The organism is Flavobacterium foetidum (assembly GCF_004634245.1).
Taxonomy (GTDB): Bacteria; Bacteroidota; Bacteroidia; order Flavobacteriales; family Flavobacteriaceae; genus Flavobacterium; species Flavobacterium foetidum.
In genome coordinates this window covers 403,699-489,652 of sequence record NZ_SJTF01000003.1, presented here as the reverse complement: position 1 = coordinate 489,652, position 85,954 = coordinate 403,699, and the positions used below count along the sequence as shown (strand labels likewise).

General features: G+C 36.6%; 49 protein-coding genes (1 of these 49 cut by a window edge). 40 read left to right on the top strand and 9 right to left on the bottom strand.

What is annotated here, in order from left to right; genetic code table 11:
* Nucleotides 1-180: 180 nt before the first annotated feature.
* From E0W73_RS06605 to E0W73_RS06595, 3 genes are all read right to left on the bottom strand, one after another.
* Entirely contained in the window at nt 181-1,200 is a 1,020-nt protein-coding gene (locus tag E0W73_RS06605; RefSeq protein ID WP_135221294.1) for a proline-specific peptidase family protein, read from the bottom strand.
* A gap of 283 nt (nt 1,201-1,483) precedes the next feature.
* Entirely contained in the window at nt 1,484-2,125 is a 642-nt protein-coding gene (locus E0W73_RS06600) for a response regulator transcription factor (protein WP_135221293.1), read from the bottom strand.
* 12 nt (nt 2,126-2,137) lie between these two features.
* A complete protein-coding gene (locus tag E0W73_RS06595; protein WP_135221292.1) occupies nt 2,138-4,327 on the bottom strand; it encodes a tetratricopeptide repeat-containing sensor histidine kinase in 2,190 nt (729 codons plus the stop codon).
* 300 nt (nt 4,328-4,627) lie between these two features.
* Between E0W73_RS06595 and E0W73_RS06590 the strand changes: the two genes are divergently transcribed.
* The 18 genes from E0W73_RS06590 to E0W73_RS06505 all read left to right on the top strand — a co-directional run bounded on the left by E0W73_RS06590 (nt 4,628) and on the right by E0W73_RS06505 (nt 32,135).
* Nucleotides 4,628-5,077 (top strand): PepSY-like domain-containing protein, encoded by a 450-nt coding sequence (locus tag E0W73_RS06590; protein ID WP_135221291.1) that lies wholly within the window; start codon nt 4,628-4,630, stop codon nt 5,075-5,077.
* A 121-nt stretch (nt 5,078-5,198) separates the two neighbouring features.
* Nucleotides 5,199-6,227 (top strand): LacI family DNA-binding transcriptional regulator, encoded by a 1,029-nt coding sequence (locus E0W73_RS06585; protein ID WP_135221290.1) that lies wholly within the window; start codon nt 5,199-5,201, stop codon nt 6,225-6,227.
* A 49-nt stretch (nt 6,228-6,276) separates the two neighbouring features.
* Nucleotides 6,277-7,113 carry a helix-turn-helix domain-containing protein gene (locus tag E0W73_RS06580; protein ID WP_135221289.1) on the top strand — a complete coding sequence of 279 codons (837 nt, stop codon included), beginning with the start codon at nt 6,277-6,279 and terminating at the stop codon, nt 7,111-7,113.
* An 86-nt stretch (nt 7,114-7,199) separates the two neighbouring features.
* Nucleotides 7,200-7,742 carry a YbhB/YbcL family Raf kinase inhibitor-like protein gene (locus E0W73_RS06575; RefSeq protein WP_135221288.1) on the top strand — a complete coding sequence of 181 codons (543 nt, stop codon included), beginning with the start codon at nt 7,200-7,202 and terminating at the stop codon, nt 7,740-7,742.
* A gap of 274 nt (nt 7,743-8,016) precedes the next feature.
* Nucleotides 8,017-10,170 carry an alpha-glucuronidase family glycosyl hydrolase gene (locus E0W73_RS06570; protein ID WP_135221287.1) on the top strand — a complete coding sequence of 718 codons (2,154 nt, stop codon included), beginning with the start codon at nt 8,017-8,019 and terminating at the stop codon, nt 10,168-10,170.
* 323 nt (nt 10,171-10,493) lie between these two features.
* The gene (locus E0W73_RS06565) at nt 10,494-11,231 is read left to right on the top strand and encodes an SDR family NAD(P)-dependent oxidoreductase (RefSeq protein ID WP_135221286.1); all 738 of its coding nucleotides are present in this window, start codon (nt 10,494-10,496) and stop codon (nt 11,229-11,231) included.
* A 267-nt stretch (nt 11,232-11,498) separates the two neighbouring features.
* Nucleotides 11,499-12,665, top strand: a complete 1,167-nt coding sequence (uxuA, locus tag E0W73_RS06560) for a mannonate dehydratase (protein ID WP_135221303.1) — start codon at nt 11,499-11,501, stop codon at nt 12,663-12,665.
* Nucleotides 12,666-13,022: 357 nt separating this feature from the next.
* A complete protein-coding gene (locus E0W73_RS06555; RefSeq protein ID WP_135221285.1) occupies nt 13,023-14,132 on the top strand; it encodes an endo-1,4-beta-xylanase in 1,110 nt (369 codons plus the stop codon).
* Between the two features lie 294 nt (nt 14,133-14,426).
* Nucleotides 14,427-15,860 (top strand): MFS transporter, encoded by a 1,434-nt coding sequence (locus E0W73_RS06550; protein WP_135221284.1) that lies wholly within the window; start codon nt 14,427-14,429, stop codon nt 15,858-15,860.
* A 20-nt stretch (nt 15,861-15,880) separates the two neighbouring features.
* Nucleotides 15,881-16,915 carry a glycoside hydrolase family 43 protein gene (locus E0W73_RS06545; RefSeq protein ID WP_135221283.1) on the top strand — a complete coding sequence of 345 codons (1,035 nt, stop codon included), beginning with the start codon at nt 15,881-15,883 and terminating at the stop codon, nt 16,913-16,915.
* Between the two features lie 512 nt (nt 16,916-17,427).
* Complete coding sequence (locus E0W73_RS06540) at nt 17,428-18,435, top strand: GntR family transcriptional regulator (RefSeq protein ID WP_135221282.1); 1,008 nt, start codon at nt 17,428-17,430, stop codon at nt 18,433-18,435.
* Nucleotides 18,436-18,437: 2 nt separating this feature from the next.
* Nucleotides 18,438-19,919 carry a xylulokinase gene (locus E0W73_RS06535; protein ID WP_135221281.1) on the top strand — a complete coding sequence of 494 codons (1,482 nt, stop codon included), beginning with the start codon at nt 18,438-18,440 and terminating at the stop codon, nt 19,917-19,919.
* Between the two features lie 8 nt (nt 19,920-19,927).
* Nucleotides 19,928-21,253 carry a xylose isomerase gene (xylA, locus tag E0W73_RS06530; RefSeq protein ID WP_135221280.1) on the top strand — a complete coding sequence of 442 codons (1,326 nt, stop codon included), beginning with the start codon at nt 19,928-19,930 and terminating at the stop codon, nt 21,251-21,253.
* 690 nt (nt 21,254-21,943) lie between these two features.
* Entirely contained in the window at nt 21,944-25,114 is a 3,171-nt protein-coding gene (locus E0W73_RS06525) for a SusC/RagA family TonB-linked outer membrane protein (RefSeq protein ID WP_135221279.1), read from the top strand.
* A 10-nt stretch (nt 25,115-25,124) separates the two neighbouring features.
* A complete protein-coding gene (locus tag E0W73_RS06520) occupies nt 25,125-26,756 on the top strand; it encodes a RagB/SusD family nutrient uptake outer membrane protein (RefSeq protein ID WP_135221278.1) in 1,632 nt (543 codons plus the stop codon).
* A gap of 30 nt (nt 26,757-26,786) precedes the next feature.
* Complete coding sequence (locus E0W73_RS06515) at nt 26,787-28,148, top strand: glycan-binding surface protein (protein ID WP_135221277.1); 1,362 nt, start codon at nt 26,787-26,789, stop codon at nt 28,146-28,148.
* A 19-nt stretch (nt 28,149-28,167) separates the two neighbouring features.
* Nucleotides 28,168-30,375: an endo-1,4-beta-xylanase gene (locus E0W73_RS06510; protein ID WP_135221276.1), complete on the top strand. Its 2,208-nt coding sequence runs from the start codon at nt 28,168-28,170 to the stop codon at nt 30,373-30,375.
* A 137-nt stretch (nt 30,376-30,512) separates the two neighbouring features.
* Nucleotides 30,513-32,135 (top strand): GH35 family beta-galactosidase, encoded by a 1,623-nt coding sequence (locus tag E0W73_RS06505; RefSeq protein ID WP_135221275.1) that lies wholly within the window; start codon nt 30,513-30,515, stop codon nt 32,133-32,135.
* A 252-nt stretch (nt 32,136-32,387) separates the two neighbouring features.
* Here the strand turns inward: E0W73_RS06505 and E0W73_RS06500 are convergent, their stop codons facing one another.
* The gene (locus E0W73_RS06500) at nt 32,388-32,993 is read right to left on the bottom strand and encodes an RNA polymerase sigma factor (RefSeq protein ID WP_135221274.1); all 606 of its coding nucleotides are present in this window, start codon (nt 32,991-32,993) and stop codon (nt 32,388-32,390) included.
* A 280-nt stretch (nt 32,994-33,273) separates the two neighbouring features.
* Between E0W73_RS06500 and E0W73_RS06495 the strand changes: the two genes are divergently transcribed.
* The 18 genes from E0W73_RS06495 (at nt 33,274) to E0W73_RS06410 (ending at nt 67,208) form a co-directional block, all read left to right on the top strand.
* Complete coding sequence (locus E0W73_RS06495) at nt 33,274-34,416, top strand: FecR family protein (RefSeq protein WP_135221273.1); 1,143 nt, start codon at nt 33,274-33,276, stop codon at nt 34,414-34,416.
* Nucleotides 34,417-34,658: 242 nt separating this feature from the next.
* Complete coding sequence (locus E0W73_RS06490; RefSeq protein ID WP_135221272.1) at nt 34,659-38,252, top strand: SusC/RagA family TonB-linked outer membrane protein; 3,594 nt, start codon at nt 34,659-34,661, stop codon at nt 38,250-38,252.
* A gap of 17 nt (nt 38,253-38,269) precedes the next feature.
* Nucleotides 38,270-39,673, top strand: coding sequence for a RagB/SusD family nutrient uptake outer membrane protein (locus E0W73_RS06485; protein ID WP_135221271.1), 1,404 nt, complete (start codon nt 38,270-38,272; stop codon nt 39,671-39,673).
* A 64-nt stretch (nt 39,674-39,737) separates the two neighbouring features.
* Nucleotides 39,738-40,943 carry a TlpA disulfide reductase family protein gene (locus E0W73_RS06480; RefSeq protein ID WP_135221270.1) on the top strand — a complete coding sequence of 402 codons (1,206 nt, stop codon included), beginning with the start codon at nt 39,738-39,740 and terminating at the stop codon, nt 40,941-40,943.
* A 93-nt stretch (nt 40,944-41,036) separates the two neighbouring features.
* Complete coding sequence (locus E0W73_RS06475) at nt 41,037-42,176, top strand: TlpA disulfide reductase family protein (RefSeq protein ID WP_135221269.1); 1,140 nt, start codon at nt 41,037-41,039, stop codon at nt 42,174-42,176.
* A 125-nt stretch (nt 42,177-42,301) separates the two neighbouring features.
* Nucleotides 42,302-45,091 (top strand): M16 family metallopeptidase, encoded by a 2,790-nt coding sequence (locus tag E0W73_RS06470; protein WP_135221268.1) that lies wholly within the window; start codon nt 42,302-42,304, stop codon nt 45,089-45,091.
* Between the two features lie 235 nt (nt 45,092-45,326).
* The gene (locus E0W73_RS06465; protein WP_135221267.1) at nt 45,327-47,345 is read left to right on the top strand and encodes a protein-disulfide reductase DsbD family protein; all 2,019 of its coding nucleotides are present in this window, start codon (nt 45,327-45,329) and stop codon (nt 47,343-47,345) included.
* A 257-nt stretch (nt 47,346-47,602) separates the two neighbouring features.
* On the top strand, nt 47,603-49,783 hold the full coding sequence (locus E0W73_RS06460; RefSeq protein WP_135221266.1) for an HAD-IIB family hydrolase: 2,181 nt from the start codon (nt 47,603-47,605) through the stop codon (nt 49,781-49,783).
* A gap of 7 nt (nt 49,784-49,790) precedes the next feature.
* Nucleotides 49,791-51,320 carry a glycoside hydrolase family protein gene (locus tag E0W73_RS06455; RefSeq protein ID WP_135221265.1) on the top strand — a complete coding sequence of 510 codons (1,530 nt, stop codon included), beginning with the start codon at nt 49,791-49,793 and terminating at the stop codon, nt 51,318-51,320.
* A 378-nt stretch (nt 51,321-51,698) separates the two neighbouring features.
* Complete coding sequence (locus E0W73_RS06450) at nt 51,699-52,103, top strand: hypothetical protein (protein WP_135221264.1); 405 nt, start codon at nt 51,699-51,701, stop codon at nt 52,101-52,103.
* Nucleotides 52,104-52,203: 100 nt separating this feature from the next.
* On the top strand, nt 52,204-53,859 hold the full coding sequence (locus E0W73_RS06445) for a peptidase domain-containing ABC transporter (protein ID WP_135221263.1): 1,656 nt from the start codon (nt 52,204-52,206) through the stop codon (nt 53,857-53,859).
* A gap of 2 nt (nt 53,860-53,861) precedes the next feature.
* The gene (locus E0W73_RS06440) at nt 53,862-55,214 is read left to right on the top strand and encodes an HlyD family secretion protein (protein ID WP_135221262.1); all 1,353 of its coding nucleotides are present in this window, start codon (nt 53,862-53,864) and stop codon (nt 55,212-55,214) included.
* Nucleotide 55,215: 1 nt separating this feature from the next.
* Nucleotides 55,216-56,613: a TolC family protein gene (locus tag E0W73_RS06435; protein WP_135221261.1), complete on the top strand. Its 1,398-nt coding sequence runs from the start codon at nt 55,216-55,218 to the stop codon at nt 56,611-56,613.
* A 459-nt stretch (nt 56,614-57,072) separates the two neighbouring features.
* Nucleotides 57,073-57,456 (top strand): response regulator, encoded by a 384-nt coding sequence (locus tag E0W73_RS06430; RefSeq protein ID WP_135221260.1) that lies wholly within the window; start codon nt 57,073-57,075, stop codon nt 57,454-57,456.
* 110 nt (nt 57,457-57,566) lie between these two features.
* On the top strand, nt 57,567-59,009 hold the full coding sequence (locus tag E0W73_RS06425) for an ATP-binding protein (RefSeq protein WP_135221259.1): 1,443 nt from the start codon (nt 57,567-57,569) through the stop codon (nt 59,007-59,009).
* A 2-nt stretch (nt 59,010-59,011) separates the two neighbouring features.
* Entirely contained in the window at nt 59,012-59,443 is a 432-nt protein-coding gene (locus tag E0W73_RS06420; protein ID WP_135221258.1) for a response regulator, read from the top strand.
* A gap of 48 nt (nt 59,444-59,491) precedes the next feature.
* A complete protein-coding gene (locus E0W73_RS06415) occupies nt 59,492-65,848 on the top strand; it encodes a HAMP domain-containing protein (RefSeq protein WP_135221257.1) in 6,357 nt (2,118 codons plus the stop codon).
* 136 nt (nt 65,849-65,984) lie between these two features.
* On the top strand, nt 65,985-67,208 hold the full coding sequence (locus E0W73_RS06410; protein ID WP_135221256.1) for a sensor histidine kinase: 1,224 nt from the start codon (nt 65,985-65,987) through the stop codon (nt 67,206-67,208).
* Here the strand turns inward: E0W73_RS06410 and E0W73_RS06405 are convergent.
* The 5 genes from E0W73_RS06405 to E0W73_RS06385 are packed head-to-tail and all read right to left on the bottom strand — an operon-like array spanning nt 67,205 to nt 76,999.
* Nucleotides 67,205-68,257, bottom strand: coding sequence for a GntR family transcriptional regulator (locus tag E0W73_RS06405; protein ID WP_135221255.1), 1,053 nt, complete (start codon nt 68,255-68,257; stop codon nt 67,205-67,207). The genes E0W73_RS06410 and E0W73_RS06405 overlap by 4 nt on opposite strands.
* A gap of 46 nt (nt 68,258-68,303) precedes the next feature.
* Nucleotides 68,304-70,124 (bottom strand): alpha/beta hydrolase fold domain-containing protein, encoded by a 1,821-nt coding sequence (locus E0W73_RS06400; RefSeq protein ID WP_135221254.1) that lies wholly within the window; start codon nt 70,122-70,124, stop codon nt 68,304-68,306.
* Nucleotides 70,108-73,077 carry a glycoside hydrolase family 2 protein gene (locus E0W73_RS06395; protein WP_135221253.1) on the bottom strand — a complete coding sequence of 990 codons (2,970 nt, stop codon included), beginning with the start codon at nt 73,075-73,077 and terminating at the stop codon, nt 70,108-70,110. The genes E0W73_RS06400 and E0W73_RS06395 overlap by 17 nt, the downstream gene beginning before the upstream one ends.
* On the bottom strand, nt 73,074-74,189 hold the full coding sequence (locus tag E0W73_RS06390; RefSeq protein WP_135221252.1) for a glycoside hydrolase family 88/105 protein: 1,116 nt from the start codon (nt 74,187-74,189) through the stop codon (nt 73,074-73,076). The genes E0W73_RS06395 and E0W73_RS06390 overlap by 4 nt, the downstream gene beginning before the upstream one ends.
* 11 nt (nt 74,190-74,200) lie before the next feature.
* The gene (locus E0W73_RS06385; protein WP_135221251.1) at nt 74,201-76,999 is read right to left on the bottom strand and encodes a glycosyl hydrolase; all 2,799 of its coding nucleotides are present in this window, start codon (nt 76,997-76,999) and stop codon (nt 74,201-74,203) included.
* 459 nt (nt 77,000-77,458) lie between these two features.
* On the opposite strand from E0W73_RS06385, the gene E0W73_RS06380 reads away from it, so the two are divergent.
* The 4 genes from E0W73_RS06380 to E0W73_RS06365 all read left to right on the top strand — a co-directional run.
* Nucleotides 77,459-80,602, top strand: coding sequence for a SusC/RagA family TonB-linked outer membrane protein (locus tag E0W73_RS06380; RefSeq protein WP_135221250.1), 3,144 nt, complete (start codon nt 77,459-77,461; stop codon nt 80,600-80,602).
* 6 nt (nt 80,603-80,608) lie between these two features.
* Complete coding sequence (locus E0W73_RS06375; protein ID WP_135221249.1) at nt 80,609-82,141, top strand: RagB/SusD family nutrient uptake outer membrane protein; 1,533 nt, start codon at nt 80,609-80,611, stop codon at nt 82,139-82,141.
* Between the two features lie 421 nt (nt 82,142-82,562).
* On the top strand, nt 82,563-85,715 hold the full coding sequence (locus E0W73_RS06370) for a SusC/RagA family TonB-linked outer membrane protein (protein WP_135221248.1): 3,153 nt from the start codon (nt 82,563-82,565) through the stop codon (nt 85,713-85,715).
* 42 nt (nt 85,716-85,757) lie between these two features.
* A protein-coding gene (locus tag E0W73_RS06365; protein WP_135221247.1) for a RagB/SusD family nutrient uptake outer membrane protein crosses the window boundary here: on the top strand, nt 85,758-85,954 show its beginning. The gene runs 1,903 nt beyond the window's last position; the window shows 197 of its 2,100 coding nt (coding positions 1-197); its start codon is at nt 85,758-85,760; its stop codon lies off the right edge, out of view.

Below are 85,954 nucleotides of genomic sequence, written 5' to 3'. Positions count from 1 at the left end.
TGAAATTGGTAGACACGCTGGACTTAAAATCCAGTGAACAGCAATGTTCGTGCGGGTTCAAGTCCCGCTCTGAGTACTAAAAACTTCAATTGGCTCTGCTAATTGAAGTTTTTTGCTTTATATAGGTTATATTTTGGGCTTAGTGAATATTTCCATACCTTGATTTTGTTAAACTGTCTTTTAAATTTTGTTTTGATCAACATTGTGTATGAATTGAATAACACCTTTCATAAATACTTTTTGATCATCCCACATGGCTAAATGACTTCCATTTGGGCAATATAAATAAACTCCTTTTTTTACCATTTTGCTTTGCTCTTCCATTGCCTTTGGGTCCATTGTATCATATTTTGCACCAACCATTAGTGTAGGCACTTCGATTTCATGAAGTCTCTTTTTAATATCCCATTTTGCGAGCCTGCCACTGATTCCAAACTCACTTGGTCCTTGCATCAATGTGTAGACTTCTGAATTTACATGTTTGCTGGCTCTATTAAGACCATCTGGCCATTCTTTTAAGCGGCATAAATGCTCTTGATAAAAATTTGGGATTAAAAGTTCCATATAACGCGGATTTTCAAAATCTTTTTTGGCTTCTAAAGCTCTTATTTCTTTTAGGACATCTGGTTTCATTTGTTTTGCAAGCACTTGGTCGGCATATTTTCCATATTCTGGAGCGCTGGCAACCATATTGGCGACAATTAGTCCTTTTAGATTTTGTTGATGTTTAAGAGCGTATTCCATTGCCAGAATTCCTCCCCATGAATTTCCCAAAACATAAAAATTATCCTTATCAGCATTAATGGCTTTTCGTACTTGTTCAACTTCGTCGACAAAACGGTCAATAGTCCATAAGGTGCTGTCTTTCGGCTGGTCGCTGTAGTAAGATCCTAGTTGGTCGTATTCGTAAAATTCAAATCCTTCGCGTTGAAAGAATGTTTCAAAACACTCCATGTATTCATGTGTCATGGCTGGGCCTCCATGAAGAAGCAGTATTTTTATTTTTGGATTAGTACCAAATCGCTTGGTCCAAACTTTGAAATTTCCTGCGTGGGTTTTAATCGGAATCATTTTTATTCCTGCTTCTTCCACTTTTTCGATAGAATTATATGTGAAATATTCTTTTAAAGATGTCGATTGATTTTCTTTTTTACAAGAAACAATTGCTGTTACTATTAACAGTAATAAAAATTTACGCATAAATTGTATTTTTAAGTTTTACTAAAAATACGAAATTTATTAACTGTCTAGAAGCAGCCAGTATGTGTACTGTAAAATCATTATTTATGATGATTTGAAAAAATGTGAAAATGATAATTTTGCCACTTTAATTACAATCAAGATTTGATAGTAGGAAATTTTTTTTTTTTATTATTACCTGCCTGAGTAGTCATACATAGCATTGGGGGGCTGTGCCGGATTATTCAGGTGTGGTTTTAATAGAGAGCTTAAATGTTTTTTAGTTAATGTCAAAAATTATTCATTAATCTACCAAGCCGTTTTCAACTGCATATTTCACAAGACCTGCAGTATTTTTTGCATTTAGTTTTGATAACAAGTTACGACGATGCGTATTTACGGTATTCAAGCTTATGAATGTTTTTTCGGCAATTTCTGCAGTATTGTATTCGTGTGCGATCAATATTAAGATTTCTTTTTCACGTGAACTGAGCTCAGTTAAGTTAGAAACTTGTTTTTCAATCTTTGAGCTATTCTGTAGATGTTTTTCTGTCAATTCTTCTGCAAAATAATTTTCGCCCTTGGCTATAGCATTGATGGCTTTTAGAAGTTCTTCTTTTTCGGCATTTTTTAATAAATAACCATTTACTCCGATTCTAATCAATCTCGAAATAATCATTACATTGCTATGGGTGCTGACAATCAGTATTTTAATGTTTGGGTGTTTTTTACGCAGAATCTTGCTCAATTCGATTCCGTCCATATCTGGCATGCTGATATCGAGAATAATAAAGTTTACAAGGCCTTTATTTATAATTTCCAAAGCCTCGTTTCCGTTAGCGGCTTTGTCAACAATATTAATATTTGATTCTTGTTCCAAAAGGGAAATCATTCCCTGCAAGAACATAGTGTGGTCGTCGGCAATAAGTAGGTTAATGGTATTCATTCAACAAATATATTAGTTGCTTTTCAATTCATTTAGCTGATTTTTAAAATCAATGCCTTTTATTTTAGTTTTTGCTTTTGATTGGGAAACAGGAATTTCTATATTTATAATTGTGCCACGTTTAACTTTAGAATCAATTACAAAAGATCCTTTTAGTTTATTGATTCTATTTTCAAGGTTAATAAAACCAATGCCCTTTGAATGGTTTTTAGTTTCAAAACCGATTCCGTTATCTTCAAATAAAAGATTCAGGATATTTTCTACATAATTCAGCTGAATTTCCACTTCAGATGCTTTGGCGTGTTTTATCGTATTGGTTAAAAGTTCCTGAATCATTTTAAACATTTCGATCTGAATGTCTTCTTTCAGATTATTGATTTCATTTTTCGGATAGGGCAGAAAGATAATTTTTATTCGACTGGCTTCGCTGATGTTATTAAGATAAGATTCTAAAACTTCTAAGAATTTGTGCTGACTGAATTTTTTCGGAAGCAAGGTATGCGATAGACTGCGAACCTGTTGATAAGTCTCGTCTAATTGCCTGCTGATTTTTTGAATCATAGAAAAGTCAGAAGGATTTAAATGGTTTACCTGCAGTTTGATAGCCGCTAAATTGCCGCCAATGCTGTCATGAAGTTCTTGAGAAATACGTTCTCTTTCTTTGTCCTGTCCGCTTATTGAGGCTTTTATAAGTTCTAGTTCCTGCTCTTTTACTATAGCATTAATTTGTTGCTGATTAATTTCAGCTTGTTTGCTGTTCAATAAGCGCTGTGCTTTTAATCGTTTATAGTATTGAAACAAAAGTCCGATAATGGGAATCAAGAGAATTAAAAAACCGGCTATAGTAAAAAGCCTTGTTTTTTTCTGCTGATTGATTTCGAGTGTTTTAAGCTGTTGGTCTTTCTTTAAAAGCGAAATTTCATTTTTCTTTTTATTGGAAGCATTCTGAAATGCCAAAATCGTATTTTCGTTATTTTTCTTCGAAATTTGTTCCTGAAGCAGCATATTTTCCATCGCTTCTTCTTGATTGGCAATTGCTAATTTTTTTGCCTCATTTTCAAAACGCAGTACTTCGATTTCTTTTTGTTTCTGAGCCGTTTTGTATTTTACTTCCAACTCGTTTATTTCCTTTATTTTCTGAAGCTGATTAATGGAATCTTTTAAATGAGTCGCTTTTTCAAAAAAGGAATAAGCACTTTTGTAATCATCCTCCTGAATGGCAATTTTTTTAAGCTCATCATAAATATACGTCTGGTTCTGGAGCAAACCAAAATGAACCGACTTTTGAAGCGCCTCAGAAAAAATCAGCTTTGCATCTTTGTATTTTTTTAATGAAATATAACTGTTGCCGATACTGCTCCTTGAGATGACAGACAATTGATTCAGCTCGTTTTTATCTGCAAGTGTAAGCGCTTCGTCAAATGCTTTTAATGCTTCTTGATGTTTGTGCTGCATTTGGAAATTTTCGCCGAGTCCCAACAAAATGATGGTTTTTCCGAGATTGTTTTTGGTTTTTTCGCAGAGAATTTTACCCTTTTTGTAAAAAATAGATGCATTATCGTAATCTTTCATGCGAGAATATATATCTCCAAGATTAATGTAGCTTCCTAAGATTATCTCGTCATCATCTTTGTATTCAAGACATTGTTTGAATAGTTTTATAGCGTTTGAATAATCGCCCAGCTCAGTGTAAGCTTGTGCCAGACCATGAGTATGGGTGTAAAATAGATTTGTCTCGTTGTATTTTTGGGAAACTTCAATCCCTTTAATGTGCCATTTTTTGCTTTCATTAAACAAGCCTCTTTTTTTGTAATTAATCGCAAGTAGATTGTAGCTCAGCGAAAAAAGTCGGTTTTTTAGAGAATCATTTACAACAGTATTGTATTTCAAAGCCTGTTGCGTATAATAAATAGAAGAATCGATTACGGCTCTTTTATTGAAATAATAAGCCAGAAGCAGATTGGTTCGCGCCAAAGCTCTGTGGTCTGTTTTAGATTTTAGAATTGAATGTGCTTTTTTATACGCTTTTTTTTCTTCGCCTTTATTGTATAAATCATAAAGTGCGAGTGTGTTTTTGTCTTCTTTGACAGGAATAGTTTTTTTGGAAACAAAAGCTTTCTTTTTATTTTCAATCTGTGCGTGCAGATTAAATGATAAAAAGACGAAGAGCAATAAAAAAAGTCTTCTTAGCCAGATTTCCATATAATAAGTTTTGTACTCAAGCAGAAAAATGAGTAGTTTCTAAGTCTTGCAAATTTGGGATTTATAAGATTAAATCGTTTTTTGAACAGATGATAAAAGTACTACAAAAGAATTAAAAAAAGATTTCAAAAAATAAGTTTTTTGAATGAAGTTGTGATATAATTTGCTGTTTTTGTACTGTTTAAAAGGTTGTTTGTTAGTGTTTTATGTCGAATTTAAAAGACTAAAACTTTCTTAAATTAATTTGAAAGCATTTTTTCTTGCAGTAAATTAGTGAGAGTATACTTAAAAAATCAAACTATGAAAACGAAAATATTATTAGCTGGAATGTTGTTGACGCTAACAATTTCAGCGAGTGCGCAGAAGAAAATTGAAGTTACAGAACTGCCTAAGCCAGCACAAGAATTTTTAAAGAAACATTTTAGCAATACTTCAATAGAGAAAGCTCAAAAAGATCCTGAACATGGCGAAAAAGGATACGAAGTTAAACTTAAGGACGGAACGGAAGTAGAATTTTGGAAAGACGGTTCGTATCGTGAAGTTGATGGCGGAGACAAACCAATTCCGACCGCATTTATTCCGAAGGAAATCAAGGATTATGTTGCTAAAAATTATCCTAATGAGAAAATTACTCATATTGATTATGGACACAAAGATTTGGATGTCGATTTAACGGGCAAAATTGATTTGGAGTTTACAAAAGATGGTAAAATTCTAAAGGATAAGAAAAACAATATTAGTAAAAATTGATTTTAAAAAGAAAATGTCCCAAAATATCGTTTTTGAGGACATTTTTGTTTAAATCAGCTTTTTTCGGAAGCAATATTGTGATCGAAAATAGTTTATATTTACATCTTCTATTAGTTGTTTTATGGAAGAGAATAAACACGTAACGATTTATGATATTGCAGAGAGGCTAAATCTTGCAACATCGACTATTTCAAGAGCCTTAAAAGATCATCACACGATAAGTGATAAAACGATAAAAAAAGTCAAGAAAACCGCAGAAGAAATGGGTTTTGTCCCAAATACTTTAGCAGCAGGTTTACGTGGCAACAAAACTAGGACAATTGGTGTTTTGATTCCTACCGTTACACAGCCCTTTTTGTCTTCTCTAATTAGCGGAATCGAAATTACGGCTCAAAAGTCTGATTATACCGTAATCATTATGCAGTCGCACGACTCTTATGATGAAGAAGTCAATATGGCCAAATCGTTGTACAGTAACCGTGTGAGTGGTGTAATATGTTCATTAGCGATGGAAACGCGCGATACAGCTCATTTTCATCAATTTTCCAACAATAATATTCCGCTGGTTTTTGTCGACAGAGTACCGAAAGGTTATAATACCTTTAGGGTTGTAATTGATAATTATACAGCAGGTTACAAAGCAACCAAACACCTTATTGAACAAGGATGTATTCGTATTGCGCATTTTACTGCGGGTTCAGAATTGGGGAATTTGTACAACGAAAGAAAAAGAGGGTATATAGAAGCCCTAAAAGATCACAATATAGAAATAGAAGAAGAGCTGATTATCAATCTAAATTCGGTTACCTACGAAGACGGCGTAAAAGCCAGCAATGCTTTATTCGATTTAAAACCACTTCCGGACGGGCTGTTCGCACCTGGAGATATTTTGGCAGTAAGTGCCATTCAGACTGCTAAAAAACGAGGTATAAAAGTCCCAGAAGAATTCAAAGTAATTGGTTTTAATAATGATCCAATTTCGCAGATTATAGATCCGAATTTATCGACTATTACGCATCCAGCTGAAAAAATGGGAAAGGCGGCTGCAGAAATTATCATTAAAAATTTAAAATCGTCTAAAAATGACGATGCCAAAGAAATCACTTTTTTAAATACAGAAGTACTCGCAAGAGAATCTACTCAGAAATAAAATTCTAAATAGTAAGGCTTATCATTGGTTTGATAGGCCAATAACTTTTATGAAAACAATTACACTTCCGGACGAAATGAATTTAGAAAAATCGCAACATGTACACGTTGTCGATTACAGCAGTTCTAAAGACGTTTCGAAACAGCAGATCATTTTAAATCAGAATATCATCAGTTTTTTGATTGAAGGAACCAAAGAAGTCATTTTTGATACTTCAAAATTGGCTATAACATCTTCTAAGTTTCTTATAATGCGTTCCGGAAATTGTTTAATGACAGAAAAAAGAATCTCTGAAATCTCTGGATATAAAAGCATTCTTTTGTTTTTTTCGAGCGAAATGGTTCATAATTTCATCAGAAAAATGGAATTGGAAAAATCAGAAGCTATTGAACCAAAATCGATTTATGCTTTTGATTATGATGATTTTCTGAAACGTTTTGTAGACAGTTTAACAGATATTTCAAAACTTTCAAAAACCATTCAGACAAAACTGCTCGAAGTTAAGTTTGACGAAATTATGCTTTATTTGACTGCGCAGTACGGAACCGATTTTCTGTATTCGCTAACTGCAAATAGTGACGATGCGGCTCAAAGATTCATTCGAACAATCGAAAACAGCCATTTAAGCAAATTGACATTAAAAGAATTGGCTTTTTTGTGTAACATGAGTGTTTCGACTTTCAAAAGAGAATTTGAAAAATATTATTCAGAGTCGCCTATTAAATGGTTTCAAAACAAAAGGCTCGAACATGCGCACTATTTGCTGAGCCAGGAAAAAAGCCCTTCTGAAGTGTATTTCGAAGCAGGTTACGAAAACCTTTCCAGTTTTAGTCAAGCTTATAAAACCAAATACGGCGTAACACCTAAACATCATAAGTTGATTTGAGCTTTTAGCAACAGTTTTTGGCTTTTTAGCTAAAGTTATCCAGCGATTCCAAATCTAACTTTGCTTAAAATTTTAAAACAGACAAAATGAAAAAGCTAAGTTTAATTTTGGCAATGTCAGCCATTTTTTCAACATCGATTTTTGCACAAAAAACATTTACTTTAACTAGTAAAGATTTAGGAGGGGAAACAACTAAAGTTCAGGAATTCAGCGGATTTGGTTGTTCAGGCGAAAATCAGTCTCCACAGCTATCTTGGAAAAACGCTCCAGAAGGAACTCAAAGTTTTGCGGTAACCATGTACGATCCAGACGCGCCAACAGGAAGCGGATTTTGGCATTGGGTGGTTGTAGATATTCCGGCAAATGTAAACGAACTGGTAACTAATGCGGGAACTAAAAATCTTATTCCAAAAGGAGCAATTCAAAGCATTACCGATTATGGAATTAAAGGTTTTGGAGGTCCTTGTCCACCAATTGGTCATGGATATCACCAATACATTATTACCGTTTATGCTTTAAAAGTAAATAAACTAGGAACAGACGAAAATACAAATCCAGCAGTAGTAGGATTTAATCTTTGGAACCAGACCTTGGCAAAAGCAAGTATTGTTGCCTATTATAAAAGATAGTTTAAGCGCTAAAACTTAAATTCGACCCGTCATAGCAGGATAGTTTTTATAATTATCCTGCTTTTATTTGTTTTGTAAAATTATTTTTTTTGAAAAAAAAGCAACTAAAATTTTTTTCTTACATAACAATCCTATATTTTTACGCAACCGATTGCAATTGTTGTTTTATTTCGGATAATATATTTTTTGAATTAAAATTTTATCAAATACTTTAAATAAGAAATAAAATAGTGCTGCTTAAAAATACGATTTTTAAAAAAATAAATTAAAACTAATGGCTTTATTAAGATTTGTTTTTCTGTTTATTCTGATTTCCTTTTCGGCTTCAGCACAAAAGGATTATAAATTGTGGCTTCAATATCATACAGTTTCCAATTCTGCCATAGCTTCAGAATACAAAAACAATAGTAAAGGAATCGCAATATTAGGGAATTCTGAAACCATCAAAATTGCTGAAAAAGAACTGAAAACTGGATTTTGGGATATGTTGGGAAATGTTCCTGAAATTAAATCGGAAGTAAAAGGAGAGAGCGATATTATTGTGGGTTCGCGGTCAAATTTAAATTCCGAAATAAAAAAGGAATTGCAATCTGATTTTGGTAAGATAAATAATGAAGGTTTTATTATTAAAACCATTTCGTCTAAAAGCAAAAAACAAATTATCATTACAGGCAAAAATGATGTTGCCGTTCTATATGGCGTTTTTAACTTTTTACGAATATTGCAGACGAATAAATCAGTTACAAATCTAAATATTGTTGATTCTCCTAGAACCAATATCAGAATCCTGAATCATTGGGATAATCTGGACAGAACTGTAGAACGTGGCTATGCAGGATTTTCTCTTTGGAACTGGCAAAAACTGCCTGATTTTATAGACCAGCGGTATGTTGATTACGCCAGAGCGAATGCTTCAGTCGGAATCAACGGCACAGTTTTGACCAATGTAAATGCAAACGCTCTAATTCTTACCCCGCAATATTTAGAAAAAGTAGAAGCTTTGGCTAATGTGTTCAGACCTTACGGAATAAAAGTCTATTTAACCGCAAGATTTTCGGCACCAATCGAAATCGGAAAACTAAAAACTGCCGATCCAAAAGATTCTGAAGTGATTGATTGGTGGAAAAACAAGGCGGCTGAAATTTATAAACGAATTCCCGATTTTGGCGGATTTTTAGTGAAAGCCAATTCAGAGGGTCAGCCAGGGCCCCAAAATTACGGAAGAGATCATGTCGATGGCGCCAATATGCTGGCTGATGCTGTTGCGCCTTTTGGAGGTGTAGTGATGTGGAGGGCTTTTGTGTATTCGGAACATGATGCAAATGATCGTGCCAAACAAGCTTATGCCGAGTTTCAGCCCTATGACGGAAAATTTAAAGAAAATGTAATTGTTCAGGTCAAAAACGGAGCCATTGATTTTCAGCCTAGAGAGCCCTTTCATCCATTATTCGGAGCTATGCCGAAAACGCCTTTAATGATGGAGTTTCAAATTACTCAGGAATATTTAGGTTTTAGCACGCATTTGGTTTTTCTTCCTAAATTGTTTCAAGAAGTTCTGGAATCTGACACGTATCAAAAAGGAAAAGGTTCAACAGTTGCCAAAGTTGTTGATGGGACTTTGTATCAAAATAAACTAACTGGAATTGCCGGAGTGGCCAATATAGGAAACGATTTAAACTGGACTGGACATCCATTTGCGCAAGCCAATTGGTACGGTTTCGGAAGGTTGGCATGGAATCCGTATTTGGATTCTGAAATTATTGCCGATGAATGGCTTAGAAGTACTTTTTCCAATGATGGAAACTTTATTAAACCTATAAAAAACATCATGATGAAATCTCGTGAAGCCGTTGTCAATTATATGACTCCGCTTGGTTTGCATCATATTATGGACACAGGGCATCATTACGGACCTGGCCCTTGGGTTTCTAATTTGTCAAGACCAGAATGGAATCCAACATATTATCATAAAGCTGATGAAAAAGGAATTGGTTTTGACCGATCTAAATCGGGAACAAACGCCACAGCACAATACGCACCTGAGATTGAAAAACTTTTTGATAATTTAGAAACCTGTCCAGAAAAAGACCTTTTGTGGTTTCATCATGTTTCTTGGGATTACAAACTGAAAAACGGTCAGACACTTTGGAATAGTTTAGCGCTTAAATATCAGGAAGGTGTAAATCAAGTTAGAGAAATGCAGGATGTTTGGAGTAAAGCTGAAAAATATGTGGACAGCGAACGTTTTAAAGAAGTAAAAATGTTGTTGGAAATTCAGCACAAAGAAGCAAAGTGGTGGCGTGATGCCTGTTTGCTGTATTTTCAGCAGTTTTCTGGGAAAGAGCTTCCTGCTGAAGTTGAAAGACCAACGCAGACATTAGAGTATTTTAAATCATTAAAATTCCCTTTTGCACCAGGGAATGGGTAAATAAATTGAGTAATTGTAACACAGATAACGCGGATTCGCTATCGCGAAGACACGGAAAAAAATGGATTTTTTAATTGAAATGAGAAAAAAGTCCTTGTAAATCAGCGTTTTCGCGATAGTGAATCCGTTTCATCCGCGTACTAAAAATAAAATAAACACATACAAACATAAATTTATATTTAACTCAAAAAAGATTAAGAGAAAGAAACTAGTTTCTCATACATAGCTATGTGTATTGATGCAAGTGAAACGCCTTTGTACACAAAGTATAACTATGTTTCTCCTATGTTTAAAAATTAAGCATGAAATTATTGTAATAAATTATGAGCAAGAAAACAGCAATTGTAACCGGAGGAAATTCGGGATTAGGTTTTGCAACCGCAAAAAAGCTTTGCGACAACGGAATCAAAACTTATATTATCGGAAGGTCAAAAGAAAAAACAGAAGACGCTTGCAAAGAAATCGGAGAAAATGCTATTCCGATAATCTTTGACTTAAACGATTTGAAAGGCATTCCAGCAATGATTGAAAGCATTGCAAAAGAAAATTCGATTGATATTTTGGTAAATAACGCTGGAATCAACATGAAAAAAGAAATCCCAGAGGTAACCGATGAAGATTTTCTTTCGATTATTCATACCAATTTACTGAGTGTTTTTGCTGTGAGCAGAGAAGTAGTGAAAAATATGAAAGCAAACGGGGGAGGAAGTATTATTAATATCAGTTCGATGGCATCTCAGTACGGAATTCCAAAAGTAATAGCGTATTCGTCAAGCAAAGGTGCAATCGAAGCGATGACTCGCGCAATGGCAACAGAATTAGCTCCTGCAGGAATTCGTGTAAACTGTATTGCTCCGGGATTCATCAAGACTAAAATGTCTTCGGCGGCACTTGATAACGATCCGGAAAGAAAAAATAAAGTTCTTGGAAGAACGCCTATGGGTTATTTAGGAGAACCTTCAGACATTGCAGATGCGGTTTATTATTTCGCTTTAAGCGAATCAAAATATACTACAGGTACAGTTTTGCCGGTTGATGGCGGAAACAGTATCGGATTTTAATTGTGAAAATGCCACGAAGGCGCTAAGGCGCTAAGGCCCAAAGGTTTTCTTTAGAGTTTTTCTACCATTAGGGTATTAAGAAAATTAAGCAAAACTTTGAACTCAATCGTTATGATAAAAAGGAAATTAAGGCGTGACTTTATGGACTTAAACCTAAGAAAAAAGGATAATTAAAGGCTGAGCTTTATGAACTTAATACCTTAATGGTAGAAAAAAAACTTTGTGCCTTAGCGCCTTAGTGGCATAAAAAATAGAAGTATGATAAAAATGCAGCAATCCATGCGTTGGTTTGGACCTCAAGACAACGTAAAACTTATCGATATCAAGCAAGCGGGTGCAACGGGAATTGTGACTGCATTGCATCAAATTCCGGTAGGTGATGTTTGGTCGATTAAAGATATTCAGGAAAGACAGCAATTAATCCGAAAGGAAGGTTTGGAATGGACTGTGGTCGAAAGTCTTCCTGTTCATGAAGAAATAAAGCGAGCTTCGGGAAATTATTTGCAATACATTGAAAATTATAAAATCAGTTTGCAAAATCTGGCGGCGTGCGGCATAAAAATCATTACGTACAACTTCATGCCGATTTTGGATTGGGTGCGAACGAATCATGACTTTATCAATCAAGATGGAAGCAGGGCTTTACTGTACAATCAGGATGCATTTACGTATTTTGATGTGTTTCTATTAAAAAGGCCAAATTCAGAAGACGATTATTCAGATGCTCAAAAAGAAAAAGCATTACAGTTTGGAAATCAATTGTCTGAAGATGAAAAGGCAGTACTGTTTAAAAATGTATTATTAGGATTGCCAGGAAGCAAAATCAATTTTACGGCAGAACAGATTTTGTCTCTTTTAGAAAATTATACAGAGATTGACAATCAGAAACTAAGAGAGAATCTTGTTTATTTTTTATCGGAAGTAACGCCTATTGCGGAGAAAAATGGACAAAAGTTAGCCATTCATCCAGACGATCCGCCGTTTTCGGTTTTAGGACTTCCAAGAATCGTTTCAACAGAAGCAGATTTGAAAGCTATTTTCACTGCCGTTCCATCCACAGCAAATGGGTTGTGTTATTGCACCGGTTCTTTAAGTGCTGATCCGAAAAACAATCTGGAAAAAATAATAGATGATTTTGGAGGCCGAATTCACTTTTTGCACCTGCGAAATACCATCCGCGAAAGCGAAACCATTTTCAGGGAATCGGAACATTTAAACGGCGATGTTAAAATGGAAGTGATTGTTGAGAAATTATTGTTGCTAATGAATAAAACCAAAATAAGTCTCCCAATGCGTCCGGATCACGGTTTTCTGCATAGAGTTGATGAATCGACCGAAACCTATCCTGGTTATTCGTTGACAGGAAGATTAAAAGGTTTGGCCGAATTAAGAGGTTTGGAAATGGGAATTGGTTTTAAATTGAATTTGCAATAGAAGTTAATTTAAGTATCTAACAGGTTTTCAAAACCTGTTAGATATTTCCCGTTGGGTGAAATAGGATATCAATAGCTTCATTCAAGAATTAAGATCTAATTTGATTTGCAAAAACCCTTTTAGTTATAAATATTTCACGCAGATTCAGGCAGATTTAAACAGATTTATATTTAAGTTGATTTAATAGAATTGAAAAAAATAATTTCAGACACCGGGTTTTAATCAGTTTTAAACCCAGATTTTAAAAACCTGTCGGGCTACCATGAGGACAGGAAAAACTTTGAATACTATCCAGAAGGCTTTGAAAATCTGTTGGGATAGTCAAAATGAACACGATTAACTATTTAAACCAAAGATATGAAATGTATTAAAACCTCTTTATTTGCCTTTACGGCTTTACTGACCATAAGCTGTACATCGCAAAAAGAAAATGCCTCGTTAAAAGACGCTTACAAAGACGATTTCTATATTGGAACCGCTTTAAGTGCTGATCAAATTGAACAAAAAGACCAGAAAGAAGATTCTTTGATTCGAAAAGAGTTTAATGCGATTACAGCAGAAAACATCATGAAATCGATGTACACACATCCGCAGAAAGACAAGTACGATTTTGCTCTGTCGGATAAATTTGTGGAGTATGGAGAGAAGAATAAAATGTTTATTCACGGCCATACTTTGATTTGGCACAGCCAATTAGCCCCATGGATGGAGAAAATAGCTGATAGTACAGAAATGAAGGCGTTTATGAAAGATCATATCACGACAATCGTTTCGAAATACAAAGGAAGAATCGATTCTTGGGATGTGGTAAATGAAGCTTTAAATGAAGATGGTACATTGCGACAATCAGTTTTTCTAAAAACACTTGGAGAAAAATATTTGGTCGATGCTTTCAAATTAGCAGCAAAAGCCGATCCAAAAGCCGAATTGTATTACAACGATTACAATATCGAAGAACCTGCAAAAAGAGCTGGAGCAATCGCTTTAATTAAAAAAATAAAAGCCGAAGGCGGAAAAGTAGATGGCGTCGGAATTCAAGGACACTGGCGATTACAAAGTCCGTCATTAGAAGAAATCGAAAAAAGTATTTTAGAGTATTCAGCTTTAGGAGTCAAGGTTGCTTTTACAGAACTGGATATTACAGTTTTACCAAATCCGTGGGACTTAAAAGGCGCAGATGTGAATCAGAACTTTGAAGGAAGCGCAAAGATGAATCCGTATCCAAAGGCCTTGCCAGATTCTATTCAAAACAAGCTTGCAGAACGTTATGCTTCGATTTTTAAACTATTTTTAAAACATAAAGACAAAATCAGCAGAGTGACATTTTGGGGTGTTCATGACGGACAATCTTGGCTGAACGGCTGGCCCATCAAAGGAAGAACCAATTATCCGCTTCCGTTTGACAAGCAATTACAACATAAACCAGCTTACGAAAGCATCTTACAGTTGAAAGAAAGTAAACAGTAAGCTTTCCGAATGGCTTTTCAATGGTAAATTATTTAACAATCTGTTGCGGAATAAGAAATAACTCAAATTAAGCAAACTAAATTTGTATAATATGTTTTTTTGTCTAATTTTACACAACCGATTGTTTTAAATTTAATTCAACACAATCTTGTCATTTCGACGAAGGAGAAATCACGCTAGAAGCTCCACGTAGTATGTCGCCAATCTTTGTCGAATCCCTCGTGTGATTTCTCCTTCGTCGAAATGACAAAAGAAGAACCTAACTAACTATCCAAAATAACCACAAAACCACCAATGAGCAACAATTCACAAAAACTATCCATCAAAGAAAAAATTGGATACAGCTTAGGAGACCTAGCCGCCAATTTAGTTTTCCAGACTTTGATGACCTATCTGGCCTATTTCTACACCGACATTTACGGATTATCGCCAACAGATTCTTCCATCATCATGCTGATTGTTGGTTTAATTGCGGCTTTTATTTTTAATCCGATTATTGGGGTTTTGGCAGATCGAACCAGTACCAAATGGGGAAAATTCAGGCCATGGATCTTATTGACTGCTGTTCCGCTTGGAGTAGTGGCATTATTAGCCTTTTCAACTCCCGATTTCTCGTATAAGGGAAAAGTGATTTATGCTGTTGTGACCTATACTTTACTGCTTCTGTTTTATGCCGGAAACAATCTGCCGTATTCGGCTTTAAGCGGAGTGATTACAGGTGATATGAAAGAACGAAACAGTATGTCATCGTATCGTTTTGTTGCGGTGATGTTTGCGCAGTTTTTCGTTCAGGTTTTCATGCTCGGAATTATTAAAAGCGCTGGTAATGGAGATAAAGCAGTGGGAATTGAGAAAGTAATGACTGCATTGGCAATAATTGGAACCATTATGCTTTTGATTACTTTTTTAACGACGAAAGAAAGAGTTATTCCGAAACCAGAACAAAAGTCGAGCATAAAAGAAGATTTAAGCGATTTAATCAAAAACAGACCGTGGGTAATCATGCTTTCGCTGACGACTTTGGTTTTTGTGACTTTGGCTATGAAAGGCGGTTCGTATGTGTATTATTTTGAGAACTATGTAGATAAAGAACAATTAGCCATTTTTATTCAGCCTATTTTGGATTTCCTGACTAATATCGGATTGAATCATTTTGGAAATGATCCTGTTTCAGCAGGTTTTGGTTTGTTTAATGCTGGCGGAATTATCTTTATGATTGTCGGCATTACATTGTCTAAAAATCTAGCTGACAAATACGGAAAACGAAATGTTTTTGGAGTGTTTTTATTCATTTCTACCATATTTATTATTGCATTTTATTTCTATCCGCCAACATCGATCAGATTGATATTTTTCTCTCAGATACTACATGGATTTTTCTACGGAATCACGATTCCGATTCTTTGGGCCATGATTGCAGATGTTGCCGATTATTCGGAATGGCTCAATAACCGCCGCGCCACCGCAATTATCTTTTCTGCTATGATGGTAGGATTAAAAACAGGGTTAAGCATCGGAGGCGCTTTAACAACCTTGTTTTTAGGTTATTTCCATTACGTTCCTAATGCACCTGAGCAGTCGCAAACCGCCATAAGCGGCATCAAATTGCTAGTAAGTATTTTCCCTGCAATCCCTTTTCTAATTGGGGCCGGATTGCTGTTTTTCTATAAAATCAACAAAGAAATGGAAGTGCAGATCGAAACAGAACTAAAAGAAAGAAGAACTTAATTATTAAACAAAATAGCACTATGCCTGAAGATAGCATTGAACACATTAATTTTGAGGAGATTAATGATCTGGCGATTTCAAAGCCATTAGTATCTCATATGTACACAGCCGATCCTTCGGCACATGTATTCAATGGTAAAATTTACATTTATCCATCTCATGACATCGATGCGGGAATTCCGTTTAACGATAATGGAGATCATTTCGGAATGGAAGATTATCACGTTTTTTCGATGGAAGACATTTCATCAGAAGCGATTGACAATGGCGTTGCACTACATGTTGACGATGTGGCTTGGGCCGAAAAGCAAATGTGGGCACCAGATGCAGCTTGTAAGAACGGAAAGTATTATTTGTATTTTCCTGCTAAACGCGCCAACGGAATTTTTCAGATTGGTGTTGCCATTTCAGATTCGCCAGTTGGGCCTTTTGTTCCGGAAAAAGATGCTATAAAAGGAAGTTATAGTATCGATCCGGCTGTTTTTGAAGACGAAGATGGCAAGCATTATATTTACTTTGGTGGCATTTGGGGCGGTCAGCTTCAAAAATACCGTAACAATAAATACGATGAAAACAATAAAGAACCTTTGCCAGAAGAAAAAGCCTTGGGACCAATTGTAGCTTTGTTAAGAGACGATATGCTCGAATTTGCTGAAGACCCCAAAGAGATTAAAATTCTGGATGAAAACGGAAATGAGATTCTTGCGGGTGATAATGACCGTCGTTTTTTTGAAGCTTCTTGGGTTCATAAATACAATGGGAAATATTATTTCTCTTATTCAACAGGAGACACGCATTTTATCTGTTATGCGATTGGCGACAATCCGTATGGGCCGTTTACGTATCAGGGAAGAATTTTGAATCCTGTGGTCGGTTGGACTTCGCATCATTCTATTTGTGAAGTAGAAGGCGAATGGTATTTGTTCTACCACGATTCAAGTTTGTCAAAAGGAGTAACGCATTTGCGAAGCATGAAAGTAACCAAAATCGATTATATGGAAGACGGTTCGATTATTACGATTGACCCTTACGGAATAAGAAGGTTGTTTGATTAGATTTTTTGTTTAAAAAAATTTAAAGAAAACTACAATCGGTTGTGTTGGGCATTTGTGTAATTTGTCATTTCGAGCAACGAGAAATCACAATAGGGAATCGATAAAGAATGGTTATTTGCTGTGTGGAGTTTCTAGTGTGATTTCTCATTTCAGTCGAAATGACAAATATTTTGGATAAATTCTTTGCGAACCTTGCGTAAAGCTTTGCGAACTTTGCGGTTAAGCTACTTTGTCGAGCTACTCGTGGAGATTTCTCGTTCCTCGAAATGACAAAGATTACGCAAAAGTTTCTTCTGGAACCGTTTCGCGTGAGGGATCGTAATGGAAAGCCCACAGCCGTGAGGAACGAACAGGCGAGGACTTGCAACGGATAGCCCGACCCGCCTTTTTCGGCGGGACACGCCAAATTATTGAAATATAGAATTTTAAAAACTTAACATAATTAATGCAAAAAACAATTTTTTATAAAAGATTTTTGTCTACTTTAGCATAACAGAACGGAACAGAACGGTATGCTAAAAGAAGACGAAAAATTTGAGTTTATAATCAACCACGAAAGCGATATTCCGAAGTACCAACAATTGGTTGACGGGATTACCAATGCGATTGCAGAGAATATTTTGCAGAAGGGAGATTTGCTTCCGTCAGTAAATGTAATCTGCAAAACCTATCAGCTTTCGAGAGACACGGTTTTTAAAGCGTATTCTATTCTGAAAGATCAAAAAGTGATTGATTCCGTGCCGAATAAAGGCTATTATGTTGCAGGCGAAACAAGAAAAGTGCTTTTGGTTTTAGATACTTTTAAGGCTTATAAAGAGGTTTTGTATCATTCGGTTGTGAATAATCTGCCAGATAATGTGATTATCGATGTGCAATTTCATCATTATAATGTTGATGTTTTTAAAACAATCATCAATAACGGAATCGGGAAGTATTACAAATATGTGGTGATGAATTTTGATCACAAGGAAATTCCGCCAGCATTATCGGCGATTTCAAAGGATAAATTGCTTTTGATTGACTGGAATATCCGAGCTGATAAAGCGAATAATTATGTTTTTCAGGATTTTGGAAAAGCATTTTATAATGCCCTAAAAGAGGCGATTGACTTATTCAAAAAGTATAAGAAAATAGATTTTATATATCCGGATTTCACCAATCATCCATGGGAAACGGTAGAATATTTCAAGAAATTCTGCAGTGACTTTAAGTTTGATTTTGGAATTATTACAGATCCCAAAATGTTCAATATCGAAAAAGGAATTGCTTATATCAGCGTAAGCGACAGAATCTTAGGACGCTTTTTGGAACAGTGCAAGGAAAAAGATCTTGAACCCGGAAAAGATGTTGGTTTTCTTTCGTACAACGAAACACCAATGAAGAAGTTTATATACAAAGGAATCTCAGTTGTTTCAACTGATTTTAACGATATGGGAACCAAAGCGGCGGCATTTATTACACACGACGAAGAAACGCAGTGTTATGTGCCGACAAAATTAATAATAAGAGAATCATTGTAAGTATGTATTATATCGGATATGATATTGGAAGTTCTTCTGTGAAAGCAGCAATTGTTGAAGCAGAAACGGGTAAAAAAGTGATTGTTTTGAACGAGCCTCAGAACGAAATGGAAATCCTTTCGATTCACCCAGATTGGGCGGAACAAGATCCCGAAATGTGGTGGCAGTACATTTGTACAGCAACGAAAAGAGCAATTAAAGAGGCAAATATCGATGCGTCTAAAATTCAAGGAATTGGTATTTCGTACCAAATGCACGGATTGGTAATTGTGGATGAAGCTGGAAATGCACTTCGAAATTCAATCATTTGGTGTGACAGCCGTGCGGTTGAGATTGGGAATACCGCTTTTGCCGAAATTGGAGAAGACAAATGCATGTCGCATTTATTGAATTCGCCAGGGAATTTTACCGCTTCGAAACTGAAATGGGTAAAAGAAAATGAACCGGCAGTTTACAATAAAATCTCAAAATACATGCTTCCGGGAGATTACATCGCTTTGAAATTAACAGGCGAAGTAACGACTACCAAAAACGGTTTGTCTGAAGGAATGCTTTGGGATTATAAAGAAAATAAAGTAGCCGATTGGCTTTTAGAATATTACGGAATTGATGCCGCATTAACGCCAAAAATCGTAGAAAATTTTACCAACCAAGGAGTTGTTACAGAAAAAGCTGCTGTAGAATCAGGATTGCCAGCTGGAATTCCGATTGTGTACAGAGCGGGAGATCAGCCAAATAATGCTTTATCATTAAATGTACTTCGTCCGGGAGAAGTGGCAGCAACAGGTGGTACTTCGGGCGTTTTCTATGCGGTTACCGAAACAAATTCAGGAAAAAGTACTCGTGTAAACAACTTTGTTCATGTAAATTATACGGAATCAAATCCGAGAGTTGGAAAATTGCTGAATATAAACGGAGCAGGAATCCAATACCGATGGATGCGAAACAATATCGGAAATGAGTCGTACGAAGAAATGAACGAAAAAGCATCTCAGATAAATGTAGGCTCACAAGGATTGGTTGTAATTCCGTTTGGAAATGGAGCTGAGAGAATGTTTAATAACAAAAACATTGGATCGCATATCTTAAACCTGAATTTTAATATTCATACCAATGCGCATTTATTCAGAGCATCTTTGGAAGCAATTGCATTTTCTTTTGTGTACGGAATGGAATGTTTGAAAGATGATAATGCGACGATTAATGTAATCAGAGCTGGAAATGATAATTTATTCCGTTCTGAAATTTTCTCTAATACGGTTGCAACATTAATTGGGCATGAAATCGAAATTTACAATACAACTGGAGCTGTAGGAGCAGCAAGAGCTGTTGGCTTGACAGATGGCGACTTTGAAAAATTTGGTTCAGGAATTACCACAAACGATCACGTAATGACCTTTTTGCCTCTAAAAAACAAAGAGGAATATGAAACGGCTTATAAAAAATGGAAACAAGAATTAGAATTAATATTAACAAATAAATAAAAGACAAAATGATAACTTTAGGAGACAAAGAATACTACAAAGGTATCGGCCAAATTAAGTTTGAAGGCAAAGAATCAGATAATCCTTTGGCATTTAAATATTACAATCCAGACCAAGTTGTAGCTGGAAAAACAATGCGTGAGCACTTTAAATTTGCTATCGCTTACTGGCATACTTTCTGCGGACAAGGTAGCGATCCATTTGGACCAGGAACACAGCAGTTTGCTTGGGATGCTTCATCAGATCCGTATCAGGCTGCTAAGGATAAAGCAGATGCGGCTTTTGAATTCATCAGCAAAATGGGATTCGATTATTTCTGTTTCCACGATTACGATTTGATCAATGAAGGACCGACTTTCGCAGAATCAGAAAAACGTTTGGCTTTTATTACTGATTATTTAAAACAGAAAAAAGCAGAATCTGGAATTAAATTGCTTTGGGGAACTTCAAACTGTTTCTCAAACCCAAGATTCATGAACGGGGCGGCTACAAATCCAGATTTTAATGTAGTAGCAAGAGCCGGAGGGCAAGTAAAATTAGCATTGGATGCAACAATCGCTTTAGGCGGAGAAAACTATGTATTCTGGGGTGGTAGAGAAGGTTATATGTCTTTACTGAACACAGATATGGGAAGAGAATTAGACCACATGGCGCAATTTTTGGCAATGTCTAGAGACTACGCAAGAGCGCAAGGTTTTAAAGGAACTTTTTTCATTGAGCCAAAACCAATGGAGCCATCTAAGCACCAATACGATTTTGACTCGGCTACAGCAATCGGATTCTTGAAAGAATATGGCTTAGATAAAGATTTCAAAATCAACATCGAGGTAAACCACGCTACATTGGCGCAGCACACTTTCCAACACGAATTAGAAGTGGCTGCAAAAGCTGGAATGTTAGGAAGCATTGATGCTAACAGAGGAGATTACCAGAACGGTTGGGATACAGACCAGTTCCCAAATAATATTCAGGAAACTACTGAAGCGATGTTAGTTTTCTTAAAAGCTGGCGGATTGCAAGGCGGAGGAGTTAACTTTGATGCTAAAATCAGAAGAAACTCAACAGACTTAGAAGATGTTTTCTTAGCTCACATTGGTGGAGCTGATACTTTTGCAAGAGCTTTATTGACTGCAGATAAAATCATTTCTTCTTCTCCATACGAGAAATTAAGAAAAGAAAGATACAGTTCATTTGATTCTGGAAAGGGTAAAGATTTTGAAAACGGAAAATTAGGATTAAAAGATCTTTATGATATCGCAAACCAAAACGGAGAATTAACGCTTCAAAGTGGTAAACAAGAATTGTTTGAGAATATCATCAATCAATACATATAATAATTTTTGTCCTGACAGTTACTAGCTGTCAGGGCTTTAAAAAGTAAATGGTAAAGATAGTGTCAAGGAACGTTGTTTATGATGTAGTTGCTGCATTGAACACAAATACTACTTTACATTTAAAATGTACGTAAGTAATACGGCCACAAAAGACAATTTTGTTAGATTAAAATAAAAACTCTATTCAACTTAGGTTGAATGGAGTTTTTTGGTTTTTAGCAACCGATTGTTGTTTTTGTTTTCGAAAAGAATATTTTATCTAAACTTACCATACGGCAGCTACACTAAACAATCATTCGTATGATTCCGTTTACTGCAATTACTACGATTTACCTTTTTTAATATTTGAGCTTACGTTATAATTCTTTAAAAAAAAGTCTTCACTTCCTCTTTTATATTTTATATAACTTTTTTGGCAAAAATGTTTAGTTCTATCTAGGATTGTCGTCGTGCGACACGGTATTTTGATAAAAACTCAAAATATTTGCGTTTAAAGTGTTTATAGTGTTTTTTTATTCGTAATTATTTTTGAAATTGTCAAAAAAAATTAACGCAACCGATTGTTTTGTGTCCTTTTTTATATATATTTGTTTTGAAATCAATCTGTTTTTTTGTCTGATTCTGAAAGACAAGTCAGCTGATTGATGGAACGAAAACTTACAAACTAACCATTAACTAAACCAATTATTTATGACTAACTTTTTAATTACTAAAAGCAGATCTAAATACTTTAAGAATTTGGGATTCGTATTCCTTATGCTGGTATTGTCTGCTGCGGTAAATGCTCAAACCAGTGTTTCAGGGACAGTTTCTGATGTCGGCGGTCCTATACCAGGTGTAAACATTTTTGTTAAAGGGACTAAAACCAGTACTGTTTCAAATTTTGATGGAACTTTTACGCTTAGCTCTGTACCTGCAAATGCAGTTTTATCTTTCAGTTTTATCGGTTACAAAACCAAAGAAGTTGCGGTAGCTGGTAAAAATAAAATCGATGTTGTGCTCGAAGAAGATTTAAACAGCCTTAAAGAGGTTGTTGTAATCGGTTATGGTACTGCCAAAAGAGGTGATTTAACCGGAGCGGTTTCTTCCGTTAACAGTACTGTAATCAGCCAGTCGGTAGCGACAACTCTCGATCAAGTTTTGCAAGGACGCGCGGCGGGTGTAAATATACAGGCGAACAATGGTGCTCCGGGTTCGAGCGCTTCTGTTCGTATTCGTGGTCTTAGCTCAATATCAGGACTTAATGAACCTATTTATGTTATTGATGGAGTTGTAATCGATGGAAATACAGGCTCAAACAACAATAACCCGCTGGCTGGTATTAACCCAGCAGATATTGCGAGCGTTGACATATTAAAAGATGCTTCAGCAACAGCCATTTATGGTTCGAGAGCGGGTAGTGGGGTAATTATTATTACGACTAAAACGGGAAAAAAAGGCGAGCTATCTTTGAATTTTGATAGTTATGTAGGCTGGCAAAAAATACCAAAACAGTTGCAAGTTCTTAATTTAAGAGAATATGGAACTCTTAAAAATACTCGCGCAGATTTAGGAATCGTGCAAAGAGATAATACTTTTATAAGACCTGAATTATTAGGAGACGGAACCAATTGGCAGGATGAATTATTTACAACTGCTATGATGCAGAGCTACAATTTATCTGGTGCTGGCGGTTCAGATACGACTACTTACTCATTTGGTATTGGCTATTTGGATCAGGAAGGAATTGCGATCGGCTCTGGATTTAATCGTTTTAATCTGAGAGGGGTTATCGATTCGCAGGTAAAAAGTTTTTTAAAGGTTGGAGTGAATTTAGCACTGAACAAAACAAATCAGGTGAATACTTTTTCTGATAATGCTTTAATATTGACAGCCTTAAAGCAAACTCCAAACGTTGCGGCTCGTAATGCAGATGGAACTTTTGATGGGCCGGATACCACAGAATTTGTACAGAACAACCCTTTGGGGCTGGCAATGATGAGAGATAATTTTAATAAGAATTATGGCATTAGAGCAAATGCTTATGCAGAAATTACATTTTTTAAGGATTTAAAGCTTAAATCACAGTATTCTGTAGATTATAATTTTGGAAACAATTACACTTTTAATCCTTCTTATACTTTTGGAGCTCTTGTTAATGATGTAAGAGAAGGTACAAGAACTAAATCTTTAAGCGACAACTGGATTTGGAATAATACTTTAACTTATAATAAAACATTTGGAAAACATACAGTAACTGCAATGGCTGGTCAGGAATTTGTAGAAAACTACCGTGATAATCTGTATGGCTATCGTTCTGGTTACATTACAAATGGGGCGACAGATTTAAATGCAGGAGATTCTACAACGGCAAGAAACTCAAATTCAAGCTTTAAAAGCGCACTTAGTTCTTATTTCGGAAGGTTGTTTTACTCTTTTGATGATAGATATTTGCTGACAGCGACTTTGAGAAGAGACGGTTCGTCTCAATTTGCTAAAGAAAATCAATGGGATTGGTTTCCATCTGCAGCTTTGGCGTGGAAGATTTCTAATGAAAGTTTCTTAAAGGATAACAAGACCGTTAATAATCTAAAATTAAGACTTGGATGGGGGCTTGTAGGGAACCAAAATGTCCAATTTGCCTATCCTTACACCTCAATCTATGGAACTTCGGCTACTAATTGGGGTACCGGACAGATTGCTACTAATACAGCAAATCCTGATTTGGGATGGGAAAAAACAAAATCTAGCAACCTTGGCCTTGATTTGGGCTTGTTTAATAACAGAATAGAATTTACGGCAGACCTTTACTACAAAAAAACAGAAGGATTGCTATTGCCACTATCGCTTCCTGCATACGCAGGAACCACAGGGCAAGGGTCGACTACGCCACCAATCTACAACATTGGTTCTATTGAAAACAAAGGAATTGAATTGACCTTGAATACTATAAACATGGAGCGTACTGATTTTGTCTGGAAATCTAATATTACTTTTTCTATGAACAGAAACAAGGTTCTTGCTCTTAATTCAGATTCTGGTGTGTACGACCAAAGAGTTCAACAGGGATCAGACGTGACAGTGGTGACTCGTACAGCTGTTGGACAGCCGATCGGACAATTTTATGGATATAAAGTGATTGGTCGTTTTGAGAAAGCAACAGATTTCTATTACAAAGATAAAGACGGAGTAGTAAAACCTACTGCATTGCCGGAAGGAATGGCAATTGGAGAAAACGGCGTCTGGATAGGAGATTATATTTTTGAAGACAAAAATAAAGATGGAATAATCAATGAAAAAGATACTGATTATATTGGAAATCCAGAACCTAAATTTGTATTTGGAGTTGGAAACACTTTTTCATTCAAAGGTTTTGATGTCAATATATTCCTGACAGGATCGTATGGAAATGAAGTGCTAAACTATCAAAGACGTTGGTTAGAAAATCCACGTGAAAATACAAATCTTTTAAAAACTTCTCTAGGATACGCGCAATTAGAACTTATTGATCCTAATGGGCCAAACGATTACCGCAATGTTCAAATTGTTGGCGGTGATCCTTATATGCCACGAATCGCAGCTTCATCTGCAGCCTCTGCTTCCAATTATCGTTTGAGTAACCGATTTGTAGAAGATGGCTCTTATGTACGAGTTAAAAACATTTCTATTGGTTATAACCTTCCAAAAAACTTGTATTCTAAATATGGTATTTCGAATGTCAAAATATATTCGAATACTCAAAACGTATTGACATTTACTAAATATAAAGGATACGATCCTGAGATTGGGGCGGCGAATCAAAATAACCTTTTATATGGCGTTGATAATGGCCGTTATCCATCCCCAATAATTACCACACTTGGACTAACTGTTAATTTCTAAAAACTGCAAAATGAAAACAAAGAAAATATTTTATACGGCTTTAATTATTGCATTGCCATTTGTTTGGACGAGTTGCAGCGATATTTTAGACGTTGAACCAAATGATGTAATTACAAAAGAAAATTTTTATAAAACCGAATCCGATTTTCAGGCCGCAACGGGACCTTTATACAATAGAGTTTGGTTCGATTTTAACGATAAATTCTACTATGGATTAGGAGACGGACGCTCAAATAATCTATATGCGCCTTATTCAGATTATGTTTATCCTTTTACAGATTTGACCGAAACAGGATTAACTGGACCTTTGGTTTCTGCTTGGGGATCGTTATACAATGTGGTACAACAGTCAAATAATGTTATAATCGGAATTTCAGGAAGCACAGTAGGTGAGTCTATTAAAAATAAATATATAGCCGAAGCGCGTTTTATGAGAGGAACAGCTTATTGGTATTTAGCTTCTTTATGGGGTGATGTGATTATTTCGACAGATCCAAAAGAGTTGGTTAAAAATCCAGTAGTCAATAAAAATCCGCTAAAAGATGTTTACGAATTTGCAATGCGTGATTTAGAATTTGCAGCTAAATATCTTCCAGAAACTGCTGGTCAGTCCGGCCGATTAACAAGATACAGTGCCTTCGGAATGTTATCTCGTGTGTACCTTTCTTATTCTGGAATCAGTGATAACCCAAACAGTGGCACTCGAAACCAAGAATACCTTGATTTGGCAAAAAAAGCGGCAGAAAAGGTAATCAGCTCTGGGCCGTACAGTTTAATGAGCAATTATGCGGATTTGTTTATGATTGAAAACAACAATAATTCAGAATCGATGTTTGCGCTTCAATGGGTTCCAAACGGGGAGTTTGGCGTTACAAACACCCAGCAAGCGTACTTCGCTTTAGGTTCTGATATTACAGGAGATGATGCCGCTTGGGGTTATTGGACAAGAGCTTCTTACGATGTTTTGAAAGAATACGAATCAAAAGACCTTAGACGTAAATCGACTTGGATGGCAGACGACGATCATTATCCAGAAATCAATAAGGCAAATGGTGGTTATACAGTTGACCACAGCAAAGAATTTTTGACAGTAAAAAAAGGAGTGGTAGGATCAACCAAAGACAATTCTAAAATTTCTCGTATGAATTCGGCATTAAACACATATATGCTGCGTTTGGGTGAAATTTACCTAAACTATGCCGAAGCAGCTTTAGGAAACAATGCTTCTACATCAGATGCGATGGCTCTTGAAGGAGTAAATAAACTTCGTACCCGTGCGGGACTTGATCCAAAAACAACTTTAACTTATGCTGATATTATTCATGAAAGAAGAGTAGAATTTGCAATGGAAGGACAATACTGGTACGACTTAGTTAGAAGAGCTTATTACAAACAACAGGAAGTAATAAATTATGTAACAGGTCAAAACAGAGGAACGATACAGCCAATTCTTTATGACACCCCAACCAATACCGTATCTATTGATCCGGCTAGAAGCAGCAGTCCGCGTTCTATTGGTGTAATTGATGCTACCATTTTTACTCTTCCTTATCCGGAATCTGAATTGGTTCAAAACCCTCTCTTAAGAGAAAATCCGGTGCCATATCAGTTTACAGAAGAAAGAATCAAGGATTTATTCTAAGAATAAAAAACAAATCTAAAAAAGATTAACATGAAATATATTTTAAATAAAAAGTATTGGGCCCCTATCGCGTTCTTGGGAATGTTGGTATTTGGGATGCTGTTTACGTCTTGTGATAATAATGATGCTGAAGGAAAACCAATTACAATTACCAGAGTATTTTTGGAAGATGTCAATTCATCAGTACCAGACAGAGAAGTTAATTTTGCCCGATTAGGACAGTCTTTACGTATTGAGGGCTCAGGTTTTACGGGTCTTAAAAAAGTCTATATCAATGGATATTCTACTTATTTTAACGTCGTTTTTGTATCTGATAATTCGATGCTCATAAATGTTTCTGCAGATACCCCGATTTCAGATGCAGATCCTTCAGTAAGAAATACAATTCGTTTTGTAAATGATTCTCATGAAGTAACATTTCCTTTTCAAATTCGTGCAGGAAAACCAGCAATTTCTAGTATTTCCAACACGATGCCAAATCCAGGTGAAACTATTACCATTTCTGGAACAGGTTTAACAGAAGTAAGTAAAGTAGTCTTTCCCGGCAATATTGAAGTAACAACTGGAATTACTTCAGATGAAGATGGTGAATTCTTTAAGGTTGCTATGCCAAACGGCGTTTCAGAAAATGGCGGTTCATTATTCGTTCAAACTTCAAATGGGGGTGTTTATTCTCCGGCCTATTTTAATTGTAAAAGGGGAATTTTATTGAATTTTGACGGAAAAGGAACTCAAGGCTCTTGGGATAGAGCGACTATGATTTTACCAACTGATTTAGAAACAGCAATCTTAGGAACAGGAAACACTTCTCAAGGAAAATATGTACCACATCATCCTTCTCGTATGCCTGCATTCGAAGCAAATAAACCTCGTCAGTCAGAAGTTTGGACAGCAGGAACAGGTGTTGATAACTGGAGAGCACAATTCACCCCTTTTATTCCTGCAAACACACCATTAGATAAAGTAGCCTTGCAATTTGATATTTTGGTTCCAGATGCATGGAAAGATTCTGGCTTCTTAAAAATATGCATGGTAAATAATTTTAATGGAGGAGAATGGACAGGTGCAGTTTATAATTATGTTCCATGGATTGTAGATGGTAAATCAGTTGCTTTTCAAACCGCTGGCTGGACAACAGTAACTATTCCGCTAAACAAATTTTATGCATGGTCTAAAGAAGCATTTACTTTTGAAACTGTATTGGCTTATCGTGAAGCGGCGACTTATCAAAACTTTGGAATTTATTTCGAAAATTCTGATGTAAAACTATCAAATGTAACAGGATCTGCGAGCGAAGTAGAATTCCCAGCAAAGGCAACTTCTGTAAAAGTGTACACAGACAATTGGAGAATTGTACCATTGGATACGCCAGTTTACAATGATTTTAACTAACTAAAAACCTAGACCAAAAATGAAATACATCAAAATATTACCTGTAATTGCTTCATCGCTATTGCTGTTTTCTGCCTGCGATGACAATCTGATGGAGTGGGGAAAAGACCCTGAGCACGGAGCAGTAACCGGTGCGGAGCTTCCGTTAGAATTAAGAGAAAAAATCAGCCGTTACGAACCTTTAAAAAATTACACCGACCTTGTTTTAGGAAACGGTATTGGTGTCGATTTGTATATGAGCGACGAAACGTACCGTAAAATCGTTAATGAAAATTTTGATGAGGTAGTGCCAGGTTACGCCATGAAGCATGGTGCTATGGTCAATTCAAAAGGAGAAATTAACTTTTCGACTATAGATGCATTTATCGCCGAAACCAAAAAAGCAGGACTAAAAGTTTACGGACATACTTTAATTTGGCATTCTAACCAAAATGCGGGTTACTTAAATGGTATTATTGCCCCAACTGTAATTCCGGGTTCTAGCGGAACAAATGTTTTAGATTTAGCTCCAATTAAAGCAGGAACTTTTACAGGCTGGGCAAGAAATAATCCGGGTAAAGGAATCTCAACGGTTGCAAATGCAGGATTGACTAGTACTTCTGCAGCAATTCAGTTGGCCTCTAGTGCAACTTCTTCTCAAGCATATAATTTGCAATTGACTTCTCCAAATGTGCCAATTGTCGCAGGACATAACTATGAAGTTTCATTTTATATCAAATCTGATGTTGCAGGGAAAGGACGTATTTCTTTTGGAAACACTTTAAACAATCAATATCCATATAAAGATTGGTATAATACAGGAAGTGCGACAGAAGCTTTTGCCACAACTTCTGCTTGGCAACAAGTTAAAATTAAATTAGCGCCAAGCGATTTCAAAGCAGGAAGCACAAGTTTTCAGTTTAATTTAGATTTAGGTTATCTTCCAAATGTGACTTATTTAATTGATGCCAATACTCTGGCGGTTGTAGATCTTGATGCCGCAACAGGACCTGTTAATTTAATTTCTAATGGAACTTTTAATTCAGGAATAGCAGGATGGAGCAGAGCCAATGGTGCTGCGGATGCTTTAAGCGCAGGAACAGGAGCTGCAAATGTTTATGAGGGAAGCGGATCAATGAAGGTGGTAAACGCTACAAGCACTCCAGCAGATCAATGGAGAACTCAGATTCAAACAACTTTTACTTCTCCATTGGTAGCTGGAAAAAATTATACAATTTCTTATATGATTCGTTCTGAAGCAGCAGGTTCTGTAAGATGTTCAACGACACCATCATCATTAGCAAACTATCAGCCAGATGAGTTAACTAGCACTACTTGGAAACAATTAGAATGGAAATTCACTGCAAAAGGAGGCGAGACTGGTTTTGGTTTTGATTTAGGAAGAGCTGCGGGAACTTATTACATAGATAATGTTTTAGTAACTGACGGAACAACATCTGGCGGAGGTCCAACAGCACCAATCACAATAGAAAAAACCGATGCTGAGAAAACAAAAATAATCGGCGACGCCATGACTGATTGGATTTCTAAAATGATGACGCACTACAAAACAAGCGTTTTTGCATGGGATGTGGTTAATGAACCAATGAAAGAAGACGGAACTTTAAGAAGCGGAAACGAAGGCGATACGGCTACAGATTATTTCTCATGGGTAAAATATCTTGGAAAAGATTATGCGGTAAAAGCTTTTAAATTGGCACGTCAGTACGGAAATGAGAGCGACAAGCTTTTTATTAACGATTATAACCTAGAATCAAGACTTGACAAATGTGAAGGCTTGATAAAATATGTAGAATATATTGAAAGTCAAGGAGCTAAAGTTGACGGAATCGGAACGCAGATGCATATCGGTCTAAATACTGATAAAGATAAAATTGTTCAGATGTTCCAAAAACTGGCTGCCTCAGGAAAATTGATTAAAATTTCTGAATTAGATATAAGATTGGGGACTGCATCTCCAACAGTAGCACAGCAGGCTTCGCAGGCAGAAATGTATCAATTTGTAATCGATATGTACAAAAAACATATTCCGCCGGCACAACAATACGGCATTACTATTTGGGGAGTTTCTGATAATGCTAAAGAACACGAATTCTGGCTTCCAGACGAATCTCCAAATCTTTGGGATGCTAATTACGCCCGTAAACATGCTTACAAAGGAACAGCAGACGGTCTTGCAGGAAAAGATGTTAGTTTAGGATTTTCAGGCGAGTTGGTGAAACCTTAAATAACAGAGTTGGTGATGATCCATAGTATGAGCCCGTAAAAGGGCTTGTATTATGGATTGCTTATTTTCTTCACATACAATCAATTTTTTGTTGAAGAAAATAGAAACAAATGAATTTCGAACTTAAAACATAAAGAATGAGTTTCTTAAAAAATAGCGTTCTTCTAACAACCGCTCTTCTGATCCATTTCGGCTATAGCCAAAACAAAATACCGCATCTTCAGAAAAAAGGAGACAAAACACAGCTGATTGTAAACGAAAAACCATTTTTGATTCGAGGCGGTGAACTAGGAAATTCTTCGGCGACCAGCATGGAAAGTATGGAAACCATTTGGCCGAAATTGGCCGACATGAATCTTAATACTGTTTTGACGCCTATTTACTGGGAACTCATAGAAAAAGAGGAAGGAAAATTTGATTTTATTTTAGTCGATGATTTGATTCTACGAGCGCGTAAAGAAAACTTAAAACTTGTTTTGCTATGGTTCGGTTCATGGAAAAACAGTATGTCAAGTCATGCACCAGCTTGGGTAAAACTCAATCAGAAAAAATATCCAAGAGCTAAAGATGACAAAGATAAAAGTCATGAAATTTTAACGCCTTTCAGCGAAAATAATCTGCAGGCCGATTTGAATGCCTTTAAAAAATTAATGGAACATATTAAAGATTTCGACCAAAAAGAGCAAACCGTAATTATGATTCAGGTTGAGAACGAAATCGGAATGCTGCCAACAGCACGAGATTATCATCCTTTAGCAAATGATGCTTTCAAAAAAGAAGTTCCAAAAGAATTGATTCAGTATTTACAGAAAAACAAAGAAAAACTGGTTCCAGAATTTTTAGAAATCTGGAAGAAAAACGGATTTAAAACTGCTGGGAATTGGGAAGCTATTTTTGGAAAAGGCCTCCATACCGACGAAATTTTCATGGCTTGGTATTTCTCAAAATTTACCAATACGATTGCACAAGCAGGAAAAGAGATACATCCAATTCCGATGTTTGTGAATGCAGCTTTAAACGCACCCGAAAAGAAACCGGGGCAATATCCAAGCGCAGGACCTTTGCCGCACCTAATGGACGTTTGGAAAGCAGCAGGAAACGCAATCGACTTTTTGGCGCCAGATTTTTATAACCCGTCTTTCAAACAATGGAACGATTTATTTACGAGACAAGAAAATCCGTTATTTATTCCAGAACATCGTTTTGACGAAACTGCTCCGTTCAAAGGATTATATGCGATTGGACATTATGAAGCCATTGGATTTTCGCCTTTTTCTATAGAATCGGTTAACGATGCGAAAAAAGAACCGCTTGGTAAAATTTATGATTTAGTTCAGCAGTTAACGCCAACAATTGAAGCCAATAAAGGACAAGGTAAAATTGATGGTGTGTTATTAGATAAAGAAAATAATACTCAGATAATTAAAAAAGGCGATTACGAATTTACCTTTAAACATGATTATACTCTAAATTGGTCTGATGGAGCAAAAGCAGACGTCTGGCCAATGTCGAGTGCCATTATTATTGAAATTGCCAAAGATGAATTTTATATTGCAGGTTCCGGAATTGTGGTCACTTTTAAATCTTTAAAAGAAAATCTAAATGCCGGAATTTTGAAAACGGATCAAGGAAGATTCGAAAATGAAAAATGGAGAACCTTCAGGCATTTTAACGGAGACCAAACCCATCAAGGCAGACATTTGAGAATTTCAGTTGGCGATTACGAAATCCAAAAAATAAAATTATATAGTTATGAATAGTTTTTTAGCCACGAATTTCACGAATTGACACTAATTCATACTTTGTCTATACTATTGCAATTTCACGAATTTTTTAATTTGTGTAATTGAAGATAGCTGGAAAATAATTAGTGTCAATTCGTGAAATTCGTGGCAGAAAAAAAACTGTAGCCACAGATTAAAAGCATAGAAGGATTTTTTTAATAATCTGTGTTAATCTTTTTAATCTGTGGCAAAAAAAAAGATATCAAATCAAAAGTCAATAAATTCAGATTAATTATTTAATCTGAATTTTTTTTTAAATGAAAACAAGAGAAACAGTACATTTTTAATTTTTTCTTCGAGAGAGACACGAAGAAGCGAAAATGCCTTTGTAATCTGTGCTTCAACGGTTTTGATTGAAACCTCTAAATGCTCGGCGATTTCAATATTGGTCAGTCCTTCTTTTTTGCTCAGAATAAAGACTTCTTTGCATTTTGGAGGCAGATTCTGAATTTCTTTATTCACAGCATTTAGAATTCTCTGAAAAGACTCGGAATCGTCTTCTTGAACAATGCCGTTTAAGGCATCGTGATACGATTTTTCTAGTGAAAACAAAGACTGATTTTTTCGATACAAATCTATAAACTCGTTGTAAACCAGTTTGTAAAGAAAACTTTTTAGGGCATGTTCTGTTTTTAATCTAGCACGCTGTTCCCACACCTTAATAAAAACATTCTGAACAATGTCTTCTGCGCTGTAAACATTTTTGACCAGACTGTTGGCGTAAACACAAAGTTTATGATGATACGTGTCAATAAGATACGTATAAGCGCCTTCGTCTCCATTTCTAAGAGCCTCAATCAAAAGGTTGTTATCGCTGTAATCATCTAACTTCATAAAAACAAATATATTAATTTATAGTTTTTGGACTTAAATTGAACGGTTATTTTAAGCAAAAACATTTCTTTTTTTTCTTTTCTATTTGAAATTTATTACAAATAAAAAGGTACAAAAAGGCAAAGATAAATTCTTTTGTTCTTTAATTTCTATAAAATTAGTAGTATTTATTGAGAGAAAAGACTTGTGAAAAATAAAAAATTCAGCAAAATGAAAAAAACTTTATCAAATTGTTAGGGTTTTGTTTTTTGGCTTCGTAATAATATTAAAAATAACGAAAATGACAGTGAAAAAGTCAGAGCGATTAATCGTGAAATTCATCACAAATCAGGCTTCAAAAGATGAAATAGAAGAACTGACCGAGTGGTTAAAAGAAGATGAAAATCAAATTGTGTTTAAGGATTTCGTAAAAACCAATTACGCAATAGACACCGTAATGAACAATTTTGATTCTGCTGAGGTAAGAAAACAAATTTCAGAAAAAATAAAGCAGGAGAATGTTTTTTACAAACGCAGATTTACATCGTATTATAAATATGCCGCTATTTTGATTGTGGCGCTGGGCGGATTTTATTTTTATAAAAATGCAAACAACCAGACATCGCCAAAACAAAATGTGGTCATTCCGAGAGAAGATGCGATTGTACTGCAGACAGGAAACAAATCATCGCAGAATATTGATCCGTCAGAGGTAAAAAGCATTACTGATAATGAAGGAAATGTAATTGGAAAACTAGAAAAGAACAGATTGGTTTATGCTCATGCTTTTGCTAATGGCAAAGCGACCTATAATACGTTGCGAATTCCTTACGGTAAAAAGTTTGAGGTGCAGCTTTCAGACGGTACAGTGGTGTATTTGAATGCCGGAACTTCTCTGACTTATCCTGTGCAGTTTTTAGAAAACCAAAACAGACAGGTTTCGCTTACCGGAGAAGCTTATTTTGAGGTTAGTAAAGACAAACAACATCCTTTCAGGGTAAACACTAATGGGGTAAATGTTGAGGTGTTAGGAACTAAGTTTAACGTGAATTCGTATAATGAAAATATAAGTACAGATGTTGTTTTGGTAGAAGGAAAAGTATCGCTTTATAAAAATGATGCTGACAAAGTATTTTTAAAACCAGGATCGAAAGGTTCAAATTTAAAGGGCCAAACTGCGATAACAACAGAGCAGGTCAATACAGATTATTATACCGATTGGGTAAAAGGAAATCTGGTCTTTAAAAACGAATCGTTTGGACAGATTATAAGAAAACTGGAACGTCATTATAATGTGACTTTTATTAACCAGAACAAAATGCTCGAAAAAGAAGTGTTTAATGCCCGTTTTGATAACGAACCGATAGAAGTAGTGCTCAAATATTTCAGCGACAGCTACAAAATTGATTATGATATTGATAGGGATAAAATTAAAATTAAGTAAAAAGAGGATATAGAATAGAAAATAGAAAATAGAAAATAGAAAATAGAAAATAGAGATAGATAAAAATCTAAATCTAAAATCAGAAATCTAAAATCAGAAATCTAAAATAAAAGCCTATGTAACAAAACCCAAAAAAGAAAGGGATCGTTGTTTATAAAAAACCGGAAAATGCGCCAACATTTTCCGGTGGGTAAATGCGGTCAGTTAATTAACCAACCAACATTAAAAAACATTTTAAAAGTATGAAAAAACTCTTGAACACAATCAGGTTCGACAAACCTTTTGTGAAATTTGATTTGAAAATGAAATTGACCACATTATTACTCATAACTACCTTATCGGTTATGCATGCGGGAGTGTCGTACTCGCAAAAAGCAAAAATGTCTTTCAGCGCCAATAACATGACGGTTGCAAAAGCACTCGAAAAACTGGAATATACTACCAATTACAGGTTTGTGTACAATGTAAAATCTGTTGATTTAAACAGATTAATCAATGTGAATGTCACTAATGCTTCAATAGAGACTGTTTTGAATTCGATTTTTAAAGATACTGGTACAGATTACCAAGTGTCTGGAAATCATGTTGTTTTGACAGCCAAACAAGCTCCAGTACAAAATGCTATTGAAGCAAAAAAAGAAGTGGCAGATTTTATCGTTAAAGGCCGTGTTACCGACGAAAAAGGAATGCCTCTAGTTGGAGCAGCTGTTGCTGATAATGGTTCAGGAAGAGGCGTGAACACCGATTTTAATGGAGAATACCAGATTATTGCTGTCAGCAGCGAGACTACCTTGGCCTATTCTTATTTAGGATACATTAGACAAGAAATAAAAGTGGAAGGCAGAAGCGTTATTAATGTGGTCTTAAAAGAAGATGTACAGGAATTGGAAGGAATTGTTTTAAAGACAGGTTATCAGGATATTACTGCAGAAAAAGCAACTGGATCTTTCTCTAGTTTAAAAGCTAAAGATTTTCAAGAGCAACGTTTAAGCAGTTTGGATAAAATATTAGAAGGACGTATCGTTGGATATCAGGATGGAAGAATCCGCGGAACGACTTCTATGACAGGGCTAACAACTCCTTTATATGTTATTGACGGCTTTCCGGTAGAAAATACAAGATTAACCCCTTATAATACAATAGAAGATAATCTTCCGAGTCTTAACTTAGAAGACATTGAAACAATTACAGTTTTAAAAGATGCGGCGGCTTCTTCTATTTATGGTGCTCGTGCTGCTAATGGCGTTATAGTAATTACTACCAAAAAAGCAAAAGAAGGAAAAACCAATATTTCGTTTTCAAGTAACTTAACGGTTACGCCTTATAGAAATTATACAGGAAACCTTACTGATTCCGGAGATATTATTGGTCTGGAAAGAGGATGGGCAAATGGAAATCCTAATTTTAAGACTGCCAATGTAGCAACTTACGCACAGTCATTACTAAATAATGCTGCGTTTACGAGTTTAGGAATGCAGACCATTTTAAATGGTTATGCAGGAAATATTTCTCAAACAGAAATGAATAATCGATTGAACCAACTTGGTTCTCAAGGTTATAAATACTATGATGATGTTGCTAAATATGCAAAACGCGATCAGTATTTTATGCAGCACAATCTTAGTTTAGGTAAAGCTAGCGAAAACAATGCTTTTAATGCTTCTATAACATACAAAGACAATCAACTAGAAGATATGTATTCTGAAAACCAATCGGTTGGAATTAATTTGAAAAACTCAACTCAAATTAATAGCTGGCTGTCTTTAGATTTGGGAACTTATTTGAATTACGGAATAGGAGATACTCAGTATTATAAGCCTATTAATCCTGCTGTTGTTTCAGATAATCCAGGTTATAAATGGCAACCATACAATCAGTTAGTGAATAATGATGGAACTAATTTTGTTTCTACTGCCGCTTCTCGCTACAATAATTTTACTCTTCAGTCTATGCAGACTTATGGTCTTTACAACATGGATATTACGCCAATGGACGAGTTGGGAAGAAATCTTAGTGAAAATAAAAGCTTCTTGAATAGAACCTTTGCTAAGTTTAATGTGAAATTCAGTAAAGCATTTACATACAATGCCATGTTCCAATACGAATTTGCTTCAGATCGCGCAAGACAGTTATTTGATAAAGACTCTTATTATGTAAGAAACAAAGTAAACGGAATGGTAACCATTGTAAATAATAAAGCAGTTTATAATTTACCTTATGGAGATATTGTTAAAGAAACGAATCAGTTTTCTAATGCTTATAATTTCCGTCAGCAGTTAAACTTCAATCAAGTTTTTGCTGAGAAGCATGATTTTTCTGCTATCGCTGGTATGGAAATCCGCCATTCGAAACAAGAATATAATGATAACACACGTTATGGTTACGATTCGCAAGCTTTAACATTTACTGCAATAAATCAAGCCGATTTACTAAAAGTATATGGTTCTGTTTTTAACGGGTATATGTCGATAAATGATTTTTCATTAGAAAAAGAATTGCAAAACCGTTATGTTTCTCTTTACTCAACAGGAGGTTATACGTATGACAAAAGATATTCTATTTCTGGTAGTATTCGTTGGGATCGTTCTAATCTTTGGGGAACCGATAGTAAATACCAAAACAAACCTATTTGGTCTGTAGGTGCGGGTTGGAACATTAACAATGAATCATTTTTTGACGTTGCTTGGGTTGATGCTCTTAAATTGCGTGGTTCGTATGGTATTGCAGGAAATATTGCCAAAGATTCTGCACCTTATTTAACGGCCTTTTATTATGCCAATTCAAATGTTGGAGGAACTTACGGAAGTGTAGGAAAACGACCAAATCCTGAATTATCTTGGGAAAAAACAACAACTACCAATATTGGTTTAGATTTTTCATTCTTTAAAAGCAGATTAAGCGGAACCTTAGATTTATATAACAAAAAAGGTGAAGATTTGTTAGCTACTAGTCAAGGAATTCCAACAGAAGGATTCGGATATTCTTCTTACACACTTAATAATGGAGAAATGACTAATAAAGGTATCGAAGTTACTTTAAGAGGAACAATGGTAAAAACGCCTTCTTTCTCTTGGGATGCAGCTATTTTGTATGCCTATAATAAAAACACAGTAGATTACGTAAATGTAAAAGCTCCTGTTTATTATCTGCAGTTAGATTACCCACAGGCTTATCCTAGAATCGGAACAAGTTTTAACAGCATTTATGGTTACCAATGGGCTGGTTTAAGCAATACTGGGTTGCCTCAGGTTTATGATGCTTCAGGTACCGCGGTGAAATACAACCCGGGTCAGTTAGACGCGATAAAAGATTATGGATCTACTGTTCCTATACACAGTGGTTCTTTCCATACCTCAGCAAATTATAAAAATTTCTCACTTTCGGCTCTTTTCATTTATGAGTTAGGGCATAAAGTAAAAAATACATTCTTGCCAATGCTAAATAATAATTACAATGGTGCAATGGGCGGTTATGTAACAGATATTACGGTAGTAAACAACCGTATTGCAGATCGTTGGATGAAACCAGGAGACGAAGCATTTACCAATGTTCCGAGAGCAGTTTACGAATATGAATCAGATTTTAATTCAGAGTCCCGTACTATTTATTCTTATGCAGATATTAATATTTTGGATGCATCAAATGTAAGATTAAGCAATATTTCATTAGCTTATCAAATGCCAAAAGATGTTATTAAAAGAGTGAAACTAGACGGAGTGCGTTTCAATTTAAACGCAGAAAACGTATACACTTTTGCTAAAAGCAGAGATGCCAAGTATATGTTAGGCGGTTTCATATCTCCAAGTTTTGTTATGGGGGTAAATGTTAATTTCTAATTTATAAAGACTAGACGATGAAAAATATATATAAAAAAGTAGCGTGTTTATTGGCTTTAGGATTGACTTTAGCATCTTGCGACGATTATTTGAGCGATGTCCCAAAAGGAGCAAAATCACCAGAAACATTAGCAGATTATGAAGCTTTTTTGCGTGATGAATACAACACAAGATTAGATATCTTGGGCGCTACACATTTACTTAATGATCAATTTGTAACAGCTGCTACACTTACAAGTAATAGATTGTATAATGCCAATTATATGTGGGACGAAAATGCAGATCGTATTGCATTGAAAGTATCAGATGAATCAGCATACTATACAGCTTATAGCGGAATTTCGGCTTTTAATTTAATTATTGAAAATGCACTTTCGACAACTGAAGCTACGGAGCAAGAACAGAGAGTAGTTTGGGCACAAGCTAAAATAATGCGTGCCATGAACTTTTTTTATATGGCTAATTTTTATGCAGATACTTATGTAGCTTCTACCGCTGCGACAAAATTATCTGTGCCGTTAATTACAAGTGCCAATATTAATGCGCCAAGTAAACAAGTTACTATTCAGGAAATGTATGATTTTATTCTAAATGATATTAAAGAAGCATTGCCATATTTGCCAAAGGTTTCTCAAACCGCTTTGCATCCAAATTTAGGAGCAGGTTACGCTTTTTATGCAAGAGTTTATCTGCAAATGAATAACTATACAGAAGCTGTAAAATATGCAGATTTAGCATTGGCAGAAAATAATAAATTGTTTGATTGGGTAGCATTTTACGAAGCCAATAAAACCATTATAGATGTGCCAAATTCATACACAACGGCTGTATCGCCAATGGGTTATAACAATATTGAAAACTATGTTTTTAGACATGGTTCTAGCCGTTCATTAGGAAGAGAACCAAGCATTCCGGTAGAAAGAGTTGCACGTTTTGAAACAGGTGATGCACGTTTAAAATCGCGTTGGAAAGTAAGAACCGTAGGAGCAGATACATATTACTATTCTATATTGTCTGGAATGTACAATTTTGGCGGACTTACAACTGTTGAGGTTTATTTAATAAAAGCGGAGTGTTTGGCTCGTGATAATAAAATTAGTGAAGCATTATCGGTTTTAAACACAGTTCGCAAAACTCGTATTCTTCCTGCCTCTTATCAGGATATTTCTACTACTGATAAAACAACAGCTTTGAATGCTATTTTCAGAACAAAAAACAACGAGTTTGTGCAGACTCTTGTACCTTTTGCAGATGCACGCCGTCGTAATGCAGAAGGAGCTTATCCGTTTAGTTTGTCTAAAGTTGTAGGAGGTGTAACTTATAATTTGTCTTCAACATCACATATGTGGACAATGCCTTTCCCGCAAGGAGCAACACAAAATCCAGGAAACGGAACCATTACACAAAATGTAGAAAAATAATAACTCAAAAGCTTCCTGATTAGGAACTTCGAAAGGGAAGCTTTTTTTAAAATATCAATCAAAAATGAACACAATTAAATATAAAATATTGGGATTGTGCATCTGCTTATTTACGTTTTCAAACAGCAGTATTGCACAAAAGAAAAAAGCAGCAGTTCCTGCAGCAACATCTTATACAATCGATGGAAATATTACAGGTCTTGAAGATGGAATAGCCGTAAAATTAATTCCGGGAGCAACACATTCTTCTGAATTACCAGTTGCGGAAACTACTTTGAAGGACGGTAAATTTTCTTTTACTGGAAAATTAAACGAGCCTCGTTATTTCTACATTATTTTTGGAAAAAACAAAGGATACATTCATTTAATAGCAGAAAATGCTAAAATAAAAGTTACGGCAGATGCAGAAGTTTCAAAGCAGGAAGATGAAAGAATCAAATTTAAAAATGAAGTAATTACAGGATCAAAATCATACGATTACTTTAAAAAAGAAACTGCTTTTAGAGATGAACTTGAAAAAGATTATACTGCTTATCATACTCCGGAATCAAATGAACTGAGTAAGTTAATTGGTGCTGCAAGACGTGATAAAAATACAAAAGCGGCAGATTCACTTCAAAGTCTTCCAGTTTGGAAAAAATTTGAGGCTGATGAAAAAGCATTTTTTGATAAAGTGAAATTAAGCTATGAAACTTTGATTACAAAACATAAAGATACCTGGTGGGGACCTCTTTTTATGATGACACAATACAGTTATTTTTCTCCGGAACAGAAACCACTTTACGAGCAATTTTCTGATGCTGCAAAAAAAAGCTACTACGGACAATTAGTGGATAAGGATTTGAATCCGAAATCATTAATCGGAACCAGTATCGCTAATTTCAATTTGAAAGATAAAGACGGAAAAGCATATAATGCAAAGGATATTGTCGCTGGAAAAAAATACATTTTAGTAGATTTTTGGGCTTCCTGGTGTGGACCATGTCGTAAAGAAATTCCAAATTTAAAAACAGCTTATGCAGAATACGGAGCAAAAGGATTTGAAATTTTAAGTATTTCAATCGATAAAGACGAAAAAGCTTGGCAAAAAGCTTTGGGACAGGAAAATATGCAATGGCATAATCTTTTAGACGATGATAAAGTAAGTAAATCATTCAACGTAAAAACAATTCCGGCTACTTATTTAATAGATAGTAAAGGTGTAATTATTGGAGATAATTTAAGAGGTTCGGACTTGGAAGCGAAACTAAAAGAACTTTTAAAATCGTAATTAAGTTTTCAGTGATGGTTTTCAGCCATAGTCGAAAATTAAAACTGAAAACCTAAACTGAAATTAAAAAAATAACAAACAAAAAATAGCAACATGAAAAGTACAATCTTAAAATCAGGTTTAGCCGGATTAGCGTTACTGACCGTACTGAATTCTTGTTCGAAAAAAGAAGAAGGATTTACAATCAACGGAACAATCGCCGGTTTAGAAAAAGGAACAGTTTATCTGGAAAACACAGATGAAAAAGGAAACAAAAAAATCGCAGATTCTGCAGAAATTCAGAAAGACGGAACATTTACGCTTACAGGAAAAGTTTCAGAACCTTTATTGCATACCATTAAATTAAAAGGAGAAGAATATGGTGCATTTTTTCTTTTGTCAAATGAAGATATAAAAGTTGAAGCCAAAAAAGATTCAATTTATAAAGCTAAAGTTACGGGAGCAACGCAGAATGATATTTACAAATCATATTACGATAATGAGTTCAAAAAAATACAAAATATTGCGGGTCCAATTTACAAATTATCTGATTCGTTGACACAGAACGGAAAAGTAAAATTAACTGCAGAACAGCAGACTGCAATGGACAAAAAATGGAAAAATCTTCAAACTTTAGCCGATGATTTGACTGATAAATTTATCAGAAAAAATAAAGATAAAATTGCAGGAGCTTTGGTAATCAATGACAGAATTGTGTCTTACGGAACTCCCGAACAGGTAAAAATGTATTATGGTGTTTTAACGCCTGAAGTACAAAAATCAGTTTACGGGAAACAGTTAAAAGAAGTAATTGATTTGAATGATAAAACCGCTGTAGGCGTTGCAGCGCCTGAGTTTTCTCAGACAGATGTAAACGGAAAAGTAGTAAAACTTTCAGATTATAAAGGAAAATATGTTTTGGTTGATTTTTGGGCTTCATGGTGCGGTCCATGCCGAAAAGAAAATCCAAATGTGGTTTTGGCTTACAAAACGTATCACGATAAAGGGTTTGATGTTTTAGGCGTTTCATTAGACGATAAAAAGAAACTTTGGGAAAAAGCAATCGAAAAAGACGGCTTAACGTGGACACATGTTTCTGATTTAAAAGGATGGCAGAATGAAGCTGCTGTTTTGTATGGCGTAAAAATGGTTCCAACCAATTACCTAGTCGGACCTGACGGAAAAATCGTGGCTAAAAACCTTAGAGAAGCTGAATTGCAATCTAAACTAAAGGAAATTTTCAGTAAATCATAAATAAGTTCACAGTTTTCAGTATTTAGTGTTCAGTCTCGTTTCGGTCAAAGTTTTCAATTCTGAAGTTAGATGGAACACTACATACTGAAAACTGAACACCCTATAATAAATTCTCAATCAAAAAAATGAAAAAATACATCTTTCTGGGCTATTGCTCATTAGCTTTCTGCGCTCTTTTGTCAGCGCAAGGGAATTCGGTTAACTTTAAGAAAATAAAGGAATTAGGCGGAATCGAAGAATATTTGTACCAGCCAAACGGAATGAATGTTTTGCTTCTGCAGGACAATGCCTCTCCAGTGGCAACCGTACAGATTGTATATCGTGTGGGCTCTAAACACGAGGTTTTAGGGAATACGGGGTCTACGCACCTTTTAGAACATTTGATGTTTAAAGGAACTCCCACATTCAACAAGAAAAACGGCAACACCATTACCGACGTTCTGCAAAATACAGGAGCGCAGCTGAATGCTACAACTTGGTACGATCGAACGAATTATTTTGAAACGCTGCCAAGCGATAAGATCGAACTGGCAATCCAGATCGAAGCAGACAGAATGCGTAATTCGTTGCTGCTGAAAGAAGATAAAGAGGCCGAGATGACTGTGGTTCGCAACGAGTTTGAGCGTGGAGAGAACAATCCGAATGCCTTGCTGGATAAAGAAATCTGGGCTTCGGCTTATATCGCTCATCCGTATCACCATTCGACGATCGGGTGGAAATCGGATATCGAGAATGCTCCTATTGAAGTCCTAAGAAATTTTTACAACACCTATTACTGGCCGGATAATGCGACTTTGACCATTATCGGAGATTTCAGAAAAGAGAATGTTTTTGCGTTAATCGAAAAGTATTTCGGAAAAATCACAAAAGCACCGCATGCAATGCCACAGCCTTACACAGAAGAACCCCCGCAGTACGGGCCTCGTAAAATTGTGGTGAGAAAACCGGGGGAATTGGGTGTTGTTAATAAGGCCTACAAAATTCCGGGTGCTTTGCACGAAGATCTTCCGGCCTTGGGAATATTGGCACAGATTATCGGCAATGGTCCTTCTGCTATTTTAAACAAAACTTTTGTAGATACCCGTTTAGGAATTTATTCGTATGCCAGCGCAACAGAATTTAAAGAAGTGGGATTGTTTACCATTGGAGTAGGATTCCCAACTACTTCAAAACACGAAGATATTGATGCCAAAATCAGTGAGGTTGTGGCAAAAATTCAGAAAGAAGGCGTGACTCAGGATGAGGTAAGCCGCGTTGTATCAAAAATCAGCGCTCAGACAATCCTGGCACGAGACGGCTCTGGCGTGATTGCATCAGCGTTAAACGAAGCAATTGCAGCCGGCGACTGGACAGACTACATTACAGGAGTCGAACGCCTGAAAAAAGTCACTCCAGCAGATGTCCTTCGTGTGGCAAATAAATATCTGGTTGAAGACCAAAGCACAACAGGGTACTTTGTCCCAAAACAAGCCGGAGCTCAAAATAATGCTTCCGCTAAAGCGAATAATTACATGCCAGAAAACGGCCCGTTTTATTACAGACATTCTCAGGAAGGCCATATTCATGAAGAAGTTTCACCTGCGCCAACTTCAGTGCAAAAATCATCAAAAGAAATTGTTGCAGCAGAAACTTTAATCGAGAAATCTGCTTCAGCATTCAAGAGAGAAAAAGTATCCGGAATCGATGTGGTTTCGGTAAAAACGTCAGCCAAAGATTTTGTGACTGTTGCAGCGAGCATTTCATTGGGAAATTATGCCAGCGAGACCAAAAATGACATCATACCGGCATTGACAGCCTCAATGCTGTCGAAAGGAACAACGCTCAACGACAAATTCAAGTTTTCAGAAAAACTGCAAAAATTGGGTGTGACGCTAAACGTAAATGCGACGACTTTTAAAATCAGTATCGGATTTAAATGCTTGAAAAAGGATTTAGATCAGGTAATTGCCTTATTGGCGGAAGAACTAAGAAATCCGTTGTTCGATGCCAAAGAATTCGAAAACTTGAAACAGCAGTTTATCGGGAATACACAGCAGGATTTAAACGATCCAGGTGAAAGAGGCGGCATCGCTTTATCTCAGGCCATTTATCAGAAAGGGAATCCAAATTATAGTTTAAGCGTAGAAGACAATATTGCCAATATCAAAAATGCGACTTTGGATGAAGTGAAGGCTTTCCATAAAAAATATTTCGGAACGGCTTCAATGCGCCTTGTAATCGTGGGCGATACTGACGGAGCGAACCTAAACGCTTCACTGAAAAAATCATTCAAAAACTGGAATGGAGGAGTTACGGAAAAACTAAAATTTGAAGAAGCCTCAAAAGCAGCTTCAAAAACAGAAGTAGTAACCATTCCAGAAAAACCGAGTGCGGAATTATTCATTGGTCAGTTTACAGGTCTAAAAAGAGCCGACGCTGACTATATTCCGTTTTACATCGGAAATTACACATTGGGAGCCGGATTTGCAGGACGCTTAATGCAGACTGTTCGTGATGTTGACGGATTGACGTACAACATTTCATCCGGAACAGGAGGGAATATCGAAACGGGAGGCTATTGGTTTGTAAACGCTTCCTTCAATCCGAATTTATTCCAGAAAGGGCTTGAGGCGACGATGGTGCAGGTAGATAAATGGGTAAAAGAGGGAATCACAGCAGAAGAGCTTGAGAACAAGAAAACCAACTTAATCGGAAGTTTTAAAGTGGGAATGTCAACGACAAGCGGAATGGCAAGAACCATCTTGAGTTTCATTGAAAGAGGATTAGAGCCGAATTATATTGACCAGTATCCAAAAGACATCGAAAAAGCCACTCTGCAGCAGGTAAACGATGCGATTAAAAAGTATGTGAAACTGGATAAAATGATCATTATTAAATCGGGTTCTTTGGACAAAGACGGGAATCCATTGAAATAAGTATTCAGTGATTTTTAGTGTTCAGTGTTCAGGTTTTTAGTGGTCAGTCCTTTCAAACTTTGACAAAGTTGAATTTTCAAACTGAACACTAAAAACCTGTATACTGACCACTCAAAAAAAAAGTCTTCCAAATACTTCATTTTAAAATCTGAATTAGTAAGCCAAATTTTATAGGAAAGACTTTCAAGAGCTGTCGGCAAGCAGCTCTTTTTTTTAAATCAAACTCAAAAAAACAATGAAAAATAGTATCATTATAGTACTGTTGCTTCTTTCGGGAAGTATGTTTGCCCAAATGTACAATCCTGTAAAATGGTCAACATCTGTAGAGAAAGTATCAGATAAGGAATATATCTTAAAAGCCAAAGCCGTAATCCAATCCGGATGGCATTTGTATGGACAATATATCGAAGAAGGCGGACCTTCGAGAACTGCTTTTACTTTCAAAAATACCAGTAAAAAATTCGAACTTGTTGGAAAAACAACTGAAGAAAAAGGGCATGAAGTGGTGGACAAAATCTTCGATATGAAAATCAAATATTTTGAAGATAAAGCACTTTTTACACAGAAAATAAAACTGGCTTCAGAAGGCATTTCTAGCATTGACGGAGAAGTAGAATTTATGGTCTGCGATGACAGCAATTGTTTACCGCCAACAACTGAAGAATTAGTTTTTAAAATTCCAGCAGAAAAGAAAACCACGGCTGCCGCAGAAACGACGGCAGTGAAACAAGATTCTATAAGTACTGATGAAGTAACTGTATCAAAAGCTGTTGATAAAGCAGAAAAAACAAAGAAAGCAGTAACAGCTGCAACGACAAAGAAAAATGAAAAAAGAGGTTTGTTGAGCATTTTTATCATTGCGTTTTTATCAGGTTTTGCAGCTTTACTGACACCTTGTGTTTTCCCAATGATTCCGATGACGGTAAGTTATTTTACAAAGCAGAGCAAAACCAAAGCAGCCGGAATTCGTAACGCCATGATTTATGGCTTTTCAATCGTAATTATATATGTTTTGCTAGGTTCAATCGTAACCGCAGTTTTTGGTGCAGATTCGTTAAATGCACTTTCAACGAATGTCTGGTTCAACCTGATTTTCTTTATTTTATTAGTTGTTTTTGCCATTTCATTTTTGGGAGCTTTCGAAATTATGTTGCCAAATGCCTTGGCAAACAAAGTCGATTCGCAGGCAGATAGAGGAGGAATTATTGGAATTTTCTTTATGGCATTGGCATTGGCGATTGTCTCTTTTTCGTGCACAGGTCCAATCGTTGGAACACTTTTGGTCGAAGCCGCTTCAAAAGGCGGAATAGCTCCAATTGTCGGCATGTTAGGATTTTCAATAGCCATTGCGCTTCCGTTTTCATTATTTGCGGCTTTCCCAGGATGGTTAAACGCATTGCCAAAATCAGGAGGATGGCTCAATACCGTTAAAGTGGTTTTAGGATTTCTGGAACTGGCTTTGGCTTTCAAATTTTTGTCAAATGCCGATTTAGTATTGCAATTGCATTGGCTGGAAAGAGAAACTTTCTTAGCCATTTGGATCGCCGTATTCGGAATGCTGGCTTTTTATTTATTCGGAAAAATTACTTTACCGCATGATTCGCCTCTAAATCATATTTCAGTCGGAAGATTAGGTTTTGGTCTTATAGTTTTGAGTTTCACCATTTATCTGATTCCGGGACTTTGGGGTGCGCCGTTAAAAATTATCAGCGGTTTCCCTCCTCCGATGCAGTACAGCGAATCTCCAAACGGATTGGGCGTTTCCGGAAATTCAGAGTTAAAAATAACGGGTTCGCTGCCTGAGGGAGCAGAACACGGTCCGCAGAATATCATCACTTTTCATGACTATGACAAAGGAATGGAATATGCCAAAAAACAAGGAAAACCAGTCTTGTTAGATTTCACGGGATATGCCTGTGTAAACTGCCGAAAAATGGAAGAATTGGTTTGGTCCGACCCTAAAGTTTTAGGCGTCTTAAATAACGATGTGGTGCTGATTTCGCTTTATGTGGACGATAAAAAAGAGCTTCCAGAAAGAGAACAGTATGTTTCTGAAACTACTGGAAAAAAGATTAAAACAATTGGCAACAAATGGAGCGATTTACAGATTAAAACCTACAAAGCAAATGCGCAACCGTTTTATGTAATTGTAGACCACAACAGTAATTCGTTGACAGAGACCTCTGCATACAATCCGGATATCACAGAATATTATAATTGGCTTCAGTCGGGTATCAAAAATTTCAAAAAATAGCAGATTTATCATTTTATTATCCTGTAAACACACAAGAGCCTTATGACAGCGTATGTTTTAAGGCTTTTGTATTTTTAGAAGTCTTTGTGTTTTGTATCATCATTTTTTTAGCATTTTATTGATTTTCAAGTCTGTTTTTTAACAGTAATATACCGTTTTTCCATATGTCAATGTTGTAATGAAACTGTTATTTTTTTGTAAAAGCTGCCGTTAAAATGTGTCGAAATTTGTAACTTAAAATTTCTTAGAAGTAAAAAATGATGAAAAAATTACGAATTTCACTTATAAATATACACGGACTTTTAAAGGGTTCTGGCCTTGAAATTGGTCGGGATGCTGATAACGGAGGACAAACAAAATACATATTCGAACTTGCAGAATTTTTATCACAGCATGAAGATGTAGAGCATGTTCATCTATTTACAAGATTAATAGACGACCGTTCATTATCGCCAGAATACGCGGTTCCGATTGAGGTTGTCAATGAAAAATTAGACATTCGAAGAATTCCTTTTTTAGGAAAAAAATACCGCCCGAAAGAACAGCTTTGGGAAGGTCTCGATACTTTTGTAAGCGGTGTAATGCAACACATCAAAGCGCATAATATATATCCAGACTGGATTCACTCGCATTATGGCGATGCGGGATATGCGGCAGCCGAATTGTCGTCGGTATTAAATATTCCGTTTGCACATACTGGACATTCTCTCGGTTTTTATAAAAAGAAAAAACTGCTCGAAAGCGGCCAGAGTGAAGAAGAATTAGAAAAGAAATTTAAATTCAAAGCCAGAATTGCAGCTGAAGAAAAAACATTAGAACTTTCTGAATTTATAGTGACTTCTACAGAGCAGGAAATCGAAACATATAAAGCGTATAAAAATTTTGAACTCGCAAAATACCACGCTATTTCGCCCGGAATAGATACCAGAAAATTTGTTCCCTATTATTATCACGAATCCGATAGCGATAAAAATATGGAGGAGGCGCAGCGTAAGTATTGGGTTTCAGAAAGCATTGCCAAATTTTTGACCAATCCGCACAAACCTTTTATTCTGGCACTTTCGAGGCCAGATCGCCATAAAAATCTGAGCACTTTGATAGAAGTGTACGGCAAGGATAAAGAATTGCAGAGTATTGCCAATTTGGTCATTTTTGCCGGAATTCGAAAAGACATTCAGAAAATGCCCGAATCTGAAAAAAATGTCCTGACCGATTTGTTATTATTGATGGACAAATACGATTTGTATGGCAAAATGGCGATTCCGAAAAAACATGATGTCGAAAATGAAGTATCGATTATCTACCGTCATGCAGCAGAAAAAAGAGGAGTATTTGTAAATCTGGCGCTTCACGAAAATTTTGGTTTAACTGTTATTGAGTCGGCAAGTTCAGGACTTCCGGTGGTGGTTACCAAAAACGGAGGGCCGGCAGAAATTATTCCGGTCTGCCAAAACGGAGAATTGGTTGATCCGCAAGACGAAAACCAAATCAAAAAAGCCCTTAGAAACATCCTTACCGACGAAAATCAGTGGAAATATTATTCCAACAATGGCGCCATCAACATTCAGAAACATTACAGCTGGGTCAACCACGTAGATCAGTATGTCGAATTGGTAAAAGAAAATTTATCAGTTTCTTCTGGTGCAGGAATCAAAAAACAGCATTATGCCAATATCAATGTTGACCGCTTAAAGCGAAAGGTCGAAAACTTACTTGTATCAGATATCGACGGTACTTTGATTGAGCCAAAATTAAATAATCCCGGTTTGATAGAGCTAAAGAACCATTTGACCAATCGTACCGATAAAATGGCTTTTGCGATGGCTTCGGGACGAAATCTTGAATTGGTCAGGAAAATCATCGAAGAAGAAAAATTTTCATTGCCCGATTTTATAATCTGCTCGGTAGGAACCGAAATTTACTATACCAACGGAAAAGAATACATTCTCGACAAGGGCTGGGCCAAATTTCTCGCCGGACGCTGGAAAAGAGATGAGATTGTTCAAAAGCTTTCGGCAGTTAAATGGATAAAAATGCAGGAAGACGAAGCACAAAATCCGTATAAAATATCGTATTACTACGAAAAAGAACAATACGACCATGACGAACTTGTAAGGGTTTTGGGCAACGGATGGTACAAAATCAATATTATTCCGAGCCACGGACAATACCTGGATTTTATACCCAAACGCGCATCAAAAGGAAATGCCATCAAGTTTTTATGCAGAAAATGGGCAATTCCGCTGACCAATGTAATTGCTGCTGGCGATTCTGGTAATGATGTTGACATGTTTAGAGGGCCGATCAAAGGAATCATTGTCGGAAATCGAAGTGCAGAATTAGCCGATTACGAAACCACTAAAAGCATTTATGTGGCAAAAACCGCTGCTTCGCTGGGTATTTTAGAAGGATTAAAGCATTATAAAATCATTAAATAAATTAAATATGTATTCAGGTTCAGGATTTAGTAATTGGGAAATAGGAGATGTAGATGTTTTTATAGACGAAAATGGAGTTCATCATTTGTTTCATCTTATTATTCCCAATCACGATTATATTGCTCATGCAGTATCAAAAGATGGTCTTTCCTGGAAAAGAGTAAAAAATGCTCTTTTTGTTGGCGATCCCGGCGAATGGGATGATGATATGTTGTGGACGATGCATGTCAGTAAAAAATCGACAGGAAAAGGATATGAAATGTATTATACAGGTCTGAAACGTCAGGACAAAGGCATAGAACAAAAAGTAGGGCGTGCCGTTTCCAAAGATTTGATTCATTGGACCAAAGAAAATTCGTATGGCATGCCCATTAAAAGCGAACCGCCTCATTACGAAGGGCCTACCAATAATCCGCGAGAATGGATCAGCTTTAGAGATCCTTTTAAATATCGGTATGAGGGAGAAGATTATCTGTTGGTCTGCGCCCGCAGTGCTTCTGGGCCAATTTACCGCAGAGGTTGTGTAGGTGTCGCCAAAAGAGAAAAAGAAGGTTTTGTTTTGCAGAAACCGCTTCATATTCCGTATGTGTATGACGATGTAGAATGTCCATGCGTTATTGAGATAAAGGGCTCACACTATCTTCTGGGCTCTATTCGTGAAGATATAAAAGTACGATATTGGTCGTCGCCAGAATTTAGAGGAGAATATTGTGCGTTTCATAATAATGTGCTTTTGCCTCAAGGCAATTACGCTGCTCGTGTGGTCAAAAACGAAGATCATTTTTTGGTGTACAATTTTTATTTTGCCGACGGAAATGTCAACACCCACCGTGTCATTCCTCCTCCTAAAGAGCTGGCTACCGATAGCAGCGGTAGATTACTGCTGAAAAGTTATTATTATTGGGAAAAACTGTATCAGAAAACCATTCACCAAAAAGACTTGCCACATCCGCTTCCTGTTTTAGGAAATCCGACTGCCGAATTTGTGATTGAAAACGAAAACAAGTGGCGATTTGGATGCCGAAGCGGTTATGAAATCTATTCTTTTGAAAAGCCTTCATCAGATTTTGTTTGGGAAGGCACTTTTTCTGTTGAAGGACTCGGAAAAACCGGTTTTGTGATTGAGTGCGACAAAGAAGGTACAGGCTATTATATCTCGATTGATTTTGTGAATGGATTTGTGCAGTTTAGAGCCTGGGGATTTAATGAAAAAGATGTAAAAAACAACTTTATATTTGAGAATATCCAAACCAATCAATTTGAAATACAGGAAGACAGACAGATTTATTTTAAAATCATCCGTTACGGAAATTACTATGAGCTGTCTATCGATGATATCGTAAAACTTACTTTGCTTGATTTTAAATATAGCGAGGGCAAAATCGGAATTTATGTTTGTTCGGCTACTATTTCGGTAAGTGATTCTAAAATTCATGTCATTCCAGAACCTGAGAACGAGTATGCTTCTTCGGATCCCGAAAAATATCAGAAAGATTATTCACGAATGATGCAGATGGGAAATGAAAAATCGCATTAATTGTAGCAAAGCCTGAAAATCTTATTTTGCAAAAGTCAGCAGGAAATTCCTTCTGACTTTTTTTTATAATTATTCTTAATAATAAAATCCCAATATTAGATTAAAAACAGAACTCGTTTATTAATAACAAGTTAAGATTTTGTATTTACGCAAATTCTAATGTTATTCTAATGTACCGAAAAAAATTTAACTCTAAATTGCGCGCTCAGAAAATTGAGCAGAACTGCCTTAAATCACTGGGATTTCGATTGAAATTCGTTTGATTTTTTTATACTAAAAAATAAATTTTGAGGCAAAACAAAAACCTGAATCTAAAAAAAATGATTTCAACGGTTTAGTAAAATTTTAATTGAGAGAGAAAACTTTTATTTTTTAGAAATGTTGAATAAGATTAAAAATAGCTTTTTATGCAAGTTCCTTCAGGTGCTTCTGGTGGGCTATTTTTTAATCAGCAGCCTTAACATCGCAAACAGTGTCGGCCGTATTGTGGCAGATAATTCAGAAACGCAAACTGCTAAAGGCATGGCATGCAATTTTCTAAAAAAAATATTCAAATGCGACGGAATTCCAGAAGAATTGGATGATTACAAAACAAAAGATTCTAAAACGGCAAAGCTGGCAAAAGGTATTCCGCCCATGGAGTATTTGCTTTCGTCAGATACCTCAATGCCCAATTTATATTTTCTAGCCGAAGCTAAAGGGAAAAATTACATCGATAATCCTATTTTCTCTTTTGGTTTTCATGGTAAGATTCATTTACCGCCTCCCCAAAGTTTGATATAAATAATAGTTTTTTGATGGATAGGAAGAAATTCTTACATCCTGAATGCGGTTTTTGCCGTATATTTATCTATCTATAATCTTGTATTTTATATCTAAATTCATGACACCATTAAAACGTTTTTATAATTTACTCACACTAGACAAGCGCGACGTATACCAAATCGTATTTTATGCCGCTTTTGCAGGGTTGGTAAATCTTTCATTGCCTTTAGGAATTCAGGCGATTATTAACTTTATCCAAAGCGGACAGCTGAGTGTTTCCTGGATTGTTTTGGTTTTCTTAGTAACTATCGGAGTTGGTTTTGGGGGTATCCTGACTATTTTGCAACTCCGAATTGTAGAAAATCTGCAGCAGCGAATCTTCGTTCGTTCTTCATTTGAATTTGCATACCGAATGCCTTTGATTAAGTTCAAGGAAATGTACACTGAGTATGCGCCCGAAAAAGCAAACCGCTTTTTTGACACCCTGATGGTGCAGAAGGGAACTGCAAAGCTTTTATTAGATTTCTGCACTGCCTTTCTTCAGGTTGGTTTAGGTATTATTCTTCTGGTGCTGTATCATTCTTTCTTTATGGTAATCGGACTGTTGTTTATCGCGATTTTATACATCATTTTTAAATTTTCTTACAAAGACGGACTCGAAACCAGTCTCAACGAATCAAAATTTAAATATAAAGTAGCGGCCTGGATTCAAGAAATTGCCAGAAATCGCGAAAGTTTCCGTAAAAAAGGAGGTTTTGATTATGCTTTGGAACGTAACGACGGGTATGTAAGCCATTATGTAAATTACCGCGAAAAACACTTTCAGGTAATGAAAAAACAATACATTCAGCTCACTATCTTTAAAGTAATTGTAACCGCTGCCTTATTGTCTATTGGTGGTTTTCTGGTAATTCATCATCAAATGAACATCGGGCAGTTCGTTGCAGCTGAGATTGTTATTGTGCTTTTAATCAATTCTGTAGAAAAAATTATTTTCGGATTAGAATCATTCTATGATGTTCTGACTTCATTAGAAAAAATTGGACAGGTTACCGATATGGAAATTTCATGCATTCCGCAGACTTCTAAAGTGAGCGAAACCGGAATTACTATTGAGACAGAAAGCATATCGTATAATTATCCTGACCACAATAAAAAATCGCTTAAGAATATCAATCTGAAAATCGCTCAAGGCGAAAAAATATTGTTGAGAGGAACAAACGGTGCAGGAAAAAGTACGTTATTGCGTTTACTTTCTGGTCTGCTTGAACCTGAAAGCGGTGCAATGTACGTGACAGATAATTTTATGAACCGTCTCGACGAAGATACCTATAGAGCTCAGGCGGGGACTTTTCTGCAAGGTGATACACTTTTTGCAGGTACCATTAAAGAGAATATTCTTTTTGGAAATGAAGCGCTAAACAGCGATGATTTAAAATGGGCTTTGGATAATGTCTGTCTTACGCCTTATATAAAAACATTCCCGAACGGACTTGAAAATCAGGTTCATCCGGGAGGCCGTGAACTTTCAGCTTCTGATGTGCAGAAAATCTTGCTGGCGCGAAGCATTGTTCATAAACCTAATATTTTATTCCTCGAAGATCCAGTTGATAAGATGGATGAATTGACTTCTGGTAAAATAATTGATTTTTTACTTTCTGAAGAAAATGACTGGACGGTAATTGTAACTTCTAAAAGCGATATCTGGAAGAACAAATGCAACCGTATGATCACGATTGACGACGGAAAAATTATTAACGACATAAAGCTTTAATCATGCTCAATATATCAAAAGATAATCATGTATTGATAACGCCGGGAAAATACGCTTCTATAACCAGCGTTGCCCGAAGACCTCATTATAAAATTTTAAACAGAGTTATTGTCGTATTTTTGATTTTTTGTGCTGCCTGCCTTTTTCTGCCTTGGACACAAAATATTTCGGGCAGCGGTTCTGTTACGACTTTAAAGCCAGATCAAAGACCTCAGACTGTTCATAACGCGATTGCAGGACGTATCGAGAAATGGTATGTTCAGGAGGGAGATTATGTAAAAAAAGGAGATACGATTCTTTTTATTTCTGAGGTAAAAGAAGATTACCTTGATCCTAATTTGGTTGGAAATACCAAAGATCAGGTAGAAGCAAAAAAGATGGCGCTAGAATCTTATGGAGACAAAGTAAGCTCTCTTGATGTTCAGGCACAGTCTTTAAATGCTGAAAGAGAGTTAAAACTGCAACAGGCCCAAAACAAAATCAGACAGGCGCAGCTTAAGATAAAAAGCGACAGTATGGATCTTGAGGCTGTTAAAACGCAGTTGAGAATTGCCAAAACGCAGTTTGATCGTTCTACGGCATTAAATAAAGAAGGTTTGAAACCGCTTACAGATGTGGAGCAGAAAAGATTAAAACTGCAAGAATCTGAAGCATATATTATTACGCAGCAAAACAAACTCTTAAGCAGCAAAAACGAATTAATTAATGCTAAAGTCGAGGTAAACCGAATTACGGCTGAATATTCTGAGAAAATTTCGAAATCAAGAAGCGACAAGTTTACTGCACTAAGCACGCAGTATGATACCGAAGCACAGGTAAACAAGCTGCAGAACCAATATACCAATTATAGGTTAAGAAGCGGTTTGTATTATATTACAGCACCTCAGAGCGGTTATGTAAACCGTGCCTTGTTGGCGGGTCTTGGAGAAACAATCAAAGAAGGGACACCAATTATTAGCATTATGCCAGCAAGTTATGATATTGCTGTAGAGACTTTTGTAGATCCGATAGATTTGCCGCTAGTACACCGTGGCGCAAAAGTGCGCGTTTGGTTTGACGGATGGCCGAGAATTGTATTTTCGGGCTGGCCGGGATTGTCTTACGGAACTTTTGGAGGCCGCGTAGTGGCTATAGAAAACTTTATAAGCGCCAATGGCAAATACAGAATTTTGGTTTCACCAGATGGAAAAGATCATAAATGGCCGAAAGAATTGAGTATTGGTGCAGGAGCACAGAGTATTGCATTGCTGGAAACGGTTCCGGTATGGTACGAAATATGGCGAAATCTGAACGGTTTTCCGCCAAACTACTATAATTCAGGCGAAAAGGAAACAAAAGGAAAGGAGAAAAAGTAAAATGAGAAACAGTATAAAAATATTTTCTTTTTTATTCTTGTTTGGTTTTTTTCAATTGCATAGTCAGGATTTCAATAAAGAAGAATTAAGCTTTAGCGAGTTCCTCGGTTATGTCAAAAAATATCATCCGCTAGTAAAACAGGCTGATCTTGAAGTTAGTAGTGCTCAAGCTAAACTCATGACAGCCCGTGGCGGATTTGATCCTAAAATTGAAGTCGATTACAATAAAAAAGAATTTAAAGGAACAGAATATTATTCAATCCTGAACAGCAGTTTTAAAATTCCGACTTGGTACGGAGTCGAAATAAAGGCAGGATTTGATGATACAGACGGGCAATACTATAATCCGCAGAATCGTACTCCAGAAGCAGGATTGACTTCTCTAGGAATCAGCGTTGCTTTAGGACAAGGCATGTTTATAAACCAGCGAATGGCAGACGTAAGAGAAGGAAAACTGCAATTGAGACTAAGCGATGCTGAACGTAAGCTTAGAGCTATTGAAGTTCTGTACAAAGCCAGTGAAGCCTATTTTGAATGGCGTAAAAGTTATAATGAAGCCGAATTATACAAAAGATATCTTGGCTTTGCGAGCACTCGTTTCCAGGGCGTTAAAAAGCTTATTGAATTGGGAGATTCGCCATCTATAGATAGTGTTGAAGCCAAAATCACAGTACGAAACAGAGAACTTAATGTAGAAAATGCTAATCTGAAACTAGCAAAAGCAAAACTGAATTTGTCTAATTATTTATGGATTGAGAATGTGCCGGTCGAGCTTGATGATATGGTTAGGCCAGAACAAGATTTAATTCAGACTGTAGAAGAAACACTCAAAACAGATACCATGATGGTAAATGTGGAGTCTTTAGATACGCATCCAAAAATGCAGGCTTTAGAAAGCAAACTTTCTATTCTCGAAGTCAACCGACAGCTCAAGGCAAATGCGCTGCTTCCAAAAATCAACGTGGGCTACAATTATATTTCAGAACCGTCTTATTTTGATACCTTCAATGCAGATGATTATAAGTTCAATATAGATTTCAGTTTTCCGATTTTTTTAAGAAAAGAACGTGGAAGCTTAAAAATGGCTAAAATTAAAATTCAGGATTTAAAATTCGATATAGGACAACAACGTTTAGAATTAAAAAATAAGATCAAGGCGCAACAAACGGAAATTACGTCTCTGAGAAAACAAAAATCAGTAATTGACGAACTTGTAAATGATTATACAATGATGCTTAATTCTGAAGAAAAATTATTCTCATTTGGAGAAAGTTCAATATTTCTTATCAATTCGCGGGAGAACAATCTGGTAAGTGCAAAATTGTCGCAAATTAGTATAGAAAATCAATTCTATATCTCAAATGCGGCATTGTATAGAATTCTAGCAAATCCAGATTAAAGAGTTTTATTTTTAGATACGTTGGTTAAATTAGTTAAATGGATAAGGATGAGCAAAATATAATGCCCATCCTTTTCTTTTGGATTAAATCCAAGTTTCAGAATTTCGATTCGAAATGTGTGAATTTTATAAGTTTTGGCGATTATTATATAAGAGCTTAGAAATACAAAAACATAATATTTGTTCCTGCACTGTAGCAGGACATGTTCTAAAACTGCTGCATAGTTAAGTGGCTTTAGTATTGTCTTTTAACACAATCTGTTCGGTTTATTATAAAAAATGCAAATTCTTTTGGTAGATTATTCATTTAAAATTCAAAATTTTATTGGATAATAAGAATTAAAGAATGTACGCTGGTCTGTTTACTTATAAAGTCAAAAGATTATTTTAAAAGAGGATTGGTTGCAACAACTAGTTGAATCATAAAAACATATACCTAAAAACATAAAAAATAATACCATGACTTACACTAATATATTGCAGATCGACGACGATTTTGATGATTGTGAATTGTTTATGGAAGCCTTAGAAGAGGTTTCGACAGCATCTTATACTTCTATCTGTAATCCTGTTGAAGCACTTCGCCAATTGATTGAAAAAGAGATACACCCCGATGTAATTTTTCTGGATTTAAATATGCCGATCATGTCCGGACTGGAGTTTTTGACAGAAATAAAAAAAGAAGAAAATCTTAAAGAAATTCCAGTTATTATTTTTTCGACTTCGCAGCTGGATGATATTATTCGTGAAGCCAAGTCATACGGTGCTCATGAGTTTATTTCAAAACCAAATAATTTTAATGACTTAAAGAAAATCTTAAGCCGATATGCTTTTGCAGGTTAAATAGTATTGTTACAGATTCTTAGTTTAGAATTCATAAATCTTTAAAAAAGCTTTTTAAAGGATTGTTAAATAAGGTCAAGCACTATGAAACAGATATTTAGTTTAAGTAAATGAAATTATCTACTCAAATACTTGCAGCATTTACTTTGATAATTTTGCTGTCTGTTGCCGACTCATATACCAATTATATGCTGTCTAACAAGGTGCATCGTAACTCGAAGTTTTTGGCAAGATCAGAAGAAATTATACGTAATTCTAATAAAACCCATAAAGCGATTATTGATATGCAGAGCGCTTTTCGCGGTTATCTGCTAACAGACGACCGCACTTTTCTGACCTCGTATTTTAAAGGTCTTAGTTATGTGCCGCTTCTTATCAAAGAACAACGTCGTCGAATTGGAAACAATAATAGGCAGCGCTCCATTTTAGATTCGATTAGCACCCTTCACAATAATTGGCTGCTTTATTCGACAGAAATGATAAAGGCCAGAAAAGAAGCACCAAAATCTTATGAGAATCTCTTTGAGAATTCGTTAAAAAAACATGTCGGAAAGAAAATCAACGATGAGATTTCAGATAAGTTTTCAAGATTTGATCGCATAGAATATAGACGCAGGAAACATCATACCGATACGTTGCTTACTTCGTTAAAGTACGCTCGGACATTTTCGCTTATCTTTCTGACGCTTACTGTTATAGTCGGAATTTTAAGTACTGTTTTTATTATGTTCATCATCAATAGAAGAATTACTTCGATGGTAAAGCTGGCAGAAAATATCGCAAAAGGAAATTTTACTAAGGTAAAAGATACAAGAAATGATGAATTGACCGCATTAACGGTTTCGCTCAACAGCATGTCGAGTAAATTGGACAAAAATATTCATGAGCTCAGAAATCGAAATGACGAACTCAACAAGTTTGCTTATGTGGTTTCGCATGACCTCAAGGCGCCTATACGCGGAATTCATAATGTTGTAAGCTGGATTCATGAAGATCATGAAAAAGAATTGTCTCCAGATCTTAAAAGATATCTGAGAATTATTCCCCAAAAAACTCGACGAATGGAAGCCCTGATTAACGGTCTGCTCGACTATGCCAGATTAAATAGAAAGGTGCCTTCTGAACATATTGATACCAATGCGCTGGTTCATGAAATCGCCGATTCTATTGTTCCGAGAAATTTTAAATTAGAAATAGGAAATCTGCCCAATTTATACACCGAACAAATCAAACTAGAACAAGTGTTTGCCAATTTGATCAGTAATGCAGTAAAGTACACGCCTCAGGAAGATGCAACAATCGAGATTACCTGCAGGAAAAGAAGTTCCTATTATGAGTTTTCGGTAAAGGACAACGGAATCGGAATTGCGGTAGAATACCATCAGAAAATATTTGAAATATTTCAGACACTCAGAGAACAAGACGAACAGGAAAGTACTGGTGTGGGACTCGCAATTGTTAAAAAAATTATTGACGATCAGGACGAAAAAATCATTGTCAAATCGGAGGTAGGCAAGGGCAGTGAATTTATTTTTACATGGAGAAATAACTAATTATGAAAAAACCAACAATCTTACTGATAGAAGACGATGAATTGGACATTATTAGTGTCGAAAGGTCTTTAAAGAAAATAGAAAGCGAGTATATGCTTTATACAGCTTATAACGGTATTGAAGCACTGCGAATTTTAAGGGATGAAAGTATCGGCCTGGTTCCAGATGTTATCTTATTAGATATTAACATGCCAAGAATGAACGGAATAGAATTTCTGCAAGTCATTCGGGAAGACGAAAAACTAAAAGATTTGAAAGTCTTCATCATGACTACTTCTTCTGAAGGAAGAGATAGAGCCGAAGCCGAAGAACTGGGTATCTCAGGCTATATTATCAAGCCTTTGAACTATACAGAAAACACAAAAAGGCTGGATTCGATGGACGCTTTTGTGCAGTTTCATTTGAGAAAAATACTTCTTGACGAAAGTATCTAACAAATTAATGATCAGATTTTTTTAACTATTCGATAAAGAATTGGGAATATGAAAAAAAGTAAAGAAAATAGCAAGAGAGACGAGGCTGTTGTCGCGTTTCCGATAGTTACGGCAGAAAAATCTTCAAAATCAAAATCTAAAAAAGCTGATGCTGAAGAATCTATTTTGACTGACGCAGAGTTTTTGAAAATACTGCTAAAAGTTAAAAATGGAAACTTTACACAACGGTTCCCAACGGATCAGAATGGTATAAAAAGATCAATTTGCGATACCTTGAATGAAATCATTGACCTTAATGAACGTATGGTTTTTGAATTCCAAAAAGTTGGGAAAAGTATCGGAAAACAAGGAAAGTTGACCAACAGAGTAGCTCTAGATGGCGCAAGAGGATCATGGAGTTCTTGTGTTGATTCTGTCAATACATTGATTTCAGACCTTGTACACCCAACTATAGAAATTGCACACGTAATCACTTCTGTGGCAAAAGGAAATTTATCTCAGGAAATGCCTCTATCTATTGAGGGAAATCCGCTTCAGGGAGAGTTTCTCAGAATCGCCAAAGAGGTAAACGGAATGGTAAAACAGCTGAATTTATTTTCGATGGAGGTGACCCGTGTGGCGCGAGAGGTAGGAACGGAAGGAAAACTCGGTGGTCAGGCCAAAGTAAGAGGTGTTGGTGGCGTGTGGAAAGATTTGACAGACTCCGTAAATAAAATGGCATCTAACTTAACGGGTCAGGTGCGAAATATTGCAGATGTAACAACTGCCGTAGCAAAAGGAGATTTATCCAAAAAAATCACCGTTGACGTTAAGGGAGAAATTTTAGAATTAAAAAATACCATCAACACCATGGTGGATCAGCTGAACTCTTTTTCTTCTGAGGTTACCCGTGTGGCGCGTGAGGTAGGAACTGAAGGGAAACTTGGCGGACAAGCACAAGTAAAAGGAGTAGGAGGAACATGGAAAGATTTGACCGATTCTGTAAATCAGATGGCGTCTAACTTAACGGGTCAGGTGCGTAACATTGCCGATGTAACAACGGCCGTAGCAAAAGGAGATTTGTCCAAAAAAATCACCGTTGACGTTAAGGGAGAAATTTTAGAATTAAAAAATACCATCAACACGATGGTGGATCAGCTGAACTCTTTTTCTTCTGAGGTTACCCGTGTGGCAGTAGAAGTAGGGTCAGAAGGAAAACTGGGAGGACAAGCCAGAGTGCGAGGTGTTGGCGGTGTATGGAAAGACTTGACCGATTCTGTAAACCAGATGGCATCTAATCTTACGGGTCAGGTACGTAATATTGCCGAAGTAACAACGGCTGTGGCAAAAGGCGACCTTTCTAAAAAAATTACGGTAAACGTTGCGGGAGAAATTCTGGAACTTAAAAATACCATCAACACCATGGTGGATCAGCTGAACTCTTTTGGTGCCGAGGTGACGCGTGTAGCGCGCGAGGTAGGTTCTGAAGGAAAGCTGGGCGGACAAGCCAAAGTAAAAGGTGTTGGAGGGACTTGGAAAGATTTGACCGATTCGGTTAATCAAATGGCATCAAATCTTACGGGTCAGGTGCGTAACATTGCAGAGGTAACCACTGCCGTTGCAAATGGAGATTTATCTAAAAAAATTACGGCCGTTGCCGAAGGAGAAATTTTGGAACTAAAGAAAACCATCAATACGATGGTGGATCAGCTGAATTCATTTTCTTCTGAGGTGACCCGTGTGGCGTTAGAGGTAGGAACTGAAGGAAAGCTTGGAGGTCAAGCCAAAGTAAAAGGTGTCGGCGGAACGTGGAAAGATTTGACCGATTCTGTAAATCAGATGGCATCAAATTTAACAGGTCAGGTGCGTAACATTGCCGAAGTAACTACTGCGGTGGCAAAAGGCGATTTGTCTAGACAAATTACTGTTGATACCAAAGGAGAAATCCTCGAATTAAAAAATACCATCAACACCATGGTGGGCCAGCTGAACTCATTTGCTTCTGAGGTAACTCGTGTGGCACGTGAGGTAGGAACGGAAGGAAAACTCGGAGGTCAGGCTCAGGTAGAAGGAGTAGGAGGAACGTGGAAAGATTTGACCGATTCGGTAAACCAAATGGCATCAAACTTAACGGGTCAGGTTCGTAATATTGCTGAAGTAACTACCGCGGTGGCAAAAGGCGATCTTTCGCTCCAGATTACAGTAGACGTAAAAGGAGAAATCTTAGAACTTAAAAATACCATCAATACCATGGTAGACCAGCTTCGAGGCTTTGCTTCTGAGGTAACGCGTGTATCTCGTGAGGTGGGTACCGAAGGAAAACTGGGAGGTCAGGCAAACGTACCGGGAGTAGCGGGAACGTGGAAAGATTTGACCGACTCTGTAAATCAGATGGCAGGAAATCTTACTGCACAAGTTCGTAATATCGCCGATGTGGCAATTGCGGTTGCCAACGGAGATATGTCACGAAAAATTACGGTAGATGTTCGTGGCGAGATTCTTCAATTAAAAGAAACCTTAAATACGATGGTAGATCAGCTTCGGGAGTTTGCTTCTGAGGTGACTCGTGTGGCACGTGAGGTAGGAACCGAAGGAAAGCTGGGAGGACAGGCCAACGTACCGGGAGTTGCGGGAACATGGAAAGATTTGACCGATTCGGTAAATCAAATGGCCGGAAACTTAACGACTCAGGTACGTAATATCGCCGAAGTAACGATTGCCGTAGCCAACGGAGATATGTCCAAAAAAATTACAGCCGACGTTCGTGGAGAGATTCTGCAATTAAAAGAAACCGTTAATACAATGGTGGATCAGCTTAGAGCCTTCGCTTCAGAGGTGACTCGTGTGGCGCGTGAGGTAGGAACGGATGGTAAATTGGGAGGACAAGCTTTTGTTCCCGGAGTTGCTGGAACGTGGAAAGATTTGACTGATTCTGTAAACCAGATGGCATCGAATCTTACAGGTCAGGTGCGAAATATTGCCGAAGTAACCAAAGCCGTAGCAAACGGTGACCTTTCTAAACAAATTACCGTAGATGTTAAAGGAGAAATCCTGGATTTGAAAAACACCTTTAATACCATGGTGGAACAGTTGAACTCATTTTCGTCAGAGGTAACACGTGTGGCACGTGAGGTAGGTACAGAAGGAAAACTGGGAGGACAGTCTGAAGTAAAAGGTGTGGCGGGAACTTGGAAAGACTTGACCGATTCGGTAAACGTAATGGCTTCTAACTTAACAGGTCAGGTACGTGGAATCGCTAAGGTCGTAACTTCTGTAGCGAAAGGAAACCTAAAACAAAAATTATCGATTGATGCTAAAGGAGAGGTAGCACAGCTTACAGATACGATAAACGAAATGATTGATACGCTGGCCACATTCTCGGATCAAGTAACGACGGTGGCGCGTGAGGTGGGAGCAGAAGGGAAACTGGGCGGTCAGGCAAATGTACCAGGAGCATCGGGAACGTGGAAAAATTTAACTGAAAACGTAAACCAGCTTGCGGCGAATCTGACAACTCAGGTACGTGCGATTTCTGAGGTGGCTTCTGCAGTAACTCAAGGGGATTTAACACGAACCATTGGAGTTGAGGCGAAAGGTGAGGTAGAAGCGTTGAAAGATACCATCAACCAAATGATTTCGAACTTGAAAGCAACAACGTTGCGTAATCAGGAGCAGGATTGGCTGAAATCGAATCTGGCAAAATTCACCCAAATGCTTCAAGGACAGAAAGAATTAAATTCGGTTACCAAAAAAATCCTTTCAGAGCTGGCAACGGTGGTTACAGCCCAACACGGATTGTTTTACATCCTTCAGGAAGATGAGGATTTTATGGATTCAAAACTGAATCTGATTGCTTCTTATGCGTATATCAAAAGAAAAAACTCTCCTACGCAATATGCAATGGGAGAAGGACTTATTGGTCAGGTAGCGGTTGAAAAAGAAAGGATTATTTTAAGCAATGTCCCTAAAGATTACATCAGGATTAATTCTGGTCTGGGAGATGCCAAACCTAAAGACGTTATTATTCTACCGGTTCTTTTTGAAGGACGATTAAAGGCAGTCATTGAGCTGGCTTCACTTGACACTTTCAGTCAAACGCATTTGGATTTCCTTGAAGGATTGACAGAAAGTATCGGAATTGTACTGAATACGATTGAATCGAATTCGAGAACTGAAGAATTGTTGGTTCAGTCACAGTCTTTGGCAAATGAGCTCAAAAGCCAGCAGGAAGTACTCAAAAATACCAACGAAGAACTAGAAGAAAAAGCAATCTTATTGGCAAACCAAAAAGAAGAAGTAGAGCTTAAAAACCAAGAAGTTGAGGTTGCGAGAAAAGCATTGGAAGAAAAAGCCGATCAGCTGACGCTGACTTCTAAATATAAATCGGAGTTTTTGGCAAATATGTCGCACGAACTTCGAACACCGCTGAACAGTTTACAGATTTTAGCAAACGAACTGATTGCCAATCGCGACGGAAATTTATCCGAAAAACAAATTCAGTTTGCAAAAACAATCAATTCTTGCGGCGATGACCTTATTCAGCTCATTAATGATATTTTGGATCTATCAAAAATCGAGTCGGGTTACATTTCAGTAGATTACAATCCGATTAGTTTTGTAGAAATCAGCCGTTTCGTAGAATCTACTTTCAATCCGATTGCGGCCGCAAAACACCTGCGCTTTAAAATTGAAATGGATGAAGAGCTTCCTGAAATGATGGAAACCGATTCGCAGCGATTGAATCAGATTTTAAAAAACCTGCTTTCAAATTCATTCAAATTTACCGAGAAAGGAGAAGTACAGCTCAAAATATATAAAGCCAATAACAACTGGAAAATTAACAATCTCAGCCTAGAAAATGCTGAAGCAGTAGTAGCATTCGAAATTTCAGATACCGGAATTGGTATTTCAAAAGAAAAACAAAATATTATTTTCGAGGCGTTCCAGCAAGCAGAAGGTTCTACGAGCCGTAAATATGGAGGAACAGGATTAGGGCTTTCCATCAGCCGCGGACTTTCAGATTTGCTTGGAGGAAGCATCGAATTAGAAAGCGATACCAATGTAGGAAGTAAGTTTACGCTTTTCTTGCCATTGCAATATGTCGATATCTCTGAAATCGCAAATATCGATGTGACAGAAGAACAGGATGTTAAAGGACGAATTAAATCTCTTCCGTCAGAGAAATTCAATAGATCGGATATCGATTTGTTTTTTGTTGACGAGGTGGGAGACGATAGAACCGACATCAAACCAGAAGACAAAGTGCTGCTCATTGCCGAGGACAATCTGACTTTTGCTAAAATAATGCTCGAACAGGCACATGTAAACGGTATCAAAGCGATTGTGACCACTAAAGGAAATGATGTGATTGATTTTATCAACCAATTTAATCCGCACGCCATTACAATGGATTTGAATATGCCGGACACTAGCGGCTGGAAAATTCTGGACAGACTTAAAACCGATTTCAATCTGCGCCATATTCCGGTTTATATTATTTCTGGTGAAGACGAAAGAAACAAAGGGCTTAAACGCGGCGCTAGAAATTTTTTCCTAAAACCTGTAAAAAACGATTCACTTTCGTACCTTTTTAATGATATTCATGATTTCAAGAATAAAAAAGTAAAGAATCTTTTAGTTGTAGATGATAATCCGCAGGAATTAGAAAGAATAGTAAGCGCAGTCAGCGGAGACGATATTACCGTATTCAGCGCCAAGACAGCAGCAGAAGCGGTAACTCTTTTACGAGAAAAATCGTTTGATTGCATTATTTTAGATTTAGTGCTTCCAGATGCCGATGGTCTTGATTTGATTACAGATTTAGAAAATAATATTGCAGGTCAGGAAACCGCAATCATTGTGCATTCGGCAGGAGATTTGACAAAAAAGCAAAAATTGCGTTTAAACCGTTTTGCTCACAGCATTATTACTAAAAGTGCAGTTTCTATGGACGAGTTGATTGATCAGACAGCCTTGTTCATGCATCGTGTCCACAAAGAACTGCCTTTGGAAATGCGCAAAAAAATCGAGTCTTTTTATTTGAAGGAAGATGTTTTGTCTGGAAAAAAAGTATTGCTTGTTGATGATGATGTTCGTAATCTATTTGCGTTAACCACAGCTTTGGAACGCTATAATCTGGAAGTGATAAGCGCAGAAAGCGGTCAAGAGGCAATCGATATCTTAAACCAAGACGAATCGATTGATATTGTTTTGATGGATATCATGATGCCAGAAATGGATGGTTACGAAACGATGAAACGCATCAGAAAAGAAGAAAGACATAAAGATCTGACAATTATTGCCGTAACGGCAAAAGCAATGAAAGGCGACAGACAGCGTTGCATCGAATCGGGAGCATCTGATTATATGACAAAACCGGTAAATGTAGAACAATTGTCTTCTCTAATGCGTGTTTGGCTTAAATAATGTAAATTTATATGAAGTTTTAAAATCAAAAAAATAAGGATCGGAAATCTCTTTTTACGCCCCAAAAGAAAGATGTTTCCGATACAAAAATTACAATAACAGACTTAGTAATTAATTTTATTCAATTGAAAGTATAATGGTTGATAATGCTATAAAAATCTTAATAGTTGATGATAAGAAAGAAAACCTACTTTCTTTGCAAGTCATTTTGGCTGACCGTGGTTATCAGTTTGTTGAAGCAACATCTGGTAAGGCTGCTTTGCGGATTCTTTTGAAAGATCAGGATTTTGCTATTATACTCATGGATGTTCAAATGCCTTTGATGGATGGTTTCGAGACCGCCGAACTGATTCGCCAGAGCGATAAACTCAAACATGTACCAATTATTTTCCTGACTGCAAATATGAATGCGTCTGAATATATTTTCAAAGGTTATCAGTCTGGCGCGGTCGATTATATGATCAAACCGTTGTCTCCAGAAATTCTGCAGGCAAAAGTGATGGTTTTTACAGAATTGTTTAGAAAAAACAGAGAATTGCGAATTAAGGAAGAAGAAACAAAAGCACTTAACGAAATAATCTTAAAAGCCAACAGCAAGCTTTCTGCTCAATACGAAGCAATAGAAAAACATGCGGAGGAACTGAAAAAGAAAAATCAGGAACTCGATGCATTTACCTATATTTCAAGTCATGATTTACAGGAACCGTTACGAAAAATTCAGACTTTTGTAAATCTTATTCTGCATAATGATTATCCAAATTTATCGGATGATGGAAAACAGAAATTTGATAGAATTCTGTACTCAACCAACAGAATGCGTGAACTTATCAACAGTCTTCTGACTTTTTCACGAACTACGATTGTTGATCGTAAGTTCAAAAAAACCGATTTAAACACTGTAATCGCAGATGTTAAATTAGCGTTGCAGGAGAATTTATCAGAAAAAAATGCAGTCATTATAACCGATTTTCATGATAAAGCCAATATAATTCCGTTTCAGTTTGTGCAGCTTATGGAGAATCTGATTCACAATTCCATTAAATTTTCAAAAAAAGAAGAACCGCTGCAAATCGAAATTAGAAGCAAATTTATAGCACGAAATACTGTTCAAATCGAAAAATTGTCACCGCAACACGATTACTGCCATATTAGTTTTGGTGATAACGGGATTGGTTTTGAGCCGGAGCATAGTGAAAAAATATTCGGCGTATTTCAGAAATTACACGGAAAAGACATTTATGAAGGCACCGGAATCGGCCTTGCCATTGTGAAAAAGATTGTAGAAAACCACAACGGGCATATCAGCGCCACAGGCGAACCTATGAGGGGAGCTGTCTTTAATATTTACATTCCGTATTAAAGGGAATTGCGTTCGATGTAACGAAACGGGTTTTTTGAAATTTCTTTTTTTCTGTTCAGGATCAAATCGCCTGCCTTTTGTCCCATCGCTTTAAAATCGGTGCTCATAACCGTTATGTCCAGAAGCGCTTTGAGCGGTGTTTCATTGTAGGAAATGACGCCTACATCTTTTCCTGTTTTAAGTTTCTTTTGCTTGATCTGCTGAATCAGATTTACCAGATCGTTATCTTCAATCGTAATATAAACTTCTTTATTTTTAAACTCCAAATTGTCATAGACCTTAGGCGCAATTTCATATTCAAAATTATAAAGGCGACAGAACTCTAAAAAGCCATCAACCAACGACCCTGGAGCGGGAAAAGCGGCTTTTTCGGGATGAACAAAAATTATTTTTTCGTATTTTTTTAGTTTTTCCAAACCTTCTCGCAAAGCATTGAATATATCCGATTTAAAATCTTGATAAACTGCTGTAAAATCACCAGTAATCTCTTCACAGGAATTGTCTAATATCACCAGTTTTTCTTTCGGAATATTTTCGATAAAATTAATGACGTTAGGAGTATAATTCACGTGACCTTCTGTAGCATTTCGAAAATGAGGCATAATGACAAAATAGTTGTAATTGTGAATGTTTTTTTTGAGGACTTCAATAAAAAGCTGTTCGTCATTATAATAAAGATGCATATCGACATGAACATTGCTTCCCATTGCAGTTACAAAAGAATCGTAGACTTCCATTTTATAAGAACACGGTTTGTTGATGAGAAAGAGGACATTTTTGGATTTTTCATCACTAATAGAAGCAAAATTGCCAACGCCCAGCACAGAAAAAGCCAAATTTCTATCTCTTAATTCCTTATAGGCTTTCTCTGCCGTATCGCGTGAGATTGAATTTGCTTTGCTCAGCTCATTAATAGAGGGAAGTCTCTGTCCGTTTTCCATTTTTCCAGACAAAATTTCTTCGGCAAGACTGTTTGCTACCTGAATGTATTTAGGAATGCTGGAATTGGGTTCTATTTTTATTTCTGAATGTTCTATTGGTGCTATCATGACTTTTGGGATTTAAATTATAAGCCTCTTACCTTTAATCTTGTTGTTAATTATTACCTGCTTCTTTTTTTAAAGCATTTAATTCTGCTGCTGAAACTTTTATTACGGTTCCGTGACGCGTTCCTAAAGGAAAACTGATTTGCTCCGAAATATCTTCCCAGCCTTTTGCAGTTTCTTTAACCGCACCGTATTTTTTGTCCCTATATTTATCAAAATAAACAATCCAGCTGTTGTCGATTTTTACTGCAGTCGGTCCTTCTGCCCAGTAGTTTCCTGTAATCGGCTGGCTTGCTTTACTGTAAGGGCCGGTCAGATTTTTACTGTAAGCCACTTTCAGATTCTTTTGAACCGGATTACGGGTTTCATCTTTTAGATACATTACATATTGTTTATCTTGTTTTACAATCGAAGCATCAATTACATTAAAACCAGGGTCATAAAGCAGTTTGGTTTTGCTGAATTTTTTAAAATCTTTGGTTGTGGTGTAATAAATTCGATGATTGTAACCTTTTTCTTCTTCTGATTTTGTTTCAAGGAATTTTCCATCAATAGTAGAAGCCCAGTAAATCATATAGTTTTTGCTTTTTTCATCATAAGTAATTTCTGGTGCCCAGGTATTGCGGGCTTTTTCTTCATGCATCATAACGGGGATGAATTCCTGTTTGGACCAATGAATCAAATCTTTGGATGAAGCATATCCAATGCCTCTATCAGTCCAACTGACCGTCCAGACCATGTGGTATAATCCGTCTCCCCCTTTGATTACGCAAGGATCACGCATAAGTTTATCTTTTCCAACTTCAGGAGTTAAGAAAGAAGTATCATTTTTAAGCGTATTCCATTTATAGCCGTCTTCGCTGTAAGCTAGATGCAGTCCGTCTTCGCCGTTTCCTTTAAAGTAAGTAAATACATAAGCATCGGGCTGAAGGATGTAATTATTTGCTGCTAGCCATTTTTCGCATGTTTTTGGCCAGAAAGTGTTCGTTCCTTTTACACCTAAACCAAAACCGTGACCGCCGTTTTCATACAAATGCATTTCGGTTGCAACTTTTTCCTTTTTTAAAGCCAGATAATAATTAATGCTGTTTTCTACAGGAACGGCTTTGTCATCTGTTGCATGTACTAAAAATGCTTTTGGGGTTGCAGCATTTACCTGTTTTTCATTAGAATAAAAATCGACTAAGGTCGGTTCAGGATTTTTTCCGAGCAGATTGTCTTTTGAACCTTGATGCGTAACACCTTCCTGCGTTGAAATAACAGGATAAATTAAAATAGAAAAATTAGGTTTAGCGCTGATAGTATCTGACGGAGTATATACTTGGTCATTGTAATGCGTGCTTAAAGTCGAAGCAAGATGTCCTCCAGCAGAAAATCCCATGATGCCGATTTTGTTCGGATTAATTTTCCACTTCACAGCATTGCGTCTTATCATGCGCATCGCTTCCTGCGCATCTTGCAACGGAGCGACGGTTTTGTTTTTCATAATCAAATCACTAGGCAAACGGTATTTGAGCACAAAAGCATGAATACCGATACTGTTTAGCCATTGCGCAGCCTTAAAACCTTCTTTGTTGATGGCAAGCATTCCGTAGGCACCGCCAGGGCAGATGATAACCGCCGTTCCGTTTGATTTTTCAGGGTCGGCAAAATAAGGGGTTAAAGTGGGTACAGTTACTTTTCTGACTCCTTCTGCAATTCCGTCCTTATTGTAATCTACTTTTTCTGCATATTCTTTTGACTGAATTTCATCGGGAATAGTATTCCATAACGGTATTTCTTTTTGTTGTGCCAAAGCAGCAAAACTTAGCCATAAAGAAGTTAAAAATAAGACTGCTTTTAGTTTTTTGGTTTTAGTCGATTTTTTCATAAAATTCTATTTCTACAATGCGTAATTGTCCCGACGCATCAACGGAAGTTTTATCTTTAAATAAGTCAAGTTCTTTCGTAGGGTCTACTTCTGTAATCTTCGAGAAATTGTCTTTTTCGGTGTTAATGCCTATTAATTCAATTGTAATTTTTTTGGCCAAGAAAGGTTTTAGCGGAATTGTAATATACCCTAAACTCTGAGTCGTATTTCCTTTAAAAACTTCCTGTCCGTCGGCCAAAATCCTGATTGGGTAAATTTTGGATCTCCAGCCTGTGAGTTTTATCACTATTTCGTTTACAATAGAAGCTTTTGCCAAAGTATAGGTAATAGTTCCAGTATTGATGTTTCCATCGTTTCTCCATTCTGTCAGCTCATTGTCATCATAACTTTTGTAAGTATCGTTGTTGTTTGATGGAGAGACCGCATTTAAGATATAAACAGGTTTTCTTTTTAGGGTATAAGAGGATGTTTTAGGAGTTGGACCGCGCTCTAAATACGAAGGAAGGTCATTTCCTAGGAGCTGTTTGGAAAGACCATTCGTAGTTTCAGCTGTTTTGCTTTCAAAAATCAATTCGCCAGATTGTAATCCTTCTGAGACCGCTTTAATCTTGATTTTTCCTGTTTTGGTCATAGACTGAATCATAACTCTGTTGATACCGTTTTCAACTGGAATTTCTTTAGAAAGAATATAATTTTTTGGTCCAAGAGCAATACCACCAAGCCATTCTGCAGGTCCTTCCAAAGTAAAAGAAATCATATTGTTGCTGATTGGACAGCGATTCCCTTCTTTATCCACCGTTTCTACATCAATCAATGCCGTATCGGCTCCGTCTGCGGTTAATCCTTTGGGATTGCTGTTTAGTTTTAATTTAATGGCATAAGGCTCGCCAGAAGTGCTTTTAGAATCTTCGCTTAGGATAGTTCCGTTTTCATCATAACCAATCGCTTTTAAGGTTCCTGATTTCCATTTTATATTTTCAAAAGTAAAAAGGAATTCACTACTTCTTTTCCCGAAACCTTGTGAAGAACCATTTACAAAAAGCTCTACTTTTGAAGCAGTTGAAACCACATAAATATTTTTGGTAACGGAATCAGAATAATTCCAATGTCCCATAATATGAGTACGGTGTTTCTCGATATCTACCCAGCCGTCCCACATAACTTGATGTGCCCAGAAACCATCTTTTGGAATGCGCATGGCATCGACTTCGCCACTCGTTCTATAATTTACTTCACCACGATGATGGGTATTGGAATCCGAGAAAATGATATTGACACCGCCAGAACTTACTCTTTTGCCAGTTCCTGGTCTTTCTCTGTAATAATCATACCAGCGAACAATATTTTCAACGGCGTGTTTGTCCTGATTATGATTGTAAGCTTCTGCAGGATTACCTCGGTATAAAGGACCGTCGCCTTCTTTATGAAAAGGTGGAGAAAACTCATCCCAATATTTGCGAAGTCCTTCATCTCTTGAGTATTCGGTTGCCCAAAGCGGTTTTCCAGCGCTTTTGTTAATGTAAAGCATTTCGCCTCCATATTCTGCTTCACGGCTGTCAAGCATTTCGCGGGAACCAATGGCGCGACCTCCAAAAGCGTCATAAGTGTTGCGAAGGCTTTTCATTTCGTGCATATGCGCTTCGCTGATGGATTCATTGCCACTTTCATAAAAAATGATACTCGGATTATTTCGATTGTAAATAATAGCATCCCGCATCAGGTTTACTCGTTGTTTCCAAGTATCGCCTTGCGCATCTTTTTCGGCATCTCCTGCTGGCATTGCTTGCAAAAGTCCAACTCTGTCACAGGATTCTATATCTTGTTTCCATGGCGTTACATGCATCCAGCGAACCAGATTTCCGTTTCCTTCCACAATCATTCTATTGCTGAAATCACTGAGCCACGCCGGAACTGACATGCCAATCGCAGGCCATTCATTGCTGGTTCTTTGGGCATAACCTTTTAGTTGCAATACTCTATCATTAAGCCAAAATTGACCGTCTTTAAAATCAGTTTTTCTGAAACCTGTCTTGGTAGAAACTTCATCAGCCGTTTTTCCGTCAATTTTTAAAATGGTTTTGACATTATATAAATAGCCGTATCCCCAGCTCCAGAAATGCAGTTTTTCAACAAATTGGTGCGCTTTGACAATTTTAGTTTCATTAGGTTGGATAAGGATTTTGTCTCCTGAAAATTGAGCTTTTTGATGTCCTTCCAAATCTTCTATTATAACTTCTAATGTCGCTGTTTTAGGAGTGTTGAATTCATTTTTAATTTGAGATTCAACGTTGATGACGGCATTTTCGGCATCTATATTTATTTGAGAAGGATAAATATAGACTCCAGTCGTTTTTAGATTAGAATAAAGCGGTAATGTCTGATATAGTTTTCCGGTAACATGAAGAAAAACATTTTTGGGAATACCGCCGTAGTTTGCATTAAAATTGATATTATTCCATTGATAAGAAGCTCCAGTGGCTTGTTCTTTGTATTTCCAGTCATTATCAATTCGAAGAGCAATACAGTTTTCCTGCGGATAAGGTTTGAGCAGGTTTGAAATATCAAATCCAAAAGCCATTACTCCATTTTCATGAAGGCCGATTTTGTGTCCGTTTATATAAATAACGCCTGCCTGACGAATTCCTTCAAATTCTATAAAAACTTTATTGTTTTTAATTCCTTTCGGAAGTTTGAATTTTTTGCGGTACCAGACAATTCCTGTGGTAAGATGTTCGATATCTTTTTCAAAAGCCTCTTCCTGATTGTAGGCATGAGGCAATGTGACTTTCTTCCACGAATTATCATTAAAAGCAGGCGATTCTGCATTTTTAGAATCACCTGCTTTCAGTTTCCAATCCGAATTGAAATTGTATTTTTCTCTCTTAAATTCCTGAGAAAATAAAGCGGTAGTAAATAGAATTAACGCAGTATACAAGAGAGCCTTTTTCATCATTTCATTTTATAAATTTCTGAACCAGCCAGTAAAAAACAGCCTAGTCCATAATCTTCGAAATCAGGAATTTTGTCATAAGATAAGGGTTGTCCGTCTTTAGGTTCTTTTCCAGTTGACTGTAAAAATCCTAAAAATCCGTTTTCGTGAAGACTTTCTTTTGTAAGCGCATTCCAAGCTTTTTCAATTACAGGAAGATAAGTTTCTTTTTTCAAAATGCCGTTGTTTACGCCGTAAGCCATTCCGTAAACAAATAAGGCAGTTCCAGAAGCTTCTTTTCCTCCAAAATTAGTTGGGTCGTGCAGACTTACATTCCAAAAACCGTCAGGTCTTTGAATTGGGACAAGTGCAGTTGCCATTGCTTTTAAGTCTTTTACATACTGCTCTCTGTGCGGCGCATTTTCAGGAATAATGGTCAATACTTTTGCTAAAGCCGCAATTACCCAGCCATTACCACGGCTCCAATAACAATCTTCTCCGTTTGGTTCTTTGTACGGAGGGTCAAAATCGGCATCACGCCACCATAAACCGTCTTTTGGATTGAAAAGTCCGTGATCGCCGTGTTTGTTTCTTGAATACATATACATTTGATACATTTTTTCGAAATAACGATTGTCTTTTTCTAAAACACCCATTTTGGCAAAAACAGGCATTCCCATTTGTATAGCGTCAATCCAAGACCAGTCATCAAGCTGAGGCGTGTTTAACAGCATGTTCAGATTGGCTTTTGTATTTTTTAGTTTTTTAGGATCTGGTTCTAAATTGTACAAATCAATATACGTTTGTGCAGCACAGTAATTATCAGCATTTCTTGTAGTGTTGCCACCGTTGAATCCCCATTTGTGAAACTCAGACCACGACATGGCATAATCATAATACGCATCTTTCGGAAAAATTTCATGCAGCGCCATCAATCCTTCATAATAAACACCTCTTGTCCAGATATTGCTTGGGCGTTCTTTATTGGTAATAATTGTTTTTCCGGTTTCAGGCCATTTCTGCATAAAATAATCGTTGGCCAAAATCATTTGTTTGAGCACTAATTTTTTATCAAACTGCTGTGCGCTCACAGTATAGAAAGCTCCAATAGCGAAGATTAAAAGTAATTTTCTCATTTTAGATATCGTTATTTAATAGTTAGTTTAGAGGTTAAAGGTGTAAGGGTCACCGGCCCTAATAATCCAGAAGGCATCGGACTCCATTTTGTGGCGTCGAATTTTTTATAATCTTTATCAACCATATTGATTTCGTAAAAAATCTTCCATTCTTCTCCTTTTAATTCTTTGTCGCGAATTCGGTTAGCAGAAAGATTGGTGACCTGAATCTTAAGAATGTTTTTGCCTGATTTTAGTTTTCCAATATTCAATTGATATGGAACAGACCATGCTGTGCCAATATATTGGTCATTCAGCCAGATTTTTGCGCTTTCGCGGACATCCCCCAGATTGAGATTCCAAGATTCTGTTTTGGCATTCGGATTGTCAAATTCCAAAGTGTAGGTTGCAGAGCCCGAAAAAGCTTCGGCTTCAGGACTTAAGCTTGTCCATGATTCCAAATTTGAAATTGTAGCCGGACTTGGCAGTTTTGGACCTCCTTTGTCAAAAGTAATTTTCCATTTTCCTTTTAGCGGAACAGCTTCGGCAGTTGGTTCAAAGTAAGTCCATTTTTTTTGCGAGGCCGTATTTTCTGTTTTTAGGAAATAAGACTTGCCAGGTTCTATTCTGATTTTGACGAACGTTTTATCGCCTGTTTTTTTAACGATGGCATTGCCAAATTCCCTGTTTAGGGGGTCAAGAATAATGACCTCTTTGTTGCCGATTTGCAACGGAATAAAATCGTCGATTGTTTTGGTGGTGTGGTTGACCAAATAATATATTTTTTCTCCGTCGATTGTTCTTCGAATATATTTTAAACCTGTATTGACAAGTGTTTCTGGGTAAATCTGTACATTTTCTAATGCTGTAAAAATATCCGAAACAGGTTTTACTTCTTTGTTTTCGGCTAAAAGCGATTGCAGTTTTTCTTCCTGATTTTTATAATCGTAGAAACCGGGAACAGATTCTGGCAGATTTTCAAAAATAATTGAGGCTCCAGCTTTTTTCAGTTCGATTAATTTTTGAAGCGTTGCCAAAGGCATTTTTTTGCAGGAAGGAATAATTAAAGATTTAAAAGTCCCGCCCGGCAATACTATTTTTCCATCAACAACTTTAGCATCAGCTATGAAATTATCCGAAATGAAATCAACGCCATAGCCTTTTTTCATCAATTTATTGGTCATATCATAAAATGAGGTTCCGTGCAGCCATTCTGAAAGAGAATGAATTTTGAATTCAAAAAACAAAGTGCCTTTTTTGTATTCATTCCAAGTATCAAAAATGGGAAAATACAATAGGATTTCATTGTCTGATTTTCCCTGTTGCAATAATGACTGGCAGTTGGCGATATAAGAAAATAGGGCAGGAGCGTCTTCCCAAATGCTGTTAGTGGCATTAAAATTTACAGAAGCATAAAACTGCCAGCCCGGCCAAGTGGCTCTGTCTGGCGAATAAGTAGAACCATGCAGGAAAATATGATTGATTCCGTTCAGCATCAAATCTTCAGCTTCTGGTTTGCATTGTGACAATGCTGCTTTAAAATGTTCGCGAAGCCAAGTAAATGTTTCAGAAGAGACGAGATTTTTACCTGAAATATGTCCCGCCGATGAAGAAAACTTCAACATAACAGCATCAGCATCTCCGGGACGAATATCTTCTTTTTCACGTCTAAAACCAGGAATATCAAACGGCATCGAACCAAAAGTTTCGCATTCTGGAATATCCGCAGAAGCGTATAAATCAATTAAATTTCCAGGAGAACCATGTGCTTGAAGTTTGGTTTTAAAGTTTTTAGAATTGGCCCATTTGGTCCAAGGTTTGTCAAATTTATTCAGTAATAAATCACCAATAGTCTGGCGGTAATCGCTTCGAATTCTGTTGCTTATTTCATCGTCAGTTTCATTGAGAAGCAAAGGCAGTTGTTTTTTAAGGTCGTAGCCTCTAAGTTTTAAGAATTCATCAAAAAAAGTAGGAGTAAAATCGGTGCCATATACCTCATAACTGTCGTTAAATATAGCTCTGATTTTTCCTTCACGTCCTTTGAAAGCATTATTGAATGGAACAACATAAGCATTCAGCGCTTCTTCAGAATAGTGGTCTAATGTAAAACCAGCTCCTCCCGGCGCAGCTCTTTTTACCTGCTGACCAGTTTTTCCCGTAAAAACCGCATATAAAGTGTAATCTGTTTTTTTTGCAGTCCATTTTAGTTTGTTAGGCTCCGGATTTGGTAATGAAACTGAGCTTCCATCAAAACCTTTGTCTTTTGATTGTAGTTTACCTCCCGTAAGCTTATCCGTGAGATTAACGTAAGAACCATCACTTCCATAAGCTACAACATACAAAAGCGAAGCAGGATTTTTTTCTTTGCTGTTTTCTAGTTTGATAACCCTGTCTATTGTTTCATTCTTTTTTAATGGATATTTTTCTACTATAAGTTTGGTAGCGGCATATTCAGGTGTAACATGTGACCCACCGTATGGCCATCCAGTACCCAATACCATATCGACCTGCATATGAAGACTGTCTGCTACGTGAATGGTGTAATCGAGCATTTCCAGCCATTTTGGAGAAAGATAATCGATGAAGTTTTTTTCTTCTCCTTTAACCCCATAAATCGGAGTAATTTCAACGCCTCCAATTCCTGCTTTATGAAAATCGATTAAGCTTCTCTTTAAATTAGGTTTGTCAACTGCGCTTCCCATCCACCACCATCTCGTCCAAGGCTGGTTTATGTTGGAAGAAGAAGACCAAGGTGACTTTTCATTTTTCTGACTGAAAGAAATTAGAGTTATAAAGAGGAAAAATACGATATATGATTTTTGTATTCTCATTTTTTAAGTGGTTGGTCAGTTATAGTTGGTAAGGTGCTTATATTTAGCTTTTTAAAGAGCTACGCTCGGTCTCAACGAGATATAATGATAAAGTAAAAATATTTTTTGTGAGTCAGAATGCTATCCTGTAGCGTCCTGTTTTTTGTGAATTTAATAAATGTATTATTTACAATTATTATTATATGTTTTTGAATAATACTCTTTTTTTAAAGTGTTAAATGAGTAATACTTTAATTTTTTTTAAAATAAATTCCGAATGTTGAAATTTTATTTTTTGAAAGATTTGTCTGCTTGTAAATCAATATGTTAGCACTATTTCTCTTGTTAAAAAAAGTACAACAAAGTGATGTTAAAGTATAAGATATTGATTTCTAACAGGATACTACAGGATACCACGGAGGTTGCTTCTAAATACATTTGGAGTGCTAGCTAGCTATTCATTAACCAAATTAAACCTTTATGAAAAACAATCTTAATCTTTTGCTGATTGTGATTTTATTTTTGCTTGCGTACCCATCGGGCTACGCGCAAGAAAAAACGGTTACAGGAACCGTAACAGACCCAGCCAAATTATCAATACCAGGTGTTAACGTAGTTGTAAAAGGAACCAACAGGTCAACCAGTACAGATTTTAACGGTAAATACTCTATTGCAGCAGCGCCTGGAGAAACATTGGTTTTTTCGTTTGTAGGATTTGTTAAACAGGAAGTAAAACTCGGAACTGCTTCGAGTTACAACGTCTCGCTTGATGCTGAGAGCGCGAACCTGAATGAAGTTGTAGTAATTGGTTACGGGACTCAAAAGAAGAAACTAACCTCTGGAGCAATTTCAGGAATTAAAACAGAAACTTTTACAGAACGTCCTATTTCGAGAATTGACCAGGGATTAGTTGGTCAGGTAGCTGGTGTTCGTGTAAAGCAGACTACAGGTCTTCCAGGGCAGCCTTTTAGTATAGAAATCAGAGGAGCTGGTTCTATTACGGCAGGAAATGAGCCTTTGTATGTTGTAGATGGATTTCCGATTTACACTGAAGGATCAAACAGTAACGGGGGTTTTTCTAACGGAAGCCCGCTTGATAATATGAATCCGAATGATGTGGCTTCGATTGAAGTTTTAAAAGACGCCTCTGCAGCTGCAATCTATGGTTCTAGGGCTTCAAATGGAGTGGTGATTATTACTACAAAGAAAGGTAAAAAAGGAAAACCAAAATTTACTTTTAATACATATGGAGGAGTTAACAAAGAAGCTAACAGAGTAGATATGCTCTCTGCAGAAGGATGGATTAAACGTGCGAAAACGATGATCGATTCGCAATGGGTTGGTTCAGGAATTGCTGGAGCATCTGCAGGCCAGACTACAGCAGAAAGAATAGCGGCATACAATGCAGTAAATCCTGCCAATCCGCTTACAACATCTAATTCAAAATACTTTACATACTTGTATGATGACAGATGGGATATGCCAGGGCACCCAGGATTAGATTATATTGACTGGCAGGATAAAGTTTTCCGCACAGGAGAATTTAGTAATTATCAATTAACGGCTTCTGGAGCTACAGATGCTGTAAATTATTATGTTTCTGCCAATTATCAAAAAAATACTGGATATATTATTGGAACAGATTATTCTCTTTTTTCTGCAAGAGCTAATGTAGACGTTAAATTGTCTGAAAACTTTAAAATGGGAATAAATTTGGCGCCTTCGTATTCAATTAAAAATGATCCAGGGGTTGAAGGGAAAGATAATACTTTGTTTAAAGCTCTTACCGCAACTCCAGTTTTTGAAAGTGCTTCAAATGCTAAAGGAGAAAAATATACAACTCGATATGCATGGGGTTCTAGTACAACAAATATGCTGAACGCTTTAGCGCGAACAGGGAGAAATTCCATGTACAGAAATCTAATTTCAGGATATGCCAGTTATCAGTTTGCTAAAAATTTTACTTTAAAGAGTACTATTAATTTTGATAACTCAGACAATGTAAATGAAAGTTACACGCCAAATGATGTTATTGCAAGTATTAGAGGAGCATATAATACGTACAGAAGGCAAAATATTGTAAATGAAAATACGCTTACTTTTGATAGAACTTTTGGAAAACACAGTTTTAATGTGCTTTTAGGAGAGTCATTCAATTCGTATCAAATCACAAAATCTACCATGTCATCGGGAGCGCTTTATAATAGTTCAAGTATAGAAACGCTTCCTGCGGGATCTATCGGTTCTACTACTGCCGAGAAAAACACATTACTGTCTTATTTCTCTCGTCTTCAGTATAATTTCAAAGAGAAATACATTTTTGCAGCTAGTATCAGACGTGATGGATCTTCGAAATTTGGTACCGAGAGGAGATGGGGAACTTTTTCTTCTCTTTCGTTAGGATGGAGAGTTAAACAAGAGGCTTTTCTTGAAAATGTTGATTGGCTAACCGAATTTAAGCTTAGAGCAAGTACTGGTATAAATGGAAGTAATAACATTGCAAGTTATGCGAAATATGCAACTCTAGGCACTTATAACTATTCGATTGGAGGTGCGGTTGCAATTGGTCAAGGGGCAGCTTCTATACCAAATCCTTCCTTGCATTGGGAAGAATCAAAAAGTATAGATTTTGGTTTGGATTTCGGATTTATTAAAAACAGACTTACCGGAACATTCGAGTTATACAGGAAAAATAATAGTGAATTACTTTTAAGGGTTCCAGTGCCAGGAGATTCTGGTTTTCAAACATATTTAACTAATATTGGAGAGGTGCAGAATCAGGGATGGGAGTTTGAGTTGAATTCTTTAAATGTTAAAACACCAAGTTTTGAATGGAGAACTTCTGCAAACATAAGTCATAATGAAAATAAAGTTTTGGCATTAGGGCCTGGTCAGTCTAAAATTGAAATCAGCAATGCATATGATGGAGGTGTTCCATTTGTAAAACTAGAAGTTGGAAAGCCAATGTATACAATTTTTGGATTGAAGCAGAACGGAGTAGTGACTCAGGCGGATATCGATGCAGGCGGAACTACAATTGGAGGAAATAAATTAGTACTTGGAGATCCAAGGTATGTTGACCAAAACGGAGATAAAAAAATCAATGCAGAAGACCGTGTTGACTTAGGCAATCCGACTCCAAAATATACGTGGGGAATAACCAATACGTTTAAATACAAAGATTTTGATTTAAACGTATTGGTTCAGGGACAAAACGGGGGAACAGTTTACGGATTAACAGGACGTGCTATTGATCGTACTGGCATGGGGTCTGTCGAAAATTCATTAAACGTTGATCCAGCCGTTAGAGGAAACTGGAGGACATCTTTTGGTTATCAGGCCAACTCAGACTGGTTGTATAAGTCGGATTACGTGAGTATCAGAAATATTTCTATTGGCTACAATTTAAGACAAGCGCTTAAAGGAATTTCAAGAATAGATAACGCCAGATTATATGTAACAGGAGAAAACTGGTTTTACTGGAATAAATACAAAGTAGGTTTTAATCCAGAAGCAGTAAATACTTCAGCAAGTTCAAATAGTGATTTTTCGGTACCTGTAGATTACGGAGGAGCGCCTTTGGCGAAATCTTTAGTAATTGGGCTTAATATTAATTTTAATTAAAAGAAAATGAAAAAATATATCATTATAGCAGCAGGTATATTATTGTTTGCACAATCATCTTGTACAGATGAATTGACGCAGCTGCCTTTGTCACAGGGAACAATCGAGAACTTTTATGCGACTCCGGGTGATTTTGTGCAAGCTAGAAATGCCACATATTCGATAGCTTTTCATGGAGCAAGCGTATATGGTTATGCCAACAGATTAATGAATCTAAGTGAAACCAGGTCAGATAATTTAATGGCCAAAACACAGGCGTCAAGAGACTGGGAAGGAATCAACAGTTTTTATACTTCTATCAGTTCTAATACTTATGTGAAAGAAGCTTATTTGACTAATTACAATGCTATCTACAAAGCCAACCAATTATTAGAAAAAATTGCGGAAAAAGGAGATGCGATTTTTACGAATCCTGCTGATAAAACTACAATGGCAGCAGAGGCGCGTTTTTTGAGAGCATTTTGTTATTTCGATTTAGTTAGATGGTTTGGAAGAGTGCCGCTAATAGACAAAACATTAACAGCACAAGAAGCCGCGAAAATACCAAGAACAGCTGTTACAGATGTTTACAGGCTAATTATTTCAGATTTAGAATTGGCTATTGCTGATCTTCCTCCGTCATATGATACTGCCAATTTTGGTCGTGTTACTAAATATGGTGCAAAAGCATTATTGGGATTGGTTTACATGACGCGATCAAGTCCAACTTACGGGATTGACGGTGCAACATTAGGATTAAATGAATGGGATAAGGCATATAAAGAATTAAATGATATTAAGTTAAGTGGTTTGTATGCTTTTGGAGCAGAGTACGATCAGATTTTTAAAACAGAAGGAAATGCTAACAAAGAAAATGTACTTGTAATTCCGTATACACAGAATATTTCCACTCCGGTAGGAGGCAATTTTATGGTAGAATTGGGTTATGAGCCTTATTTTGCTTCTTTAAACTTGTCGGCGCAAGGAGCTTTAGAATCCAGACCTATTTCAAACGGATTTATGAGCTTGTTTGCTGCAACCGATAAAAGAAAAATTTTTGGAATTGCCACAAGTTATACCGTAGCTTCTGGAACATACAAAGGCAGTTACACCCTTCCAGTATTTAAAAAATACATTGATGCTACAAGATACGGGAACGGTCGTGAGGACTGGGGAGTCGATTTTATGATTACACGATATACAGATGTCTTAATGTTAATGGCAGAATGTACGCTTCATGGCGGTGGAGGTTCGCAGGCAGAAGTTGATGATATCGTTAATAAAGTAAGAACAAGAGCGGGAGTTGCTGCAAATGCTTCTAATATTACCTTAGATGAATTATTCGTAGAAAGAAGAAAAGAGTTTTTTGCAGAGGGAACAAGGTGGTTTGATTTAATAAGATCAGGCAAAGCTGTAACAATCATGAATGCTTGGAAAGCAGCGGAAGATACGGAGAATAAAATCAGAACTATTGATAATAATTCATTGTTGTATCCAATTCCGTTATCAGAAATCCTTGCAGTTCCTGGATTATACGATCAGAATCTTGGTTATGATTAATAAATGTTGTTTTAATTTAGTTTTATGTTTTGAAGAAAATCGTCTCAATGAGGCGATTTTTTTGTTTTGATATAAATAAAAGCCGAATAGTGTCTCTATAAAACCAATTTTAAATGTATGGAAATAGATTGTTAAATATTGAAATAACACTTATTTCGCATATTATTTTTTTAGTGTGTAAAAAAAAATATAAAAAATTACGACAATCTTAATTATTGTGCTGTTTTGTTTTCTTTAAATGATTTTTTGCTCTTTTCCTTTTGAAATCAAGGCCTCAAAAGATTTTATTGGTTAAAAAAAACTTAATAAGTGTATTTTATACACTGTAAATTAGGCGTATAAGTCAGGATACAACAGGATACGGTGCAAAAAGCTTCTAGATAAATTTGATTTAACTAATTACTAACCAAATTTAACTTTTATGAAAAACAAATGGAGTCTTTTTGTGGTCTTCTGTATGTGTGTACTTATGCATACATTGGGTCATGCACAGAACAAAACGGTTAAAGGTACAATTACCGACGTATCTGGGTTGCCTATTCCGGGAGCCAACGTTATTGTCAAAGGAACAAAGCAGGGAACTAGTACGGACTTCGACGGGAAGTATTCGATAAGCGCTGCTACGGGACAGGTTTTAGTTTTTTCTTCTACAGGTTCTAAAACCGTTGAAAAAACTGTAGGAACTAATTCAGAAATTAATGTAGTGCTTGCTGACGAAATATCGCAACTTAATGAGATTGTTGTTGTTGGATACGGAACTCAGAAAAAATCTGATGTAACAGGATCAGTTTCCACTATAAATTCTGAGCAATTAATGAATCGACCTGTTTCAAATGCGACTGAAGCATTACAGGGTAAAGTTGCTGGGGTTGATATCACAACAAATGAGCGTCCAGGTAGTCTTGGTACTGTTCGTATTCGTGGTACTCGATCTTTAACAGCAAGCAACGATCCTTTGTATGTTGTTGACGGTGTGCCATTAATGTCTGCCTCTGCAATTGAAACTTTAAATCCAAGAGATATTGAATCGATGGATATTCTTAAAGATGCTTCTGCGACTGCTATTTATGGATCTCGTGGTGCAAATGGGGTTATTATTGTGACTACTAAACAAGGAAAAGCAGGAAGATTTACTTTAAATTATGCTGGTACAGTAACTACTTCTGAAATTGTTGACAGGGCACCATCAATGAGTGCATCTGATTTTATTACTTTCAGACGTTGGGCTGCTTACAACCTTGATCCTACTAAATATGCACATCCAGATTCGCCAACTATAGCAAATGACAGATTAATTTTTGATAGTGCGTTAGATGGACAAACATCAAGAGATAATGTGTTAAAAGGATGGGCGAGTGGTACTTGGGATGCTTCAAAAGTAACGAATACAGATTGGACAGATTATGTGACTCAGGGAGGCGTGAGCACAGAGCATGTTATTAGTGCCAGCGGTGGTTCTGAAAAAGTAAATACTTATGGTTCTGTTGGGTATTTGGATAATCAAGGTACTCAAAAAGGGCAATGGTACAAACGTTATACTGCAAAACTGACATCGAATATTACTCCGGTGGATTGGTTTAAAATGAATGCTTCCTTTAATGTTTCATGGAGTGAGCAGGATTACGGTATGTCCACTTTGAGCGCAAGAAGCGGTACAGCACCAGATGCTATTTATGGTGCGGCTAAACAAATTTACAATATTGCAGTTCCTTATGATGCAAATGGTAATTTAATCATTAATCCAGGTGGAGAGTCGGGTGTTTATACCGTTATGGAAGAGTGGAACAAAAGTACACAACAATCGCAGACTATGCGTGTTTTGGCTAATTTTTCTGCTACTTTAGATTTCGGTAAAATGACGAAATCATTAGAAGGCCTTACTTATAAATTAAATTTTGGACCAGATTACCGTCACTGGAGAGAAGGTGCTTATATTGATGGAACTTCATCATTAAAAGTGAATTCAAATGGTAGTGCTGGTGTCAATTTTGCACGTCTTCAAAACCGTCGAGACTTATCATGGACTGTAGATAATATTATTAACTATGACCGTACATTTGCGAAACATAAAGTAGGTTTAACTTTATTGCAAACGGCATCATCTTGGAATATAGAAAACTCATCAATGAGTGCTAATAATATTCCGAAACCTTCATTTATATGGAATGCAATGGGTTCTGTAGATGCTACAAATGCTGCTAATAATGCACGTATGAGTTCAGGTCTTACCGAGCGTGCTATTAGTTCGTATATGATTCGTACGAATTATGGCTATGATAATCGCTACCTTTTGACAGTTTCAGGACGTTGGGATGGAGTTACGCAATTATCTGAAGGACATAAATGGGACTTTTTCCCTTCAGCGGCATTAGCATGGCGTATCAACAATGAAAAATTCTTGAAAGATGTTCAGTGGGTCGATAATCTAAAACTTCGTTTAGGTGTCGGTACTTCTGGTAACTCTTCTGTTGATCCTTATGGAACATTAGGAAATATCAGTCAAATATTTCTTCCTTTCAATGGTCAAAGTAATGCAATAGGTTTTACTACAAATGAGCCTTATTATACAAACACACAAACAGGAATGCCTAATAAGAACTTAGGCTGGGAAAAAACAACACAGTACAACCTTGGTTTTGATTTTAGTTTCTTAAAAAATAGAATCAGTGGTACCATTGATGCTTACAAATCAGATACTAAAGATTTGCTATTACAAGTTGATATCCCGCCAGTATCTGGTTATCCATACATTGTTTCGAATATTGGTGAGACAAAAAATCATGGAGTTGAGGTAACGCTTAATCTTATCCCTGTACAAATGGCGAACGGATTTACTTGGGAAACAAATTTAAACGGTGCGTGGCAAAAAGATCAGATTGTCAGTTTGGCGAATGGCGTACAAGATATGGTAAGCAACTCTTGGTTCATTGGTCAGTCTATTGCTGTTCGTTATGGGTATGATAATCAAGGGCTTTGGCAAGATACTCCGGAAGATCTTGCTGAGATGGCTAAATGGAATGCCAATGGCTACAAATTTACACCAGGAAACGTGAGACCTAAAGATCAGAATGGCGATTATAGAATGGACGGTACTGATCGTGTAGTGGTAGGCAACAGTAACCCTAACTGGACAATGGGATGGAATAATAACTTTAGCTATAAAGGATTTGATTTAGGAATAAATCTTTACGGACGTATGGGGTATACAGCTTCTTTAGGAGGTGAAGCTTTAACTGCTCATGCTAACCAGCGTGAAACAGATTACTGGACTCCTGATAATCCAAATGCTGAATTCCAAAAACCAATTTTAGGCCAGGCTACTTCAGGTTCTGCAGATGCATTCTCCGGACTTCTTGGTTTTCAAAAAGCGGCATTTGTAAAAATTCGTAATATTTCTTTAGGCTATAATTTATCTAAAGATTTTGCAAATAAAATTGGGTTGGCAAACATGAAGTTTTATGTTCAGGCCGTTAATCCGGGAAGCATTTACCAGTCACTAGATTGGTATGATTTTGACACTAATAGAACATATTTCAATCGCAGCTTTGTTATGGGCGTTGAAGTTGGTTTTTAATGAATTGTGGCGAATTGAAGTATAACATTAAATGTGAAAAAAATGAATAATTTAAAAAATATAGGAATCGGTCTTTTATTAATGACGGGGGTGTTTTTTGCTTCGTGTTCAGAAGACTTTCTAGATGAAGAACAAACAAATGCTTATTCAACAGCTTATTTTGATACACCCGAAGGTCTTCAAGCATTAACAGTGTCGCTTTATGGTAATATCCGTTGGCATTTTGGTTTTGAATGGTC

Excerpts from the sequence above, each read along its gene's own strand:
- E0W73_RS06475 (WP_135221269.1), top strand. The coding sequence starts at position 41,037 with ATGAAAAGTACAATCTTAAAATCAGGTTTAGCCGGATTAGCGTTACTG.
- E0W73_RS06545 (WP_135221283.1), top strand. The coding sequence starts at position 15,881 with ATGCCTGAAGATAGCATTGAACACATTAATTTTGAGGAGATTAATGAT.
- E0W73_RS06490 (WP_135221272.1), top strand. The coding sequence starts at position 34,659 with ATGAAAAAACTCTTGAACACAATCAGGTTCGACAAACCTTTTGTGAAA.
- E0W73_RS06525 (WP_135221279.1), top strand. The coding sequence starts at position 21,944 with ATGACTAACTTTTTAATTACTAAAAGCAGATCTAAATACTTTAAGAAT.
- E0W73_RS06470 (WP_135221268.1), top strand. The coding sequence starts at position 42,302 with ATGAAAAAATACATCTTTCTGGGCTATTGCTCATTAGCTTTCTGCGCT.
- E0W73_RS06600 (WP_135221293.1), bottom strand. The coding sequence starts at position 2,125 with ATGAATACCATTAACCTACTTATTGCCGACGACCACACTATGTTCTTG.
- E0W73_RS06515 (WP_135221277.1), top strand. The coding sequence starts at position 26,787 with ATGAAATATATTTTAAATAAAAAGTATTGGGCCCCTATCGCGTTCTTG.
- E0W73_RS06520 (WP_135221278.1), top strand. The coding sequence starts at position 25,125 with ATGAAAACAAAGAAAATATTTTATACGGCTTTAATTATTGCATTGCCA.
- E0W73_RS06595 (WP_135221292.1), bottom strand. The coding sequence starts at position 4,327 with ATGGAAATCTGGCTAAGAAGACTTTTTTTATTGCTCTTCGTCTTTTTA.
- E0W73_RS06585 (WP_135221290.1), top strand. The coding sequence starts at position 5,199 with ATGGAAGAGAATAAACACGTAACGATTTATGATATTGCAGAGAGGCTA.
- E0W73_RS06480 (WP_135221270.1), top strand. The coding sequence starts at position 39,738 with ATGAACACAATTAAATATAAAATATTGGGATTGTGCATCTGCTTATTT.
- xylA (WP_135221280.1), top strand. The coding sequence starts at position 19,928 with ATGATAACTTTAGGAGACAAAGAATACTACAAAGGTATCGGCCAAATT.
- E0W73_RS06540 (WP_135221282.1), top strand. The coding sequence starts at position 17,428 with ATGCTAAAAGAAGACGAAAAATTTGAGTTTATAATCAACCACGAAAGC.
- E0W73_RS06460 (WP_135221266.1), top strand. The coding sequence starts at position 47,603 with ATGATGAAAAAATTACGAATTTCACTTATAAATATACACGGACTTTTA.
- E0W73_RS06405 (WP_135221255.1), bottom strand. The coding sequence starts at position 68,257 with ATGATAGCACCAATAGAACATTCAGAAATAAAAATAGAACCCAATTCC.
- E0W73_RS06450 (WP_135221264.1), top strand. The coding sequence starts at position 51,699 with ATGTTGAATAAGATTAAAAATAGCTTTTTATGCAAGTTCCTTCAGGTG.
- E0W73_RS06375 (WP_135221249.1), top strand. The coding sequence starts at position 80,609 with ATGAAAAAATATATCATTATAGCAGCAGGTATATTATTGTTTGCACAA.
- E0W73_RS06565 (WP_135221286.1), top strand. The coding sequence starts at position 10,494 with ATGAGCAAGAAAACAGCAATTGTAACCGGAGGAAATTCGGGATTAGGT.
- E0W73_RS06575 (WP_135221288.1), top strand. The coding sequence starts at position 7,200 with ATGAAAAAGCTAAGTTTAATTTTGGCAATGTCAGCCATTTTTTCAACA.
- E0W73_RS06455 (WP_135221265.1), top strand. The coding sequence starts at position 49,791 with ATGTATTCAGGTTCAGGATTTAGTAATTGGGAAATAGGAGATGTAGAT.
- E0W73_RS06420 (WP_135221258.1), top strand. The coding sequence starts at position 59,012 with ATGAAAAAACCAACAATCTTACTGATAGAAGACGATGAATTGGACATT.
- uxuA (WP_135221303.1), top strand. The coding sequence starts at position 11,499 with ATGCAGCAATCCATGCGTTGGTTTGGACCTCAAGACAACGTAAAACTT.
- E0W73_RS06425 (WP_135221259.1), top strand. The coding sequence starts at position 57,567 with ATGAAATTATCTACTCAAATACTTGCAGCATTTACTTTGATAATTTTG.
- E0W73_RS06430 (WP_135221260.1), top strand. The coding sequence starts at position 57,073 with ATGACTTACACTAATATATTGCAGATCGACGACGATTTTGATGATTGT.
- E0W73_RS06370 (WP_135221248.1), top strand. The coding sequence starts at position 82,563 with ATGAAAAACAAATGGAGTCTTTTTGTGGTCTTCTGTATGTGTGTACTT.
- E0W73_RS06605 (WP_135221294.1), bottom strand. The coding sequence starts at position 1,200 with ATGCGTAAATTTTTATTACTGTTAATAGTAACAGCAATTGTTTCTTGT.
- E0W73_RS06495 (WP_135221273.1), top strand. The coding sequence starts at position 33,274 with ATGACAGTGAAAAAGTCAGAGCGATTAATCGTGAAATTCATCACAAAT.
- E0W73_RS06590 (WP_135221291.1), top strand. The coding sequence starts at position 4,628 with ATGAAAACGAAAATATTATTAGCTGGAATGTTGTTGACGCTAACAATT.
- E0W73_RS06570 (WP_135221287.1), top strand. The coding sequence starts at position 8,017 with ATGGCTTTATTAAGATTTGTTTTTCTGTTTATTCTGATTTCCTTTTCG.
- E0W73_RS06415 (WP_135221257.1), top strand. The coding sequence starts at position 59,492 with ATGAAAAAAAGTAAAGAAAATAGCAAGAGAGACGAGGCTGTTGTCGCG.
- E0W73_RS06395 (WP_135221253.1), bottom strand. The coding sequence starts at position 73,077 with ATGATGAAAAAGGCTCTCTTGTATACTGCGTTAATTCTATTTACTACC.
- E0W73_RS06400 (WP_135221254.1), bottom strand. The coding sequence starts at position 70,124 with ATGAAAAAATCGACTAAAACCAAAAAACTAAAAGCAGTCTTATTTTTA.
- E0W73_RS06445 (WP_135221263.1), top strand. The coding sequence starts at position 52,204 with ATGACACCATTAAAACGTTTTTATAATTTACTCACACTAGACAAGCGC.
- E0W73_RS06385 (WP_135221251.1), bottom strand. The coding sequence starts at position 76,999 with ATGAGAATACAAAAATCATATATCGTATTTTTCCTCTTTATAACTCTA.
- E0W73_RS06580 (WP_135221289.1), top strand. The coding sequence starts at position 6,277 with ATGAAAACAATTACACTTCCGGACGAAATGAATTTAGAAAAATCGCAA.
- E0W73_RS06435 (WP_135221261.1), top strand. The coding sequence starts at position 55,216 with ATGAGAAACAGTATAAAAATATTTTCTTTTTTATTCTTGTTTGGTTTT.
- E0W73_RS06485 (WP_135221271.1), top strand. The coding sequence starts at position 38,270 with ATGAAAAATATATATAAAAAAGTAGCGTGTTTATTGGCTTTAGGATTG.
- E0W73_RS06510 (WP_135221276.1), top strand. The coding sequence starts at position 28,168 with ATGAAATACATCAAAATATTACCTGTAATTGCTTCATCGCTATTGCTG.
- E0W73_RS06505 (WP_135221275.1), top strand. The coding sequence starts at position 30,513 with ATGAGTTTCTTAAAAAATAGCGTTCTTCTAACAACCGCTCTTCTGATC.
- E0W73_RS06535 (WP_135221281.1), top strand. The coding sequence starts at position 18,438 with ATGTATTATATCGGATATGATATTGGAAGTTCTTCTGTGAAAGCAGCA.
- E0W73_RS06410 (WP_135221256.1), top strand. The coding sequence starts at position 65,985 with ATGGTTGATAATGCTATAAAAATCTTAATAGTTGATGATAAGAAAGAA.
- E0W73_RS06555 (WP_135221285.1), top strand. The coding sequence starts at position 13,023 with ATGAAATGTATTAAAACCTCTTTATTTGCCTTTACGGCTTTACTGACC.
- E0W73_RS06550 (WP_135221284.1), top strand. The coding sequence starts at position 14,427 with ATGAGCAACAATTCACAAAAACTATCCATCAAAGAAAAAATTGGATAC.
- E0W73_RS06390 (WP_135221252.1), bottom strand. The coding sequence starts at position 74,189 with ATGAGAAAATTACTTTTAATCTTCGCTATTGGAGCTTTCTATACTGTG.
- E0W73_RS06440 (WP_135221262.1), top strand. The coding sequence starts at position 53,862 with ATGCTCAATATATCAAAAGATAATCATGTATTGATAACGCCGGGAAAA.
- E0W73_RS06380 (WP_135221250.1), top strand. The coding sequence starts at position 77,459 with ATGAAAAACAATCTTAATCTTTTGCTGATTGTGATTTTATTTTTGCTT.
- E0W73_RS06500 (WP_135221274.1), bottom strand. The coding sequence starts at position 32,993 with ATGAAGTTAGATGATTACAGCGATAACAACCTTTTGATTGAGGCTCTT.
- E0W73_RS06465 (WP_135221267.1), top strand. The coding sequence starts at position 45,327 with ATGAAAAATAGTATCATTATAGTACTGTTGCTTCTTTCGGGAAGTATG.